Annotated in this window: 100 protein-coding genes, 1 tRNA gene and 1 pseudogene (1 of these 102 only partly in view); 44 read left to right on the top strand and 58 right to left on the bottom strand. The window is 65.8% G+C overall.

Features of this window, described 5'->3' with window-relative positions:
• Positions 1-411 precede the first annotated feature (411 nt).
• Complete coding sequence (locus tag L8K25_RS12300; RefSeq protein WP_242139286.1) at positions 412-2,358, bottom strand: potassium transporter Kup; 1,947 nt, start codon at positions 2,356-2,358, stop codon at positions 412-414.
• A 113-nt stretch (positions 2,359-2,471) separates the two neighbouring features.
• On the opposite strand from L8K25_RS12300, the gene pdeM reads away from it, so the two are divergent.
• Positions 2,472-3,134 (top strand): ligase-associated DNA damage response endonuclease PdeM, encoded by a 663-nt coding sequence (gene pdeM, locus L8K25_RS12305; RefSeq protein ID WP_242139287.1) that lies wholly within the window; start codon positions 2,472-2,474, stop codon positions 3,132-3,134.
• A gap of 153 nt (positions 3,135-3,287) precedes the next feature.
• Here the strand turns inward: pdeM and msrA are convergent, their stop codons facing one another.
• Both msrA and L8K25_RS12315 read right to left on the bottom strand, forming a co-directional pair.
• Complete coding sequence (gene msrA / locus L8K25_RS12310; RefSeq protein ID WP_242139288.1) at positions 3,288-3,947, bottom strand: peptide-methionine (S)-S-oxide reductase MsrA; 660 nt, start codon at positions 3,945-3,947, stop codon at positions 3,288-3,290.
• 87 nt (positions 3,948-4,034) lie between these two features.
• A complete protein-coding gene (locus L8K25_RS12315) occupies positions 4,035-4,664 on the bottom strand; it encodes a DedA family protein (RefSeq protein ID WP_242139289.1) in 630 nt (209 codons plus the stop codon).
• Between the two features lie 167 nt (positions 4,665-4,831).
• Here L8K25_RS12315 and rpiA point away from each other — a divergent pair, with 167 nt between their 5' ends.
• The 6 genes from rpiA (at position 4,832) to L8K25_RS12345 (ending at position 11,717) form a co-directional block, all read left to right on the top strand.
• Entirely contained in the window at positions 4,832-5,491 is a 660-nt protein-coding gene (gene rpiA / locus L8K25_RS12320; protein WP_242139290.1) for a ribose-5-phosphate isomerase RpiA, read from the top strand.
• A gap of 70 nt (positions 5,492-5,561) precedes the next feature.
• Positions 5,562-7,646 (top strand): transketolase, encoded by a 2,085-nt coding sequence (gene tkt / locus L8K25_RS12325; protein ID WP_242139291.1) that lies wholly within the window; start codon positions 5,562-5,564, stop codon positions 7,644-7,646.
• On the top strand, positions 7,646-8,755 hold the full coding sequence (gene tal, locus L8K25_RS12330) for a transaldolase (protein WP_242139292.1): 1,110 nt from the start codon (positions 7,646-7,648) through the stop codon (positions 8,753-8,755). The genes tkt and tal overlap by 1 nt, the downstream gene beginning before the upstream one ends.
• Positions 8,756-8,840: 85 nt before the next feature.
• Complete coding sequence (gene gnd / locus L8K25_RS12335) at positions 8,841-9,824, top strand: phosphogluconate dehydrogenase (NAD(+)-dependent, decarboxylating) (protein WP_242139293.1); 984 nt, start codon at positions 8,841-8,843, stop codon at positions 9,822-9,824.
• The gene (locus tag L8K25_RS12340) at positions 9,821-10,642 is read left to right on the top strand and encodes an HAD family hydrolase (protein WP_242139294.1); all 822 of its coding nucleotides are present in this window, start codon (positions 9,821-9,823) and stop codon (positions 10,640-10,642) included. Before gnd ends, L8K25_RS12340 begins: the two co-directional genes overlap by 4 nt.
• A 52-nt stretch (positions 10,643-10,694) precedes the next feature.
• Complete coding sequence (locus L8K25_RS12345; RefSeq protein ID WP_242139295.1) at positions 10,695-11,717, top strand: acetamidase/formamidase family protein; 1,023 nt, start codon at positions 10,695-10,697, stop codon at positions 11,715-11,717.
• A gap of 7 nt (positions 11,718-11,724) precedes the next feature.
• Here the strand turns inward: L8K25_RS12345 and L8K25_RS12350 are convergent, their stop codons facing one another.
• Complete coding sequence (locus L8K25_RS12350) at positions 11,725-12,291, bottom strand: cytochrome b (protein WP_242139296.1); 567 nt, start codon at positions 12,289-12,291, stop codon at positions 11,725-11,727.
• Between the two features lie 104 nt (positions 12,292-12,395).
• Between L8K25_RS12350 and L8K25_RS12355 the strand changes: the two genes are divergently transcribed.
• Positions 12,396-13,829 carry a glycosyltransferase gene (locus tag L8K25_RS12355; protein WP_242139297.1) on the top strand — a complete coding sequence of 478 codons (1,434 nt, stop codon included), beginning with the start codon at positions 12,396-12,398 and terminating at the stop codon, positions 13,827-13,829.
• A gap of 153 nt (positions 13,830-13,982) precedes the next feature.
• Complete coding sequence (locus tag L8K25_RS12360) at positions 13,983-14,702, top strand: SIMPL domain-containing protein (protein ID WP_242139298.1); 720 nt, start codon at positions 13,983-13,985, stop codon at positions 14,700-14,702.
• 65 nt (positions 14,703-14,767) lie between these two features.
• On the opposite strand, the gene L8K25_RS12365 is transcribed toward L8K25_RS12360, so the two are convergent.
• The 3 genes from L8K25_RS12365 to L8K25_RS12375 all read right to left on the bottom strand — a co-directional run bounded on the left by L8K25_RS12365 (position 14,768) and on the right by L8K25_RS12375 (position 15,765).
• Entirely contained in the window at positions 14,768-15,022 is a 255-nt protein-coding gene (locus tag L8K25_RS12365; RefSeq protein ID WP_242139299.1) for a GlsB/YeaQ/YmgE family stress response membrane protein, read from the bottom strand.
• 104 nt (positions 15,023-15,126) lie between these two features.
• Positions 15,127-15,426 (bottom strand): DUF1153 domain-containing protein, encoded by a 300-nt coding sequence (locus tag L8K25_RS12370; RefSeq protein WP_242139300.1) that lies wholly within the window; start codon positions 15,424-15,426, stop codon positions 15,127-15,129.
• A 105-nt stretch (positions 15,427-15,531) separates the two neighbouring features.
• Positions 15,532-15,765, bottom strand: coding sequence for a hypothetical protein (locus L8K25_RS12375; RefSeq protein WP_242139301.1), 234 nt, complete (start codon positions 15,763-15,765; stop codon positions 15,532-15,534).
• A gap of 123 nt (positions 15,766-15,888) precedes the next feature.
• On the opposite strand from L8K25_RS12375, the gene mnmA reads away from it, so the two are divergent.
• Positions 15,889-17,001: a tRNA 2-thiouridine(34) synthase MnmA gene (mnmA, locus tag L8K25_RS12380; protein WP_242139302.1), complete on the top strand. Its 1,113-nt coding sequence runs from the start codon at positions 15,889-15,891 to the stop codon at positions 16,999-17,001.
• Positions 17,002-17,003: 2 nt separating this feature from the next.
• On the opposite strand, the gene wecC is transcribed toward mnmA, so the two are convergent.
• The 5 genes from wecC to dut are packed head-to-tail and all read right to left on the bottom strand — an operon-like array spanning position 17,004 to position 21,059.
• Positions 17,004-18,302, bottom strand: a complete 1,299-nt coding sequence (gene wecC, locus L8K25_RS12385) for a UDP-N-acetyl-D-mannosamine dehydrogenase (protein WP_242139303.1) — start codon at positions 18,300-18,302, stop codon at positions 17,004-17,006.
• Positions 18,286-19,437 carry a UDP-N-acetylglucosamine 2-epimerase (non-hydrolyzing) gene (gene wecB / locus L8K25_RS12390; RefSeq protein WP_242139304.1) on the bottom strand — a complete coding sequence of 384 codons (1,152 nt, stop codon included), beginning with the start codon at positions 19,435-19,437 and terminating at the stop codon, positions 18,286-18,288. The genes wecC and wecB overlap by 17 nt, the downstream gene beginning before the upstream one ends.
• A gap of 34 nt (positions 19,438-19,471) precedes the next feature.
• Positions 19,472-20,224, bottom strand: coding sequence for a molybdopterin-synthase adenylyltransferase MoeB (gene moeB / locus L8K25_RS12395; RefSeq protein ID WP_242139305.1), 753 nt, complete (start codon positions 20,222-20,224; stop codon positions 19,472-19,474).
• Entirely contained in the window at positions 20,221-20,613 is a 393-nt protein-coding gene (locus L8K25_RS12400) for a hypothetical protein (protein WP_242139306.1), read from the bottom strand. Before L8K25_RS12400 ends, moeB begins: the two co-directional genes overlap by 4 nt.
• On the bottom strand, positions 20,610-21,059 hold the full coding sequence (dut, locus tag L8K25_RS12405; protein WP_242139307.1) for a dUTP diphosphatase: 450 nt from the start codon (positions 21,057-21,059) through the stop codon (positions 20,610-20,612). The genes L8K25_RS12400 and dut overlap by 4 nt, the downstream gene beginning before the upstream one ends.
• Positions 21,060-21,201: 142 nt before the next feature.
• On the opposite strand from dut, the gene L8K25_RS12410 reads away from it, so the two are divergent.
• Positions 21,202-21,426 carry a DUF3072 domain-containing protein gene (locus L8K25_RS12410; protein ID WP_242139308.1) on the top strand — a complete coding sequence of 75 codons (225 nt, stop codon included), beginning with the start codon at positions 21,202-21,204 and terminating at the stop codon, positions 21,424-21,426.
• A gap of 97 nt (positions 21,427-21,523) precedes the next feature.
• Here the strand turns inward: L8K25_RS12410 and coaBC are convergent.
• The 4 genes and pseudogenes from coaBC to L8K25_RS12430 all read right to left on the bottom strand — a co-directional run bounded on the left by coaBC (position 21,524) and on the right by L8K25_RS12430 (position 26,262).
• A pseudogene (gene coaBC, locus L8K25_RS12415) lies at positions 21,524-22,720 on the bottom strand (bifunctional phosphopantothenoylcysteine decarboxylase/phosphopantothenate--cysteine ligase CoaBC).
• On the bottom strand, positions 22,717-23,865 hold the full coding sequence (locus L8K25_RS12420) for a hypothetical protein (RefSeq protein WP_242139309.1): 1,149 nt from the start codon (positions 23,863-23,865) through the stop codon (positions 22,717-22,719). Before L8K25_RS12420 ends, coaBC begins: the two are co-directional and overlap by 4 nt.
• Positions 23,847-25,379, bottom strand: a complete 1,533-nt coding sequence (ubiB, locus tag L8K25_RS12425) for a 2-polyprenylphenol 6-hydroxylase (RefSeq protein ID WP_242139310.1) — start codon at positions 25,377-25,379, stop codon at positions 23,847-23,849. Before ubiB ends, L8K25_RS12420 begins: the two co-directional genes overlap by 19 nt.
• Positions 25,380-25,518: 139 nt before the next feature.
• On the bottom strand, positions 25,519-26,262 hold the full coding sequence (locus tag L8K25_RS12430; RefSeq protein ID WP_242139311.1) for a class I SAM-dependent methyltransferase: 744 nt from the start codon (positions 26,260-26,262) through the stop codon (positions 25,519-25,521).
• A gap of 56 nt (positions 26,263-26,318) precedes the next feature.
• On the opposite strand from L8K25_RS12430, the gene mutM reads away from it, so the two are divergent.
• The 3 genes from mutM to dnaA all read left to right on the top strand — a co-directional run bounded on the left by mutM (position 26,319) and on the right by dnaA (position 29,366).
• Positions 26,319-27,128 carry a bifunctional DNA-formamidopyrimidine glycosylase/DNA-(apurinic or apyrimidinic site) lyase gene (gene mutM / locus L8K25_RS12435; protein ID WP_242139312.1) on the top strand — a complete coding sequence of 270 codons (810 nt, stop codon included), beginning with the start codon at positions 26,319-26,321 and terminating at the stop codon, positions 27,126-27,128.
• A 107-nt stretch (positions 27,129-27,235) separates the two neighbouring features.
• On the top strand, positions 27,236-27,499 hold the full coding sequence (rpsT, locus tag L8K25_RS12440) for a 30S ribosomal protein S20 (RefSeq protein WP_010160493.1): 264 nt from the start codon (positions 27,236-27,238) through the stop codon (positions 27,497-27,499).
• Between the two features lie 466 nt (positions 27,500-27,965).
• Positions 27,966-29,366 carry a chromosomal replication initiator protein DnaA gene (gene dnaA, locus L8K25_RS12445; RefSeq protein WP_242139609.1) on the top strand — a complete coding sequence of 467 codons (1,401 nt, stop codon included), beginning with the start codon at positions 27,966-27,968 and terminating at the stop codon, positions 29,364-29,366.
• Positions 29,367-29,537: 171 nt separating this feature from the next.
• Here dnaA and trpS read toward each other — a convergent pair whose 3' ends face one another.
• From trpS to secB, 3 genes are all read right to left on the bottom strand, one after another.
• The gene (trpS, locus tag L8K25_RS12450; protein ID WP_242139313.1) at positions 29,538-30,539 is read right to left on the bottom strand and encodes a tryptophan--tRNA ligase; all 1,002 of its coding nucleotides are present in this window, start codon (positions 30,537-30,539) and stop codon (positions 29,538-29,540) included.
• 3 nt (positions 30,540-30,542) lie between these two features.
• Complete coding sequence (gene murJ / locus L8K25_RS12455; protein ID WP_242139314.1) at positions 30,543-32,135, bottom strand: murein biosynthesis integral membrane protein MurJ; 1,593 nt, start codon at positions 32,133-32,135, stop codon at positions 30,543-30,545.
• An 81-nt stretch (positions 32,136-32,216) separates the two neighbouring features.
• Positions 32,217-32,735, bottom strand: coding sequence for a protein-export chaperone SecB (gene secB / locus L8K25_RS12460; protein WP_242139315.1), 519 nt, complete (start codon positions 32,733-32,735; stop codon positions 32,217-32,219).
• Between the two features lie 180 nt (positions 32,736-32,915).
• On the opposite strand from secB, the gene L8K25_RS12465 reads away from it, so the two are divergent.
• From L8K25_RS12465 to rfbB, 7 genes are all read left to right on the top strand, one after another.
• Positions 32,916-33,560 carry a Tim44/TimA family putative adaptor protein gene (locus tag L8K25_RS12465; RefSeq protein ID WP_242139316.1) on the top strand — a complete coding sequence of 215 codons (645 nt, stop codon included), beginning with the start codon at positions 32,916-32,918 and terminating at the stop codon, positions 33,558-33,560.
• A complete protein-coding gene (locus L8K25_RS12470; protein ID WP_242139317.1) occupies positions 33,557-34,822 on the top strand; it encodes a murein transglycosylase A in 1,266 nt (421 codons plus the stop codon). Before L8K25_RS12465 ends, L8K25_RS12470 begins: the two co-directional genes overlap by 4 nt.
• Positions 34,797-35,411: a Smr/MutS family protein gene (locus L8K25_RS12475; protein ID WP_242139318.1), complete on the top strand. Its 615-nt coding sequence runs from the start codon at positions 34,797-34,799 to the stop codon at positions 35,409-35,411. The genes L8K25_RS12470 and L8K25_RS12475 overlap by 26 nt, the downstream gene beginning before the upstream one ends.
• Before the next feature lie 448 nt (positions 35,412-35,859).
• Complete coding sequence (gene rfbA, locus L8K25_RS12480) at positions 35,860-36,756, top strand: glucose-1-phosphate thymidylyltransferase RfbA (protein WP_242139319.1); 897 nt, start codon at positions 35,860-35,862, stop codon at positions 36,754-36,756.
• The gene (rfbC, locus tag L8K25_RS12485; RefSeq protein ID WP_242139320.1) at positions 36,750-37,295 is read left to right on the top strand and encodes a dTDP-4-dehydrorhamnose 3,5-epimerase; all 546 of its coding nucleotides are present in this window, start codon (positions 36,750-36,752) and stop codon (positions 37,293-37,295) included. Before rfbA ends, rfbC begins: the two co-directional genes overlap by 7 nt.
• On the top strand, positions 37,292-38,149 hold the full coding sequence (gene rfbD, locus L8K25_RS12490) for a dTDP-4-dehydrorhamnose reductase (protein WP_242139321.1): 858 nt from the start codon (positions 37,292-37,294) through the stop codon (positions 38,147-38,149). Before rfbC ends, rfbD begins: the two co-directional genes overlap by 4 nt.
• Positions 38,142-39,215, top strand: a complete 1,074-nt coding sequence (gene rfbB, locus L8K25_RS12495) for a dTDP-glucose 4,6-dehydratase (protein ID WP_242139322.1) — start codon at positions 38,142-38,144, stop codon at positions 39,213-39,215. The genes rfbD and rfbB overlap by 8 nt, the downstream gene beginning before the upstream one ends.
• 114 nt (positions 39,216-39,329) lie before the next feature.
• Here rfbB and prsR read toward each other — a convergent pair whose 3' ends face one another.
• From prsR to L8K25_RS12520, 5 genes are all read right to left on the bottom strand, one after another.
• Positions 39,330-40,697 (bottom strand): PEP-CTERM-box response regulator transcription factor, encoded by a 1,368-nt coding sequence (gene prsR / locus L8K25_RS12500; protein WP_242139323.1) that lies wholly within the window; start codon positions 40,695-40,697, stop codon positions 39,330-39,332.
• A gap of 12 nt (positions 40,698-40,709) precedes the next feature.
• Entirely contained in the window at positions 40,710-42,740 is a 2,031-nt protein-coding gene (gene prsK / locus L8K25_RS12505; RefSeq protein WP_242139324.1) for an XrtA/PEP-CTERM system histidine kinase PrsK, read from the bottom strand.
• 204 nt (positions 42,741-42,944) lie between these two features.
• The gene (locus L8K25_RS12510) at positions 42,945-43,763 is read right to left on the bottom strand and encodes a PEPxxWA-CTERM sorting domain-containing protein (RefSeq protein ID WP_242139325.1); all 819 of its coding nucleotides are present in this window, start codon (positions 43,761-43,763) and stop codon (positions 42,945-42,947) included.
• Positions 43,764-44,361: 598 nt separating this feature from the next.
• Entirely contained in the window at positions 44,362-45,171 is an 810-nt protein-coding gene (locus L8K25_RS12515; protein ID WP_242139326.1) for a PEPxxWA-CTERM sorting domain-containing protein, read from the bottom strand.
• A 213-nt stretch (positions 45,172-45,384) separates the two neighbouring features.
• A complete protein-coding gene (locus tag L8K25_RS12520) occupies positions 45,385-45,846 on the bottom strand; it encodes a PilZ domain-containing protein (protein WP_242139327.1) in 462 nt (153 codons plus the stop codon).
• A 318-nt stretch (positions 45,847-46,164) separates the two neighbouring features.
• Between L8K25_RS12520 and L8K25_RS12525 the strand changes: the two genes are divergently transcribed.
• Positions 46,165-48,348, top strand: coding sequence for a type I secretion system permease/ATPase (locus tag L8K25_RS12525; RefSeq protein WP_242139328.1), 2,184 nt, complete (start codon positions 46,165-46,167; stop codon positions 48,346-48,348).
• Entirely contained in the window at positions 48,345-49,739 is a 1,395-nt protein-coding gene (locus L8K25_RS12530) for an HlyD family type I secretion periplasmic adaptor subunit (protein ID WP_242139329.1), read from the top strand. Before L8K25_RS12525 ends, L8K25_RS12530 begins: the two co-directional genes overlap by 4 nt.
• A 149-nt stretch (positions 49,740-49,888) precedes the next feature.
• On the opposite strand, the gene L8K25_RS12535 is transcribed toward L8K25_RS12530, so the two are convergent.
• Complete coding sequence (locus L8K25_RS12535; protein ID WP_242139330.1) at positions 49,889-51,796, bottom strand: hypothetical protein; 1,908 nt, start codon at positions 51,794-51,796, stop codon at positions 49,889-49,891.
• Here L8K25_RS12535 and L8K25_RS12540 point away from each other — a divergent pair.
• A complete protein-coding gene (locus L8K25_RS12540; RefSeq protein WP_242139331.1) occupies positions 51,757-53,097 on the top strand; it encodes an oligosaccharide flippase family protein in 1,341 nt (446 codons plus the stop codon). The two genes, L8K25_RS12535 and L8K25_RS12540, sit on opposite strands and share 40 nt — an antisense overlap.
• Before the next feature lie 31 nt (positions 53,098-53,128).
• Here the strand turns inward: L8K25_RS12540 and L8K25_RS12545 are convergent, their stop codons facing one another.
• The gene (locus tag L8K25_RS12545; RefSeq protein WP_242139332.1) at positions 53,129-54,619 is read right to left on the bottom strand and encodes an O-antigen ligase family protein; all 1,491 of its coding nucleotides are present in this window, start codon (positions 54,617-54,619) and stop codon (positions 53,129-53,131) included.
• Between the two features lie 428 nt (positions 54,620-55,047).
• On the opposite strand from L8K25_RS12545, the gene L8K25_RS12550 reads away from it, so the two are divergent.
• Positions 55,048-58,536 (top strand): calcium-binding protein, encoded by a 3,489-nt coding sequence (locus tag L8K25_RS12550; RefSeq protein ID WP_242139333.1) that lies wholly within the window; start codon positions 55,048-55,050, stop codon positions 58,534-58,536.
• Between the two features lie 47 nt (positions 58,537-58,583).
• Here L8K25_RS12550 and L8K25_RS12555 read toward each other — a convergent pair whose 3' ends face one another.
• A complete protein-coding gene (locus L8K25_RS12555; protein WP_242139334.1) occupies positions 58,584-59,345 on the bottom strand; it encodes a WecB/TagA/CpsF family glycosyltransferase in 762 nt (253 codons plus the stop codon).
• Positions 59,346-59,488: 143 nt separating this feature from the next.
• Between L8K25_RS12555 and L8K25_RS12560 the strand changes: the two genes are divergently transcribed.
• The 3 genes from L8K25_RS12560 to L8K25_RS12570 are packed head-to-tail and all read left to right on the top strand — an operon-like array spanning position 59,489 to position 62,099.
• Positions 59,489-60,529: a glycosyltransferase family 2 protein gene (locus L8K25_RS12560; RefSeq protein WP_242139335.1), complete on the top strand. Its 1,041-nt coding sequence runs from the start codon at positions 59,489-59,491 to the stop codon at positions 60,527-60,529.
• Positions 60,526-61,053 (top strand): serine acetyltransferase, encoded by a 528-nt coding sequence (locus tag L8K25_RS12565; RefSeq protein ID WP_242139336.1) that lies wholly within the window; start codon positions 60,526-60,528, stop codon positions 61,051-61,053. The genes L8K25_RS12560 and L8K25_RS12565 overlap by 4 nt, the downstream gene beginning before the upstream one ends.
• A complete protein-coding gene (locus tag L8K25_RS12570; protein WP_242139337.1) occupies positions 61,050-62,099 on the top strand; it encodes a glycosyltransferase family 2 protein in 1,050 nt (349 codons plus the stop codon). Before L8K25_RS12565 ends, L8K25_RS12570 begins: the two co-directional genes overlap by 4 nt.
• A 78-nt stretch (positions 62,100-62,177) precedes the next feature.
• Here L8K25_RS12570 and L8K25_RS12575 read toward each other — a convergent pair whose 3' ends face one another.
• Genes L8K25_RS12575 through L8K25_RS12600 form a run of 6 tightly spaced genes read right to left on the bottom strand, consistent with a single transcriptional unit; the run spans position 62,178 to position 68,756 of the window.
• Positions 62,178-63,359, bottom strand: coding sequence for a glycosyltransferase family 2 protein (locus L8K25_RS12575; protein ID WP_242139338.1), 1,182 nt, complete (start codon positions 63,357-63,359; stop codon positions 62,178-62,180).
• Positions 63,359-64,552, bottom strand: a complete 1,194-nt coding sequence (locus L8K25_RS12580) for a glycosyltransferase (protein ID WP_242139339.1) — start codon at positions 64,550-64,552, stop codon at positions 63,359-63,361. Before L8K25_RS12580 ends, L8K25_RS12575 begins: the two co-directional genes overlap by 1 nt.
• Before the next feature lie 40 nt (positions 64,553-64,592).
• Entirely contained in the window at positions 64,593-65,390 is a 798-nt protein-coding gene (locus L8K25_RS12585) for a CpsD/CapB family tyrosine-protein kinase (protein WP_242139340.1), read from the bottom strand.
• A gap of 35 nt (positions 65,391-65,425) precedes the next feature.
• Positions 65,426-66,862 carry a Wzz/FepE/Etk N-terminal domain-containing protein gene (locus L8K25_RS12590; protein ID WP_242139341.1) on the bottom strand — a complete coding sequence of 479 codons (1,437 nt, stop codon included), beginning with the start codon at positions 66,860-66,862 and terminating at the stop codon, positions 65,426-65,428.
• Entirely contained in the window at positions 66,859-68,148 is a 1,290-nt protein-coding gene (locus tag L8K25_RS12595; RefSeq protein ID WP_242139342.1) for a hypothetical protein, read from the bottom strand. The genes L8K25_RS12590 and L8K25_RS12595 overlap by 4 nt, the downstream gene beginning before the upstream one ends.
• Positions 68,145-68,756 (bottom strand): polysaccharide biosynthesis/export family protein, encoded by a 612-nt coding sequence (locus L8K25_RS12600; protein ID WP_242139343.1) that lies wholly within the window; start codon positions 68,754-68,756, stop codon positions 68,145-68,147. The genes L8K25_RS12595 and L8K25_RS12600 overlap by 4 nt, the downstream gene beginning before the upstream one ends.
• 204 nt (positions 68,757-68,960) lie before the next feature.
• On the opposite strand from L8K25_RS12600, the gene L8K25_RS12605 reads away from it, so the two are divergent.
• Entirely contained in the window at positions 68,961-70,442 is a 1,482-nt protein-coding gene (locus L8K25_RS12605) for a tetratricopeptide repeat protein (protein WP_242139344.1), read from the top strand.
• A gap of 28 nt (positions 70,443-70,470) precedes the next feature.
• Here L8K25_RS12605 and L8K25_RS12610 read toward each other — a convergent pair whose 3' ends face one another.
• The 5 genes from L8K25_RS12610 to L8K25_RS12630 all read right to left on the bottom strand — a co-directional run bounded on the left by L8K25_RS12610 (position 70,471) and on the right by L8K25_RS12630 (position 74,809).
• Entirely contained in the window at positions 70,471-71,328 is an 858-nt protein-coding gene (locus L8K25_RS12610) for a peptidyl-prolyl cis-trans isomerase (protein ID WP_242139345.1), read from the bottom strand.
• Between the two features lie 49 nt (positions 71,329-71,377).
• On the bottom strand, positions 71,378-72,091 hold the full coding sequence (gene epsI, locus L8K25_RS12615; RefSeq protein ID WP_242139346.1) for an exosortase-associated protein EpsI, V-type: 714 nt from the start codon (positions 72,089-72,091) through the stop codon (positions 71,378-71,380).
• Positions 72,088-72,954 (bottom strand): exosortase V, encoded by an 867-nt coding sequence (gene xrtV, locus L8K25_RS12620; protein WP_242139610.1) that lies wholly within the window; start codon positions 72,952-72,954, stop codon positions 72,088-72,090. Before xrtV ends, epsI begins: the two co-directional genes overlap by 4 nt.
• Before the next feature lie 125 nt (positions 72,955-73,079).
• Positions 73,080-73,319, bottom strand: a complete 240-nt coding sequence (locus L8K25_RS12625) for an XrtV sorting system accessory protein (RefSeq protein ID WP_242139347.1) — start codon at positions 73,317-73,319, stop codon at positions 73,080-73,082.
• A gap of 158 nt (positions 73,320-73,477) precedes the next feature.
• On the bottom strand, positions 73,478-74,809 hold the full coding sequence (locus L8K25_RS12630) for a sugar transferase (protein ID WP_242139348.1): 1,332 nt from the start codon (positions 74,807-74,809) through the stop codon (positions 73,478-73,480).
• A 434-nt stretch (positions 74,810-75,243) separates the two neighbouring features.
• Here L8K25_RS12630 and L8K25_RS12635 point away from each other — a divergent pair, with 434 nt between their 5' ends.
• Entirely contained in the window at positions 75,244-76,539 is a 1,296-nt protein-coding gene (locus tag L8K25_RS12635; protein WP_242139349.1) for a molybdopterin molybdotransferase MoeA, read from the top strand.
• Between the two features lie 39 nt (positions 76,540-76,578).
• On the opposite strand, the gene L8K25_RS12640 is transcribed toward L8K25_RS12635, so the two are convergent.
• Together L8K25_RS12640 and fdhD are read right to left on the bottom strand one after the other, a co-directional pair.
• The gene (locus tag L8K25_RS12640) at positions 76,579-77,115 is read right to left on the bottom strand and encodes a molybdenum cofactor guanylyltransferase (protein ID WP_242139350.1); all 537 of its coding nucleotides are present in this window, start codon (positions 77,113-77,115) and stop codon (positions 76,579-76,581) included.
• Positions 77,112-77,921, bottom strand: a complete 810-nt coding sequence (gene fdhD, locus L8K25_RS12645) for a formate dehydrogenase accessory sulfurtransferase FdhD (RefSeq protein ID WP_242139351.1) — start codon at positions 77,919-77,921, stop codon at positions 77,112-77,114. The genes L8K25_RS12640 and fdhD overlap by 4 nt, the downstream gene beginning before the upstream one ends.
• Before the next feature lie 139 nt (positions 77,922-78,060).
• On the opposite strand from fdhD, the gene L8K25_RS12650 reads away from it, so the two are divergent.
• From L8K25_RS12650 to L8K25_RS12665, 4 genes are all read left to right on the top strand, one after another.
• Positions 78,061-80,409, top strand: a complete 2,349-nt coding sequence (locus L8K25_RS12650) for an FdhF/YdeP family oxidoreductase (RefSeq protein ID WP_242139352.1) — start codon at positions 78,061-78,063, stop codon at positions 80,407-80,409.
• A gap of 9 nt (positions 80,410-80,418) precedes the next feature.
• Positions 80,419-80,916 (top strand): DUF3833 family protein, encoded by a 498-nt coding sequence (locus tag L8K25_RS12655; RefSeq protein ID WP_242139353.1) that lies wholly within the window; start codon positions 80,419-80,421, stop codon positions 80,914-80,916.
• A 469-nt stretch (positions 80,917-81,385) separates the two neighbouring features.
• The gene (locus tag L8K25_RS12660) at positions 81,386-82,306 is read left to right on the top strand and encodes a hypothetical protein (protein WP_242139354.1); all 921 of its coding nucleotides are present in this window, start codon (positions 81,386-81,388) and stop codon (positions 82,304-82,306) included.
• A 59-nt stretch (positions 82,307-82,365) separates the two neighbouring features.
• Entirely contained in the window at positions 82,366-82,902 is a 537-nt protein-coding gene (locus L8K25_RS12665; RefSeq protein WP_242139355.1) for a TIGR02281 family clan AA aspartic protease, read from the top strand.
• Positions 82,903-82,913: 11 nt separating this feature from the next.
• Here L8K25_RS12665 and L8K25_RS12670 read toward each other — a convergent pair whose 3' ends face one another.
• Complete coding sequence (locus L8K25_RS12670; protein WP_242139356.1) at positions 82,914-83,633, bottom strand: PEPxxWA-CTERM sorting domain-containing protein; 720 nt, start codon at positions 83,631-83,633, stop codon at positions 82,914-82,916.
• Between the two features lie 212 nt (positions 83,634-83,845).
• Here L8K25_RS12670 and L8K25_RS12675 point away from each other — a divergent pair, with 212 nt between their 5' ends.
• Positions 83,846-84,475, top strand: coding sequence for a hypothetical protein (locus tag L8K25_RS12675; protein WP_242139357.1), 630 nt, complete (start codon positions 83,846-83,848; stop codon positions 84,473-84,475).
• 6 nt (positions 84,476-84,481) lie between these two features.
• On the opposite strand, the gene dinB is transcribed toward L8K25_RS12675, so the two are convergent.
• The 4 genes from dinB to L8K25_RS12695 all read right to left on the bottom strand — a co-directional run bounded on the left by dinB (position 84,482) and on the right by L8K25_RS12695 (position 88,737).
• Entirely contained in the window at positions 84,482-85,567 is a 1,086-nt protein-coding gene (gene dinB / locus L8K25_RS12680) for a DNA polymerase IV (protein WP_242139358.1), read from the bottom strand.
• 94 nt (positions 85,568-85,661) lie between these two features.
• Positions 85,662-86,918 carry an adenosylmethionine--8-amino-7-oxononanoate transaminase gene (locus tag L8K25_RS12685; RefSeq protein ID WP_242139359.1) on the bottom strand — a complete coding sequence of 419 codons (1,257 nt, stop codon included), beginning with the start codon at positions 86,916-86,918 and terminating at the stop codon, positions 85,662-85,664.
• A complete protein-coding gene (bioD, locus tag L8K25_RS12690; RefSeq protein ID WP_242139360.1) occupies positions 86,915-87,544 on the bottom strand; it encodes a dethiobiotin synthase in 630 nt (209 codons plus the stop codon). The genes L8K25_RS12685 and bioD overlap by 4 nt, the downstream gene beginning before the upstream one ends.
• Entirely contained in the window at positions 87,541-88,737 is a 1,197-nt protein-coding gene (locus tag L8K25_RS12695; protein WP_242139361.1) for an 8-amino-7-oxononanoate synthase, read from the bottom strand. The genes bioD and L8K25_RS12695 overlap by 4 nt, the downstream gene beginning before the upstream one ends.
• Positions 88,738-88,834: 97 nt before the next feature.
• Here L8K25_RS12695 and L8K25_RS12700 point away from each other — a divergent pair, with 97 nt between their 5' ends.
• The 3 genes from L8K25_RS12700 to L8K25_RS12710 are packed head-to-tail and all read left to right on the top strand — an operon-like array spanning position 88,835 to position 92,975.
• Positions 88,835-90,190, top strand: a complete 1,356-nt coding sequence (locus L8K25_RS12700) for a cytochrome c (RefSeq protein WP_242139362.1) — start codon at positions 88,835-88,837, stop codon at positions 90,188-90,190.
• Positions 90,187-90,678 (top strand): (2Fe-2S)-binding protein, encoded by a 492-nt coding sequence (locus tag L8K25_RS12705; protein WP_242139363.1) that lies wholly within the window; start codon positions 90,187-90,189, stop codon positions 90,676-90,678. The genes L8K25_RS12700 and L8K25_RS12705 overlap by 4 nt, the downstream gene beginning before the upstream one ends.
• A complete protein-coding gene (locus L8K25_RS12710) occupies positions 90,675-92,975 on the top strand; it encodes a molybdopterin cofactor-binding domain-containing protein (RefSeq protein ID WP_242139364.1) in 2,301 nt (766 codons plus the stop codon). Before L8K25_RS12705 ends, L8K25_RS12710 begins: the two co-directional genes overlap by 4 nt.
• Before the next feature lie 88 nt (positions 92,976-93,063).
• Here the strand turns inward: L8K25_RS12710 and L8K25_RS12715 are convergent, their stop codons facing one another.
• Positions 93,064-93,936, bottom strand: coding sequence for a LysR substrate-binding domain-containing protein (locus tag L8K25_RS12715; RefSeq protein ID WP_242139365.1), 873 nt, complete (start codon positions 93,934-93,936; stop codon positions 93,064-93,066).
• Positions 93,937-94,062: 126 nt separating this feature from the next.
• Here L8K25_RS12715 and L8K25_RS12720 point away from each other — a divergent pair, with 126 nt between their 5' ends.
• Positions 94,063-95,220, top strand: coding sequence for an MFS transporter (locus L8K25_RS12720; protein WP_242139366.1), 1,158 nt, complete (start codon positions 94,063-94,065; stop codon positions 95,218-95,220).
• 214 nt (positions 95,221-95,434) lie between these two features.
• On the opposite strand, the gene L8K25_RS12725 is transcribed toward L8K25_RS12720, so the two are convergent.
• A complete protein-coding gene (locus tag L8K25_RS12725; protein ID WP_242139367.1) occupies positions 95,435-95,848 on the bottom strand; it encodes a MerR family DNA-binding transcriptional regulator in 414 nt (137 codons plus the stop codon).
• Positions 95,849-96,239: 391 nt separating this feature from the next.
• On the opposite strand from L8K25_RS12725, the gene L8K25_RS12730 reads away from it, so the two are divergent.
• Together L8K25_RS12730 and L8K25_RS12735 are read left to right on the top strand one after the other, a co-directional pair.
• Entirely contained in the window at positions 96,240-96,650 is a 411-nt protein-coding gene (locus L8K25_RS12730) for a DUF2147 domain-containing protein (RefSeq protein ID WP_242139368.1), read from the top strand.
• A gap of 35 nt (positions 96,651-96,685) precedes the next feature.
• Positions 96,686-97,990, top strand: a complete 1,305-nt coding sequence (locus tag L8K25_RS12735) for an outer membrane protein transport protein (RefSeq protein ID WP_242139369.1) — start codon at positions 96,686-96,688, stop codon at positions 97,988-97,990.
• Positions 97,991-98,475: 485 nt separating this feature from the next.
• Here L8K25_RS12735 and L8K25_RS12740 read toward each other — a convergent pair.
• A tRNA-Glu gene (locus L8K25_RS12740) sits at positions 98,476-98,550 on the bottom strand.
• Positions 98,551-98,709: 159 nt separating this feature from the next.
• Between L8K25_RS12740 and L8K25_RS12745 the strand changes: the two genes are divergently transcribed.
• On the top strand, positions 98,710-98,856 hold the full coding sequence (locus tag L8K25_RS12745; RefSeq protein WP_010162657.1) for a lmo0937 family membrane protein: 147 nt from the start codon (positions 98,710-98,712) through the stop codon (positions 98,854-98,856).
• Positions 98,857-98,881: 25 nt separating this feature from the next.
• On the opposite strand, the gene L8K25_RS12750 is transcribed toward L8K25_RS12745, so the two are convergent.
• The 8 genes from L8K25_RS12750 to L8K25_RS12785 form a co-directional block, all read right to left on the bottom strand.
• Positions 98,882-100,252 (bottom strand): 3-deoxy-7-phosphoheptulonate synthase class II, encoded by a 1,371-nt coding sequence (locus tag L8K25_RS12750; protein WP_242139611.1) that lies wholly within the window; start codon positions 100,250-100,252, stop codon positions 98,882-98,884.
• 817 nt (positions 100,253-101,069) lie between these two features.
• Positions 101,070-102,005: an NAD(P)-dependent oxidoreductase gene (locus L8K25_RS12755; RefSeq protein WP_242139370.1), complete on the bottom strand. Its 936-nt coding sequence runs from the start codon at positions 102,003-102,005 to the stop codon at positions 101,070-101,072.
• 20 nt (positions 102,006-102,025) lie between these two features.
• Complete coding sequence (locus tag L8K25_RS12760) at positions 102,026-102,472, bottom strand: TM2 domain-containing protein (protein ID WP_242139371.1); 447 nt, start codon at positions 102,470-102,472, stop codon at positions 102,026-102,028.
• Positions 102,473-102,571: 99 nt separating this feature from the next.
• Positions 102,572-103,264, bottom strand: a complete 693-nt coding sequence (locus L8K25_RS12765; RefSeq protein ID WP_242139372.1) for a response regulator — start codon at positions 103,262-103,264, stop codon at positions 102,572-102,574.
• A gap of 10 nt (positions 103,265-103,274) precedes the next feature.
• Entirely contained in the window at positions 103,275-103,862 is a 588-nt protein-coding gene (gene kdpC / locus L8K25_RS12770) for a potassium-transporting ATPase subunit KdpC (RefSeq protein ID WP_242139373.1), read from the bottom strand.
• Between the two features lie 11 nt (positions 103,863-103,873).
• Entirely contained in the window at positions 103,874-105,895 is a 2,022-nt protein-coding gene (kdpB, locus tag L8K25_RS12775) for a potassium-transporting ATPase subunit KdpB (RefSeq protein WP_242139374.1), read from the bottom strand.
• An 11-nt stretch (positions 105,896-105,906) separates the two neighbouring features.
• Entirely contained in the window at positions 105,907-107,610 is a 1,704-nt protein-coding gene (gene kdpA / locus L8K25_RS12780; protein ID WP_242139375.1) for a potassium-transporting ATPase subunit KdpA, read from the bottom strand.
• Between the two features lie 13 nt (positions 107,611-107,623).
• Positions 107,624-107,725, bottom strand: a complete 102-nt coding sequence (locus L8K25_RS12785) for a potassium-transporting ATPase subunit F (protein ID WP_242139376.1) — start codon at positions 107,723-107,725, stop codon at positions 107,624-107,626.
• Between the two features lie 696 nt (positions 107,726-108,421).
• On the opposite strand from L8K25_RS12785, the gene L8K25_RS12790 reads away from it, so the two are divergent.
• Entirely contained in the window at positions 108,422-111,049 is a 2,628-nt protein-coding gene (locus L8K25_RS12790; RefSeq protein WP_242139377.1) for a sensor histidine kinase KdpD, read from the top strand.
• Here the strand turns inward: L8K25_RS12790 and L8K25_RS12795 are convergent.
• Positions 111,036-112,631 (bottom strand): lipopolysaccharide biosynthesis protein, encoded by a 1,596-nt coding sequence (locus L8K25_RS12795; RefSeq protein ID WP_242139378.1) that lies wholly within the window; start codon positions 112,629-112,631, stop codon positions 111,036-111,038. The genes L8K25_RS12790 and L8K25_RS12795 overlap by 14 nt on opposite strands.
• A 264-nt stretch (positions 112,632-112,895) precedes the next feature.
• Here L8K25_RS12795 and L8K25_RS12800 point away from each other — a divergent pair, with 264 nt between their 5' ends.
• Positions 112,896-113,963 (top strand): glycosyltransferase family 1 protein, encoded by a 1,068-nt coding sequence (locus L8K25_RS12800; protein ID WP_242139379.1) that lies wholly within the window; start codon positions 112,896-112,898, stop codon positions 113,961-113,963.
• A 155-nt stretch (positions 113,964-114,118) separates the two neighbouring features.
• On the opposite strand, the gene L8K25_RS12805 is transcribed toward L8K25_RS12800, so the two are convergent.
• Positions 114,119-114,633 carry the 3' portion of a glycosyltransferase gene (locus L8K25_RS12805; protein WP_242139380.1) on the bottom strand. Its footprint extends 595 nt past the window's final position, so 515 of the gene's 1,110 nt are visible here — the last part of the coding sequence; its start codon lies off the right edge, out of view — the gene reads right to left on this strand; the stop codon is at positions 114,119-114,121.

The following is a 114,633-nucleotide window of genomic DNA, read 5'->3' on the forward strand; positions in this document are numbered from 1 at the left end:
TACCTGTCCCAGATCTCTGCCCGCTGAGCGGCCGAGTAATATATCCGACGACGCTGCTTCATCGCACCACTCCTTCTCATCATGAGAATGATGCGTTGCGACCACCCGTTGAACCCACCGGCGTTTCCAGACATCGCGACAGCCACCCCCACCGCTGCGCGCACCCTGGTCACTAGCCTGTCCTACAAGCGGAAGATTTGCCATAGCTCGTCCCCGCTCTTTGAAACCGTCGGCACGCACCTGCACGCAGGGCGCAACGCTGCGCCTCCGCCGCGCGCGCGACACGCTCGGCACCGATCCGCAAATGAAAACGCTGGGGCGACCTTCCGCCAGCCGGGGCGCGGAACGCGGAACGCATTCCGCCTAACTTTCCCCTAACCTTCCGCGTGCCCAACCGTTGCGTGGATCGCCTCAGACCGTAACTTGTTCGCCCAGTTCCAGCACCTTGCCAGGCGGGATCTTGAGGAAGTCGGTCGGGTCGCTCGCGTTGCGCTGCAGGAACATGAAGATCCGGTCCTGCCACAAGGGCATCCCCTGGTCGGCGGCGGGCTTGATCGTGTTGCGGCCAATGAAATAGCTCGTCTTGGCGGGGTTGAGCACCTTCTTGTGCGACGTCGCCTCGAGCCCGAGGTCGCGTGGCACGTCAGGCGATTCCATGAAGCCGTAATGCAGCACGACGATCGTGAAATTGGGGTCGACCTGCCGGATCTCGGCGCGTTCCTCGGGCGCGACCGAGGGGCGGTCGGCGGTGCGAATGCTGACGATCAGGTTCTTCTCGTGGAGCACCTTGTTGTGCTTGAGGTTGTGCAGCAACGCACCCGGCGCGCTGTCGGGGTTGGCGGTCAGGAACACCGCGGTTCCCTCGACCCGCTCGGGCGGGCGCTTGGCCAGCGCAGCGGCGAGGTCGGCGAGCGGGACGCTCTGCCGCGCCTCGAACGCGCGGACGATCCCGCGGCCGCGGTTCCAGGTATAGATGACCAGCCCGATCGCGCCCGCGACCACCAGCGGCACCCAGCCGCCCTCGATCACGCGCAGGATGTTCGCACCGAAGAAGATCAGGTCGAGCGTCAGGAACGGCAGGATCACCGCGAGCGCGAGCGGGCGGCCCCAGTTCCAGCGATGCCGCACCACGATATAAGCGAGCAGCGTGGTGACGACCATCGTCCCCGTCACCGCGATCCCGTACGCCGCCGCCATCGCGGACGAGGTGCGGAACTGGACGACCAGCACCAGCACGCCGAACAGCAGCAGCCAGTTGATCGAGGGAAGGTAGATCTGCCCCGCCTGCGTCGCCGAGGTCTGGCGGATGCGGAGGCGGGGGAGCAGCCCGAGCTGGATCGCCTGCTGCGTCAGCGAATAGGCGCCGGTGATGACCGCCTGGCTCGCGATCACCGTCGCCGCCATTGCGAGCACGATCAGATACGGGCGGAGGCCGACGGGCGCCATCAGGAAGAACCAGTCCTGGTTGTGGAACGGCTGCCCCGCCGCTTTCGCCGCCTCGAGTGCATTGAGCGCAAAGGCTCCCTGGCCGAGGTAGTTGCAGATCAGGCACGGGAAGACGAGCGCGAACCAGCCGATCCGGATCGGCAGGCGACCGAAATGCCCCATGTCCGCCGTCAGCGCTTCCGCGCCGGTCACCGTCAGGAAGACAGCGCCCAGCACGAACAGCCCGGTCACGCCGTGGTGCAGCAGGAACAGCGCGCCATAATGCGGCGAGATGACGCGCAGGATCGAGGGCTCGTCCGCGATATGCCACAGGCCGAGCGCGCCCAGCACCAGGAACCAGACGAGGCAGACCGGGCCGAACAGGCGCGAGACGCTCGCCGTGCCGCGACTCTGGATCGCGAACAGCGCGATCAGGATGACGATCGTCATCAGCAGGATCAGTTGTTCGTCGAAGACGTTTTCCATGCCCGGAATGGTCTTCAACCCTTCCACCGCGGACAGCACCGACAGGGCGGGGGTAATGATCGCGTCGCCATAGAAGAGCGACGCGCCCGCCGCGCCCAGCACCAGCGCGATCAGCGATCGGCGGCCCAGCGCCCGCCGCGCGAGCGCGGTCAGCGCGAGCACGCCGCCTTCGCCCTGATTGTCCATCCGCATCAGGAAGACGACATATTTGATCGTCACGACGAGGATCAGCGACCAGATCGCGAGGCTCAACACGCCGAGGATCTCGCCCGGGTCGAGCCCGTCCTTGGCGGTCAGCTCGAGCGCCTCGCGAAACGCGTAGAGCGGGCTCGTGCCGATATCGCCGAAGACGACGCCGATCGCGCCGATCGTCAGCGCAAACAACGCGGGATGCGGCGTCGCGCCATGCGACGGGGAAGCGGTGGACGTGGCGGTGGCAGCAGACATAAGGGGTTGGGCGACCTGCCGGGAAGGACGGCGCGCTTTACGCTTGTGGACACGGAGCGCAAGCGCTTTCGTGAACGTTGCATGAAGCCACCCTTTGATGCATGGGCGGCGACATGGTTCCCTTTTCGTTCGCCGGACATGATTTGCTAGCGCTCCGTAGCGGCGCCGTGTTCTGGGCGAAACGCGCGGCGCTGCTCGTCGCCGACCTGCATTTCGAAAAGGCGAGCTGGTTCGCTCAGCGGGGCCAGATGCTGCCGCCGTATGACTCGCTTGTCACGTTGGGCGGGCTGTCGGAGGACGTCGCGGCGACCGGCGCGCGGGAAGTCTGGTGCCTTGGTGACAGCTTTCACGATGACGGCGGGTGCGATCGGCTCCCGGCGATCGCGCAGGAGCGGTTGCGGGCGCTGACCGGCGCGACGCGCTGGACCTGGATCACGGGCAACCACGACAGCGGGCTGGTCGATCGCTGCGGCGGCGCGGTGGTCGACGAGGCGGTGGTCGATGCCCTGGTGCTGCGGCACGAGGCCGACCCGACCGAGACGCGGCCCGAACTTTCCGGGCATTTCCACCCCAAGCTGCGGCTGCGGGTGCGCGGCCAGAATGTCTCGCGGCGGTGTTTCGTCGCGACGCCGACCAAGCTGATCCTGCCGGCGTTCGGCGCGCTTACCGGCGGGCTGGACGCGCAGCATCCCGAGATCGTCCGCGCGGTGGGGAAGGGCGCGGAGGCGCTGATCCCGGTCGAGGACCGGTTGCTGCGGTTTCGGCTGGCGGCTTAGGGTTTTAGAACTTTTAGATACCTTCCCCGGCGGAGGCCGGGGCCCAGTCAAGGTGTCCGAGGTAACGAAGCGCAACCGCCTGCATTCTTCGGTCTCGCTACTGGGCCCCGGCCTTCGCCGGTGAAGTAGAATAAAATAGTAGTATGGCCCCGCTCAGCTCGCGAGCTGCGGGAACCCGGCGCGGAACGCGGCGACCTTGGGCTTGTCGAACGTCACGATGTACGGGTGGTTCGGGTTCCGGTCGTAGAAATTCTGGTGATACGCCTCGGCCGGGAAGAACCCGCCGCTTTCGATCTTGGTGACAATCGGCTTGGGGAACACCCGCGCCTTGCCGAGCTGCGCAATATACGCCGCCGCGACGCCGCGCTGCGCAGGCGTCTGTGGGAAGATCGCCGAGCGATAGCTGATCCCGCTGTCCGGACCCTGCCGGTTGAGCTCGGTCGGATTGTGCGCGATCGAGAAATAGACCCGCAGCAGCGTCGCATAGCTGACCTTGGCCGGGTCATAGACGACGCGGATCGCTTCGGCATGGCGAGTCGTCTCGGTCGAGACCTGGTCGTAGGTGGCGGTGTCGCGCGTGCCGCCGGCATAGCCCGCAGTGACCTGGCGCACGCCTTTCACATGTTCGAACACCGCTTCCATGCCCCAGAAGCAGCCACCCGCGAAGACGGCGGTCTGCGGCCCCGAAACGCCGGTCACGTCGGCCGCGGCGGCTGGGATCGGAACGGCGCGTTCGGCTTGCGCCGCGCCGCCGGCGAAAACGAACGCGGCGGCGCCGGCCAGGGCGGCGGTGATGAGAACGGGCTTGAGCATCGCGAAAACCTTTTCTGGAGCAGCATGCTATTCGTCGGCCGCACCGGCGAAGTTACGCGTCTGCCATGAAAAGGATGTCGGGATGCGTCAGCGCCGCTTCAAGCCGCGTACACGGTGCCAGATGTAGAAACCGACCGCCGCGATCAGCACGATCCCGATCACGAGATCGGCGCTGTGGAATGCCGCCTTGATCCGCGGGTCGCTGTTCCACTTGTCGCCGAGCGTCATGCCGACCCAGGCGAGCCCGAAGCACCACGGCCACGAACCGAGGAACGTGTAGAGGTGGAACGGGATCAGCGGCATCCGCGCGACTCCGGCGGGAAAGGCGATGAACGAGCGGACCACCGGCAGCAGCCGGCCGATCAGCACCGCCAGCCCGCCGAACCGCGCGAAGAACCGATCCGCCGTATCGAGCTCGCCCGGCCCGACCAGCACGTACCGGCCCCAGCGCTCGGCGAGCGGGCGTCCACCGCGTTTCCCGATCTCATACGCGACGATCGACCCGAGATTGCACCCGATCGCGCCGGCGGTCGCGGCGAGGTACAGGTTGAACCGCCCGACCGAGACGAGATAGCCGGCGAACGGCATGATGATCTCGGACGGCAGCGGGATGCACGCCGACTCGATCGCCATCAGCAGCGCGATGCCGACATAGCCGCCGCTGGAAATGACCCAGATGGTGAAGGTGGCGAGCGTGGCCAGGATTTTCTCGAACATGGACCGGGGCTTTGCCCTGCCGACGCGCAGGGAGCCAGTGGAATTTGCGGAGGACGCGGCCGCCCTGAAGCCATCTTGCCCCTCGCCCCGCTGTCGAGGGGTAGCGGAATGCCGTGTCCGCGCCTTTCCCGGGTTCCCGTGCCCCGCCGTGGTGCTAAGGCACGCTCATGAACGAGTCCGACAAGCGCGCGGCCGCCCTCGCCGCGATCGAGGAAGTCCGCGCCGGGATGATCGTCGGGCTCGGCACCGGGTCGACTGCGGCGTTCGCGATCACTGCCCTTGGCGAACGGCGGCTCGATATCCGCGCGGTCCCGACCAGCCTGGCCAGCGCCGCGGCCGCGCGCGCTGCGGGGATCGCGCTGATCGATCTCCCGGCGCGAATCGACCTGACGATCGACGGCGCGGACGAGATCGATTCGCGGCTCCGCGCGATCAAGGGCGCGGGCGGTGCGATGCTGCGCGAGAAGGTCGTTGCCGCCGCCAGCGCCCGGATGATCGTGATCGCAGACGCATCGAAACGCGTCGCCGCGATCGGAGCCGCGCCGATCCCAATCGAGGTGCTGCCGTTCGCCACGGCGTTCGTCGCCGACCGACTCGCCGCGGTTGGCGCCGTGGTGACGCAGCGGGCCGGGTTCGCCACGGATCAGGGCAATGTCGTGCTCGACTGCGCTTTTCCGCCCGACGCGGACCATGCCCGCCTTGCCGCCGAAATCAGCACGATTCCCGGCGCTTTGGGGCACGGCCTGTTTTTAACCGAGGTGTCCGCTACCTATATTGCGGACCACGGCGTCGTGACGCGACTGGAACGCGACGCAACTGCAGATTAAAGCCCGCTCACCACCGCAACCCGACCGACGCGCGAGCGTTCAGGGCGAAACGATAAGGCGAACCCCCTTCATGGCCGATACCCAGACCCAGCCCGCCGCAGCCGCCGGCGTCCACGAAGACGGCAGCCCGGATCGGCTCGCGATCGACACGATCCGCACGCTTTCGATGGATGCGGTACAGGCCGCCAATTCCGGGCACCCAGGCACGCCGATGGCGCTCGCTCCGGTCGGCCAGACGCTGTGGACCAAGTTCCTGCGCTACGACCCGACCACGCCCGACTGGCCCAACCGCGACCGCTTCGTCCTGTCGGTCGGCCATGCGTCGATGCTGCTCTATTCGCTGATCCACCTTGCCGGGATCGAGGAGATCGATGCCGAGGGCAACAAGACCGGCAAGCCCGCGCTCAGCCTCCACGACCTCGAGCAGTTCCGTCAGCTCGATTCGAAGACCCCGGGCCATCCCGAATATCGTCACACGACGGGCGTCGAGACTACCACCGGTCCGCTCGGCCAGGGTTGCGGCAATTCGGTCGGCATGGCGATCGCCGAGCGCTGGCTGGCGGCGAAGTTCAACCAGCCGAATTTCACGCTGTTCGACCATGACGTCTACGCGCTGTGCGGCGATGGCGACATGATGGAGGGCGTTTCGGCCGAGGCGGCTTCGGTCGCCGGGCATCTCAAGCTGTCCAACCTGTGCTGGATCTACGACAGCAACCACATCTCGATCGAGGGCAACACCGCGCTCGCGTTCGACGAAGACGTCGGCGCGCGCTTCGTCGCTTACGGCTGGAACGTGATCCACGTCGACGATGCGAACGACACGGCGGCGCTGAGCGCGGCGCTCGAGACGTTCAAGGCGACCACCGACAAGCCGACCTTCATCGTCGTCCATTCGGTGATCGGCTATGGCAGCCCCAAGGCGGGCAGCGAAAAGGCCCATGGTGAGCCGCTCGGCGTTGAGAACGTGCGCCTGACCAAGCAGGCCTACGGCTGGCCCGAAGACAAGCAGTTCTACGTCCCCGAAGGCGTCGCCGAGCGCTTCAAGGCGTCGATGCTGGACCGCGCCGGCCCGCTGCGGCAGGAATGGGAAGCCAAGGTCGTCGAATATCGCGCGGCGCATCCCGAGCTCGCCAACATGCTCGATTCTATGCTGTCGGACAGCTTGCCGGACGGCTGGGACGCCGACATTCCCGTCTTCGAAGCCGATGCCAAGGGCGTCGCCTCGCGCGATTCGTCGGGCAAGGTGCTCAACGCGATCGCGCCCAAGTTGCCGTGGCTGCTCGGCGGTTCCGCCGATCTTGCGCCGTCGACCAAGACCGACATCAAGGGTGCGCCCTCGTTTGAGGCGGACAATTACGGCGGGACCAACTTCCACTTCGGCGTGCGCGAGCATGGCATGGGCGCGATCGTCAACGGCATGACGCTGTCGCACCTGCGTGGCTATGGCTCTACCTTCCTGGTGTTCTGCGATTACATGCGCGCACCGATCCGCCTGTCGGCGATCATGGAAGTCGGCTCGGTCTGGGTGTTCACGCATGACTCGATCGGCGTCGGCGAAGACGGCCCGACGCACCAGCCGATCGAGCATCTCGCGACGCTCCGCGCGATCCCGGGGCTCGATACGATCCGTCCGGGCGACGCGAACGAAGTCGCCGCCGCGTGGCGCGCGATCGTCGAGGATGCGAGCCACCCGACGGCGCTGGTGCTCTCGCGCCAAGCGCTGCCGACGCTCGACCGGACCAAATATGCGAGCGCCGATGGCCTGAAGCAGGGCGCCTATGTCCTCGACGGCGACGAGAACCCCGAGGTCATTCTGATCGCGACGGGCTCGGAAGTCTCGCTCGCGGTCGCCGCGCACGAGAAGCTCAAGGAAAGCGGTGTCGCCTCGCGCGTCGTGTCGATGCCGAGCTGGCATCGCTACGAGCTGCAGGATGCGGCGTACAAGGAATCGGTCCTGCCCAGGAGCGTCAAGGCGCGTATCGCGATCGAGATGGCGGGCGAGATCGGCTGGGATCGCTACGTCGGGCTCGACGGCAAGACCGTGACCATGTCGACCTTCGGTGCGTCCGCGCCGATCGCCAAGCTTGAGGACAAATATGGCTTCACGGTCGACAATATCGTGAAGATCGCCAACGAACTGCGGGAGACCAAGTGATGGGCAAGCTCAACGAACTGGCAGCACTCGGCCAGGCGGTCTGGCTCGACTTCGTCGAGAAGAAGTTTCTCGCCGAGGGCAGCCTCCAGAAGATGGTCGACGAGGACGCGCTGACCGGCGTGACCTCCAACCCGTCGATCTTCGAAAAGGCGATGGGGCATGGCGACGCCTATGACGCCGAGCTCGCCGCATACGACAAGACCAACCCGGAAGCGCCGACGATCGACCGGTACGAGCATCTCGCGATTCTCGACATTCAGGCGGCGGCGGACACGCTCCGTCCGGTCTATGACCGGCTCGAGGCGAAGGACGGCTATGTCAGCCTCGAGGTCTCGCCCTATCTGGCGAACGACACCGATGCGACGATCGCCGAGGCACAGAAGCTGTGGAAGGCGGTCAACCGGCCCAACGTGATGATCAAGATCCCGGGCACGCCGGCTGGCGTCCCCGCGATCGCGGCGACGATCGACGCCGGGATCAACGTCAACGTCACGCTGTTGTTCTCGCAGAGCGCGTATCAGGCGGTGGCGGAAGCCTATGTCGAGGGTCTCGAAAAGCGCGCCGCACGCGGCGAGCCGATCGACCGGATCGCCAGCGTCGCGAGCTTCTTCGTCAGCCGGATCGATTCGAAGATCGACGACAAGATCGACGCCGGAGTCGGTGGCGATGCCGCCAAGCCGCTCAAGGGCAAGGTCGCGATCGCCAACGCCAAGCTGGCCTATGCGTGGTATGAGGAGTTCATCAAGTCGTCGCGCTGGCAGGCGCTCGCCGCCAAGGGTGCGCAGGTCCAGCGGCTGTTGTGGGCATCGACCGGGACGAAGAACCCGGACTATCCCGACACGCTGTATCTCGACTCGCTGATCGGCAAGGACACGGTCAACACGATCCCGCCGAAGACGCTCGACGCCTACCGCCTGCGCGGCACCGCGACCGAGACGCTCACGCAGGATATCGCGGGTGCCCGCCATGTCCTGTCGGAAGCCGAGCGGCTCGGGCTCGATCTCGACGGCGTCACCGACGAACTGGTCGACGAGGGCGTCGCTTCCTTCTCCAAGGCGTTCGACGATCTGCTCGGCGCGATCGCTGCCAAGCATCCGGTTGCAGCCTAAAGCGACCTTGCACGTTTAGCCGTCCGTCCCGGAACTCTCCGGGGCGGACGTTTTTTTCTCGGATCCCCTCAGGAGTGCGCGCGACATGAAAATCGGTATCATCGGCCTTGGCCGAATGGGCGGCAACATCGCGCGCCGGATCATGCGCGCGGGGCACGAGACGGTCGTGTTCGACCGCGACACCGCGGCAGTCGAAAAGCTCGTCGGCGACGGGGCGGTCGGTGCCACGTCACTGGAAGACATGGCCGGCAAGCTCGACAGTCCCGCGATCTACTGGGTAATGCTCCCGGCGGGCGACCCGACCGAGCAGACCGTCGCGACGATCGGCGGCTTCGCCAAGGCGGGCGATATCGTGATCGACGGCGGCAACAGCTTCTACAAGGACGATATCCGCCGTGCGAAGATGCTCGCGGAAAAGGGCATCCGCTATGTCGACGTCGGCACGTCGGGCGGTGTGTGGGGCCTGGAACGCGGCTTCTGCATGATGATCGGCGGCGAGAAGGAGGCGGTCGACCATATCGACCCGATCCTCGCGGCGCTGGCACCGGGCATGGGCACGATCGCGCGCACCCCCGACCGCAACGTCGACAAGGAAGACCCGCGCGCCGAGCAGGGCTATATCCATGCGGGCGCCCCGGGCGCGGGCCACTTCGTCAAGATGGTCCACAACGGCATCGAATACGGGTTGATGGCGGCCTATGCCGAGGGCTTCGACGTGCTCAAGGGCAAGGCGTCCGACAAGCTCCCCGAGGACGAGCGCTTCGATCTCAACTTGACCGACATCGCCGAAGTGTGGCGGCGCGGATCGGTGATTTCGTCATGGCTGCTCGATCTTTCGGCATCGGCACTGGCGAAGGACCAGTCGCTCGAGCAGTTCTCCGGCAAGGTTGCGGATTCGGGCGAGGGGCATTGGACGGTCGAGGCGGCGATGGAAGAGGCGGTCCCCGTCTACGTCCTGTCGGCAGCACTGTTCGCGCGCTACCGCAGCCGCGTCGATCATACGTTCGGCGACAAGTTGCTGTCGGCGATGCGCTTCGGCTTCGGCGGGCATGTCGAGATGCCGCAGTGAGCGATCGGCAGCACGAGACCGGGACGATCAGGCTGGTCGTCTCCGACGTCGACGGGACGCTGGTCGACGGCAAGAAGCAGGTCACGCCTGGCGTCCAGGCGGCGGTCGCGAAGCTGCGCGCCGCCGGCATCGGGTTCAGCATCATCAGCGCGCGGCCGCGTTCGGGGATGATGCCGATTGCCGAGACGCTCGGGATCGACGCGCCGATGGGCGCCTTCAACGGCGGTACGCTGTTCAAACGCGACGGCACGGTGCTCAACGCGGACCGGATCGACCGGGCGGTGGTCGACGGCACGCTGGCCGCGGCTAAGGGCGCCGCGGTCGACACCTGGGTGTTCGCCGACGACCAATGGTATGCGACCACGGACGTCGGCGGCCATGTCGACAGCGAACGCCGCGCGTCCAATCAGCAGCCGGTCGTCACGACGGACTTCACCGACCTGCTCGACCGGGCGGACAAGATCACCTTCGTCAGCGACGATCCCGACCTGCTGATCGACCTGCGCGGGCGGATGGACCGGTTCGCGGATGCCGCGACGATCGTCCAGTCGCAGACTTACTATCTCGACGTCACCCCGCTGTCGGGGAACAAGGGCGATGGCTTGACGGCATTGTCGGAGGCGATGGGCGTTCCACTCGACCAGATCGCGGTGTTCGGCGATCAGGCGAACGACCTGCCAATGTTCGCCCGCGCCGCGATTTCCTACGCCATGGGGCAGGGGCCGGAACCGGTCCGCGCCAAGGCGACCCATGTCGTCGCGAGCAACAATGACGATGGGGTGGCCGAGGCGATCGCGGCGATCCTGGCTGGACGCTGACCGCGGCATCCGCCATCCTCGGTCGCATCGAAAAGCGAATGGGGACAAGCGGATGCGGTATCTGGCGGCGGTTATGGGGCTGATTGTGGCGGCGCCGCTTGCGGCGAGAACGGTCGATTTGCCCGCGACCCCGACGACCGTCGCCTGGGGGCATTACGATGCGACCTCCAAGCCCGTCCTGACGATCGATTCAGGCGATACGGTGATCGTCCACACACTGCTCACCAACAGCCCGACCGGGCTCGAGAAGGCGGGCGTAGCGCCCGCCGACGTCGAACCAGCGCTACGCGCCGTATTCGCCGGCGTCCCGGCGTCCGAGCGCGGCCCGGGTGGCCATATCCTGACCGGACCGATTGCGATCGCGGGGGCGGAGCCCGGCGACACGCTCGAGGTCCGGATCCTCAAGGTCGATCTCGCGGTCCCTTATGCCTATAACGGCTTCCGTTATGGGGCCGGGTTCCTGACCGACGACTTCCCCTACGCCCGCACCAAGATCGTCCCGCTCGACGCCAAGGCGATGGTCGCGCGGTTCGGGCCCGGCATCACGGTGCCGCTCCATCCCTTCTTCGGCAGCATGGGGGTCGCGCCGCCGCCGTCGTTCGGGCGTTATGACAGCGCGCCGCCGACGATCAACGGCGGCAACATGGACGACAAGGCGCTGGTGGCGGGGACGACGTTGTTCCTCCCGGTCCATGCCGCGGGCGCGCTGTTCCAGGTCGGCGACGGCCATGCCGCGCAGGGCAATGGCGAGGTCGATATCACCGCGCTCGAGACCTCGCTCACCGGGCGGCTACAGTTCATCCTGCACAAGCGCCAGCTGACGTCCTATCCACGCGCCGAGACGCCGACCCACTATATCGCGATGGGGTTCGACGACGATCTCAGCAACGCGACGCGCAAGGCGCTGCGCAACATGATCGACTTCCTCGTCGCGGAGAAGGGCATGACCCGCGACGACGCCTATATGCTGCTGAGCGTCGCGGGCGATGTCGAGGTGACCGAGCTGGTCGACCGCAACAAGGGCGTCCACGTCGCGCTGTCCAAGGCGGTGTTCGAGCAGCGCCGCGGCAAATAGTCCGACGCTACCGCCGCCCGGGCCACATCCGCTGCAATTCCTGCGTGCGGTCGAGCCACTGATGCTTCAACGCCCCGACGAGGTGGATGAAGAACAGGGCATAGACGAGATAGGAAATAAGCTCGTGGGCCGCGCCGAACGTGTCGTGGACGCTCTTCTTGGTCACCGGGTCGAGGTTCATGATGACGCCGAGCCGCGGCCACTGGAACAGGCCGAACCAGTACATCGGCGTTGCGGCCGCATGTTCATAGGCCGAATCCATGATCCAGCCGGTCAACGGCATCGCGAACAGGATCGCGTAGAGCAGGAAATGCGTGGCATGCGCCGCGTTCACTTCCCACCGTGCATAGCCGCGCGGGAAGGGCGGGGGGCGGTGCCCGAAGCGCCATAGCAACCGCAGGAGCGCGAGCCCGAGGATCGTGACCCCGACCGACTTGTGCAGGTCGATCGCCGGGCGGACCTGCGCATCGGGAAGAAAGTTCGGCCAACTCCACGCCAGGGCAATGTTGAGCAGCACGAGCAACGCGATAGCCCAGTGCAGGACGATCGCCGTTCGGGTGTAGCGCTGGATCAACTCTCTGCTCCGCAATCGTTAATTGGATGCAAGCCTAGTCGCGTCGCGCGCGACAGGCTAGCGCCGTCAGCCATGGTTCATCCACCATTGGTATCGCCCGCGCAATGACCACGCTTTCGCAGACGCTCGTCGTCGAGTCGCCGCGCCTTACGCCCCGCGCCATCCCGCTGGTCAGCCGGTTGATCGGTGCGGTCGGCCCGATTCTGTTCATCGTCCTGACCATCCAGGCCTTCTCGCGCCAAGGGCTGGCGATATGGTCGGTCGGGATCGCCTATATTCTCTACGACACGCTGCTGTTGCTGTTCACCGCGTGGAACATTCGCGGGCTACGGCATGCGCCGCCGCGCGCGGCGGGTACGGTGACGCGCTTCGGCGTGATCGTCGCTGCGCACAACGAAGCGGGGGTGATTGCCGCCGCGATCGATCGGCTCGCGGGGCAAGCGCAACCCCCGGACGTGATCCTGATCGCCGATGACGGATCGAGCGACACGACCGCGGACGTGCTGGCCGAGCGCTACGCGCTTGCCATGCCGGCGATCGGATCGATGACCGGTCAGGTCGTCGGCGCGTCGACGGTGGAATGGCTCCGCCTGCCGCATGGGGGGAAGGCGCGCGCGCTGAACGCCGCCATGCTGCGGATCGATACGGAGGTGGTGCTGACGGTCGATGCCGATACGTTGCTCGAACCGGGCGCGATCGTCGCGATGCGCGCTGCGTTTGCAGCGGAACCCGAACTCGTCGCGGCCACCGGGGTCCTGGCGCCGATATGCGGGCCGGACCTTCAGGGGCGATTGTTCCAGTGGTTCCAGAGCTACGAATATGTTCGCAATTTCCTGTCCCGACATGCCTGGGAGCAACTCGGCAGCCTGTTGCTGATCTCTGGGGCGTTTGCCGCGTTCCGACGGGATGCGGTCGTCGAGGTCGGTGGTTTCGATCCGGATTGCATGGTGGAGGATTACGAATTGATCCACCGGCTGCACCGGCACGCGGTCGATCATGGGCGCGACTGGCGTGTGCGGGTCGTGGGCGGCGCGCTGGCACGGACCGATGCGCCGGCCAGCCCGCTTGCGTTCCTGCGCCAGCGCCGGCGCTGGTTCGGGGGCTTTCTGCAGACGCAATATTGGAACCGGGACATGGTGGGCGCACGGCGTTTCGGGTGGCTCGGCACCGCGATGCTGCCGGTCAAGGCGCTCGATACGCTACAGCCAATCTATGGCCTCGCAGCCTTCGCGATTCTCGTCGGACTGGTGGCCAGCGGGCGTTTCACCGTTGCCCTTCCGATCCTGATCGTGATGGTCGCGAAGATCACCGTCGATCTCAGCTTCCACCTCTGGTCGCTTGGCATCTACAAGCGCTGGACCGGACAGCGGGAAGGGCTGTCGCTTGTCCCCGCCCTGATCGCTGCGCTGGCCGAACCGTTCAGTTTCCAGCTGTTGCGCCACGCCGGTGCGGTATGGGGCTGGCATGCCTTTCTCACCGGGCGGGAAAGCTGGGGCCGCCAACGCCGCACCGCGATCGCAACCAGCGCGCCGCGCTAAGTTTCCCGGGCGGTTGCAGGAGGCGGTCGCTCCATTGCCGCGTGCTGCCAAACGGATTGGCCATCGGAACGATTGTTCATCGCGGGTTTCATCCAAAGCTGCCACCAGGGATCCATGCCGGGCCTATCCTGCCGGGCACACTGGGAGAAGACGATGCGTTCGACGATCATGCTGCTGGCGCCCGCGGTTCTGGCGGCGGCCACCCCCGCTCTCGCGCAGACGGCGCCGACGATGGTGCCCGATGGCACGTTGCTCGATGTTTCCGCCGAGGGGCGGACCTCGCGCGTGCCGGACGTTGCCACCATTCGTGCCGGGGTCGTGACGCAGGGCCAGACCGCGGCGGCGGCATTGTCGGAAAATGCCACGCGCATGACCCGCGTGCTGGCCGCGCTCCGACAGGCCGGGGTGGCGACGCACGACGTACGTACCGCCAGCGTCTCGCTCAGCCCGCAGTATCGCTACACCGACGGCCAGCCACCTGCCGTCAGCGGGTATCAGGCAAGCAACAGCGTTTCGATCCGGCTCCGCGACGTCGCCAAATCGGGCAGCATCCTCGACGCGCTGGTGGCGCAAGGCGCGAACCAGATCGATGGTCCGACGCTGTCGCTCGACAAGCCCGAAGCCGCGCTTGACGAGGCACGGACCGACGCGGTGCGGATCGCGCGGTCGCGCGCGGAGCTTTACGCCAAGGCAGCAGGTCTGAGCGTGGCGCGGATCGTGACGATCAGCGAAAATGGCGCGAATGACGGGACGGCGCCGCAACCGCCGATGTACGCCATGGCACGGGTCATGAAGAGTAGCGAATCGACCCCGATTGCGGCGGGCGAAACGCAAGTGAGCGTCACCGTCTCGGTCCGCTTCCTGCTCAAATAATCACGGACATGAAAAAGGCCGCTGGGTTTCCCCAGCGGCCCGATCGTCCGGTTGGACAAAGGATCTTAACGGACGGTGCCGCGACGAACCAGGTTGACGATCGCGAGCAGGATGACCGCGCCGATCAGCGAATAGATGAAGGTGTTGATCGTGATCGCTTCATTGATTCCTGCGCCAAACAGGAACGATGCGATCACCGAACCGATGATGCCGACGACGACGTTGAGAACGATCCCCTGCTGGCCATCGGTACGCATGATCATGCTGGCAAGCCAACCGCACACGCCACCGACGACGAGCCAAACAATAAGTCCAACCATTTTACCCTCCGTTGCCCGGTTATGTCCGGGATGACGGAGACAAGACTCTCGACTGGCGATTTTTGTTCCGGCTCCGGATCGAGCAAAGCCGACAGAAACCGCGATCAGTATTTTTGCTGACGCTCGTACAAGGACTTATAGTGCTGGATCCGCGTAACGCGCAGGCCGGGCATGCCCGAACGATCGATCGCCCGTTGCCAACTGGCGAATTCCTCGACCGTCAGTCCATAGCGTTCGCACACCTCGTCGACCGACAGCAGCCCGCCATTGACCGCGGCGACGACCTCGGCCTTGCGCCGCACGACCCATCGCGTCGTTTCGGGTGGCGGAAGCGATTCGAGAGTCAGCGGCTCTCCAAGCGGGCCGATCACTCTTGCGGGGCGGATCTTCTGGTTCTCGATCATTCTTGAAGGACCTTGTCTCGGGGCGGGGCCCCTTTGCATCTCAATCGTTACGGTCATAACCACCGGACTTGAACGCTCGCTAAAGCGTCGGGGTAAACGACGGGTTCATGCCTTTCTCCGGTCAGCACGCATTTCGATCAATTCCCAGACGAGCAGGTTGAACGCCCCGTGGGCGGGGGTGAACGGATCGTTTCGATCTGGTCGCGGCAGACGCGCCTGGACCATTGCCGTGGGGCTTGCCGCCTGACGCGCCGCCACACCGACCATCAGCACGGCCAGGTCGGGTGGCAGTGCCACCGCCGGTCCATCGGCTTCAAATCGGGAAAAACTCAGGTCCACGCACACACTTCCACTAGCGATTCGTGGATGTTTAAAGGAAAGGTCCTAAAGGCGACGTAAAGCACGTCGTCTTTTTCGCGGGATTTTGCATGTGAGGGCGGGAACGCCTATCTCCCGCCCATCATGATAGACGCAGATTTTCAACTGGGGCCCGACGTGGCGGGCAAGCGGATCGTCGTCGCGATGTCCGGCGGCGTCGACAGTTCCGTGGTGGCAGCGCTTGCGGCGCGCAGCGGGGCGGAGGTGATCGGCATTACCTTGCAGCTGTACGACCATGGCGAAGCGGTCGGCCGGGCCGGCTCATGCTGCGCGGGACGCGACATTCGTGACGCCCGGGCGGTGTGCGACCGGCTGGGGATCGCGCATTATGTGTTCGACCATGAATCCCGTTTTCGCGACCAGGTGATCGATCGGTTTGCCGATGATTACCTTGCAGGGCGGACGCCGATCCCTTGCATCCAATGCAACATGGGCCCGAAATTCACCGACCTGCTCACGGCGGCGCGGGACCTCGGGGCGGATTGCCTCGCGACCGGTCATTACGTTCGGCGGATCGAGGGGGCGGAGGGTGCCGAACTGCACCGTGCCTTCGATCCGGCGCGCGACCAGAGTTACTTCCTGTTCGCAACGACGCAGGCGCAGCTCGACTATCTCCGCTTTCCTCTGGGTGGCCTGCCCAAGCCGCGGGTCCGTGAGATCGCCGCCGAACTGGGGCTCGGAGTCGCGGGCAAGCCGGACAGCCAGGACATCTGCTTTGTCCCGGACGGCAATTATGCCGGTCTCGTCAAGAAGCTGCGGCCCGAGGCCGATACCGCAGGCGAAATCGTCGATGCGCAGGGGCGTGTGCTGGGGCTACACCCGGGCCTGATCCATTTCACCGTGGGGCAGCGGCGCGGTCTCGAGATCGGGGGTACGCCCGAGCCGCTCTATGTCCTGCGGCTCGAAGCGGAATCCCGCCGCGTCGTCGTTGGCCCGCGCGCGGCATTGGCGGTCCGGTCGGCGCGGCTCAGCGGAATCAACTGGCTTGGTGGCGGCTATGACGGCCCGATGACGGCCAAGGTCCGTTCGATGGCGAAGCCCGTGCCGGCATGGCGCGAGGGGGACCGGGTTGTCTTCGAGTCCCCCGAATATGGGGTCGCGCCTGGGCAGGCGACGGTGCTGTACGGTGGGGACCGGGTCATCGGCGGCGGCTGGATCGAGGAAACCGAAAGTGCCGCGCTGACCGCGACCGCCTGACGTCAGCCCGCCAACCGCATCGGCTCGATCCGCGCGGGCACGCGCGGCTGGTCCGGCCAGATCCCGCGCGTATCGTAGACGAGCTTGTCGGCGCGTTCGTCGACCGGGACCGACTTGAAAACGTCATGGTCGACCAGCACGATCATGATCCCGCAGGTCTCGATCGCGGTATCGATGTCGGCAAGCCGTGCGCCCGTCCCGTCGAACGCGGCAGGGAGCCGGTCGGTATAAGGCTCGACCACGCACAGCCGGTCGCCGAAGCGCTGCGCGAGCGCGGTCGCGACCTTGAGCGCGGGGCTTTCGCGGAAATCGTCGATGTTCGCCTTGAACGCGAGCCCGAGGCACGCGACCGTCACCCCCGGATTGGCGGCGACCATCGCCTCGGCACGCTCCACCACATAGTCGATTTTCGCGTCGTTCACTTCGCGCGCGGTGCGGATCAGCGGGGTGTTGGCGGGGTCGGCGTGGACGAGAAACCACGGGTCGACCGCGATGCAATGCCCGCCGACGCCGGGGCCGGGCGACAGGATGTTGACACGCGGATGGCGGTTGGCGAGGCGGATCACCTCCCACACGTCGACCTCCATCGTATCCGCGACGCGGCTGAGTTCGTTCGCGAAGGCGATGTTGACGTCGCGGAAGGCGTTTTCGGTGAGCTTGGTCATTTCCGCCGCGCGGCTGGTGGTGGTGACGCACGCGCCGCGCACGAACCGGCGGTAGAATTGCAATGCTTTCCGCGCACAGCGCGGGGTGATGCCGCCGATCACGCGATCATTGTCGATCAGTTCGACGAGGATGCGGCCGGGGAGCACCCGCTCGGGGCAGTAAGCGATCGCGACGTCGGCGCTTTCGCCGGTCCTGCCGGGGACCCTCAAGTCGGGGCGCAGCTGCACGAGCAGGTCGCGGACCTTTTCGGTCGTGCCGACCGGCGAGGTCGATTCGAGGATCACCACGTCGCCCGCCTTCAGCACGGTCGCGATCGTCGTCGCTGCGCGCAGAACATAGCCGATGTTGGGAGCGTGATCGTCCGCGAACGGCGTCGGGACCGCGATGACGAAGACGTCGGCGGGTTCGATCTGGGTCGCGGCGCGCAGATAGCCGCGCGCGACGACGCCCGAGACGAGTCCGTCGAGATCGACTTCCTCGATATGGACCTTCCCCGAATTGACAGTCTCGACGACATGCTCGGACACGTCGATGCCGAGCACCTTCGCGCCGGTCCGCGCAATCACCGCGGCGGTGGGGAGGCCGATATAGCCGAGGCCGACGACGACGACGTTAAGCTCAGAATCCGAAACCATCGGCGACACCCTTTGCGATCCGTGCGGACGCATGGCCGTCGCCGAACGGATTGTGGGCGCGGGCCATGGCCTGGTACGCCGCCTTGTCGTCGATGAGCGTTGATATTTCGGAAACGATGCGGTCGGTGTCGGTGCCGACGAGGCGCGCCGTGCCCGCCGCCACCCCTTCGGGGCGTTCGGTCGTCTCTCGCATCACCAGCACGGGCTTGGCGAGCGCGGGGGCTTCCTCCTGCACGCCGCCCGAATCGGTCAGCACGATATGCGCGAGATCGAGCGCACGGATGAAATGGGGATAATCGAGCGGATCGATCCGCGCGATGTTCGGCCGGTTCCCGAGCATCGCATCCATGACAGCCACGACATTGGGGTTGGGGTGCACCGGGAAGAGAATTGCCACGTCGTCGCGCGCCGCGATCCGGGCGAGGGCGTGCGCGATATTTTCCATCCCGCCGCCGAAATTCTCGCGCCGATGCGTGGTGACCAGAATGATGCGCTTCCCCGCGAACCGTTCGGCGATGGCGTCAAGCCCGGCGCCGAGGGCCGGGTCGGCGGCGAGCTTGGCACGTGTGGCATGGAGGGCGTCGATCACCGTATTGCCGGTCACGTGGATCGTCGTCGGATCGATCGCCTCGCGGAGGAGCGCTTCGGCTGCGGTTTCCGTCGGCGCATAATGCTGGTCCGCGATCGGCGCCACGATCCGGCGGTTCACCTCCTCGGGCCAGGGATGGTAGATGTCGCCCGACCGCAGCCCGGCCTCGACATGCGACACGGGCACCTTGCGATAATAGGCCGCCAGCGCCCCGACCATCGCGGTCGCGGTATCGCCCTGGACGATCACGCGATCGGGCCGCTCCGCATCCATCACGTCGCCCAGGCTGGTCAGCAGGCGCGCGGTCAGCCGGTCGAGCGACTGGCCGGGCTCCATCAGGTCGAGGTCGATATCCGGGACCAGGCCGGCAATCGCGAGCACCTGATCGAGCAGTCCGCGGTGCTGCGCGGTGACGCAGGTACGGACGATCAGCCCTGGGGTCGCGGCAAGCGCCGCAACGACCGGAAACAGCTTGATCGCTTCGGGACGAGTCCCGAAAATGACGAGGACTTTGCGGAGCGCGGACGGGGCGGGTCGGTCGATCATCCGGCGGGCTTAGCGCGGATCGCTTAAAGCCGCGCTAACCGCAGCACGGACATCCCGGATCCTTGGGCAGCGTAAGGGTGCGGAAGCGGAAGGCGAGGGCATCGACCAGCAGCAGCTTGCCCGCACTGTCCTCGCCAAAGCCGACGATGCTCCGCATCACCTCGAGCGCGGCGAGGCTGCCCATCACCCCGGTCATCGCCCCGATCACGCCCTGTTCCGCGCAACTGTCGCCCGCGGCATCATGCGCGTTGCCGACGAAGCAGCGGTAGCACGGCTTGTCCGGCTCCCACCCGCGAAACACGCCCAGCTGGCCCTCGAACTGGCCGACGGCGGACGACACCAACGGTATCCGCAGCGCATGCGCCGCATCGGCCACGGCGAGGCGCGTCGCGAAGCTGTCCGTGCCGTCGAGGACGACGTCGACCCCCTCCAGTAAGGCTGTGGCATTGCCCGCATCGAGCCGGACCGCGCACGTTTCGACCGTGACATGCGGCGTGATCCGCAACGCAGCGGCGCGGGCGGCCGCAACCTTCGCCGTGCCGACGTCGGCGTCGCCGAACAACGTCTGACGCTGGAGATTGGAAAGATCGACGTGATCGTCGTCAATGAGGACGAGCCGCCCGACTCCCGCTGCCGCCAGATACTGGATCGCCGGGCTGCCGATGCCACCGGCGCCAACCACCGCGACGCTTGACGCCTTGAGCCGCAACTGGCCTGCACCGCCCACTTCGCGGAGGACGATGTGGCGGGCGTAGCGATCGAGTTCGGCGTCGCCGAGCATGCTCATCCGCGCCAGTCGAACACGATGGTCGTGCGGTACCAGCTATCGGTCATTCCCGGATGCAGCGCGATATTCCCGCGCGCGAACCCGGTGACCAAGCCAGCGGCATATTGCTCGATCGTGGGGCAGGCGATCGCATGGGGGACCACCCGGTGGATCGTCCCGTCGGCCCCAACGAGCGTTGCGACATCGACGCGGAGAACGTAATGCCCGTCGGCGGGGCGCTGCGCCACGCACCGTCCCGCAGCGATTTCCCCAGCGACGAAGGCGGAAACCTGCGGAGTCGCCTGGCGCGGTGCCACATACGGCAATGCCGGCAGCGCCGACCAATCCGACGGCAGCGATGGCGCGGCGGGGGGCGCGTCGGCCATCTGCAAGAAAAATGCGGCGATCATCGTCCCGTCGACCCGAAACCCCCAACCCCTCGCGCGGTATCGTCCAGCATTTCGACGCGTTCCAGCGTCGCGCGTTGAACCGGGGCCGGAACGAGTTGTGCGATGCGGTCGCCCCGCGCGATCACAAAGGGCTCCTGCCCGAGGTTGACGAGAATGATCTTGACCTCACCGCGATAGTCGGAGTCGATCGTACCGGGGGTGTTGAGGCACGTCACGCCATGCTTCAGTGCAAGGCCCGAACGCGGCCGTACCTGTACCTCGAACCCGGGCGGGATGGCGATGGCGAAGCCGGTCGCGATCGCCGCGCGGGTGCCGGGTGCGAGCGTCATGGCTTCGGCGGCGACCACATCCATGCCGGCGGCACCGTCGGTCGCATAAGCGGGTGGGGGCAGACCCTGACCATGCGCGAGGGTCTTGAGCTGAATCTTGATCGGGGAAGTCGTCATCCACTGCCAATAGCGTGCCTTGGCCCCGGCGCGAAGACGGGTCTGTCTTTCGTGCCCTAAAGGCACGCCGACAGTGGTCTGCGCTGGAACCGTAGAGCCGCTTACGGGTTAGGAACATACAAGAAACATCGAGAGACGTATCATGGATGAACCGCTGCACAACCCGAAGCTCGATGAGCATCCCGATTCGAATACCGAGAAGGATCCCGACAATTGGGTGTCGGGCGGCGACCCAATGACGGGCGCGCAGGCATCCTATCTCACCACCTTGTGCGAGGAAGCCAAGGTTGAGGCACCGAGCGCTGACCTGAGCAAGGCAGAAGCCTCCAAGATGATCGACGAACTGAAGCAGAAGCTCGGCCACTGAAGGCAGAGCGGAGTTTGCCCACCCCGGCCCGGCGCCGGAGTGGGCCTTGGTCGGGACTGGTGCGGGCCACGCGGAAGATTCCGGATCGGCGCGCGCTTTAGCCCCGCTTATGCTCCATCACGGTCTTCGCGATTCGCTCGGCCAGGCGTCCCGCTACGACGTCCTTAGCCATCCGTTCCCAGCTTTCCACGCCGGTCGCCGTCACGATATGAACGGTATTGGCATCGCCTCCCATGACATCTCCGCACACGTCGTTCGCGACGATCCAGTCGACGGCCTTGCGCAGGCGTTTGGCGGTGGCATGCTCGACCACGCGCTCGGTTTCCGCCGCGAAGCCGATCAGCAGTGGCGGACGCAGCGCGCTTCGCGCGAGCGTTGCCAGGATATCCGGGTTTTCGACCAGACGAAGTACCGGCGTCTCCAAGCCCTTCTTGATCTTCTGCGCCGCGCCCTCGACGCGCCAGTCGGCAACCGCCGCTACCATTACGGCTGCGTCGACCGGCAACGCCGCCTCGACCGCCGCTGCCATCTCCAGCGCGGTTTCCACATCGACGCGCAGGACGCAAGGCGGCGTTTCAAGCATTACCGGCCCCGCCACGAGCGTCACCCGGGCACCGAGTCGCGCCAGCGCCGCTGCAATCGCGAAGCCCTGCTTTCCCGACGAGCGGTTGGCGAGGTAGCGCACGGGATCGATCGGCTCATGCGTCGGGCCGGCGGTCACCAGGATATGCGTGCCGCTCAGCATCGCGTCGTCGGCCATTCAGCGTCCGAGCATCTGCTGGATCGCCGTCAGGATCGCAGGCGGTTCGGGGAGCCGGCCCGGGCCAAATTCGCCGCACGCCATCGCGCCCTCGTCAGGGTCCAGCACGGTGACGCCGTCGGCGCGCAGCGCCGCGACGTTGCGGACGGTGGCGGGGTGTTGCCACATCCGCACGTTCATCGCGGGGGCCGCAAGCACGCGCTTGTCGGTCGCGAGCAGCAGCGTCGTCGCAAGGTCGTCCGCGATGCCAGCCGCCATCTTCGCCATCAGGTCGGCCGTGGCAGGCGCGACGACGACCAGATCGGCTTCGCGGCTGAGCTGGATATGCCCCATCTCGACCTCGTCCTTCAGGTCCCACAGGCTGGTATGGACCTGGTTTTCGGAAAGCGCCGCCAAAGTCATCGGCGTGACGAAATGCGCGCCCCCTGCGGTCAGCACGCATTTGACCGAAATTCCAGCCTTGCGGCATAGGCGGATCAGTTCGCTCGCCTTGTACGCCGCGATCCCACCGCCGATGATCAGAAGGATTTTCATCGCACGAGCCGCGTGACGGTGATCTTGCGGCGATCCCGTGCGCGCGCGATCAGGTCGCGGATCCCGTCGGGCGCGAATGCGAGGCCGACGAGGAGGGCCGGGGCAATCATCAATCCCCAATAGAAGGTGTCGCTCCGCCCGAACAGCCCGAGCAGCGCCGCATACCCGCAGAAAATCGTCAGGGCGCGGAGCGCGAGCGGTTCCGGCCAGCTCGCCCAGCCGAACAAGGCGAGACCCACCAGCGGCGCGGCGAGCAGCAGCGGCGCGATCGCAAGCGCCGTCGACAGGGTCATCGTCCGGACGAAATAACCGAAGCCGAGCAAGCCCGCCCAGCCCGGGGAAGCCGGATCGGTCGGGCGCACGACGGCGGCAACGGCATGAGCGTGGAACGCGACGACCACCGCGAGAATCATGAGCGTGATGCCCCATCCCAGTGCCTCGCGCCGATTGCCCTCGGCGAAGGCGAGCACCGCCATGATGCCGACGTACAGCGCCGCTGTTTCGCGAAGCAACATTGCGACCAGCCCGATCGCGACCGCCGTGAGCCATCGGTCGTCGCGGCGCAGCGCCAGCGACAAGGCGATCAGCAAACCGGCCCAGATTTCGTGAAAACCGATCAGCCCGCGCTGCACAAACGCAACCATCCCGCCGGCGAGGAGGAGCATCGCGAACACCAGGGGCGGCGTGCGCCGGAAGGCCGGGCGCAACCGCACGAACCACGCCGCTGCTACGCCGGCCGCGAGCAGATAGAGGATACCCAGCATGCCCGTCGGCGGAACGTGCGCCTGGATCATCGTCAACGCTGGCAGGCGGAACGTTACAAACGGACGGAGCGGATAGTCGCCCCGGCGCAGGGCGTTGGCGGCAACGCTGTAATAGTCACCGCCGCCCCGGACACCGGAGACGATCGAATCGTACAAGAGGAGATCGGTCTGCGCCTCCATGCGCGCCGGATCATCCGGATTGCCGGCGGGCGGGGGCGGGCTGGCCAGCGCCAGCAGCGTGGCCGCCAGCAGCAGCGCGACCAACCCCAGACCCCAGCGTGCCTGCAGCCGAGTGAGAGCGGCAAAGCGGGACGGCAGGACGAGCCATAGCGGCGCGCGCGGCGCGGCGGGGGGTGGCGTGGCTACCCCCACAGCATCCATCCGACGCCGAGGCTCGCGGTTGCGCTGACCAGCGCGACGACCGCATAGCGCCAGCCCCCGAAGGGGACGATCTCGATATGTCGCAGCGGCGGCTCGGGCGGTGCGCCGGGCGGGTTGGGGAAGCGCCGCTCGATGTTGCGGATAAGGTCGGGCAAACGCGCAAAGGTGCGCAGGTCGGTGATGATCCGGTCCGCGACGGCCGCTTCCGGGCCGAGTTCGGTACGGATCCACTCGCGCACGAACGGGGCTGCCGCATCCCACAGGTTAATCTCGGGATCGAGGCTGGTGGCCACGCCCTCCACCATCACCATCGTCTTCTGCAGCAGCAGCAGATGCGGCTGCGTCTGCATGTCGAAGTCGCGCGTGATGTTGAACAGCCCGTCGAGCATCATCCCGATCGACATGTCCTTGACCGCCATCCCGCGCATCGGCTCGCCGACCGCGCGCAGTGCCGTCGCGAACTCGGCGACGTTGTGATGCGCGGGCACATAGCCCGCCTCGAAATGGATCTCGGCGACGCGTTTGTAATTGCCGGTGATCAGCCCGTAGAGGATCTCCGCCAGCCACACCCGCGCGCGCCGGTCGATCCGGCCCATGATCCCGAAGTCGATCGCCGCGATCTTGTTTCCGGGCAGCGCGAACAGGTTGCCCTGGTGCATGTCGGCATGGAAGAATCCTTCCGCGATCGCCTGGCGCAGGAAGGCGTGAACCAGCGTGTTCGCCAGTTGCGGCAGGTCATAGCCCGCCGCGATCAGCGCGGTGCGGTTCGACAGCTTGATCCCGTCAATCCATTCGAGCGTCAGCACCTTGCCGGTGGTGCGCTGCCAGTCGATCTTGGGAACGGTGAAGTCGGGCTCGGCAAGCATCGAATCGGCGAGTTCGGAGGCGGATGCGGCCTCGCGCCGCAGATCCAGTTCGCGCGCGGTCCAGCGCTTGAACGTCTCGATCGTCAGGCGTGGGCGCAGGCGGGAAAGTTCGCCGCCCATCGCCTCGACCTGCGCCGCGGCCCATTCGTAGGTGTCGATCGCGCGGGTGAAGTCTTCCTCCACGCCGGGGCGCAGCACCTTGATCGCGACGGTGCGGCCATCGGCCGTCACCGCGCGGTGGACCTGCGCGATCGACGCGGCGCCCACGGGGACGGGCTCGATCGACTGGAACAGCTCGGCCGGATCCCGCTGGAACGCGCGGGTGAGCGCGGCGTGGATCGTCTCGTACGGGACGGGCGGCAGCGCATCCTGCAACCGCATGAGGTCGAGCGCGGCGGCGTCGCCGACCATGTCGGGGCGAGTCGCGAGCGTTTGCCCGAGCTTGATCGCCGCGGGACCGATCGCCTGGAGCGCATCGGCATAGCGCGGCACCTTTGGCACGCGCGCGCCGAACCGTGCGATCCGGGCGAGGCGGCGCACGGGGGCGGGGGTGTTGGGATCGCGTTCGATCCCCTGCAGCGCACCGTGCCGCGCAAGGATGCGGCCCCATTTGAGCAGGCGCCAGAGATGGACAGCCGGCGCGGTCATGCGATGCTCCCCTCCCCTTCAGGGGAGGGGCTGGGGGTGGGGAAGGACTGGGTAGTGGACGAGGCGTAGGCGCGATGACCCAGGACGGCCCCACCCCAACCCCTCCCCTGAAGGGGAGGGGCATTAAGCGTCGGCCGCATCAAATCTTCCAGCCGTGGTGAATCGCGACCAGCCCGCCGAGCATCGGCTCCACCCCCGTCTGGATGAACCCTGCGTCGCGGATCATCCCCTCGAAGGTCGGCATGTCGGGGAAGCGCCGGATCGATTCGATCAGATAGCGATAACTGTCCGCATCCTGCGCGAGCAGCTTGCCGAGCTGCGGCACGACCTTGTGCGAATAGGCATCGTACGCGTCGGCGAAGCCCGGCCAGACGGTCGTCGAGAATTCGAGGCAGAAGAACCGCCCGCCCCGCCGCAAGACGCGGTGCGCTTCGCGCAAAGCCTTGGGGATGTCGGTGACGTTCCGGATCCCGAACGCGATTGTGTACGCATCGAAGAAGCGGTCGGGGAAAGCCAGCGTCTCGGCATTCGCTTCGGTCCACACGAGGCCGTCGATACCACGCTTTGCCGCGCGCTCCATCCCGACTTCGAGCATTTGCGGGTTGATGTCGGCGACCGTCACGCTCGCACCCGATTCGGCGATGCGGAAGGCGATGTCGCCGGTGCCGCCCGCCATATCGAGGATCTGCTCACCCTCGCGCGGTTTCAGACGGCGGACGAAGCGGTCCTTCCAGACGCGGTGCATCCCGCCCGACATCGCGTCGTTCATGATGTCGTAGCGCGCGGCGACGCTCGAGAAGACGCCGCCGACACGGGCGGTCTTTTCGGAGGCGGGGATGTCTTCGTAGCCGAAGGAGACGGTATCGGGTGCGGGGGCGTTCATGGCGACCGCTCTAGCCAGTGCTTGTGGCGCGGGCAAACGCAACCTAGCTGATTGCGATGCCAGAATTGCCCGAAGTCGAAACCACCGTGCGGGGCCTGCGCCCCGTGCTCGAAGGGCAGCGCATCACCGCGGTGCAGATCCGCCGCCCCGACCTGCGGCGGCCGTTCCCCGAGGATCTCGGGCAGCGCCTGACCGGCGCGACCGTGACCGCGCTCGGGCGCCGCGCGAAATACGGGCTGATCGATACGGATCGCGGCGACACGATGATCTTCCACCTCGGCATGTCGGGGCGCTGGCGAGTAGATCCGGCGGAGCTGTTGCTGCACGATCATCTGATCCTCGAGACCGCGCGGCACCGGCTTGCGCTCAACGATGCGCGGCGGTTCGGCTCGGTCGATCTGGTTGCGACCGAATCGCTCGCGGCGTTTCCGGCGTTCCTGGCGCTCGGACCCGAACCGCTCGGGCCCGATCTGACCGCCGGGTATCTCCACCGGATGCTCAAGGACCGGATCGCGTCGATCAAGCTCATGCTGCTCGACCAGCGGATCGTCGCGGGGCTGGGTAACATCTACGTGTGCGAGGCGTTGTTCGCCGCGGGCATCTCGCCGAAGCGCGCCGCCGGCAAGGTGTCCCGCGCGCGGCTCGAGCGACTCGTCCCAGCGATTCGCACGGTGCTGCTCGCCGCGATCGAGGCGGGCGGATCGACCTTGCGCGATTATGCCAAGCCGGACGGCGAGCTCGGATATTTTTCCAAACAGTTCGCGGTCTATGGCCGCGAAGGGAAGCCGTGCGCCTGTGGCGGGCTGGTCGAGCGCTATGCGGAAGGGGGGCGGTCGACCTTCTGGTGCCCCACGTGCCAGCGCTAATCGTGGCGAGTGTTCTTGACCACCCGGATGCTTCTCGCTAAGGGACGCGGCTTCCGGGGCCGGGAGACATCTCCCGCCCTTTCTTATTTCTAAAGTCAGAGGGCTTCATGGCGAACACGCCACAGGCGAAAAAGCGTATCCGTCGCAACGCTGCACGGGCACTGGTGAACGGCAACCGCGTCGGCCGAATCCGCACCTTCGTCAAGAAGGCCGAAGCGGCGCTCGAGTCCGGCGACAAGGCGGCAGCCGCCGCTGCGATGCTGCAGGTTCAGCCGGAGCTCATGCGGGGCGTCGCCAAGGGCGTGCTTCACAAGAACACCGCATCGCGGAAGTTTGCACGGTTGACGAAGCGCCTCACCGCGCTCGCATAACCGTTTCTCCCGAGTAACAAATTCGCCCGTCGGACGTCGTCCGGCGGGCTTTTTGTCGTGTTTTGTGCGTCGCAAAACACCCACTTCCAGTCCGACTAGAACATCACAAGAACTTCAACAGTCCTGTTTTGGGAAAGCTCGGTTTTACTGCGATTCGCATAACCTTCACGGAAGTGTAACGACTTTAAATTGAGTAATTACTGATACTTATGCGATTTTTGACGCGAATCCTTGGCTGAATCCGAGTCAATGCTGATTATTTCAAAAATCTGACAGGGGCAGGCCTTGATAGACTCGGCCCGTTCTTCATAACTGGCCCTCCACCGCGCAGACGATCGTCTCGCGACTCAATTCGAATGGCACGTTCAGGCGGACTCGATTCCGGCTGTGGGGGTTTTTGTCCGTTGTAAATTAAGGCTCCGCCGGTGTGACCGGGGGGCGAAGGAAGGGTTTTGTCGTGGCATCTTTGGGGCAGGGGGTAGCGATCGCGAACAACCATAGTTCCAGCGAGACGCAGGACGACATGGTTGCGCAGGCCTGGGCCACGGTCCGTACGAATCTCCGCGAAATGTCGGGCGTACGGCTGTTCGATCAGTGGCTTAAGCCGATCGTTTTGATTCCCGGAAGCGACCTGGATGCGGTGCGTCTGGGTTTGCCGTCGGCATTCATGACAAATTGGGTACGGAATCATTACGCCGACCGGCTGTTGCAGGAATTTCGCGTGCTGATCCCGGCAGTGCGCAGCGTTTCGATCGAAACGGTTGCGCGTTCGGCACAGGTCGTGACGGTCGAGACACTGGCCGCGCCGACCGCGATCGTCAGGGAAGCTGTTCCGACGATCGAGCAGCCGTCGCTCGACCCGCGCTTCACCTTCGACCGCTTCGTGGTCGATCCGTCGAACATGGTCGCGTATAACGCGGCCGTCGCGCTGGCGCAGCCGGGCGTGCCGCGGTTCAGCCCGCTGTTCCTTCACAGCGGCACCGGGCAGGGCAAGACCCACCTGATGCACGCGATCGGCGCGGCCTATCTGGCGGCGGTGCCGAACGCACGCGTGTTGCTGATGTCGGCCGAGCGGTTCATGTACGAATTCGTCCAGGCGCTCCGCACCCGCGAGACGCATGCCTTCAAGACCCGGCTGCGCGCGGCCGACCTGCTGCTGATCGACGATCTCCAGTTCATCGCCGGCAAGGACGCGACGCAGGAGGAATTCTTCCACACGATGAACGAGGTGATGGGCGCGGGGAAGCGTCTGGTCATCTCGGCCGATCGCTGCCCGCAAGGCCTCGACGGCGTCGAACAGCGCATCACCTCGCGTCTCTCGTGTGGCCTCGTCGCGGACATCAAGGCACCCGATCTGGCGCTGCGCCGCCGCGTGCTCGACCGCAAGCTGGCCGACATGCCGGGCGCGCGCGTCCCGGTCGCAGTGCTCGACCTGCTCGCGTCGCGGATCAGCGCGAACATTCGCGACCTCGAAGGCGCGCTCAACCGCGTCGTCGCCTATGCGCAGCTCAGCAATGTCGAGATCGACCTCGACTTCGCGGTCGCGACGCTTGGCGACGTGCTGCGCGGTGCCGAGCGCCGGGTCACGATCGACGAGATCCAGAAGGCGGTCTCGGCGCATTTCGAGATCAAGGCGATCGATCTGGTGTCGGCCCGCCGCGCGGTCGTCGTCGCGCGGCCCCGGCAGATCGCGATGTATCTCGCCAAGCGCCTCACCACGCGGTCATTGCCAGAGATCGGGCGAAAGTTCGGTGGGCGGGATCACTCGACCGTGATCCACGCGGTACGCCGGATCGAGGACCTGCGCGACAAGGATCACGAGATTGACAGCTCGGTGCGCACGCTGATGCGGCAGCTCGAGGGGTAAAGGGACGCGGAAGCATGCGCCTCACGTGTGCTTCCCCCCTTTACACTTCCCCGGCGAAGGCCGGGGCCCAATAGTGATGGCGGCGGTAACGGCGCGCAGTCGCCAGCAGTCTTCCGTTCCTCGACTGGGCCCCGGCCTTCGCCGGGGAGGTGCCCGCGAGGGTGGGCAGTATCAGACCTGCAGGCCGACCGCGCGCTGCGCCGCCGCCAATGTCGGGGCCGCGAGCGTCGCCGCCCGCGCCGCCCCATCCGCCAGCACCGCGCCCACCGCCGCACGATCATCGAGCAACGCCGTCAGCCGCTCGCGAATCGGCGCAAGCGTCGCCACCGCCAGATCGGCCAGCGCCGGCTTGAACGCCCCGAACCCCTGGCCCGCATATTGCGCAAGCACCGCATCGGGCGTCGATCCCTCGAGCGCCGCATAGATCGTCACCAGATTGCGCGCCTCCGCGCGGTCGGCGAGCCCGGCGACTTCGCTCGGCAATGCATCCGCATCGCTCTTGGCCTTGCGGAATTTCGCGAGGATCAGCTCGTCGCTGTCGACCAGGTTGATCCGCGACGCATCCGACGGATCGGACTTGGACATCTTCCCGCTCGCATCGCGCAAGCTCATGATTCGTGGGGCGGCCTTGGAGATGAGCGGCTCGGGCAGGACGAAGGTCTCGCCATAATCGCCGTTGAACTTGACCGCGATGTCGCGCGCGAGCTCGAGATGCTGTTTCTGGTCCTCGCCGACGGGCACGTGAGTCGCCTGATACAGCAGCACGTCGGCGGCCTGGAGCACGGGATAGGTGAACAGCCCGACGCTTTGCGTCTCGCCCTTCTTGCCCGCCTTGTCCTTCCACTGCGTCATCCGGCTGAGCCAGCCCATCCGCGCGGTCCCGCCCAAAATCCAGTGGAGCGCGCTGTGCGCGGGGACGCGCGCCTGGTTGAACAGGATCGCGCGCGCCGGGTCGATCCCGCAGGCGAGCAGCGTCGCCGCCATCTCGGTCGTGTTCGAATCGAGCTCGGCGGGGACGACCGGCTGCGACAGCGCATGAAGGTCGGCGAGAAAGAACAGGCAGTCGTCGCCCGCGGGCATCGCATCCTGCATCGCGACCCATTGGCGGATCGCGCCGAGATAGTTGCCGAGGTGGAGGTTGCCGGTGGGCTGGATGCCGGAGACGACGCGCATGGTTTATTCCTGGACGGTTTTGGGGGTGTCGGCGCGGCGGCGGAGCAGCGCGCGGATGTCGCCGATGCGATAGGCGCCGGTAAGGAAGCAGGCCACGACATAGACCGCGCTGCCCGCGCCGACGAGTACGCCGAGCGCCGCATAGCGGACGATCATCGCACCGCCGAGATAGGGGTCTAGCCACCGTTCGAACGCATAGACGGTCGCGCCCATCAGCAATGCCGCGAGCAGCAGCCGCGGAACCTTGCGGCGAAGCGCGGCGTCCGCGACGAAATGCCCCCGCTGCGCGAGCGTGTGGTACAGCATCGCGACGTTGACGGTCGACGCCAGCGCGGTCGCGAGCGGCGGGCCGACATGGCCGATCAGCGGAATGAGGATCAGATTGCCGACGATGTTGACCGCGATCGAGATCATCGCGAAGCGCACCGGGGTCCTGGTGTCGCCGCGGGCATAATAGCCGGGGGTCAGCACCTTCACGAGCACATAGGAGGGCAGGCCGATCGAGAAGGCGCTGAGCGCCCAGCCGCAGCGGCGCGCGTCGATCGCGCCGAACTTGCCATATTCGAACAGCCCGCGGACGATCGGTTCCGCCGCGATCAGGAATGCCATCGTCGCGGGGAGGGTGAGAAACAGCGCGAGCTCGATCCCGCGGTTCTGCGTGTCCATCGCCGCCTGCTCCTGTCCCGACGACAGCAGCCGGGAAATCGTCGGCAGGAGGATCGTACCGAGGCCGATCCCGATCAGCCCGAGCGGCAACTGGTTCAGGCGGTCGGCATAATAGATATAGGTGATCGACCCGGAGGCGAGCAGGCTGCCCGCGAGCGAGGTCGAGATCAGCAGGTTGATCTGCGATGCGCCCGCGCCTGCGGCGGCGGGAACGATCAGGCGCAGCATCCCGCGGACGTCGGCGTCCAGCCGCGGCATCCGCAGTCGCATGTCGACCCCGGCGCGATGGCACGCCAGCATCAGCCACAGCAGTTGCAGCACCCCGCCGACCGTCACCGAAATCGCCTGAACGCGCGCGGTCTCATAGACGTCATGGCCGTGGAAGAACCATAGCCCGCTGATCATCGCGAGGTTGAGCAGGATAGGCGCGGCGGCATTGACCCAGAATTTGTCGAGCGAATTGAGGATGCCCCCCAGCAGCGACGCAAGCGAGATCAGCGCTAGATAGGGCAGCGTGATGCGCGACAGCATGACCGCGAAGGCGAATTGCTCGTGCGTCGGATGCTGCCGCGCGAACCCGCCGGACAGCAGCCAGGTGATCGGCCAGGCGGCGATCAGCAAACCGGCGGTGAACAGGATGAGCACCGGCAACAGCACCGCGAGCGCGCGTTCGGCAAAGGCATAGCCTGCGGGCAAGCCACCGGGTCCGGCCGCCTTCTTGTTGAAGAGCGGGATGAACGCCGCCGAAAACGCGCCTTCCGCGAACAGCGCGCGGAACATGTTGGGCAGGCGGAAGGCGACGCCGTTGAAGGCGTCGGAGGCGAATCCGGCCCCGACATAGCGCGCCGCGAGCGAATCGCGCACCAGGGCGAGAATGCGGCTGGCGAGGGTCAGGCCACCGATCGAACCCAGCGCACGGACAAGCTTCATGTCAAATCGGACCGCTTCTCACATTCATCGCCAATCGCAGCCCGAAAGCCCCCGGCGAATCGCCGGGGGCATCGCGGGTGCTCAGGCCGAGCCCAACGGGTTGGCCGTCGCGGCGCCCGCTTCCTGCTGGGCCAGGAAGATGCCGCTGAAGTCGATCGGCTCGAGCAGCAGGGGCGGGAAGCCGCCATCGCGAATCGCGTCGGCGAGAACCCGGCGCGCGAACGGGAACATCAGCCGCGGCGCTTCGGCCAGCAGGAACGGCTGGAGATGCTCGGCGGGGAAATTGCGCAGCCCGAACAGGCCGGCGTAGGAAAGGTCGACGAGGAACGCGACCTGGCCGTCGGCCTCCGCCTTCACTTCAATCCGCAGCACGATCTCGTACACGTCGTCGCCGACCTGCGCCGATGCGATGTTGAACTGAACGTCGATCGCGGGAGCCGTCTGATTCTGGAAGATCGCCGGGGCGTTCGGATTTTCGAAGGAGAAATCCTTGATATATTGGGAAATCATTCCCGCGGCCGGAGCCGTGTCAGCGCCGTTGGCGAAGGAGTCGCCGGTTACGCCGGTCGAAGTGATGAAGCCGTCATCCTGCTCGCTCATGCAACGCGTCCTTAATGTCCGTACTATAGGTATCGCCACGGGTGGCGCAGTCGAAGCCGCGCGCGTAGCAGGGGGGCGAGCGGAGTTCAACGGGCGCCGAACTCCACGGTCGTGCGCATCATTTGAAACCTTCGTGCGTTGCGCCTATGTATCCCTGTCTGCCAATCCGCCGGAGGCCGCGTGTTCCTATTAGTTATCCTCGCGATGATCGCCGGTTTCATGGCGCTCCAATTGTACCGTGTTCTCGGTAAGCGCACCGGACATGAGCAGCCTTTGCCCAAACCGGCGGAGGAGCGCACGCCGCTGACGCTCGTGCCGCGACCGATCGAGGCGATCGCCGATGCGCGCGAACCCGCGAGCCGAATGGTCGAGGCCAAGGCGGAAGCCGGCGTCCGAGCGATCATCGCAGCGGATTCGTCGTTTGATGCCACGCGCTTCCTGCAAGGGGCGCAAGCCGCCTATCGCATGATCCTTGAGGCGTTCTGGCAGGGGGACGAGGAGCAGCTTGGCTGGCTCGCCGAACCCGGCGTGCGCGATGCCTTCGTCGCCGCCATCGCGGAGCGCAACGCCGCCGGTCATAGCCTGGAGAACCGGCTTGTTTCGATCGAGCGCGCGGTAATCGCCGACGCGACACTCGAGGGCAAGGTTGCGCGAATTACCGTGCGGTTCGATGCGGATATCGCCGCGGTCACGCGCGATGCCGAATCGGTCGTTATTGCGGGATCGATGACCGACGCGGTCGAGACGCACGACGTCTGGACTTTCACCCGGACGCTCAAGAGCAGCGATCCGAACTGGAAGCTCGCCGACACCGACGAGGTGTGAGGATCTTGTCGGGGGGGAGTGGTTCGCGCGCGCTGGTGATCGGCGCGGCCGTGTTGGTGTCTGCTTGCGGCGGGCAAGTCGCGCATCCGGGCGCCGTCTCGCGCCCCGCCCCGGTGGCAACGCCAGTGGCGGCCACGCCGATTCCGGCCGTTCCTAACGTCGCTCTGGCGGGCGCGGCCAATGCCGCGAGCACCGGCTTCGTCGCTGGTCCGCCGATCGACCAGCTCGGTCTTGCGGAAGATGACGCCGGGCGTGCGCTTGCGGCCTTTCGCCTCTCCTGCGCTTCCGTCCAGCGGCGCACCGACACCTCCGGACTGACGCGCGGTACGGATTGGCAGCCGGCGTGCGCCGCGGCGCCGACCGTCGCCGCAGGCGGCGCGGTGGCGTTTTTTACGCATTTTTTCGAAGCGGTGCAGATTGGCGACGGCAAGGCCTTCGCGACGGGCTATTACGAGCCGGAGATCGCGGCCTCGCGCGACCGTCGTCCCGGGTATGACGTTCCCATCTACGGTCGGCCGAGCGATCTGATCGACGTCGATCTTGGTCAGTTCAGCGACACGTTGAAGGGCCGGAAGGTTCGCGGCCGCGTTTCCGGCTCCGGCCTGGTGCCATATGATGATCGCACCGCAATCGAACAGGGCGCGCTGGACGGCCGCGCCCCGATCCTCGGCTATGCGGCGGACCCGGTCGCCTTGTTTTTCCTTCAGGTCCAGGGGTCGGGTCGGCTGCGTCTGCCGGACGGATCGATATTACGGATCGGCTATACGTCGCAGAACGGCCGCGACTATACGGGGATCGGGGCGCTGATGAAGCGGCGCGGGCTGCTCGCGCCGGGGCAGACCTCGATGCAGGGAATCGTCGCCTGGCTGCACGCGCATCCCGAGGAAGCGACCGCGATCATGCGCGAAAATAAAAGCTACGTATTCTTCCGCGAACAGGCGAGCGCACCACAGGGCGCGCTTGGTGTCGCAGTGACGGGGGGTGTCAGCGCCGCCGCCGATCCCAAGTTCGTGCCGCTCGGCGCGCCGGTCCTGTTGTCGATGGATCGCACGGACGCGAGCCGGCTGTGGGTCGCTCAGGATACCGGTGGTGCGATCAAGGGACCGAACCGGATCGACACGTTCTGGGGTGCCGGCCCCAATGCCGAGGCTACAGCGGGTGGCATGGCGGCGCGCGGTACGGCCTTCCTGCTGCTGCCGAGCGGTACGCTCGCGCGCCTGACCGGGGAGAGGGCCAATGGGGCACCGATCCCTCAGCCCTGACGAAGCCGCCTTGTGGGTCCGGGTGATGGCGGGCGTCAGGCCGATCGCGCGTCGCCCGGCCGAACCTCAGCCCGTGCCTGGCACGTCGTCGAAGCCGGAGAAGCAGACCGCACCGTCGACCAGGATGGTCAAGGCCGTTGCCCCAACCGCGATCGTCCCGAAGGCTCCCGCGCCGAGTGTTTTGGGCAAGGCCGCCAGGGGGACTGTTCGGGCTGCCCCGGCCGCGCCATCCAACACGCTCGACGGTTCGTGGGACCGCCGCCTGTCGCGCGGTCTGGTCTCGCCCGACCGCACGGTCGATCTCCACGGCCATACCCTGGCCAGCGCCTATGACCTGCTGGACGCGGCGCTGGCCATGGCGATCCGCTCGGGCGACCGGATGATCTTGCTCGTGACCGGAAAGCCCCCGCGCCCGGCAAGCGAGCGCCCTCATGCCCGGGGAGCGATCCGCGCAGCGACGGGGGATTGGCTTGCCGGATCGCGCCACGCCTCATCGATCGCTGCGGTGCGGGCGGCGCATCCGCGTCACGGTGGGGCTGGAGCGCTCTATATCGTTCTGAAGCGGGCGCGCACAACCGAACGGCTGTAACGCAGCTGGCTAACGAGCAGCGCTCGGCGTCTTTGCCATACCATACAAATGCGGTATGGAAGCGGCGTAATCAGGTCGAAGCTGTTCGGGAGGGCAACAACGGCATGATCCGCGTAACGTTTTCGAATAACGTGGTAGGTTTTTTCAGGCGGGAAACTTTTAGTGCTTAGCGAAGACATTGCGGTGGTCGGAACCGTATTGTCAAATACGTCAAAAGCCGGGGTATTGTACTAGGAAATATACGGTTTCATTTGGCGATGGCAGACCTTTTTCCTGCTCTCGCCGCAACACCGGGATCGAGTCAGCCATACGGCTCTGCGCGTGCGGCAACCATTCCGACACGAATGGTCGATAGCGCCTAGGAACCGACGCGGTTCTTGGATAGGCGACAGAGTGCACGCCAGTGGCGTGGGGGATGCGTTCCGGGGCAACAGGTGAGAGATACAGCATGACGGTGGAACGGTGCGGGATCATTTTGGCAGGCGGTTCGGGAACGCGGTTGCATCCGCTGACGCAGGCTGTGTCGAAGCAGTTGATGCCGATCTACGACAAGCCGATGATCTATTATCCGCTGTCGACGCTGATGCTTGCGGGGATCAGGCGGGTATTGATCATCACCACCCCGCACGAACAGTCGGCGTTCCAGCGGTTGCTGGGCGATGGTAGCCGGCTGGGCATCTCGATCACCTATGCGGTTCAGCCGGAACCGAACGGGCTCGCCCAGGCCTATCTGATCGGTGCCGACTTCGTTGGCGGGAAACCGTCCGCGCTGGTGCTTGGCGACAACATCTTCTTCGGGCACGGACTGCCCGCCCTGGTCGATGCGGCCCACGCGCGGTCGACCGGCGCCACGGTTTTTGCATATTATGTGCGCGATGCCTCCGCCTATGGCGTGGTCGCGTTCGATCCCAAGACCCGTGCGGCGATCGATCTCGAGGAGAAGCCCAAGAATCCCAAATCGAACTATGCGGTGACCGGGCTGTACTTCTACGACGAGCGCGCCGTTGACTTCGCGCACCAGTTGAAGCCGTCGCCGCGCGGCGAGCTGGAGATCACCGATCTCAATCGGATGTATCTCGATGCTGGCGACCTCAACGTCGAGATCATGGGTCGGGGGTATGCCTGGCTCGACACGGGCACACACAATTCGCTGATCGATGCCAGCAATTACGTTCGCATCATCGAGGAGCGGCAGGGGCTCAAGATCTGCTGCCCCGAGGAAATTGCCTGGCGCAAGGGGTTCATCGATACCGCGCAGCTAGAACGGCTCGGCGGAGAATTGCGCAAGAGCGGCTATGGCGACTATCTGTTGGGTCTGATCGAAGAGGGGCAGGCACCATGGTAACGATCGTCGAGACCGCCCTGTCCGACGTCCTGATTCTCGAGCCGAAGGTCTATGGCGACGATCGCGGGTTCTTCCTCGAAAGCTGGAACGACGCGACCTTCAAGGCGCAGGGGCTCGACTGGAATTTCGTCCAGGACAATCATAGTCGTTCCGCAAAGGGTGTGCTGCGGGGGCTGCATTACCAGCAGCCCAATCCGCAGGGCAAACTCGTACGCGTCGTTTCGGGGTCGGTGTTCGACGTCGCGGTCGACATTCGGAAAGGGTCGCCGACCTTTGGAAAGTGGGTGGGAGTCCATCTGAGTGCCGCCAACAAGCGCATGGTCTGGATCGGACCGGGACTGGCACACGGGTTTCTCAGCCTCGAGGACGACACCGACTTCCTCTACAAGTGCACCCAGGCCTATTCGCCAGCGGATGAGCATGCGGTGTTGTGGAACGATCCCGAGATCGGGATCGAATGGCCGCTCGACGGGATCGAACCGATGCTGTCGGCGAAAGATCGCGTTGCGCAGACCTTAGCGCAGGTCGCGGCAGCATGAAGGCGCTGATCGTCGGCGCGGGCGGACAGCTGGGCCATGCGCTCCTGGCGACGGCGCCTGAGGGCGTGGAGATCGTCACCTGCGATCAGGATACCGTCGATATCACCGACGCGCAGCGCGTGGCGGCGTTCGTCGCCGAGAGCGATCCGGACGTCATCTTCAATGCGGCGGCCTATACCGCGGTCGACAAGGCTGAAAGCGATGCGGAGCGCGCGCAAGCGGTGAACGCGGACGCCGTTGGCTTTCTCGCCGCCGCGGCTCGGGCTGCGCAGGCGAAGCTGGTGCATGTTTCGACCGACTTCGTGTTCGACGGCGCTGCCCGGCATCCCTACGCACCGGACGCTGCCCCCGCGCCGCTCGGGGTCTATGGCCGTACCAAGCTGGCGGGTGAACGCGCCGCCGGGCCGGACGCACTTGTGGTTCGGACGGCATGGCTCTACGGGCCGGTCGGCGGGAATTTCGTCAGGACCATGCTGCGTCTGATGCAGGCACATCCGCAGGTCCGAGTGGTTGCCGACCAGATCGGTTGCCCGACCTACGCGCCGGCGCTTGCCGCCGCGCTGTGGGCGATGGCCGGGCAGGACGCGACCGGCGTGTATCACTTCAGCGACGGCGGTGAGGCCAGCTGGTTCGACTTTGCGGTGGCGATCCAGGAGGAAGCGATGGCGCGGGGGCTGTTCGACACCGCCGTGCCGATCATCCCGATCACGACCGCCGAGTATCCGACACCCGCGCAACGGCCCGCCTATTCGGTACTCGACTGCAGGGCCACGTATGCGCTGCTCGGCCATCCGGCCACGCCGTGGCGCGAAAACCTCCACATCATGATCGAAGAGATTCACACGCATGGCTAATCTGCTCGTCACCGGCGGCGCCGGCTTCATCGGCGCGAACTTCGTGCATTATTGGCGCGCCAATCATGCCGACGACGCCATCGTCGTGCTCGACGCGCTGACCTATGCCGGGAATCGCGAAAATCTCGATGGGGTCGCTGCCGTCGATTTCGTCCACGGCAATATCCTCGATACCGACCTGGTGACGACGCTGCTGCGCGACCACAAGATCGATACGGTCGTCCATTTCGCCGCCGAAAGCCATGTCGATCGCTCGATCCTCGACCCTGACGCCTTCGTCACGACCAATGTGCTTGGCACGCACAGCCTGCTCCGGGCGGCGCGGACGGTCTGGCTGGATACCGGCAGCGGAACGCCGCACCGGTTCCACAACGTCTCGACGGACGAAGTCTATGGCTCGCTTGGCCCGCACGACCCGGCCTTCAGCGAAACCACGCCCTATGCGCCCAATTCGCCATATTCGGCGTCCAAGGCCGGGGCGGATCATTTGGTCCGCGCGTATCATCACACCTTCGGGCTGGACGTGACGACGACCAATTGCTCGAACAATTATGGTCCGTTCCAATTCCCCGAAAAGCTGATCCCATTGTTCCTGATCAACGCGCTGAACGGGCGTCATCTCCCGATCTACGGCGACGGGATGAACGTGCGCGATTGGCTTCACACCTCGGATCATTGCCGGGGAATCGAGGCAGCGCTGCAGCGCGGCACCGCCGGCGAGGTCTACAATATCGGCGGCGGGGAAGAAGTCCCGAATCTGACCGTGATCGACGAGATCTGCCGGAGCGTCGATGCCGCTTTCGCGGCGGACCCGTCGCTGGCCGAACGTTACCCCGACGCCCCTGCCGCGCGCGGTGAGGCGACCGAAACGCTCAAGACCTTCGTGGAAGACCGCAAGGGGCATGACCGGCGCTATGCGATCGACGAGCGCAAGGCACGGGCGGAGATCGGCTATACACCGGCGCGCGACTTCGCGGGTGGCCTGGCCGACACGCTTGCCTGGTATCTGTCGAACGAAGCCTGGTGGCAGCCCATGCTCGAGCGCGCGAAGCTCGGTACCCGATAGGGTCGCGTCAACTCCTGCGGAAGCAGCCGTTCAGGCGTGCGCCCGGCGCGCTCGTAATCCTGGACTGCTGCTTGCGCAGGAGCATCGCATGCCCTCGACGCGCGCGACGCGTTGTCAGCTTTTCGCCATGCCATAGGTGTTGAGCAGATCGTACAGCATCGGCCGCGAGATATTGAGATCGCGCGCCGCCGCCGAGAGATTGCCGTCGTTCAGCGCGATTGCCGACGCAATGGCCGAACGGTCCGCACGCTCCCGTGCAACGCGCAATTCGGTGCGCTCCATTGCCAAACCGGTCTGTTCGAAATCGAGATCCTGCGCGGTGATCATCGAGCCTTCGGCCATGATCGTCGCGCGACGGATCCGATTCTCCAGCTCCCGAACGTTTCCGGTCCAGGGCCAATTGTTGATGGCGGTGAGGGCGTCCGGTGCAAATCCCTTGATCTTCGCCTGTTTCCCGGTGTTCATCTTGCGCAGGAAATAGCGGGCCAGCAGCACCGCGTCGCCCGGCCGCTCCGCGAGGGACGGGATACGGATCACCATTTCGGCCAGCCGGAAGTACAGATCCTCGCGGAAACGTCCGTCTTGCATCAGCGTCTTGAGGTCCTGATGCGTGGCCGTCACGACCCGCGCGTCGATCGGGATCGGCTTGCGACCGCCGACCCGCTCGATCACGCGCTCCTGCAGAAAGCGTAGCAGCTTGACCTGCATCGCGAAGGGCACGTCGCCGATTTCGTCGAGGAACAGCGTACCGCCGTTCGCCAGCTCGATCTTGCCGATCGTCGCCTTCACGGCGCCGGTGAACGCCCCTTTTTCGTGTCCGAACAGCTCGGATTCGAGCAACGACTCCGGGATCGCCGCACAATTGATCGCGACGAAATTGCCGCGCGCGCGCGCGCTCTTGGTATGGATCGCCTTGGCGAGCAGTTCCTTGCCCGTGCCCGATGCGCCGAGCAGCATGACCGAGGCATCGACATCGGCGACCTTTTCGATCGTGCGCAGGACGGTCAACATCTGCGGTGCGCCGGTGATGATTCCGTCCGCACTCGCAAGCTGATCGGCCTGTTCCGCGAGGCGGCGATTCTCCGCCTCGATTTCCGCCAGGTGGAACGCTCGCGCGACGATCAGGCTCAGGTCGGTGATATTGATCGGCTTCGAATAGAAATCATACGCACCCAGCGCGATCGCCTTCTGGGCACTTTCGCGCGCTTCGTGCCCGGACGCGACGATGACCTTGACCGCGGGATTGTGCGCGATCAGTTCGCGCAGCGTTGCGAACCCTTCGGACGTGCCGTCCTGATCAGGCGGCAGCCCAAGATCCAGCGTGATCACGGCCGGGTTTTCGGTCCGCTGGGCGGTCAGTGCGGCGGCGCGATCACCGGCAACAACGACGTCGTAGTCGGTGAAGGCCCATTCGAGCTGCGCCTGGAGATCGAGATCGTCTTCGACGATCAGAAGTTTCGGTTTTCCGTTTGTATCGACCATGTCCGCCATACCCTAATCACGCGCGTCGCTGAGCGGAAGTTCGATCGTGAAGATGCTGCCATGGCCCTCGGTACTGGCCACACGCAGGGATCCCCCCATTCCGGAAACCAGGGCCTTGGCCTCTGCCGCGCCGATCCCGAACCCGCCCCCTTTTGTAGAAACGAAAGGCTTAAACAAGCCCTTCCGGATGAAGTCCGCGGACATGCCGACGCCCGTGTCGGCGACTGTGATATGGCAATGCGACCCGGCTGCGGTCGCGGACAGGATCACGGGCTGATCCGCTGGACTGGCCTCGATCGCATTCTGGACGAGATGCTCGATCGCGAGCTTGAGCTTTTCGAGATCCCCACGGGCCTGAGCGCCCGAGCGCGCGCCGGCCGACAGCGAGCGCCGGTCCACCCGGCTCGACACGATCGCGTCGATCAGACGATCCACGTCGATGCTGGCCGGCACCGCCGATTGCAACACGCGGTCGGGCGATAGGCGGGATAGCAGGACGTTCATCTTCTGGACCGCACTGGTCAGGCTGCGGCTCATCTCGGCCTGGAATTTGGGGTTCGACCCATGCTGCTGTGCGTTGCTGGCAAGCAGCGACAATTGGCTGACGACATTCTTGATGTCGTGGATGATGTAGGCGAAACGGCGGTTGAACTCCTCGAACCGGCGCGCTTCCTCGAGCTCGAGCTGATTGTGGGCATCCGAGATATGCACGGCCGCCTGTTGCCCGATCACCTTCAGCAGGTCGAAATCCTCCCAGTCGAGCGCGCGCTGGAGCCGGGGCTTGGCGAGAATGACGACGCCGATCATCGCGGACAGCCAGATCAACGGTACCGCGACCCAGGCATCCCCGATCATGGCGAGGTCCGACTGGTCTTCCCGGGTTGGACCGCCGCGCCCGCCTTCCGGGTCGAGCGTTACGATCAAGCCCTGTTGCAGCAGATGCAATTCGGCCTCGGGGAAGTGGATCGGGCCGCTCGGGGGCGGTGTACGATGGCCCCAGCACCATCCAGCCGCCACATCGAAGCTCTGTCGGTCGCTCGTCAGCAGCAGCAACCCGGCGGGCGATTCGGTGATATCGGCAACGGCCTTCACGACGCGCTCTTCCAGCGACAAGGCAGAGCCGCTCGAATCCGAGATCGTCGCGCTGAAGCGGAGCCACTCCGCGCGATAGTCGTAGCGGTGGCTGAACAGGTTCTTGACGATCACGACCTTGAGCCAGGCGCGCGCACGGGTCGAGAAGAGCAGGAAGGCGCCGACGACGGAAAGACCCATTACCGAACCGACCGCCAGCATTGGGCCGGCCGAACCCGCGAAGAACGATTCGGAACGGGCAACCACCGACATGCTCACGAAGTACAGGCCGATCGCGACCAGCGAGAGCGACTGGAACGTCGCCTTGCGGGAAAGCGCGATCTTCCAATGCTCCTGCCGCCGGGCCGCAACGAGAAAGAGGGGCACCAGAAGCAAGGCGAGAATCGGGCGTCCCGTGGCGAGCGGATTTGCTACGGAATAGCCGAGCAGACTGACCGTATAGAGGTTGAGATCATACGCCCACAGCATGCCCAACCCGAACAGGATCAGCCGGAATCCGGTGCCACTGCTGCTGGTCAAGCCGTTGTAGAGATTGTGGAGATAGATGATCCCGCCGATCGCGAAGAGCAGCCGGCATCCGATCGTCACCAGCAGCCACGGCACCGTGCCCGACGAGTCCGGCGTTTGCATCGCCCCGATCAGGGCAGCGCAGGCCCCCGCGCCGGCGAGGATCGCCAGCAGCACGGCGCTGTGCGTGCGACGGCCAGCGGGATCGGCCAAGGGCTGGGTGGCGGTCGACAGATAGGCCAGCCACGTCACGTTGCGCAGAAAATACGCGGTAATCACGAGCAGGGGGCTTTGCGTCAGTCCCGACAGGGCCAAAGCCGACATCCCGACGAAGGCGAGCACCAGCAGCGGCGCCCGGCCGGGTCCGGTGCCAAGGGATATGCGCCAGGCCGCCAGCAAGGCGTAGGCGGCGCCAGCGGCGACGAGGATCCAGAACAACAACACGGCCGGTGTCTACACCGTAGTCATGACTGAAGCGTATAGAATTGTTGCAGCCTTGGGGCAATTTGGTCGACGCGATTGCCCGTGAAGGTCAACGGGGAAAACGAACAAAAAAAACGTGCCCCGGAGCGATCGGGGCACGGAAGGTCTCGTGCGCGCGGGCGATGGTGGCGCCCGAATTGGCCGAATACGCCGTTCTGCGGATGATCAGCGACTCCGAAGCCGGAGCGGTACGGGGCGCCGCAAGGCAACGCCGAGCATCGCGAAACCGGCGACCATCATGATCCAGCTTGCGGGTTCGGGGACCAGGCCGATGATCTTCGGGGCCGGGTCAGCAGAAAATTGTCCGCCGCCGGTAGCGCTGAAGGTGGCAAGCGAGTTGTTCGCCCCCAAGCCCAGTTTGGTTGTCAATGCCGTGAAGCTTGCGGACAGATCGCCACTGCTCACGTCCGAAAAATCGAGGAAATCGGAGGTGAAACTCACGGTATTGTCGGCCTCCGTCGAGCCCCCGAGAGTCGTCTGGCTACCGTTTTTGCCCCCGGACATGAATCCGTCGAACGTCACCGTCAGAAGGTTCGATCCCGCCAGATAGGTGTGCGTCGCGAAGTTGGGGCCGGTGACCGTAATGTCGTTGGCACTGATGAACGTCATGCTGCCTGACACGATCGGTTGAACGATAACGCTCCCGATGGTCGTGGCCGGTGCGCCCTTGTCAACTTTTGCATCGAGCGTGAAGTTCGCAACGACGCCGTTCACGAAAGGGCTGAGGTCGCTCTGAAGGAAGCTGAATTTGACCTGCGTGCTCCCCACCGTCGTAGAACTTGGACTATTGGAGGTGAAGAGCCGGGCATCTTCCGTACGCGTGGCGGCGGTACCTGAGTTGATCAACCTGACATCTTTCTGCGAATTCAGCGAACTGAAAGTCGCGAACGTCGTCACTTGTGCGCTCGCGACCGAGACAGGCGCAAGCGATGCGGTCACGGCGATCAAAGCAATATTAAGTCGCAATAATATCCCCTGAGACATTTCAACAATCCTTACACGCTCATGGCTGAAAACGCGTAACTCGGATGGTGTAACGGCTATACACTGTCGATCCAACAATACGTCCTGCAATAATCGTGCAAAACACGTCATTGCAACTGAATCAAAGCTGTAAGGTGCGCCGTCTTTTTCTATCTGTAAGCACAGCTGACACTTGGTGCAGGTGGTTCCGGTCGAAGGATGTCTTCACCTGGCCCGTGTGGCCGTCCCGTGGCGCGGGTTTCGAGAAACAGGCGTTGTGTCGGACCCGTCGCGGTCTCGATCTTGGCTTGGCTATGCCGAGCGGCCGCCCAGCAGCGTAGGACCAAGGAGTCGAAACCGGTCCGAGGTCCGGTCAGCGACCCCATCCGCACCTGGAGGCGAAGACCGCGTGGCGGGGCGGATATAAGGCCAGCACGGCAGCTATCGGTCCAGCAAGGCATCACGCCGTCGGGGGAGGCGCGGTCGTCTGTACGCCAACCTCAGTCCGGGACGTCCCAAAACCGGCGTGCCATGACATCGTCATGGCACGCCGGCCAGGTACCTCACGCTCGTTCAGGCGTTGCCCGACCGGGGATCTGAACGATCACGTCCGTGGCGATCAGGCTGCCGCGACGGTCGTGCTGCGACGCTGCCGCAAGGCTACGCCGAGCATCATGAAGCCAGTGACCATCAGGGCCCAGCTTGCTGGCTCGGGAACGGTGCTGACGATCAGCGGCGCCGGGTCGGAGGAAAACTGTCCGCCGATGGTAGCGCGGAAGCTGTCCAGGCTGCCGTTGGCTGCCTTGGTGAGCGCAGGCGTCAGCGCGGTGAAGGACGTGGAGAAATCCTTGTTGATCACGCTGGAGAAATCAAGAAAGTCAGACGTGTACGTGATGTTGTAGTTGTGCGCTGCGGTCGAGGCGCCAAAAGTGGCGGTGCTGCCGAACTCATCGCCCGAGATCTTGGCGTTGAAGTTCAGCGTGAGCAGGTTCGATCCGGCAGCCAGCGTCTGTGTGATTGAGTCCGCGCCGACGAAGGTGATGGCGGTCGTGCTCAGGAAGGTCATCGTGCCCGAGAAGACCGGCTGCGTGAAGGTCCCGTCGACCTCGGTCAGCGGCTTCGTGATGTTCGCATTGAGAGTGAAGTCAGCAACCACATTGTTGATATACGTGCTGATGCCGGGCTGAATGAAGCTGAACTGGACTTTGGATACGCCGGCGCTCGTCGCGGTGTCGGTGCTGGTCGAGTAGACGGTCGCTCCGATGCCGCTCGGTCCTGCGTTGACGAGGCTGATGTTCTTGCTCGAGTTCAGCGAGGTGAACGTTGCAAAGGTGCTCACGACGGCGTGCGCCGACGTCGTCGAGAGAAGTAAGGCGGACGCGCCGAGCGCGCTCTTGAGAATTGCGGACGAAAACAGATTGCGAATCATGGATAAACCCCTTGCGCGAGAACAGCTGCAAACGCTTCACTCGAGCCCGGGGTCGATAACGGACACCAAAGACATCGCGTCTGCTAAAGCAAGACCGATGCCACATCCATTAAATCAGCATTTTCAGAATACTAGGATTGAGCACTATTGGTATGTGTAAGCGGAGGCGACGACATCGGTCTATTAGGTTAATTCTGCGCGTTATAGCCGATGTCAAGCGATGAAGGCCCGCAAGCTGAAGATGATCGTGCTCCACAACAGGATGTTCACGCTGCACAAAACGGCGATGCGGCCGAGCGGGGGAACGCGCGTCGTATCTGCGCTCCCGGAAGACTTCTCGTCTTCAGAGCCGAAACGCCCATTGACCACCGCCCCGGCATCGAGCGCAGTCGCCAAATCGTTGGCGTCGAGCGGCCGAGCGAACTCGCAACCGTAACTCAGGCCAAGCCGTCGCACGACCTGCGCCTCCCGTGGACCGATCCCGGCCAGTCGAAGGCTCACGCGAGCGCCATGGGGTAGATCGGCCAATGTCGACATGCCAAACCCGACGGCGGACAGGTTTTCGATGAAAATATCGATCGGCTGCTGAGACGCGTCCCGCAGCGTGGCTGGCCGGGCGGCTGGAATGCGTCGGGCGGCGCGTCCGGAACGCGAAAGCGTGGCAGCCAACATCATCGTCTAACTCACTCTCCTAGGAGTAATTTATCCCGGTGCATCGTTTACCGTGCGCCGTTGACAGACCGTGGCATATGGTAACGTAAACGAAAAGGGGGCGCCGTCCTTCTGTGGAAACTTTTTTTCCACAGTCATGGAACTTTCGCAAAATTGTGCGTGCCGGCCGACAGCCGGTGTGGCTTCGCAGCGTCGTCGCCGAAGGCCTTGGTGCTGTGACGAGACGCGGTGTCGGGGCGCGCCACGGCCCGGCATCGTTACCATAATCTTTACCAATGTCAGGCACATCGGCTGCATCCCAAGGCAGCCAGGTCCGCATTCATGAAACTGCACGAGAGCGTCGAACAACGATTGTCCGAAGCCTTTGGCCCGGAACAGGCAAGGCCAACAGATCCCGAATCCGGCCTCCGCGCGCTAGCCCTGTTGTTCGCGATCCAGAACGTTTCGGTCGATCCCGCGCAAATGCGGCACGAACTGGGGCATGCCGAAGCGCTGACCGCGCGCGACATCATCCGGCTTGCACGTCGCCAGGAAGGCGCCAAGGCGAAGGCGGTCACGGTCGAACCCGGTCGCCTGTCCCGCCAGCCGCTCCCCGCGCTCGCCAACGGGCCGGCAGGCTGGTTCGTGATCGGTCGGCTGGTCGAGGACGGAGTGCTGATCCAGCGGCCCGGCAACCAGGTTGAAAAGGTCGACCGCGCCGCCCTCGATGCATTGTGGGACGGGGAGCTCATCCTCCTCACCACGCGCGAGGCGCGCGGCGCGGGGAAGGGGCGTTTCGATCTCAGCTGGTTCGTGCCCCAGATCGTGCGGTATCGCCGGTTGATCGGCGAAGTGCTGCTGATCACCTTTGCGCTCAACCTGCTTGGCCTGGCAGCGCCGCTGCTGTTCCAGAACGTGATCGACAAGGTGCTGGCGCACAATGCCCAGACCACGCTCAACGTGCTCGCGGTCGGCTTCGTCGCCGTTTCCGTGTGGGAAACCATGTTCGGCTGGATCCGCAGCCGGGTCTATTCCGAAACCAGCCAGAAAATCGACGTCGAGCTCGGCGCCCGCCTGTTCCGCCACCTGCTCGCGCTGCCGCTCAGCTATTTCGAGAAGCGCCGCGTGGGCGACACCGTGACGCGGGTCCGTCAGCTGGAGACGATCCGCGAATTCCTGACGACCGCGTCGCTCAGCGTGCTGGTCGATCCGCTGTTCATCGGTGTGTTCATGGTCGCGATGCTGATCTATTCGCCCGCGCTGTTCGGAATCGTCGCGGTCAGCCTGGTCGGCTATATCGTGGTGTCGGTCGCCGTTACGGGGACGCTCCGCCAGCGCATCGAAGAGAAGTTCGAGCGCGGCGCCGCCAGCAACGCGCTGCTGGTGGAAAGCGTCAGCGGCATCCAGACGGTCAAGGCCGCCGCGGTCGAACCGCAGTGGCAGGATCGCTGGGAACGCCAGCTCGCCGCCACCAGCGCCGCGTCGCTCCGGGTCACCAACCTCGGCAGCACCGGCAGCCAGGCGGTCGAGCTGATTTCCAAGCTGACCTTCGCCGCGATCCTGTTCTTCGGGGCCAAGGCGGTGATGGGCGGCGTCCTCACGCTCGGCGGGCTCGTCGCCTTCAACATGTTCGCGCAGCGTGTGTCCGGCCCGGTCATCAGGCTCGCGCAATTGTGGCAGGATTTCCAGCAGGTGCGCATCTCGGTCGAACGGCTGGGCGACATCCTCAACCATCCGGTCGAGCCGCAGGCGTCGTCGCGGGTCACGCTCCCGGCGATGAAGGGGGCAATCAGCTTCGATGCGGTGCGGTTCCGCTATGCGGTCGACAGTCCGCCGGCGCTCGACAGTGTCTCGCTCGACATCGCGCCGGGTGAATCGATCGGGATCGTCGGATCCTCGGGGTCGGGCAAGTCGACCCTGACCAAATTGCTCCAGCGGCTGTATCTCGCCGAAAGCGGCCGCGTGCTGATCGACGGGATGGACATCGCGCAGGTCGATCCGACGTGGCTGCGTCGCCAGATCGGCGTGGTCCTGCAGGAAAACATCCTGTTCAACCGCTCGATCCGCGAGAATATCGCTTTGGTCAATCCGGCGATGCCGCTCGACCGGGTGATGCGCGCGGCAAATCTGGCCGGCGCGCACGGCTTCATCCTGCAACAACCGCAGGGCTATGACACGCCGATCGTCGAACGCGGCGTCAACCTGTCAGGCGGGCAGCGCCAGCGGATCGCTATCGCGCGGGCGCTCGTCACCGACCCGCGGATTCTAATCCTGGACGAGGCGACCTCCGCGCTGGACGCCGAGAGCGAGGAGATCATCCGCAACAATCTCAGCGCGATCACCAAGGGGCGCACGGTCGTCGTGATCGCGCATCGCCTGTCCGCGGTGCGCGACTGCAACCGCATCGTCGCGCTCGAGAAGGGCAAGATCGTCGAAATCGGAACGCATGAAGAGCTTATCAGACTGGGTGGCCGTTATGCCGAGCTGCACCGTCGCCAATCGGGCCTGAAGGATATCGCCGCATGAACGCGCTGACGACCAACTGGCGGATGATCACCGCCACGATCGCCGAGGAAAAGGCCCGCAACGTCGGACGCTTGCGGATCGAGGACGCAGCGTTCCTGCCGGCCGCGCTCGAAGTGATCGAGCGGCCGGTATCGCCCACCGCCCGGGTCACCGCCAAGGTGCTGCTGGCCGGGGTTGCTGCGCTGGGCCTGTGGCTGGCGCTGGGCCGGACCGACATTATCGCGTCGGCACAGGGTCGCATCGTGCCGACCGGCGCGGTTCAGCTGGTCCAGCCTGCCGAGGCGGGGGTGGTGCGGCGCATCCTGGTCCATGACGGCGACCATGTCCGCAAGGGGCAGGTGCTGGTGCTGCTCGATCCGACGGTATCGACGGCCGAAGCGGCGCAGGCGCGCAAGTCGCTGGACACCGTATCGTTCGAAGTCGCCCGCACTCGGGCGGTGATCGACGCGCTTGATGGCAAGGGCTTCCGCTTCGCCGCGCCTGCGGGAACGGACGCGGCGACAGCCACGCTCCAGGTTTCGCTGGCGCGCGCCAAGCTCGCCGAGGTCAATGCCTCGATCCAGGCGCAGGCCGCGGGGAACGCCGTTGCCAGCGCGGAGATCGGCGCGGCCCGGGCGGAAGCTGCAAAGTTGACCGAGACGCTTCCGCTGCTCGACGAACAGATCTCCGCCAACGAGCAATTGCTGGCCAAGGGGTTCGTCTCGAAACTGAAGGTGCTGGAGATGCGCCGCCAGCGGATCTCGCAGGTTCGCGACCGCGACTCGGCGCTGCAATCGATCCGCCGCGCAACAGCGCAGGCGGGCGGTGCGGCGAGCAATTCGGCCAAGGCGCGGGCCGATGCGCGATCGGCCCTGCTGGACGAACTGGTCAAGGCGACCGCCGAAATGCGGTTGCGCCAGGATGAGTTGGTGAAGACGACGCAACGGGCAACGCTGCAGGCGCTGCGTGCGCCGGTTTCCGGTACGATCGGGCAGCTTTCGGTGCATACCGAAGGGGGCGTGGTCGAGGCGGCCAAGCCCATCATGACGGTCGTGCCGGGTGACGGAAAGCTCGTCGCCGAAGTGAAACTGCTCAATCGCGATGCCGGCTTCGTCAATGTCGGGCAGAAGGTGGGCGTCAAGCTCGATGCGTTCCCATTCGCGCGCTACGGTCTGATTCCAGGGCATGTGCTGGGGATCAGCCCCGACGCGGTCGATGACGACAAGCTCGGTCCGGTCTATGTCCTGCGCGTCGCGCTCGACCGCACGCGCATGTCGCGGGGGGATCGCGACGTTCCGCTCACGCCGGGCATGATGGTGACCGCAGACATCGTGACCGGTGACCGCAGTTTCTTCAGTTATCTGACCAGCCCGATCGACGAGGCGCGCGGGACGGCGCTGCACGAGCGCTAAGGGCGAACCGAGGAGGGGACGGGCAGGGCTGGGGGGAACAGGGACCCCTTCTTGCCCGCCCGCTCCTTGCGCCGACGTCCCGGAGCGTACGGGGAAAGCGCCATTGGGGCTGCCGGCCCCGACCGGCCTGACGCTGCGCCGTTGCAGGTTTAAGCGCGGACCGTGTTGGCCGCGAGCAACGCCCTGTATTTGGGGGCGGTGGCACTCGGCTGGTCATAGCTGCTCACGACACCCCAGCTTCCGTAACGCGACCCCTGACCCCCGATGCTGTTGAAGGCACAGAAGAGATCGCAGCCAAGATGCACCTCTAGGCGTAATGTATCCAAATACAGGTCATACATCCCCGGTTGGCTCTGCGCGGCACCCAAGGCGGGGTTATAGGGTAAGTCGGCTTGCCCCTTGGGTTGCAGATGCTGCCCCCCCTCGTAGACGACGTACCGCAACCCGAGCTTCTTGGCATGTTGCGCAGCCGTCAGCGCCGCTCCCGGCTCCGCCTGCTTGCGGATGACGATCCGCATGTCGTTGATGACTTCCTCTGCCGTCAGCGCGGCGCCGCGGGCTTCCCAGCGCGCATATTGCTCGTCGCCCGCACCGAAATAACCGGACTGTGCGACGGCATCGCACCCGCCATGGGCCATGCACGAGTCGATGGTCCGCAAGGCGACATCGAGCCATGCGGTCTGCGTCGCGCACACCCGAACGTAGCGGGCCCGGTCCGTTGCAGGCCATGCACGCTGCCATAGCTGGAACACGTGACCGAACAGCGCGCCGATCCGGGCCGGATGGTTCGTGCCCTTGGTCTTGGCATCGTCGTCCCACGCCTTTTCGCCCGTTGCCTCGACCATATCCCCGAGGCGCCGCGAATGGAGCATCCAGCCCGTCTGGTAGAATTGAAAGTTCCAGATCTCGTTGGAAACCTCCACATAGATCTTCCGCTTGGGGTCGAGCTTGGTGTGGATGAGCTTCGCCAATTGCGCGACATAGTCGTCGGTCGCGCGATGAGGGATGCAGATCCAGGGATCGATCCCGAGGGTATTGGCAAGCTGGATCATGATCTCGTAGGCGACGCCGCCGGCAAAATGGCGCGCAAAGCCGTTCGGGGCATGGCCTTGCGTATCGTCCGGATCCCCGCTCGTCCCGGTCATCGTATAGAAGGTTGGTCGGCGCCGGTTGCTCCATTCCTCTTCGATCGATCCGTTCGTGATGCCCCAATCCATGAAGCGCAGGACATGGAATGGGCGGCAGAATTCGAGGAACTCGGGCAGGAAAGGGTCGGCGGCAAGGTCGATATGTTCATCTGCCAAAGCGACCACGCGGATGTTGCGTACCGGGTCCGCCGGATTGGAGCGGTTGATGAAAAAGCCTTCGACCAACTTTCCGTCATGCGACATGTGGAGCACCACTCGGCCACGGCTCTGGCTTATGACACGGGTGCTTGCCACGCCGGCGAACGTTCCGTCACCATCATACAGCAGGACGTATTTGCCGCTCTTGAGGGTATTGGGCAGCAGCGTGAAGACGGCCTGGTCCGGCAGGGACCCGCCTTGCTTGACCGGCACCGCGCGTGGGTAGCCGTCCGCATCGAAGCTAAACAGATCTTGTTTCTGGGTGTCCCAAGGGCCGCTGCCGTCCGCATTGTGCGTCATCCACATGCGAGCGCCCCACATCAGATTGCGGAACGGAAAGCCGGCGCCGTAGTCGGAGACGCCGGCCAGGTTCATCCCGATGGGCAGTTTTGGAACCTGTCCTGCAGGAACGTCTGGCCCCGGCCACGCGGCATCCCCCAAGCCGGCGCGCGCGCAAGCCCCGAACACCAGTGCACTCGCGCTGACGCCGGACCAGCGGAGAAGATTTCGTCTATCGATCAGCATGGGCGACCTATATACGCGGCCAACCTTGCTGGCCATCCTTGTGTCCCTGTTTACGACCGTAATACCAACGTATCGTCGCAGGCGGCCGAGAATTGGCGCTATTCTGTCTGATCCCCAATGTCCCTTTCCCAGCGGTAGAATGTCTGATGGTTGTTGCTCGCTTGACGAACTGGGCTTCCAACGCACAAAGTTTGCGCCAGCGGGCAACGCTGGCGAGCGTCTGGGCGGTTGGGGGCTTCGGGCTGCAGCGGGTCCTGCAGCTTGCGTCCAATCTCGTTTTGACACGATTGCTGTTCCCGGAAGCATTTGGGCTCATGACGCTGGCAAACGTGATCCTGATCGGGATCGCGATGTTCAGCGATATCGGTATCAAGCCGGCGATCGTGCAGAGTGAAGAAGGCGGAAGTGAGAGCTATCTCAACACCGCCTGGACGGTGCAGGTCATTCGCGGCTTCATTCTGTGGGGCGTATGCTGCCTGATCGCCTGGCCCGCCGCGCTCCTATACCGTCAGCCGATCCTGTTTCCGCTGCTGTGCGTCCTAGGAGCGACCGCCGCGATCAACGGATTTGGATCGACCACCCTGGCGCTGCGCGAAAAGCGGTTGCATCTCGGCGCGTTGACGACGGTCCAGGTCGTCGGTCAGTTCATGACGTTGACGATCACTGCCCTGTTCGCGTGGTTGCTGGGTTCCGTATGGGCCTTGGCCTACGGTGCGGTGGTGGGTGCACTGGCCTATACCGCACTCGGGTTCGTCGCCCTGCCGGGGCACCGTCATCGTCTTTATCTCGACCCCGTGGCTGCAAAGAAGCTGTTGAGTTTCGGCCGCTGGATCTTCGTGTCGACGATGGTGACGTTCCTGGGCGGCCAAGGCATCCGCGCGATCCAGGGCGGACTCATTCCCATCGAGACGCTGGGTATCCTGGGCATTGCGCAGACCTTTGCGACGATGCCAGCCGAACTGGCCGCGCAGGTGCAGAATCTCGTCGGGTTTCCGGCGCTGTCGGAAGCGCGCGTCCACGGGAAAGAGCGGTTTCTCGGGACGTTCGACAAGATCCGGACGCGAATCCTGATCAGCTCGTTGCCGCTATTTTTCGTTCTGGCGCTTGCGGCCGGGCCGATCATTTGGTCGCTCTACGACGGGCGCTATCACGCGGCGGCAGGGTTCATGGCGTTGCTTTGCGTTACCGGTCCGATTGGTATCGTGGCCGCCGGTTATCAGAGCGCGTTCATGGCATTGGGCAAGGTGCGATTGTACGCCAATCTCATGGCGGTCTTCATGGTGACGCGCGTGGTCGGTACGGTTGCCGGATTCTACATCGGTGGCACGATCGGAATGCTGATCGGCGGCGGTGCCGGCACCTTCCTCGGGTACACCTATGTCGCCTATATGGCGGCGAAGGAGGGGCTGTTTTCGGCGAAGGTCGACGCCGTGTGCCTCTTGCTGATCGTCGTCATGTCCGTGGCGGTAAAGTTCTTCTATTTCTGACCGCTGTTCGCAAGGCTGATCCCGGCTGCCGCTAGACGGCTTCCGGTGCGCCACGGGGTTCGGGTCGACGGGGTTTTACGGCGGTCGTTGGTCGCGCCATGGGAGCACGCAACGCCAGTGCCGCTCCGGCGATCGCGAGCACTATGATCATGGGACGCGTGGGAATCGACGTGAACACCAGCATCACGCTGGCGGCCATCAGCGCTCCGAAGGCGAACGCGCCGAAGGCGATCGTCGACGGATCGCGGACCCATTTCCGGCGACGGAGGAAAAGGGTGGCCGGCGGATAGAACATGACAAAGCAAAATGCCAAAAGGCCGACGAACCCCGTTGCCAGTGCAAAATACAGATAGCTGTTGACGAAATCGATGATGCCCTCGCCCTGTTTCAGGTCGATCAATCGATTGCTCACGTTGCTCATGGTGTCGCCCGCAATGGGGTGCTTCCAGAACTCCTGGACCCCCCTTGCAAACAGTTGCTGTCGATAATCGACAGTTACCTGAGTGTCGGTCAACTGCCCCGCTTTATAGCTGTTGCGGACGAGATAGGCGGTGGCGAACGGCACTAGGACGGCTACTGCTTTCAGCAACCCAGCGGTGCCATATCGGTAGAAGGCATAGCAGAGAATCACGGTCGCCATCCCCAGGACGCCCCCCCGTGATTGCGGTGCCAACACCCCCAGCATCATCAGGGCGGGGATCGCGTATCGCGCAGGCCCGCGTCGGAAGTCCTGGCCGCATGCCAGAGCGGCCGCAAACGCGATGACGAGGGCAAAGCCGGCCGCGGTGGATTCGTCGAGCGGACCATAAGCGCGCATCGCGCCCCCGCGGAACTTCGCCACCAACCCTGGCAGGCTGATATCGAATTTGTTGTAAAGGCTTACGAATAGCGGCCAGTGCGCGCGTGCTTCATAGGTCAGCACGACCGCTAGCATGCTTCCCATGCCGGTAAGGGTTGAAAGCAGCGTCCTTCGGTCGGCGGGCGATCGCAGGCAATTGCCGATGACGAACACCGGAATGCCGTACGTGAGAAGGACTGCGGCCGTCTGCCGCAGCCAGTTCGTCGAGCTTGTTCCTCGCAGGGCGATAAAGATCATGAGGACGAGGAAAATAATGACCGACACATTGCGGTGGGTCGACTCCGATCGAGGATCCCGACGGGTAGTTGCCAACGCCATCAGGCCACCAAGACCCAACGTTGCGTGCGTCGGCCAGTCGAACAAGTAAATCCCGCCGGTGGTCAAGGAAAAGGAAAGCGTGGGGATCCCCAGGCAGCCAACGATCATTACGGTCAGTAATTGGCCCCGCGTGCGGGCCAGCAGCAATGGCAGCAACAACAGGGCAATGTGAATCAGCAAAAACAACGGTAAAAAGAAGAGGCACAGGTAGAAGGACGAGAGCACTATAAGCGGAAAGTGGCCAACCTCCTTTTTGGACTGCGTGCTCAAGCATAGGAAATAGGCCGCCCAGCCCATTAGGAGCATGATCTCTAGGTAGGCGAAATTCTTGGCGAGTGCTAGCATGAGGTGCTCGGAGTCAGGGTGGCCATGGACGATCGGAGGCGGCTAAGCCTCGCTCCTACGGACGTTTGCCGGCTGAGGAAAGTCTGCCGACGCACGGCGGCGGGTGCAGCCGAGCATGCCGATACCCGGAAGGGCAGACCGGCAACTCGTTTTCGCTACGTTAACCTTACTGGATATCGATTCTGACACCCCGCCCTTGTTAGAAAAGCCGCCAGAGCGCTGACTTTGGGGAAGAAAAGATGACCGACTCAACTGCTATTGGCATGAACCTGGCGGGCATAAGCTATTATGGCAGTCAGTTTCCCTTTTTGGACCGCTACAAGACGTCGGGATCGTGGACCGCTCGCGACAAAAACTACACACCTTTGGGCAGCCCGCCCCTGGATGCAAACGGGTACCCGACCGCCATGCCGTCGTCGGCGACGAACATGTACGCAATGATCGAACTCGATCCAGCGTCCTTGTCGATGCCGGATGTGTATGTCCTGCGGTATACCGGAGAAGCAACCTTCGATATCTCGTCGAGCCAGGTCATCAGCAAAAAGCCGGGCGAGATCGTCTTCAAGTATAGCGGCGGAAATCAGGCGCAGTTCAGCATCAATTCGATCAATGCCGCAAATCCGCCGTCCAATATACATATCGTTCGGCAGGACCAACTTGCCATGTTCGATGCCGGCGAGATCTTCAATCCGGCCTTCCTCGACAAGATCAGTCCGTTCGCCGATTTGCGGTTCATGGATTGGGGCGCGACGAACGGGTCGGGCCAGACCACTTGGGATAGCCGCGCGACGCTCAATTCGGCGTCCTGGTCGACGGTGCCGATCGAGGTCATGGTCGCGTTGGCCAACAAGACCCATACGGACATGTGGTACAACGTTCCGGCGCAGGCTGACGACGCTTATGTCACCAAAGCCATGCAGTATATTCACGACAACCTGGACCCTGCGTTGAAGGTGAAGGTCGAATATTCAAACGAGGTCTGGAACTTCGGATTTGGGCAGTCGCATTACGCCCTTGAAATGGGCGACAAGTTGTTCGGCAAGGATGTCAACGGCGACGGGAAGATCGACTCGTCCAATCCGGCCGAGCATGTCGGCGACGGCTACATGCAATATTACGGCTATCGGTCCGCCCAGATCGCCACGATCGCGAAATCGATCTTTTCGGACGCGCCGAGCCGGGAGCAGGGCGTGCTCGCTACCCAGACCGCTTATACGGGGCTCGAAAATTCGATTCTCAAAGGCGTCGCGCGGGTCGGGAATGTATCCAAGCTGTTCGACGACTACGCGATCACGACCTATTTCGATATGAACAGCGCCACCGAAGACCAATTGCTGTCGTGGGCGCGATCGGGAAGTTCGGGTCTTGATGCTGCGTTCGCCGCGCTCAAGGGTAACCTGGCTTATTACAAGACGGTCGAGCAGTATCAGGGCGCCGTTGCGTCGAAGCTCGGATTGAATCTCGTCGCCTACGAAGGCGGGATCTCCATGACGTCGTACCAATATTCGGCTGCTGCGCAGCCGGAGATCCAGGCGTTCATGGAAAAGATCAACACGGACCCGCGCATGGCGGACCTGTATAAGATCATGGCGGCCGACTTCACCGCCGCCGGCGGCACATTGCTGAACGCGTTCAACAACGTCGGGGCTTCTTCCAAATGGGGCGAATGGGGCGCGCTGGACAGCACCTACGATACCGGTAGCGTCAAATACGATGCGCTGGTCGCGTTGGCGAAGGCCGGCAACGTCGCCGCCGCGCCGGTCGCGACGGTATTTTCCGCAGACAGGATGGATGCGGCGACCACGCTGAACCAATATACGCTGGATGCCACGACACGGAACCTGGCCTTCGCCGGTACGGGCGCGTTCGTCGGTACGGGCAATGCGCTCGACAACGTCATCGTCGGCGGGAACGGCAATAACACGCTCAGCGGCGGCGCGGGGCAGGACCGGTTGATCGGTGGCAGCGACGCCGATTATCTCGATGGCGGCACTGGCGCCGACACCATGATCGGTGGCGCCGGCAACGACGTCTACATCGTCGACGATGCGGGTGACGTCGTTACCGAGCTCGCGAATGGCGGGACCGACGAGGTCCGCACGACGCTCGCCAGCTATACGCTGGGGGACAATGTCGAGAACCTGACCTACACCGGCACCGCGGCCTTCACGGGGACGGGCAACGCGCTCGACAACGTCATCACCGGCGGTGCGAACGGCAACACGATGTCGGGCGGGGCGGGCAATGACACGCTGGTCGGTGGTGCCGGCAATGACGTGCTCGACGGTGGCGCCGGCGCGGACACGATGCGCGGCGGGGCCGGCAACGACATCTACATCGTCGACAATGTCGGCGACGTGGTCACCGAGCTCGCCGGCGGCGGGACCGACGAAGTGCGCACGACGCTTGCCAGCTATACGCTGGGGGACAATGTCGAGAACCTGACCTACACCGGCACCGCGGCCTTCACGGGGACGGGCAACGCGCTCGACAACGTCATCACCGGCGGTGCGAGCGGCAACACGCTGTCTGGCGGCGCGGGCAATGACATGCTGATCGGTGGTGCCGGCGATGACGTGCTCGACGGCGGCACTGGCGCGGACACGATGCGCGGCGGGGCCGGCAACGACACCTACATCGTCGACAATGTCGGCGACGTGGTCACCGAGCTCGCCGGCGGCGGGACCGACGAAGTGCGCACGACGCTTGCCAGCTATACGCTGGGAGATAACGTCGAGAATCTGACCTACGCCGGCACCGCGGCCTTCACGGGGACGGGCAATGCGCTCGACAACGTCATCACCGGGGGCGCAGGCAACGATATCCTGTCGGGTGGCGCGGGCAATGACACGCTGATCGGTGGCGCCGGGAACGACACGCTCCTCGGCGGCGACGGCAATGACTATCTGAACGGCGGGACCGGTGCCGACAAGATGACCGGCGGCGCGGGCGACGATACCTATGTCGTCGACAATTACGCGGATCAGGTGATCGAACTCGCCAACGGCGGCACCGACACGGTCGAAACCACGCTGTCGACGTACATGTTGTCGGCCAACATCGAGAACCTGCGCTATCTCGGCACCTCCAATTTCATCGGCATGGGCACGGCCAGCGCCAATGTCATCACGGGCGGTTCCGGGAACGATTACCTGTGGGGCGGCGCGGGTGACGACACGCTGTACGGCAATGCCGGCGACGACGTCCTTGACGGGGGCACTGGCGCCGACACGATGTACGGCGGCGACGGGAACGACACCTACATGGTGGACAACGTCAACGACAAGGTGATCGAACTGCCGGGCGGGGGCACCAATGACGTGGTCCACGCGTCGGTCAGCTATACCTTGTCGGACAATGTCGAGACGCTGTGGCTGGACGGCATCGCGCCGATCAACGGCACCGGGAACAGCGGCAACAACACGCTGTGGGGGAACTACGCCGACAACATCCTGCGCGGCGGCGGCGGCAACGACGTGATCCATGGCGGCGCCGGCAATGATACACTCTACGGCGGGACCGGCGACGATCAGCTGTTCGGCGATGCCGGCAACGACGTCCTGTATGGCGGTGGCGGTCACGACTATCTCGACGGCGGAACCGGGGCGGATACCTACCGCTTCCTGCCGGGCGATCTCGGCGCGACGGCGGCAACATCCGCGACGGTCGTGCTCGGGGCGGGGCAGGGTGACAAGATCGACCTTAGTGCGATCGACGCCAATGGCGCGACCGCGACCCGCGATGCGTTCAGCTTCGTCGGATCGGCAGACTTCACCAAGCGGGCGGGCGAGCTGCGCGTGCAGGCGAGCGGAAACGACTGGCTGGTGTCCGCGGATACCAACGGCGACGGGATCGCGGACATCGTGCTGACCGTGAAGTCGACGAGCGGCGTCCTCGCCAGCGACTTCGTGTTCTGATCGGCCGGCCCTGCCGGAAGCGGACCGCTTCTCGGCAGGGCTCCGTTTCAGGGTCTGGGCTGGCGTCGCTGCGCGGCGCGCCAGCGCAGTGCAATACGGAAAATCTTCGGACCTTCCACCAGATACCGCCGTCCCAACCGGCGGGGGTTTCCGGCAAGCCGCCAGAACCATTCCATCCCGGCCCGCTGGACGATCCGCGGCGCGCGGACCTGCGCACCGACGATGAAGTCGACCGCCGCACCGATGCAGAAGGCCGTTCCCGTGACAGTTCCCGCCGCTGCCATCTCGGCCGCCAGGATTTCCTGCTGCGGTGCACCGACCGCAAGCAGCGTGAAACGCGCCTGCGCCGCTGCCGCGGCGGCAACCGCGGCCTGGCGCGCGACGGGGTCGCGACGCAGCCCCATCGGTGGCGCGTGATGGATCAGCGTGATCCCCGGATAGCGCGACCGCAATTGACCCGCCAGCGTATCGCTGCCGCCGACGAGGCACAGGCGGTCCCCGTCCTGCAACACAGATCCGAACAGCGCGACGATCAGGTCGCTGCCCGGCACTACGCTCAAGCTAATACCGTAAAGCTTGGCGAGTCGAGCGAGAATGCGACTGTCGTTGAGGCACAGCATCGCACCTTGATAGAGCGGGCGAAGCTCGGGATGAGCCTCGATCTGGACCATATGGTCGACGTTCGGCGTGACGATGTAGCCGAACGGATCGCTCGCGCGCCGTGTCTCGAGAAACGCGACAACCTGCGCAGCGGTCGGCGTGTCGAAATCGAGCCCCAGGAAGCTCGTCCGGGGGAAGGGGCTGGCCACGGAGTCGGGCTGTCGTCGCGTTGGCGTCACGGCAATCTTTCCCCCGTCATGATCGTCCGTCCCGGTGACAGGTCGAGCGGGGGGGCGTCAAGCGGTTGACAAGCGGGTGTCCACTGAGGCTAGCCGAACGCATGGATCGAATCGTGTCGCCTTTGCCGGACTCGCGCGACGCCACGATCGGCGTGGTGATGATCGGCCGCAACGAGGGCGAGCGCCTGCGACGTTGCATCGCCTCGACCAGCGCCGTCGCCGCGCGCGTCTATGTCGATTCGGGATCGACCGACGACAGCGTCGCGTGGGCCCGGGCACAGGGCGTGACGGTGGTGGAACTCGCGGTCCCGCCCAAGTTCACCGCGGCGCGCGCACGCAATGCCGGGTTCGAGCGATTGCTGCAGGACTTTCCGGGCCTTGCCTATGTCCAGATGGTCGATGGCGACTGCGAGCTTGCCCCGGGTTGGCTCGACGCCGCGCGCGACGCGCTGCAGGCGGACCCGACCCTGGCGCTCGTCTTCGGCCGACGTCGGGAGCGGTTTCCCGAACGTTCGCTCTACAATGCGTTTTGCGATGAGGAATGGAATGTCCCCATCGGCGAGGCGATGTCGGGTGGGGGCGACGTGATGGTCCGGGTCGATGCGCTGTCCGCAATCGGTGGCTACGATACAGCGATGATCGCGGGCGAGGATCCGGACATGTCGATCCGACTGCGCAAGGCCGGTTGGCGTCTGTACCGGATCGACCATGCGATGACCGTGCACGACGCCGCGATCCTGCGGTTCGCGCAATGGTGGCGCCGGGCAGAGCGCGGTGGCCATGCTTTCGGGGAACTCGCCGATCGCCATCCCGGGTTGGACGACCCTTACTGGCGCAGACAATGCCGCAGCATCCTCGTTTGGGGCGGAATATACCCCGCGGTGGTGGTGGCGATGCTGCTGCTGGCAATCGTGCTCGGGCCGATCTGGCTGCTGGCTGCGTTTGCGCTGGCGCTGATCTGGCCGGCCCAGGTCTTGCGCATCGGCAGCCGGCTGCGCCGTACCCTGCCGCTGCGGCAGGCCATGCTGACCGGGCTGTTCCTGATGATCGGCAAGGTCTCCGAGATGATCGGTCTTGCGCGCTTTCACGTCGGGCGCCTGACCGGGCGACGGTCGGACCTGATCGAATATCATCGGGGCCCGGCACACGAATGAGCAGTCTTGCATCGTTACGGGCGCAGATCCGCGAGGACTGGGTTGCCCATGGTCGTGACTGGACGCGCCCGGGGTTCCGCGCGGTCGCGGTGCACCGCTTCGGCGTGTGGCGCATGGGGATCGGCCCCAAGGCGCTGCGCGGTCCGTTCAGCCTGATGTACCGGATGCTGTTCCGGCACTGTCGCAATGGCTATGGTATCGAACTGCCCTATTCGGTCGCGCTCGGGCGACGGGTCGTGATCGAGCATCAGGGCGGGATCGTGATCCACGGTAACAGCGTGATCGGAGACGATTGCGTCATCCGGCAGAATTGCACCCTCGGGATTCGTCGGATGGATGCGCCCGACGATGCGCCCATCCTCGGCACCCGTGTCGACGTCGGTGCGGGGGCGGTGATTCTTGGTCGCGTGCGCATCGGCAACGGCGCGGCGATCGGCGCGAATGCGGTGGTTCTGGGCGATGTCCCGGCTGGCGCCGTTGCAATCGGCATCCCGGCCAAGAGCATCATGAAGGAAGCTCGATGACCGAAGCTGCCGTTTCGACGAAGATTGCGGTGATCATCGTCAATTATCGGACACCGGCGCTCGCCTTGTCGGCAGCGCGCGCGCTGATCCCGGAACGGGCCGGCAATCCCACGCTCCGGGTCGTCATCGTCGATGGTGGATCGGGCGACAATTCGGCGGACGTCCTGCAGGCCGGTGTCGTCGATCCGGCCCTGGCCGGGTGGGTCGACGTGCTGGCGCTCCCGATCAACGGCGGCTTTGGCTGGGCCAACAACCAGGCGATCCAGCGACTGCTGCAATCCGACGATGCGCCGGACTATTTCCACGTCCTCAACCCCGATACCGAAGTGGAGCCCGGCGCGGTGAGCGCGTTGCGCGACGTGCTCGACCGCCATCCGCGGTGCGGCGCAGTCGGCAGCCTGTTGCTCAACGAGGACGGCAGCCTTTCGGGATCCGCGTTCGGTGCGATGTCGCCGTTGCGCGAACTGGTCCGCGGCGCGCGGCTTGACGCGATGCGTCGCGTGCTGGGGATCAAGCCGATGCTGGTGACCGAACCCGGCGAGGCGGATTGGGTCACCGGGGCCAGCACCATGTTCCGCGGGGCGGCGCTGAAGCAGGCAGGGTTGTTCGATACCGGCTTCTTCCTCTATTTCGAGGAGGTCGAGCTGATGTGGCGGCTGGCCAAGGCGGGATGGAGCATCCGGCACGAACCCGTCAGCCGCGTCCGGCATATCGGCGGCGCATCGACCGGAATCAATTACGATCGCAAGGTCGCGCGCACGCTGCCGCCGCTGCCCCGCTATTGGTATGAGGCGCGGCGCCGGATGTATGCGCGGACCCGGGGGCGGACCGGCGCGATCCTGGCAGGCAGCTACTGGGTCGTCGGGCACGCACTGTTTCTGGCGCGCCGGACGGTCGGGCTGGGGGGCAAGCATGTCCCGGTAGCCAACGAAGCACGCGACCTTTTGCGGCACGGAATCTTGCCCAGCGCTGCCGACCTCCGCCCGCACGTTGCGCGCTGGGACGACGCGATCGACCAGCCGCCCGCGTGGATGGCCGTGGACTGACGGCTACCGGGGAAGGAGCGGGGCAAACTGCTGAAGAAGACGTGGGTTCACCGGGGAAGCGCACCGGCGGGATCGAGATCAGGGGTCGATCCGCTCGGTGCGCGTCCAGGCTACGCGCTGTCGTCCCGTCAGCAGCCGGGCGTACATGGCGAGCTTCCAAATCAGATAGCGCGGTAGCCGGACCGCCGCATCGCGGTGCAGATGCATCCGCCCTTCGCCCGCCCATGCGAGCAGCACGACCGTTCCCAGCATCCCGAGCAGCACGACCACAAGGATCAACGGCAGTGCCGAAACGCCGAGCAGGGCGGCGACCGCCAGCAGCAGGGTCATGACGACATTCGCGGCGAGCAGCATCGACAGCGGCGGCACGCACAAATGCACCCCCATCCAGAATCGCGACCAGTTCCCGCGGACGATCCCCGACCCGAGCAAGCCAAGCCCGTGCCGTCGCGCCATCGCAAGAAACCCGCCTTCCCAGCGCGCGCGCTGGGTGCTCGATCCGTCGTCGCTGCTGCAATCCGATCGCACGGTCGCACCGTCCTGATACTGCGCCGGATGCCCGAGCTCGATCAGTCCGATCCCGATTGCGAGATCCTCGACGACGTTGCCGGTCGCCAGGTCGAGCGCGGCATAGTCCTTCCACGGAAACGCCATCCCCGACCCCGTCAGGATCGCCGCACCGCCCAGTCGCGCGATACCGCGCTGCCGGATCCGGTTCTTGACGAAAAACGCGAAGTTGGAAATCTGGACGACCGGCGGCGCGGTCGGGGCGGGGCGGAACAGATAAGCGGCTTGCGCAGCGCGCCCGGTCGCGAGCACGGCATCGGTCAGCCGGGCGAGCCCGTCCGGATCGATCTCGCAATCGGCATCCAGCACGACGATCACGTCCGGCGGGGTGGCGCCAACGTGGTCGCGGCCATGCGCCAACGCATACCCCTTGCCGCGCCGCACAGGATCATGCCGCTCGACCACCTCCAGCCCGAGCGTGCGTGCCGTGTCGGCGGTGGCGTCGGTGCAATTGTCCGCAACCAGCACCACGCGGGTCGACGCCCCCTGCAACCGCACGAGCCCCGCGCCGGAGGTCGCCAGCGTCCGTTCCTCATTATGGGCCGGTACCAGCACGACGACTCGCTTGGTACGCTTCGGCGGCGGAACGGTGCGGTCGGGCAACAGGCCAAGGCCGGTCTCGAGCAGGAAGGCCGCGTCGATCGCCGCGATCGGGGCAAGGGCCAGGCCAGCGACAAGGTCGAACGGTCCCATTACGCGGCTCCTGCGAACTGAGCCGCCAATTGCGCGCCGTTGCGCGCCGAATCATGCTGCTCCAGGACACGACCCCGGCCGATCGCCCCCATTGCATGCAACGTGCCGGGCGTCGCGTCGAGCGCCTGCTCCATCGCCGTGACCAATGCGTCGATCGATCCGGCCGGGATCAACCAGCCGCAAGTCGAGTCGACCAGTTCGGGAGTCCCGGCAATCGCGCTGGCGATCACCGGCGTGCGCAACGCGAGCGCTTCCATGATCACGACAGGCAGACCCTCCGCGAAACTCGGCAGGACCATCGCGCGGGACGTCAGCAGGATCTCGCGGACGCGGCCGGCATCGACGAAGCCGGTGATCGTCACCGTCTCGGACAAGCCGCGGCGCTGGATCAGCGCTTCGATTTCGTCCCGCATCTCGCCATCGCCGACCAGCACCAGCCGGAACGTCCGGCCTTGCGCCTTTAACCGCGCGGCCGCTTCGAGCAACAGCGGCAGACCCTTTTGCGCGCTCAGCCGTGCGACCGCGCACAAAATAGGCGGGCTGCGATCCGCCTGTGGCGGTTCTTCCGTGAAAAGCTGGTCCACGCCGCAGCGCACGACCGAAATCTTGTGCCAGTCAGCCGGGCTGCTCCAGCGCATCAACTGGCTGCGGCCATAGGAACTGATCGCCATTACCTGTTGAGCGTCGGCGATCTTGCCGGACAGGTCGAGCCCGCGGGGAGAGTCGAATTCATCGGGGCCGTGGACGGTGAAGCTGTAGGGCAGGCCGGTCAGATGATGGACCAGTCGCGCGACGGCCGCGGGATTGGTCCCGAAATGGGCGTGCACATGTTGTGCGCCGTCCAGCCGGCGTGCCAGCCAGCATGCTTCGGCCAGATAGGCGAAGTGTTTCCACCCGCGTTTCGGATCGTCGGCAATTGCCCGTCCGACCAACCGCACCGCGCGCAGGAACCGTGACGGATTGGCCGCGGCGACCCGCACCGTATCCAGCGCGAGGGGGGCGAACCCGTTGGCCAGCACGACCCGCGTCAGGTCGAGCTCGGCGCGATCCTTCGCATCCGGCAGGGCACCGGGCGCGGCGCGGATCGAAAAGCGCAGCACGAAACTGCCCGCTTCCTCGACCGCGGCGATTTCGCGCCGGATAAAGCTGTGGCTGACCGCCGGATATTTGTTGACCAGATAGGCTATGCGCACGGCGTTCCCCCGTTACCGAGTCCGTGATCAGCCGGTGCGATCAGGAATAATAGGCGTCGTAATAGCGCTGCGTGCCGTATCCGAAACCATAATCGTCACCACCGATGCCGCCCTTGTAGCGGTTCAGGACGGTTCCCATGCACGGCGCCGGACGCAGGATTTCAAGGGTATCCTTGACCTGGCGCGCGGTAGTCTTGCCCTCTTCGACGATCATCAGATACGCATCGATCTCGCGCAGGACGATTGCCGCATCGTCGTTGGCGAAGGCGGGCGGAAGGTCGCAGATGCAGATCACGTCGTCGGGCAGCTTGCGCATGGCCTGGACCAGCGTGCGCAGACGCTCGCCTGCCAGCAATTCGGCTGAACTGTGATCGGTCGGGAAGGACGGGAATACCGTCAGTCCGGTGCCGGTAATCTCGCGGGACGCAGCGTCGAGCGAATCGACTTCGCCGGCAAGGAAGGTGTTGATGCCAACGCCTTCGGGAATTTCGAAGATCTCCGCGATCGAGCCACGGCGCAGATCGAGATCGAACAACAGGGTATGCGTGCCGGGAATGCGCGACAGCGATGCCGCGAGGTTCGCTGCCATGAACGACTTGCCGACGCGCGGCGTGGCCGATGTAATGCCGATCACCTTCCACTGGTTCGCCTGCATGATCTTGACGATCTGTGAGCGCAACAGGTTGAACGGGCGCGAGCGACGATCGCGGCTGTTGAAGCCGAACACGCCACGGCGTGGCGAATCGAACCGATCGAGCGGTTCGGCGATGCTGTCGGGCGACAGCACCAGGTCCGGCGCTGGCGCGTCGTTGATCGAGGTGTTCCAGGAACTTGGCATTGGGATACCTTAGGTCGAAAGAGGTAAGGCGCTGGTTAAGCTGCGGCCTTGGGGGAACCCGAGCGGCGACGAGCCTTCTTCTTCGAAATCACCGGAATCACGGCAAGCGGTGGCACGCCGGTCAGGCGGGTCAGCGTGGCCACGCTGCGGATCGGCCGCGCGATCAGTTCGATCAGCAACGCGAGCGCAACCCCGACGGCAAGGCCGCCGAAGATCCCGCCGAGGATCAGCATCGGGCGGTTCGGCTGGGTCGGCGTGTCGGGCGTGACCGGCGGATCGATCAGCGTCAGCCGCTCACCGCGCTGCTCGTCCGAAATCTTGACCACCGAGCGCGCGTTGAGCAGGCTGGTCTGGACCCGGCCGAGATTGGCACGAAGCACGTCGGCGCGGGACTGCAACTGCGCGACCTGCTGCGCGATCACCGGGCCGCGGGCCTGCGCCGCCGCCATGGTGGCGGCGCGACCGCGCTCCGCCGACTTGGCGTTGCGCAACTGGCCGATGGCGGCGTTGTTGGCAGCGATCTGGCGCTGGACGACCGACGAGACGCTGTTGGTCTGGAAGGCGGCCGCGGTCGTCTTGGCCGCGGCGAGGCGGCTCTCGGCGAGCTTCACGTCGGGATGATCGTCGGAATATTGCGCACGTGCAGCGGCAAGCTGTGCCTCGGCGGCAATGACGTTGGGATCCCGGCCGACCGCAGGCTTGCCGGTCTGCGCCTGCAGATCGGCATTCTGGCGCTCGAGCGTGGCGATCTGGCCGTCATAGTCGCCACCGCCAGTCATCACCGTCATGCCCATGTTCGACGCGGCGAGCGCCGCACCGTTCTGGCCCGTGATGCGGTTGATCTGCGTCTCGATCGCGTTGACCTGCGCCTGCAGATTGGCTTCCTGGTCCTCCAGGAAGCGCGCGTTGGTCTGCGCCTGTGCCTGGGTTTCCGAGGCGTCGAGCTTGAGCAGCCGGTCGACGAAGGTCTGTGCCACCAGCTGCGCCTGCGGGGCGCTCGGATAGTCGAAGGTCAGCGCGAATGCGATCGACCCGGCATTGCCGCCGCCGCGCGCGATATCGGCATCGACCGCGGCGATGTTGGTCGCGTTGCGCATCCTGTCGACCAGCTTCGACAACGGCTCGCGCCGTGCCGATGCGTCGTACAGATTGTTCGCCTGGATCAGCCCGACCAGATCGGGGCGACTGAGGATCTGCTGGCGGATCTTCGCCATGCGACGGTCGATGACCGTGTCGCCGGGGCCCGACGCGGTCGTGTCGGTCGGCAGGTTCTGCGACTCGACCAGCAGCGTTGCGCTGGACCGGTAGGACCGTGGCAACAGGAACGCAGCCGCGATTCCGGCGATGCTCAGGATCACGAACGGAATGATGATCAGCCAGCGCCGCTCCCACAGGATGACGGGGAGGGTTCCGATGAAGTTCGAAGAGGCATCCGATTCCTGGTTCTGGACCAGGTCGAGTTCGTCATTCATCGAATATCCCCGAGGCGATACGCCACGCCGATTTGTCCGCCGAAGTCACTCGGGCGGTTGAGATTGGCGCCGAAGATCTGGCGATAGTTGGCCGAGGCGATCAACCGCAGCCGCTGCCGGATCTGGCGGTCATAGCCGACCGTCGTACGCAGATATTCGTTGCCGATGCCGAAGCCGACCGGGTTGACCGTTCCGTTCAGCCCGCCGGGGGTGCTGTTCCGGCTATAGTCCGCCGAGGCATTGATATTGCTGTGTTCGGTCAGGCGATAGGAGTAGCTGCCCCCCGCCGAGGTCGAGACCTGCGTACCGGCGATCCCGGTCGGCAGGACCGCGCGATTGGCGCTCAGGCAATAGACGACGCGGATGCCGCGACGGCAAAGCGACAGGTTGCCCGACAGCGACGTCTGGTTCCCACCGACCTGACGGTTGACGAACGAGATGCCGAGCGCGCCGTTGACCGTCCAATATTCGTTGATGCGCCCGGTCGTGGTCGCCTGGATCGAATAGACGTTGGTGTTGGCGCCCGGGGTCACATAATCGTACCGTGAAACCGATCCCTGCAGGCCGGCCTGGATATTGGCGGTGACCTGCCGGCTATAGCCGATCGTGCCGCCATAGCCGGTGTAATCGCCGGTCGGATTCAAGGGGCTGTTGGTCGCCCCCGTTTGCGAATAGCGCGAATTAACGATGAAGGCGCTGGCCGTCACGACGTCACGGGCGGACAAGGTCGCCGAAACGTCACCGCCGCCGTTGATGGTCCGACGACGCGCGCCGATGCCGAACAGGGCGATATCGGTTCCCGTCGTGATCGGCGTGGAACTGATCGGGCTCACCCCGACGGTACCGGTACCGGTGCCGGTGCCCGTTGCCGCTCCGGACCCGATCGGATTGACCGTCACGAACCGGTTCGCCAGGTCGTTGGTCGATCCCACCAGCGAGCTGTCGATCCCGGCGTTCAAGTGCGCCTGGACGTGTTCGGCCGGAATGAAGCTGTAGTCGACGCCGCCCGAATAGTTGTCGGATCGGGTATACCGGCTGAAATACTGCTGGACGTTCGCATCGGCGTTGATCGTCAGCGTGCTGTTCTGGCGGAGAATGCGCAACTGTGGCCGGATGTCGACCTGCACGAACCCGGCGCCCGTATTGGACCCCGTGGTCGCGAACGGATTGTTGGAATAGCCGAGCGTGCTCGACACATCCGCGCTCAGTCGTTTTTCGCTCGTCTGCGCAAAGGCGGGAACCGCCATCGTGACCGCGCACAGCGCGACATAACGGGCCGCCTTCACGGTACGATCACCGTGTCGCCGCTTTCCAGCTGCGGCAGGCCAGCAAGATCACGCCCGCTTGGGTTGCCCTTGAGAATGTCGGTCAGGCGAACCTTGATGACATTCAGGCCGGTTCCCGATTTGCGCAGGATCGCGACATTGCCGACGTCGGCGAAATCTGCCGGGCCACCCGCCATGACGAGGGCCTCGAGCACGTTGACGTACCGACCGGCGGTGAACGCCCCGGCCGTCTTGACCTTCCCCGCAACGCTGAACTGCAGGCCGACCGGCGCCTTGACCGAGACCGTAACTTGCGGAACGGCGTCCCGATATTGCGAGCGAAGGCCCTTCGACACGAGCGCTTCGATATCGCTCGGCAGCTTGTTCAGCGCATCGACCTGACCAACCAGCGGGAAGGAGAAGGTGCCGTCCGGAAGGACCTTGACCTCGCGCTGGAGGCGCTCCTCGCCCCACACGTAGATTTCCAGCTCATCGCCGGGGTTGATGCGATACGCGCGCAACTGTGCCGGGGCGTTCGACGCGGATTGCGCCACGACCGGTGTCGCAAGCGCCAGAAGACCCATCGCCGCACAGCACCGCGCAGCCCGTACCGACAATACCATAGTCATTTCCCTGTTACTCGGTTTTGCGGTTCCTAGCGCATCTGCCGTATCGGATGCTAGGTTAAAGCATCCTTCACGGCGCCCTATATATGAGGGTCGGCGACGCTATAGGCGTTCCAGCGATCCCAGATGAAGACATTGACAAGGCATGTCGCCGCCCGGCACGGTCCGTCCGTCTCATCCTATCGCGTCATCGGATTGCGTGACCCAATGAAATCTTCGTTCGTCCGGTTGGCAGCGGCATTGGCCGCGTCGGTTCTCGTGGTGGGCGGGGCAGGGGGCTGCGCATCGAAAGACGAGCGCGCCGCCGCCGCCGCCGCCAAGGCGGATGCGTTCCTGCAGCAGGGTGATCTTCAGCGCGCGCGGCAGAATATCCAGACCGCCATCGGCTTCCGCGACGACGTCAGCGACTATTGGCTCACGCTTGCGCGCGTTGCGATGGCGATGAAGGACCCGACGAAGGCGTTCGAAGCCTATGAAAACGTCTACCAGCTCGATCGTGGCAATCTCGAAGCGCTGCGCCAATTGTGCCAGCTCGGGCTGAATGTCCGCCAACCGGACAAGGTCGACCGCTATGCGGACCAGTTGCTGGTGATCAATCCGAACGATTCGCTGCCGCTGACGATGAAGGGTGGCGCCGCGCTGCAACGCGGGGATTCGAAGAACGCCCTGGTGTTCGCAGAGCGGGTGCTTGCGGCCAATGCCACGGACATCGGTGCGTTGATCCTGAAAGGCCAGGCCCTGGCCTATCGCGGCGACAATGCCGCTGCCGCCAAGTTGATCGAGGAATCGCTGGTGCCTGGAAGCGATCCGACCTCGCGCCTCGTTTTCCTGCGCGACCTGTATCAGCGAAGCGCCAACAGCGATGGATATCAGCGGACGCTCGCTCGCCTTGCGGAGCGTAATCCGACGGATTCGCGCATGCAGCTCGATTTCGCCGACTGGCTGTACCAGACCGGGCAACCGGACCGCGCGTTCACGATCGTCCGCGCGGTGTTCCGGCAACACCCCAAGGACATCGCGATTGCATCGACGATTCTCGAAATGTGGCTGGACGAAGGGCGGGACGCGCTGACCGCGCAGCAGATCCTGCTTGGCGGCTCGGATGCCGCGCTGGAGACGAAGGCGACATTCGCGCAATTTGCCAACGAAACGGGCCAGCCCGATCTGGCGCTGCAGGTCTTGGGAACGGATCTGCCCGGAACGGCGCCGGATCCCGGCAATTCGAATGCCAAGGCGACCTACGCCTTTGCGGTCGGGCTGAAGGGGCGCGCGCAGGATGCGCTGTCGCGGACGCAACAGATCCTCGACACGGACCCTTCGCAGCCCCGCGCGCTGCTGACCCGCGCCCGGCTCCGCGCCGCAACCCGCAATTTCGAGGGCGCGCTTTCCGACGGGCGCCAGCTGGTCAGCGACGACGTCGCCAATATCACCGCGCGACTGGCGCTGACCGACATTCTGCTGGCGCAGAATCAGCCGGCGCTGGCGGAAAGCAATATGCGCGAGGCGTTACGCGTCTCACCGGATTCGAGCCGCGCCGCAGCGCGACTGGCCACGATGCTGATTGCAAGTGGACGCCGGGACGAGGCTGGAACGGTGTTGCGCGACATGGTTCGCGCATCGCAGATCAGCCCGCGCGCGAAGGCGGTCCTCGCAAGCTTTCATCTTTCAAACGATCCGTTGACGCGCTGACCCGTGGGTCAGCGCGTCCCCCCGAGGATCAGGGCGCGGTTGCCGGAGCGACCGGCGTAGGCGTCTTGGGTGGCGAGAAGCCCGGCTGATACGTGATCTTGGCGCTCGCGCGCGCCGCCTCGAGCTGCTTCTGCATTGCATTGCCGAGTGCCTGGCGACGCAGCAACTCGAGCGCTGCCGGGCGTGCCTGGGCTTCGGGCGTCGGCGCGGGCGTGGTCGAGGTGATCACGCTGGCGATGATGCGACCCTTGTCGGGCGCGACGAACGGCTCGCCCGCGGGGAGCGCGGCGATCTTTGCGGCGATCGGAGGGGGCAGCATCGCGGTGTCGAGCGTGCTCGTCCCGCGCGTGAACTGGATCCCGGCTGCGGACAGCGTGGCCGCGACCGCCTCGAGCGAATGGGCCGGCTCGAGCTGACGGAGCACGGTCTGATCGCTCGGCTGCGCGAAGGAGATCTGGTCGAGCGCGTAGCGCTTGCGTCCGCTGAACAGCGTCGGGTTGTCCGCGATGAACTTGTCAACCGCAGCAGCATCGGGGAGCGAAACGCTCTTGGCGGCCTTGGTCGTCAACAGATTGATGATCAGCGCGTCTTCGCCACGGCGCAGCTGGTCCAGATAGCTGGGCGACTTGTCGAGCCCGTCCGCCTTGGCCTTTTGCACCAGCAGCTTGCGGTCGACGATCTGCTGCACGACCTGCGCCATGATCGCCTTCTTGTCGGCTGTCGGCGGAATGTTGGCCCCTTGCAGCTCGGCGTTGACCTCCTGCTGCGTGACTTCCTCGCCGTTGACGACCGCGACGACCTGACCGCCGACCTTCTTCTCGCAGCCCGCAACGAGCAGGAGCAACGCACTCGCGCCCGTCATCAGCATGGTTTTCTTGCTCGTCATTTTCTTACCCCTTTGGTGAATCATCGCGTCGGTAGTGGAAGGTCCGGCGTCAGGCCGGACCGATAAGGACGGACTTCATTTGCGGCCCTACCGCGCCGAACAGTGCCTTGGCGAACGCATCGAGGCTGGGCCGCGCGTCGGCTTGGCCAAGCGTGGAGATGCGGACCAAAACCCCGTCCGGGATCAGGCCGCGCAGGTTTTCCTCGACGACCGCAAGCTTCTGTTCGGACCATTTGCGCGGGAACAGGTGTCCCAGGCGGGTCCAGTAGATCATTTGTTCGGTGCGCAACTCGGTTTCCGCGACGATGTAGCGCGATGGCACGTCGACCTTCGGCGCCAGCTGGACGCTGCGATCCTCGACGGTGGACAGGTGGAACCCGCTCGCCGGATAGCAGACTTCGGGGCGATGAACCTGGATCGTCCCGTCCTGTGACCCCGAATAGGCGATCAGCAGCATCATCGAGCTGCCGTCGCTGTGACTGTAGACCCGCGTCAGGAGTTGGCTGTAGATCCGGTCGCGCAGCTGGTCCGCCGGGGGCAGCACCAGGCCGCTGCTCGCTTGGAAGCGCCAGCCACCGAACGCATGCGGCACCAGCGCGTCCAGCTTGCTCGTTCCCAGCGTGCGGATCACCGTGCGCGGCGTGAAGGCATAGGCTGCGCCCGCCGCGGCGAGAAGCGTCGCGCCGACCAACAGCTGGCGACGCGACGCGCCCGGGCCACTCAGGGGGCTCGACGCGCGGGGGGTAACGATGGCGTCAGTCATAGAGTCTGTCCTGTCGGGGCCCAGCGTTGACGCAGTGGCGTGAAGACCCAGTCGATCACGAAAATGCCGAGGAGCGCGGTCACGAACATCGTCATGCCCGCGAGTTCGTGGAAGAATCCCTGACCGGCCGCTTCGCCGAAGTGATAGGTGATCAGCAGCAGCATCAGAACGCGGACAAGGTTGGCGAGCACGGCGATCGGGATGATGCACGCCACCAGCAACAGCATGTACCGCCAGTTCGAGCTATGCCGCAAATAGGTGTAGAACAGACCCAGCGCGGTCAGGCTGATCAGGGAGTTCAGGCCAGCGCAGGCTGCGGCGACCAGCATTTCGTACTGGCCGATCTGGATCGTGACGCCCGATCCCGCGACCGGGTACCCCAGCACGTGCAGGATATCGACCGACCACTGCGAAATCGCGATCTTGAGCGGTTGCGTGATCGCCGCGAACAGCGTGTCGGGCGGCGGAAACACGAACAGCAGATAGACGAGCGGGAACCATACCGCGCGTACCGCCGCGCCGCCGCACAGCGCGTAGAACACGACGACAAGGCTCAGGTACATCACGATCGACTCGATTTCGATGATCGACGTGATACGCGCGAGGGCGAACAGGATGACCAGCGGGATCATCAGCCCGAAGCTCAGCACTGCCGACCCCGGGCGCGCGACCGCCGCGATTCGGTGCCGCTCGCGCGCAATCAACCACAGCCCGGTCGCGAGGACCAATGGTCCGTGCGCGCCCTGTTCCGTCCCCCAGCTCTCGCGGGCGACGTCCAGCATCGTTGGGATCAGAAACGCCAGCGTCGCGACGATCAGGAACACCAGCGCCGGCGTCCACTGACGCGGACGGGTCACGGCCATTCCAGGGGGAGACATCGTGGTCAACATTGCACGGTACCTTGACGCGAACGGGATAAAAGAAACCGAATTCAGTCGGTTAGGTCATGGCGTTGGGAATCATCGGCGGGGTCGGGGCGACCGTGCCGTCATGTGTGCTGCAACGGCTTGAGGACGAACCAGATATACGCGACGATCGCGACGATCGCGACGATCGCCACCGCGTGCTGATCGTGATTCCCGAGATAGTTGGCGACTGCGCATCCAATCGCGGGGGGCGCGTACTGGATCATGCGGTCGCTTGGGGTCTCGGCAGTTGAGCGCTGCAAAAACAGGATGATCAATCCTGCGAAGATTGCGAGCGTGAGCCAATCATAAAGCGTTTCCAAGTTTTTCCCTCCCGATCTTCGCGCTTGCCCGCGCGAAGAGGACGTATGCCGAATTCGCCTAGCTACGCTGCTTGCGGTAAATAGCCTCATAACCGCGATGAATACATCGGCAATTTTTTGAGCCGGTGATTGCGCAAACGAGCCGGCGATGCGCCCCGTCAATAGGCCTTGTCATGGACGATGACCCGGAACGTCGCCAGCAGGATCGCGATGTCGCGCCCCAGCGACCAGTCGTTGAGATATTCGAGATCGGCCTGCAGTCGCTTGACGAGATCATCGCGCTCCCGCGTTTCGCCGCGCAACCCGCGGACCTGGGCGAGCCCGGTGATGCCCGGCTTTAGCGCGTGGCGATGCCAATAGCGCTGGTCGACTTCCCAGAAGCGTTCCTTGCCGGCAAGCGATCCGAGCGCGTGCGGACGGGGACCCACCAGGCTCATTTCGCCCAGCAGGACATTGAACAGCTGAGGCAGCTCGTCGATACTGACCGCGCGGATCAGCGCCCCCACCCGGGTGACGCGCCGATCGTTGCGGGTGGTCGAGCGGTTGCCCTCCGCGTCGCAATGTTCGACGTGCATCGAGCGAAACTTGAAGACGGAGAACAGCCGGTTCGAGCGACCCAGCCGCTGCTGGCGGAACAGCACCGGTCCCTTGCTGTCCAGCTTGATCGCCATCGCAACCGTCAGCAACAGCGGCGACAGGGCGATGATCGCGGGCACGGTGACGGCCAGATCCATCGCGCGCTTGATCGCGCGACTCCGCACGTCGAGCGGTCCCGAGGCGACCTGCATGACGCTCTGGCCTTCGTAGCGCATAATCCGGTTGGCGCCCGCCTCGTCGAACTCGGGAGCCAGGACGAAACCCTGGACATCGGTCCCCTTGAGCAACAGCGACCACGCCGCGCGATCCTCGACGGCACAGCACACCAGCACGAAATCCGCGCCGCTTACGGCCGTGCCCAGCCGATCGAGCATGTTGGGGTCACGCAGATTGGGGCGCAGCCCGTAAGCCGCCGCATCGATCACCCAGGCGTCGCCAAGCGGTGGCAATTCGCAATTGTCGAGGATGATCAACTCCGTACGGAGGACCGAGCCGAGCGTCCGCTTGACGAGAGCGTTGAAGCCATAGCGTCCCACCGCCACCAACGCGATCGCCGCAGCCGCGCCGGTGCCGAACACCAGCCGCGAAAACTCGAGCGATGCGCGCGAGAAGAAGGCGACGAACAGCACCGCGGCCATCGCAAAGGTGAGCGCCCCGATCGCCTTGGCCAGCCCGCGCTTCCAATTGACCAGCACCTGATAGCCAAAGGCGTTGCCGTTGATCGCGACGAGCAGATAGATCGGCGTGATCAGCAAAGCCAGCCGCAGGCCGTTGGCACCGAACGTCATTTCGGGACGCAGCAGCCCGGCGGCGAGGAACGCCAGCAGGATCGCGACCGCGTCGAACAGCGCCAGCAGCGCATACAGCTGGAACCGGCGCCCCTGCTTCGACATTGGCTTCGCCCCGGCATGCAGGCGTTGAAATTCTGTTTCGCCGTCTGCTTTTTGCAGCATGTCTAAGGCAGACTCCGGTGCAAGCATGGCGTGGTCGGTACGAGAGTCTGCGCGAACTGCTTGTTTTCGCGCAGATTCTTCAGCGCCACGCACAGCTTTTGAGGCATGCGGGCTCTTCGAATAATCGGTCAATCTGGTAACTTCAACAGCGATCTTGCGGCCCTACGGGTTGTTCATTCCAGCAAATTCCTGGGGACTAACGATCGTTTACGCGCACGCTTTGCAGGGGCGAAATGTCCCGCGACAAGGCGTAGTGTAGCCGAACGAAGGCCATATTGCATGTGCGAATTCCCCAATCTGGCATCATAAGGTCGTACGATTGGAGTGAAGTCGCGTATTAGGCTCTAATCATGACAAAAACCCGTTAATGGGGGGTGAACCGTCCGAAGCCGGCGCAGCGGGTGTTGTGCGCCATGCTCGCCGGAGCGATGAACCGGGGCTATAGCGCGGCGATGCCGCCCCGCGATCCTCCCGCCGTCATGTCCGCACCAGCGCTGCTGCCTACGCTGGCGGAGGCGATCCGCCGCATCGCCCATGAGGCCATTCCGCTCGGTGCCGAACATGTTCCGCTGGCGGCGGCGGGCGGGCGCATGCTCGTGGCGCCGGTTCGCGCGCGGACGGACTTTCCGCGCCGCGACGCCGCGGCGATGGACGGATTCGCGCTCGCGCGTGCCGATGCGGAGAATGGCCTGCGCTGGCGGATCGTCGCCGGCCCGATCGCGGCCGACCGTCGGCTGGCATCGGGCGAGGCCGTGCGAATCGCCACCGGAGCCACGCTGCCCGAGGGAGCGGAACGAATCGTGCCGATCGAGCGGGCGACGGTGGCCGGCACATGGGTGTCTTGTGCGGAACCAGACGGACGGCCGCACATCCGGTTGCGGGGATCGGATTTCCGGGTTGGCGATATCACGCTTGCCGCCGGCCGCCGGATCGATCCGCGCGCGTTGGTGGCCGCCGCTGCCGCAGATGTCGAAACGGTGGCGGTCCGTCGCGTGGCACGGGTCGGCGTGATGGTCCGGGGCGACTTGCTGGTCGCGCCTGGACTGGCAGCGGAGCGCGATGGCGCGATCCCCGACAGCCTCGGCGGGGCGCTGGCGCTGTTGACGGCCGGATGTGGCGCCCAAGCCGGCGGTGCGGTGCGCATCGGGGAGGATCCCGCGGCGCTCGTCACGGCGGTGGACGCTATGCGGGGTGGCGTCGACGTGATCGTGCTCGCCGGCGGCGCAGCGCATGGTGCCCGCGATGCCGCGCAGCAGGCACTGCGCCCGCTCGGCCTCGACCTGATCTTCGACGGGCTGGCGATCCGGCCCGGCCGGCCGAGCTGGTATGGACGGATCGGATCGGCACACGTTCTGGGATTACCCGGCAATCCGACGGCCGCAATGACGCTTGCGCGCCTGCTGTTGGCGCCGCTGATCGGGCATCTCGGCGGGGACCCTGCTGCCGCGATGCTTGCCTGGGAGATGCTCCCATTGATCGCGCCGGTCCCGGCGAACGGCGCCCGGGAATCGTTCCTGTGCGCGGCGGCCGAGGCCGGGGGCGTACGTCTGCTCGACCGTCGCGACGGATCCGGCGAGATGATGCTGGCGGCAGCGGACCGTCTGGTCGTGCGCCCGGCGCATGGCGATGCCCTGTCTGCCGGGACGATGGTGCCGACGCTGCGGTTCTGAGCATCCCGGATCGAAGCTCCGGGCGATCCGCGCGGATCGTCAGGGTTTGCCGTCGCCCAGCGCGGCGAGATCCGCGGGGAAGTTCACGTTCGCGATGGGGGCGGGCAGCGTCAGCACCTGCGCATCGATGGTGCGCGCCCACCCCCGCATCGAGCGATCGTCGTCGTGCGCCAGCCGCGCCGCCAATGCCGCCGCGGCGCTGGCTGGCCATAAGCCGATGACCGGGCAACCCCGGACGAAGACGGGGGCCCCGAGCGCGAGCAGGCGCGGGAACAGATCTTCGGGCAGGTCAGGCGTATCGCCCGGGATCGACAGCACCATGTCGTGACCCTGCGTCCCGGCATAGTGCAGCGCCGCCGCGAGCCCGCCGAGCGGACCAAGGCCGGCAGCCGGGCGATCGGCGAGCGACGCGATCCCCGCAAGGGTACGTCCGCATACGGCCACGGCATCGGTGCGCGGGCGAAGCCAGTCGATCGCATGATCGAGCAGGGTGCGTTCGCCGAGCCGTGCCGCCAACTTGTCGCTGCCGAAACGGCGCGACTCGCCGCCTGCCAGAACGACGCCGAGGATCGTCATGCGATCAACCCGGGTGCCGACGCCGGGCAAAGCTGCAAGGTCAGGCTGTCCTGCCGCACCAGCGTCGCCAGCGTCAGCCCGGCTCCGGCCGCGCGTTGGAGCGCGAGCGACGTCGGCGCCGAAATCGTCGCGAGCAACGGGCAGTCGGCGCGCGCCGCCTTGTCGACGAGCTCGAACGAGCATCGCGAACTGAGCAGTGCAAAGCCGCCGTCCCAGCCGAGCCCCTGCCGCGCCATCGCGCCGATCAGCTTGTCGAAGGCGTTGTGGCGGCCGACATCTTCGCGCACCAGCAGGATCGTCCCGTCATGCGCCGCCAGTGCAGCGGCATGCACCGCACCGGTTGCCCGGTTCAGCGGCTGATGGTCGCGCAGGGTGGCCGCCGCCGTGAACAGCGCGGCCGCATCCGCGCGCGAGTGCGTGGTAACATGCGGCAGCGGGGCGAGCGCGCGGTCGAGGCTGTCGCGGCCACAGAGACCGCAGGCCGAATCGGTGGTGCGGGGGCGCATCCGCTCGAGGACCGCGACCGGATCGGGTCGCCGTCGATCGGCCCGGACGATCACGCCCACATCAACCGGCGCTACGTCGATACTTGCCAGGTCGCCCGCCGTGCCGATCTCGCTTTCGGCCAGCAGCAGGCCTGTCACGAAGTCTTCCAGGTCGTGCGGAGTCGCCATCATCACGGCAAACCCGACACCGTCGAGTTCGATCGCGACCGCGACTTCCTGCGCGATCCCCCGCGCGGCGGGTGCGCGGTGGCCATCGATGGAGATCGTCTCCAACCGGGGAGGAGGTTCAATATCGGGCATTGCCTCGCCTAACGCACGGCGCGGACCGGTGGAAGCAGCGTTAAATTGCGGATGCCATCCGCAAGCGGGAACCTAGCCGTTCCCCGCACGCTTCGACACTGGGCCCCGGACCATGGGGCGAGAGGGAATAGGATTGATCATGTCGGACAAGGACCTGTCGCAAGCGCCGTCGGATCTTTCGAACTTGCCGAAGGACTTGCCACATTCGCCGGGTCCGGCGGGAGGATGGGGGTCGCTCAAGGGCATTGCGCAGATTTTCGGCGAAACCTGGGCCAGCCCGGCCGCGCTTTCGAGCCTGGGCAAGCTGAACAAGCCAAAGGGCGTGATGTGCGCGTCCTGCGCCTGGCCCAAGCCGGTCAATTATTCGGCCTTCGAATTCTGCGAGAATGGCGCGAAGGCGACGCTGTGGGAATCGACCAGCGCGCGCTGTACGCCGGCGTTCTGGGACAAAGACGGTCACAGCGTCACCGAGTTGCGCAGCTGGCGCGACCATGATCTCGAAAAGACCGGGCGGCTGACGCATCCGATGCGCTACGACGCGGCGACCGACCGCTATGTCGAAACCACCTGGGACGAAGCCTTCGCCGGCATCGCCCGGGTGCTCAAGCCGCTCGATCCCGACAGCGCGGTCTTTTACGCGTCGGGCCATGCCGGGCTCGAGGCATCGTATCTCTACGCGTTGCTCGCCCGGGTTTATGGCACGAACAACCTGCCCCAAAGCTCGAACATGTGCCACGAGACGACCTCGGTCGGACTGACCAAGGTGATCGGGTCGCCCGTCGGCACGATCGTGTGGGACGATCTGGCGGAGGCGGACGCCTTCTTCTTCTTCGGGCAGAACCCGGGGACGAACAGCCCGCGCTTTCTTCATCCGCTGAAGGACGCGAAGGATCGTGGCGCGAAGATCGTCACCTTCAACCCGATCGTGGAACAGGGCCTCGTGTCCTTCGTCGACCCGCAAAGCCCGGCGGCGATGCTGACCGGGAAGGAGACCAAGATCTCCGACCAGTATCACCAGTTGAAGGCAGGCGGCGACATCGCGGCGATGCTCGGCATGTGCAAGGTCGTGGTCGAGGCCGACGACGCCGCCAAGGCCGCCGGCAAGGCGCAGGTGATCGATCATGCGTTCATCGCGCAGCACACCACCGGGTTCGATTCCTTCCTGGAGAAGTGCCGTGCCGTCACCTGGGCGGAGATCGAGCAGGAAAGCGGGCTGACGGAAGCCGCGCTGCGCGATGCGGGCAACGTCTACATTGCGGCCAAGAACGTCATTGGCGTGTACGGGATGGGCCTGACCCAGCACACGCACGGGGCGCTGAACATCGCGATGCTCGTCAACCTTTTGCTCTTGCGCGGTAATATAGGGCGTCCCGGAGCAGGGTGCTGCCCGGTGCGCGGGCACAGCAACGTCCAGGGGCAGCGGACCGTCGGCATCGCCGAGAAGATCCACCTCATCCCCGTCGACAGGCTGAAGGCACTGTATCACTTCGACCCGCCGACCGAGGACGGCATGAACATCGTCGAGGCGACCGAGGCGCTATTCGCGGGCAAGGTGCGCGCGTTCATCTCGCTCGGCGGGAATCTCGTGCGGGCGGTGCCCGACCAGAAGCGCATGGAGCAGGCCTGGGCCGGGCAGGACCTGACCGTGATGGTCTCGACCAAGCTCAACCGCAGCCATCTCTTCCCGGGCAAGCTCGCCTATATCCTGCCGTGCCTCGGCCGGTTCGAGGAAGACGAGCAGGCGGGCGGCGCGCAGACGATCACCAGCGAAGACAGCTTCTCGATGATCAGCGCATCGATCGGGCACCGCACGCCGGTGTCCGACAAGGTCATGAGCGAACTCGCGATCGTCACCGCGATCGCCAAGGCCACGCTGCCACCGAGCGAGCATCTCCATTGGGATGCCTGGACCGCCGATTACGGACTCGTCCGGGACCTGATCGAGAAGACCTATCCCGACGATTTCCGCGACTATAATGCGCGGATGTACCAGGCCGGTGGCTTCTACCGCGGCAACGGCGCGCACCAGCGGATCTGGAAGACCGAATCGGGGAAGGCCGTGTTCACCACGCCCGGAGAACTCAATTCGATCGGCTTCCAGGATGCGCCCGGCCGTTTCCGGCTGATCACGCTCCGGTCGAACGATCAGTTCAACACGACGATCTACGGCTATTCGGACCGCTTCCGCGGGATCGAGGGGACTCGCGACGTCTTGCTGATGAACCCCGACGATATCGCCGAGGCCGGCCTGTCGGATGGCCAGAAGATCCGGTTGATCACCGATGTCGACGACGGGCAGGACCGCCAGCTCGGCAACCTCACGCTGACCGCGTACAAGATTCCGCGCGGGACGCTGGCGGGTTATTATCCCGAGTGCAACGTGCTGGTCCCGGTCAGCCATCATGACGAACTTTCCAAGACACCGGCCAGCAAGTCCGTCCCCGTGCGGATCGTCGCGGACACGCCCGCCCCGGCGACCGCGGCATAAGGGCTGAGGATGCGCTACGGATACGGGATCATCGCGCTCCTGAGCGGTTCCGCTCTCGTTCCGGCGTTGGCGGACGCCGCGACGCCGGAATTTTCCCCCACCGCCTTTTTCGCGGGGCGGACCGAGGGGGAGGGCGTGTTCCACCGGATCGCGTCCCGGCACAAGGCGACGCATGTGCAGGGGACGGGTACGCTCACCGCGCCCGACACGATCGTTCTTGCGCAGCATGTCGTGGTCGAAGGCAAGCCACCGCGGGATCGCCAATGGACATTGCACGCCGTCGGGGGCGGGAAGTTCGATGGCCGGTTGACCGATGCGATCGGTCCGGTGCGCGGCGATGTGGCGGGCAACCGTTTCCATGTCCGGTTCCGGCTGAAGGGCGGCTTCGACGTGCAGCAGTGGATGTACCTCCAGCCCGGCGGCAAAGTGGTTCAGAACCACCTCGTCGTGCGCAAGTTCGGGATACGGGTTGCCGCACTCGACGAGACGATCCGCAAGCTCTCGTAGACCCGGAGGCGTCAGGCAGGCCGGTCGGGCTCCGGGACGTCGTAAATCGACGACGACGTGAAGCGTTCGGGTCCGAATCGTCTCATACATTCGGATGACGGACAGTTTTACGGTGGTGGTTGCGAGTATTTGTTAAGACGAGCCGCGCTACACCGGGGATCACGCCGCTGTTTTGGCTAGGAAATACATGTCGACTTTCTAACCTTTTGGAAAATATTCGATAAAACGCTAAGCCCTGTTCCGAAATCGGGCTGATGGGGCGGTCGCACTATGGACCAATTCTCGTTGCAGGCGCTTTGCAGGGGTTGCGATCGTGCGGCAACGCCGCGGCGACCGGAGGGTCCCGATCGACCATTCCTGAACTCGGACATGCCAGGCGCGCTGGGCGCGCGATCGTGTTTTGACACCGGCGTGATCCTCTTTATGAACCTGATATTAAGCAGTTGTAGTTGTGTGAGTAGGAAGTAGCATGCGCGTACGGTTCCATTCGGTGCGTCGGCATCCGTCGCGGGTGCTGTTGCCGCTCTGGATCATCCTGGTGGTGGCATTCTTCACCTGGCAGGCCGGTACCTATCGTGGCGTGGTGGCGCTGCTCGCCGAGTGGCAGTTCAACGAATTCGGCGTCTATCATCCGCTGCTGACGTTTCTGCTGTTCGTTCTGATCCTCGCCCCGCTGCCCTTCCTGTTCACGCGACGGCGCCGCAAGTCCGCGGCGGCCTCCAGTGCGGCAGTCCCCGCGACGGATGTGCTGCCGGTGCGCAACAACCTCAGCCGTGCGATCCTCGAGGCGACACGGTTTCTGAATGTCCTGCTGTTCATTGCCGGCGGCTGTTTCGTGGCGGCGCTGATCGCCGTGATCATGGTGCTGATGCTGCCGAGCGTGCAACGCCCGCTGCAACGGATCACCGCGAGCACGACCGTTCCCGCCGTTCCGGCAGAGGGCTTCACCGAATTGCGCGGCAACGTCCTGTACACGCGGACGTCCGCGTTCGATGAGGATCTGTGGCTGGCGCGGCGCAACGTGCGGTTCGCGCCGATGGTCGATGTCGGTGCCGACCCGTCCGATATCCGGTACTTCATCGAACTGTCGGCAACCGACGGAACCGCGCAGAACGCGACCGAAAGCGCGCGACAGGGGATATTGGTGCGCAATGCCCTGCCGGGCGAACTGTTCCGGCTGTACCGTTATGCCGGCTTCCGCGTTGCGCCGGACCATTATGTCCTGTTCCGGTCGCTGAAGACGATGCGCTGGCCCTATTGGGTGTGGGCGTCGGAATTCGGGGTGGCAGGCCTGCTGATCGGCATCGGGGCGCTGGTCCAGTGGTTCCGGCGGCGTCGTCTGATCGTGCGGGAACGCGACCTGCTGGAGACGGGTGCCGCGGACGCTTAAGGCCGCGCTAACCAGACCCGCGCACCCGCTGTTTATGCCCGGTGGGGCATTGCAGCGGCATGTTCGCGGTCAAAGCTCTCTTGGCGACTCCCGGCCTGGTCGGATTACTGGCCTTCGCCGGGCTTTCGCTCAGCGCGCATGCGCCATCGGGTGAGTCGGTCACGGCGTCGGCACAGACCGCCCGGATCGTCGCCATGCGGACGGTGCCGGAAGATTCGGACGCGCCGCCGACGATGCGGCGGCGCTTCACGCGCGCCACCGACGGGCTGTTTTACGTCACCGCGCGCGTGAACGGCGTCAAGGTGCGGTTCCTGGTCGATACCGGCGCGACCATGGTCGTCCTGACGCCAGGGGATGCCATGCGCGTCGGCGCCACCGACACGGTGGCATCACGGCATGCGGTGATGGAGACGGCGGCCGGGCCGTCCGCCATCGATCGCGTCACGCTGGATCAGGTTGCCCTTGCCGGGCATACGGTTGCCGGTGTCGACGCGGCGGTCGTGCGGCGGGGATTGCGCGTGTCGTTGCTGGGACAGGACCTGCTCTCGCGCCTTGGCCCGGTCACGATTTCCGGAAACGCGCTCGAACTCAACTGACCCGGTAGCGCTCAGGCTTCGCCGACGCTCTCGCCAAAGCCGCGGACGCCCCGTCGGCGCAACCGCAATGCGCAACCGACCATCAGGAAGCCACCGAGCAGCATCGCCCAGGTGGAAGGCTCCGGCACGGCGGACACCGGCGTCGGCGTTCCGGGCGTGGTCGTGCCCGGTGTCGTCGTTCCAGGGGTGGTCGTCCCCGGCGTCGTCGTTCCGGGCGTTCCGGTTCCCGGATTTGCCCCACTGAAGCCAGACGCTCCCGCGACGGGCTGGGAAATGGCGGGCGTGAACGGTTGGGCGGTGCCCGACGCGGGCGTTCCCAGACCGGCGTCGACGAGCGCATCGCGCCCGGGCGGGGAGACGGTGTTGGCGGCGACTTCGACAGGGCCGGTCCCGACCGGCGCCGTCGGCGGAACCCCGCGTGTAAAGGCTACCGCCGGCGTATCGGCGCGACGCGCGGGACCGTAGGCGGCCGGGGTCGTAGCGGAGCGCCGGTCCAGCGGACCGCGCGGTGCGGCGATGCCGGACAGATAGCTGCTGCGTTGTCCCGGACCCGTCGTGCCGAGCGTTGCGGTGAAGGCCTTGGCCCCGGGCAGTCCGCCGTCGGTGATGAACACCGCGCGCGTGTTCTGCGGGAACAGGGCGGCAAGCAACAACGTGGCGGAAAGCGCCCCCACGATCAGCGAGCGAGCCTTGTTTTCGCCGCGGTTAAATTCGGATACCTGCACAGCCATTCTTACCCTATAGGCAATCTGCAAGACGATTGCGACAGTTTTGATGGCATCGAATCCTGCTGCGGGACGGCTTCGCCCGTCTGGAGAATGCTTTTAAGTCTTTACGTTGGAGGCAATAAACGGCGTGTTTCAGCCGAAGGGAGTATCAAGAATGCGGCGATCGATCTGTGACTGAGCGGGTTCAACGACGGGGGAGCCGGATGCAGCGGGCGATGTTGGCAATGGCCGCGGTGCTGGCGATCGGTGGATGCGCGCGAACGCCGCAGCCGCCTTTCGACGATTCGCAAAAACTCGTTCGCGCGACGCTGAAAATCCTGACCGATGATGGCAACACGATCTGTGTCGACAATCGTACCAACGGCAAGCCGCTGGCGATCTTCGCGACCATGTCGGTGGCACCACCGCCGTCGCGCCGTCCGCTCGCCTGGCACGTCGTAACGCCGCTGCGATCGAACGCGGCACTGACCGCGCGGCAGATCTACCAGGATACGATCGTCGACAAGCCAGCGCACATCCCCGACCCGGTCAACGCAACGCCGGCGCTCGGCTTTCTCGACCAGCAGCGGCTGAACAGCGCGGCGATGGTCCTGTCGCGGACGGGGCAGAGCAAGACGGTCGATCTGGGTGGTGGGTTCGGCGTGCCGAGGGTCGATGCCCGTTGGTGGCCGCTCGTGCGCCTTTCGCAAAAATGCTATCTCAAATACGTCATCTCGGATCCGGTGTGGTCGGACACGATGGGCTATGTGACGATCAACATCGAGCATTGGGGAACGACCTACGCGTTCCAGCGCCGCAACAACGACTGGGTTGCGGTCGCCCAATGGAGCAACTGGCTGTTCTGAGCGCGCTCAGGGACCGTCGGCGTCGAACAGCGGCAGCGCGACGGTCCCTTCCGCCAATGGGTCGAACGTCGAGACCGTGACACCGACCAGCCGGATCCCCTTGATCGGGGGCAGCACGGTCCGGATCAACTCGCGACTCGCGGCGCGCAGCTTTGCCTCGGTGTCGATCGCCGTCGGATAGGTTCGGCTGCGGGTGATCTGCTGGAAGTCGGCGTATTTGACCTTGACCGTCGCCGTCCGGCCGTACGCCTGCGCCTTCGCGCACCAGCCCCAGACGTCGTCCGCCATCTGCTGCACGCCCGCCTCGATCTCGACCGGATCGAACAGGTCGCGATTGAACGTCGTCTCCGAGCCCGACGACTTGCGGATGCGGTCGGGGTCGACCGGGCGATGGTCCTCGCCGCGCGCGATCGCGTGATACCAATCGGCGGCATTGCCGAAATGCGCGCGCAGGAATTTCAGCGATTTGGCGCGCAGGTCCGCGCCGGTGGTGATGCCCAGGCTGTGCATCTTCTTGGCGGTCACCGGGCCGACGCCGTGGAAGCGCGCGACCGGCAGCGTCTCGACCCACGACGCTCCCATGTCGGGCGTCACCGCGAACTGGCCGTTCGGCTTGCGCTGGTCGGACGCCAGTTTCGCGAGGAACTTGTTGTACGAAATGCCGGCCGAGGCGGTCAGCCCGGTTTCCGCAAGGATGCGCGCGCGGATCGCCTTGGCGGTCGCCCAGGCGGTCGGCAGCCCCTGCAGGTTGGCGGTCACGTCGAGATACGCCTCGTCGAGCGACAGCGGCTGGACGAGCGGGGTATAGTCCTGGAAGATCGCCTGGATCTGCCGCGACACCTGTTTGTACACGTCGAATCGCGGCGGGACGAAGATCAGGTCGGGGCAGCGCCGCGCTGCGGTCACCGAGGGCAGGGCGGAGCGAACGCCGAACACACGCGCCTCGTAACTCGCCGCCGCCACCACCCCGCGCGCGGCGGACGACCCCACCGCTATCGGCTTTCCGCGCAACGACGGATCGTCGCGTTGTTCGACCGACGCGAAGAACGCGTCCATGTCGACGTGGATGATTTTCCGGGGCGGCGGCTCCATTGGCGCCTGATAGGGGAAAACGAACGGAAGGGGAACGGGTTAGCGGGCGATCCTGCGCTACTGGCCGCAGTGCCGCCGTCCGACCATTACCCGGTCACCCCAGGGCGTCCGCTGCTTCGCCGATCGCGGCGTAGACGCGGTCGAGATCGTCCGCTTCGATTGCATAGGGCGGCATGACGTACACCGTATTGCCGAGTGGCCGCAGCAGCAGGTTCGCGTCCCGGAACCGCTTGAGCAGCGCAGGCCCAAGGGTCGACAGATATCCGCCGCCTGCCGGATCGACCAGGTCGAGCGCGGCGATCGTCCCCAGCGTCCGCGCCGCGCGAACGTTGCGATGCCCGGCCAGTCCCCCGAGCCGCGCCGTCTGGCGCGCGGCCAGCTCGGCGATCCGTGCTGCGACCGGCTCGTCGCGCCAGATCGCGAGATTGGCGTTGGCGGCGGCGCAGGCGATCGGGTTGGCGGTGTAGCTCGACGAATGGAAGAACATCTTCGACCGGTCGGTCGAGAAATGCGCAGCGTAGATCGCCTCGGTCGCGAGCGTTACCGCGAGCGGCACCGCGCCCCCGGTCAACCCCTTCGACAGGCACAGGATATCGGGCACCACCGCGGCCTGTTCGCAGGCGAGCAACGTGCCGGTGCGGCCCCAGCCGGTCATCACTTCATCCGCGATGAACAGCACGTCGTACCGTGCGCAGATCGCGCGCATCTCGGCCAGCACCCATGCCGGGTAGAACAGCATCCCCCCTGCGCCGAGCACGAGCGGCTCGACGATGAACGCGGCGGGGGCCTCGCGGCACGCCGCCTCGAGCGCGTCGAGCGTCGCTTGCTCGTGCCCGGCGGCGGGGAAGGGGATGGTTCCCACGTCGAACAGCAATGCGCCGTACGCCTGGTTGAACACGCCGCGCGCACCGACCGACATCGCGCCGATCGTATCGCCGTGATAGCTGTGCTCCAGCACCAGGATCCGGTCGCGCGGGGCGCCGCGGTTGGCCCAATAGCCGAGCGCCATCTTCAGCGCGACCTCGACGCTGGTCGACCCGGAATCCGAGAAGAACACGCGCGTCAGCACGGGCGGCAGCAACGCGATGAGCGCGCGCGCAAGCGTCTCGGCGGGTTCGTGGGTCCAGCCGGCGAAGATGATCTGGTCGAGCCGCTGCGCCTGCTCGGCGATCGCCGCCATGATGCGCGGGTGGCAATGGCCGTGCGTCGTCACCCACCAGGACGAGATCGCATCGACGATCCGCCGCCCGTCCGCCGTATGCAGGATCGCGCCCGACGCATGGCTGACCCGCGGGATCGGCTCGCCGAGCCCGTGCTGGGTGAAGGGATGCCAGATCGGCCCGTGGCTCATCGGAACGCCGCCGTGTCGAAATGCTCGGCGAAAGCGGCGGCCAGCGTCGTCGCGTCGAGCGTGCCCAGCTGCGGCAAGCGGCCGAGGCGCGTGACCCCGCCGATCCGTGCGATCGTCGCCTCGCTGTCGGGCTCGGCATCGCCGATGAAGGCGACGCCGTGGAGCGGCACGCCGCGGTGACGCAGCGCCTCGATCGACAACAGGCTGTGGTTGATCGTCCCCAGCCCGGTCCGCGCGACCAGCACGACCGGCTTGGCCCAGCGTGCGAACAGGTCGGCGAACAGCAGGTCCGGGGTGATCGGCACCAGCACACCGCCCGCGCCCTCCACGACCAGCGGCCCGCTGACCGTCGGCAGCGCGAGCCGGTCGAGGTCGATCGTCACCCCGTCGATCGCCGCCGCGCGGTGCGGCGAGCAGGGTGTCGCGAGCCGGTATGCCTCGGGCAGGATCCGTTCGGGCGGCAGGCCGGACAGGGCGGCGACGCTGTCGGCATCGCTGCGCGGGTCGAGCCCGGCCTGCACCGGTTTCCAGTACTGCGCGTGCAGCGCGCCGGCGAGCGCGGCGGCGAAGACGGTCTTGCCGACGTCGGTGTCGGTGCCGGTGACGATGAAAGTCGGGGCGGTCATGGCAGGATCTCGTGCAAGGCATGGGCGAGGCGGTCGATGTCCGCCTCGGTGACGTTGAGGGTCAGCGAGATGCGCAGCCGCGCGGTCCCGGCGGGGACGGTCGGCGGCCGGATGCCGCGGATGTCGAACCCCGCCGCCTGCAACGCGGACGCCGCGCGCATCGTCGCGGCGTCGTCACCGATCAGCAGCGGCAGGATCTGCGATCCGGTCGGCGTCACCCCGCACGGGGCGAGCGCGCGTTCGGCATAGGCCACCAGCGCGGCGAGCCGGACGCGGCGCTCGGGTTCGTCCGCGAGGATGCGCAGGCTTTCGCGCACCGCGCTCGCCATCAGCGGCGACGGCGCGGTCGAGAAGATGAAGCCGCGCGCGCGGTTGACCAGGAAGTCGCGCGCGACGGCCGGTCCGCATAGCAAAGCGCCCTCACACCCCAGCGCCTTGCCGCAGGTCCGTAGCGTGATGACGTTCTCGCGTCCTTCCAGACCCGCAGCCAGTCCGCGACCGTCCGGCCCGAATACCCCGGAGGCATGCGCTTCGTCGATCAGCAGGATCGCATCGTGGCGCGCCGCGACCTCTGCCAAAGCGGCGAGCGGGGCGCGGTCGCCGTCCATGCTGTAGAGGGTCTCCACCGCGATCCACACGCAGCCGGTCCCGCCGCGTGCGCGCCAGCCGGTGATGGCGGCGTCGATGGCATCCGGGTCGTTGTGGGCGGCGCCGATCGTCTCGGCTCGGCCGAGCCGCATGCCCTCATGCGCGCTCGCATGGATCAGTGCGTCGTGGACGACCAGGTCGCCCCGCTGCGGCAGCGTCGCGAACAACGCCGCATTGGCGGCAAAACCGCTCGCGAAGAACAAGGCGGTCTCGCTGCCGAAGAACGCCGCAGCCTCCGCCTCGAGCGCTTCATGCTCTGGATCGTTGCCGCGCAGCAGTCGCGACCCGCCCGATCCGATCGACACCCCGCGATCAAGCGCCGCGCCAACCGCATCGCGCAGCCGCTGGGAGGTTGCGAGCGCAAGATAGTCGTTCGATGCGAAGTCGACTCCCCTGCGCGGCTGCAGCCGCCGCAGGCGGGCCCGTTCGGCAATCGCGCCGAGATCACGGCGGTGGACATCCCAAAGCACGGTGTCGCCCTCACCGCGCCGTTGCGGCTTCGCGTCTTCGTCAAATATTACCGAATTCCAAGTACCTATCATCAATCGTCAAAGTCCTGATGCGGCCCGTTCGCGGAGGCTCGTCCGGTCCTTAGGCGCGGCGCGCGTCATGTTCCACTGGACGTTCGACGAGGGGAGGTAGATGGGAGGCAAATACTCTGTCACCGGCCAAGGGGTTATCGATGAAGTCGCGGGTGTCATGCTGAAACGGATCCTGTTGATCGTGATCGGCGTCGTGGTGCTCGGGACGGTCGGCTTCGGCGTGTTCGCGTGGCGTCCGTCGATCGCGAAGATCCCGCAACCCGCGGCGACGAGCTTCGCGCCCGCCCTGGTCGCCAAGGGCGAAGTCCTTGCCAGCGCGGGCTATTGCGCCGCCTGCCATACGGTACGCGGCGGTCAGCCCTTTGCCGGCGGCTATGCGATGGCGACGCAGTTCGGGACGATCTATTCGACCAACATCACCCCCGACCGCAAGACCGGGATCGGCGGCTGGTCCGAGGCCGCGTTCGAACGCGCGATGCGGCACGGCGTCCGGCGGGACGGCGCGCATCTGTTCCCGGCGTTCCCTTACGATCACTTCAGCAAGTTGAGCGACGGCGACGTCGCGGCGCTCTACGCCTACTTCATGACGCGCCCGCCGGTCGAGGCGAAGGAAATCTCGTCCACCATCCCGTTCCCGCTCAACATCCGCGCGTTGCAGGCGGGGTGGAAGCTGCTGTTCTTCCATCCCGACCGGTTCGTTGCCGATCCCAAGCAAAGCGCCGAATGGAATCGCGGCGCGTATCTCGCGGAAGGGCTGAGCCATTGCGGCGCGTGCCACACGCCGCGCGGGTCGCTGGGCGCGGAGAAGCACGACCAGGCCTATGCCGGCGCGCCGATCGACGGCTGGATCGCGCCATCGCTGACCAGGACCAACCAGGCTCCGGTGCCGTGGTCGAAGGACGAACTCGTCGCCTATCTCGCGACCGGGGTGAGCCAGTATCACGGCACCGCCGCCGGTCCGATGGGCGCGGTGGCGCGCGGGCTGTCCAAGCTGCCGCCCGCCGACGTCGCCGCGATCGCGACCTATTTCGCGAGCCGGAACGGCTCGGCGGCGCAGGGCACGCAGGGCACGCAGGGCGATACGGCGATCCGCCAGGCGATGACGCGCGAAGGCATCGGGCTTGGGCTGCAATATGATCCCGCGGCGCGGCTTTATGCCGGGGCGTGCGCATCGTGCCATTACAACGGCAAGGCGCTCAACCCGTTGCGGCCCGATCTCGCGCTCAACAGCGCGGTCAGCATGGACGATCCGACCAATCTAGTCCGCGTGATCCTCCACGGCGTCAGCGCCGAGGACGGCGCGCCGGGCGTGGTGATGCCGGGGTTCAGCGGGTTCAGCGACGCCGATATCGCGCGCCTCGCCAACTGGCTGCGCGTGACCCGGACCGGCAAGCCCGGCTGGGCCGATCTCCAGAACAAGGTCGCCGCGATCCGCGCGCAGGACAGGGGCCAATGACAAGCTTCACGATCAACGGACGCCGCGTCACCACCGCGGTCGAGGACGATACCCCGCTGCTGTGGGTGATCCGCGACGACATCGGCCTCACCGGCACCAAGTTCGGTTGCGGGATCGGCATGTGCGGGGCGTGTACGGTCCATGTCGGCGGGCGCGCGACGCGGTCGTGCATCACGCCGGTCGCCGCGGTCGAGGGCGCGGAGGTGACGACGATCGAGGGGCTCGACCCGGCGTCCAATCATCCGCTGCAACAGGCGTGGCGCGAGTTGCAGGTGCCGCAATGCGGCTACTGCCAGTCGGGGCAGATCATGCAGGCCGCCGCGATGCTCAAGGATTTTCCCGCGCCCAGCGATGCCGAGATCGACGCGGTGATGACCGGCAATTTATGCCGGTGCATGACCTATGTCCGCATCCGCGCCGCGATCAAGCAGGCGGTCGGCAAGTCGGCGGTCAGCGAGACCAACGCGGCTGTGGAGCCAAAGGCATGAGCCGGCTGCGCACCGCCGCCGACCAGGCGCTCAGCCGTCGCGGCTTTCTCGTCGCCAGTGCGGCGGGCGGGGTCGCCTTCGGCTTCTCGCGCGTACTCGCCGCGATCGACCCGGCGGTTCCGGGGAGCGTCCCCGTGGCAACGACCGGGCCGTCGTTCGAGCCGAGCATGTGGTTCGGAATCGATTCCGCCGGGATCGTCACCGTCAACATCATCCGCGCGGAGATGGGCCAGCATGTCGGCACGGCGCTCGCGCGGATCCTCGCCGACGAACTCGAGGCGGAGTGGGACAAGGTCCGCATCGTCCATGTCGATACCGACCCCAAATGGGGGCTAATGGTCACCGGCGGCAGCTGGTCGGTGTGGCAGACCTATCCGGTGTTCAGCCAGGCGGGTGCGGCGGGGCGGATCGCGCTGATCGAAGCGGGCGCGAAGCTGATGGGCGTCAGCCCGGCCGGCTGCACCGCGCGCGCGGGCGCTGTCCATGCGGGCGGGCACGCAATGTCCTATGGCGATATCGCCAGGAGCGGGACGGTCGCGCGGCAGTTCACGCCCGACGACCTCAAGGCGCTCCCGACCAAGCCGGTCAAGGACCGCCGCCTGATCGGCAAGCCGGTCCATGCACTCGACATGGATGCGAAGATCAACGGCACCGGGATCTACGGCATCGACGCGAAGGTTCCCGGGATGGTCTATGCCCGGCCCAAGATGCCGCCGACGCGCAACGGCTCGAAGGTCGTCTCGGTCGACGACAGCGCGGCCAAGGGCGTGAAAGGCTATCTGCGCTATCTCGTGCTCGACGATCCGTCGGATACGGTGCCCGGCTGGGTGATGGTGATCGCGACGAGCTATTGGGCGGCGGTCAAGGCGACCGACCTGCTCGCGGTGACCTGGACCCCTGGCCCCGGCGCGGACATGACCGAGCAGGCGCTGCTCGATCACGGCGCCGCGCTCGTCGCCAAGGCGGAGGGCGGGATCAAGCTCGATATCGCCGACGATGATTCGACGCCCGCCTTCGGCAACACCGCGGGCCAGACGATCGAGCAACGCTACACGACCGCGACCGTGCTGCACTTCCAGCTCGAGCCGCTCAACGCGCTCGCGTTCGAGAAGGATGGCGTGTTCGAGATCCACGCCGGCAACCAGTGGCAGAGCCTGATCCTGCCGACGCTCGCCAAGGCGCTCGGCGTGCCCGAGACCAAGGTGGTGATGCGCAGTTATTTGCTCGGCGGCGGGTTCGGGCGACGGTTGAACGGCGATTATACCGTGCCCGCGGCGCTCGCGGCCAAGGCGCTCAAGCGTCCGGTCAAGATGATCATGACCCGCTCCGACGACGTCCGGTTCGATTCGGTCCGCTCGCCTTCGGTCCAACGGCTGCGGATGGCGTTCGGCAACGACGGGCAGATCCAGGCGATGGAGCATCACGCGTGTGCGGGCTGGCCGACGCAGGTGCTCGCCGGTCCGGCGTTGCTCGCCAAGACCAAGAAGGGCGGACAATACGACCCGTTCGCGATTTCGGGCGCGGACCACTGGTATGACGTCGGGCATCAGACGGTGCGCGCGGTCGCGAACGATCTCGCCAACACCACCTTCCGCCCGGGCTGGTTGCGCTCGGTCGGGCCGGGCTGGACCAACTGGGCGCTCGAGAGCTTCATCGACGAGGCGGCGCATCACACCAAGACCGATCCGGTCGCGTTCCGGCTCAAGCTGCTCACCGGCAAGGGCCGCAACGCGGGCACCGCGCCGAACGCGGTCGGCGGCGCCTTGCGGCAGGCCGAGGTCGTGCGGCGCGCGGCGGCGCAGGCGGGTTGGGGAACGACGCTTCCCGCCGACACTGCGCTCGGAATCGCGACGAGCTTCGGGCAGGAACGCGACATGCCGACCTGGTCGGCGTGCGTCGCGCAGGTCCATGTCGATCGCGCGACCGGCTTCGTCCGCGTGCAGAAGCTGACGCTGGTCGTCGACGCGGGGACGATCGTAGACCCCGACGGCGCACTCGCGCAGGTGCAGGGCGCGGCGTTGTGGGGGCTGAGCATGGCGCTGCACGAGGGCACCGGCTTCGAAGCCGGGCAGGTCAAGGACACCAACCTCGACACCTATCTGCCGCTGCGCATCGCCGACGTGCCGGAGATGGACATCAGCTTCGTCGAAAGCACCGAAGTCCCCGTCGGGCTAGGCGAGCCGGCGACCACGGTGGTGGGGCCGGCGATCGGCAACGCGATCTTCGCGGCGACGGGCGTGCGGCTGCGTCATATCCCGATCACGCCCGCGGCGGTGAAGGCGGGGCTCAAGGGGTAGAGCGCGCGCTCCTGCGAAGGCAGGAGCCGGGCGGATGGAGCAGGACGCCCGTAAGCCGGGACTCCTGCCGTCGCAGGAGAACAGAGAGTCAGTTCTGCCCCGCAAGCCGCTCCACCAGATAATCGACGAACACCCGCACCCGCCGCGGCGTGCTCGCACCGCCGACGAAGATCGCGTGGATGTCTTCGGTATCCCCCGGATTATACGCTTCGAGCAGCGCAACCAGTCGCCCCGACGCGATATCGCCCGCAACGTGGAAACTCCCGACCCGCGTGATTCCGACCGCTTGTTGCGCCAGTTGCACCAGCGTCTCGCCATTGTTCGCTTCGATCGTCCCGCCGACGTCCAGCGCAAACGCCGCACCGTCGCGGACGAACGGCCAGCCGGGATCGACCCGGCGGAAGTTGAAGTTGAGGCAATTGTGCGCGTACAGATCCTCGGGCACGCGCGGCGTCCCGGCGCGCGCCAGATAGGCGTGCGCGGCGACGATCGTGCGCCCGTTCGATCCGATCCGCCGCGCGGTCAGCGGGCTGTCGGCGAGCGGGCCGAAGCGGATCGCGACGTCGGCCTGGCCGCCGAGCACGTCGGTCAGCTCGTCGCTGAGGCTGAGGTCGACGAGGATTTCGGGATAGCGCGCGACGAAATCGGCGAGCAACGGCACGATCGTGATCCGCCCATACGCGAGCGACGCGCTTACCCGCAGCCGTCCGCGCGGTGCCGCCTGATAGGCGATCGCCGCTTCGGACTCGCGCAGGTCCGCGAGAATGCGCCGCGCCGCCAGTAAGTAGGCTTCGCCCTCAGGCGTCACGGTCAGCGTGCGTGTCGTCCGCACGAGCAACCGCACGCCGAGCCGTGCTTCGATCCGCGAGATGATCCGGCTGAGCGCGGACGGCGTCTGACCCAGCGCTCGCGCACCGGCCGACAGGCTACCTGCGCGCACTACCGCGTCAAAGGCTTCCATCTAGCCCGCGCGGTCGATCCTGCGCACCATCTGTGATTCTCCGGCAAAGCTGCTGGTCCCTTGCGCCCACTACCGCAAGGCGTCGCATTCCACCATTTGCTACGGATCACAGATCGGAAGAAGTGCATGAAGTTCAACCCCGCCATTCTCGCCCTTGCCGTCGGTGCGTTCGGCATCGGCGTCACCGAATTCGCGCCCATGGGGATGCTCCCGGTGATCGCGACCGATCTCGGCGTATCGATCCCGACCGCGGGGTTGCTGATCAGCGCCTATGCGGTCGGCGTGCTGATCGGCGCGCCGCTGATGACGCTGACGACCGCGCGGATCCCGCGCCGGACGCTGCTGATCGGGTTGATGGCGATCTTCACGGTCGGCAATCTGCTTGCGGCCCTGTCCGGCAGCTATGCGACGCTGCTGATCGCGCGGGTGGTCACCTCGTTCAACCACGGGGCGTTCTTCGGCGTCGGCTCGGTCGTCGCCGCGCGGCTGGTGCCGCCCGAGCGGCGCGCGGGTGCGGTGGCGACGATGTTCATGGGGCTGACGATCGCCAACGTCGGCGGCGTCCCGCTGGCGGCCTGGGCGGCGGAGGCGTTCGGATGGCGCACGATCTTCTGGGCGATCACGGGTCTCGGCGTGCTGGCGATGGCGGCATTGCGCTTTGCCGTCCCGGTTATTCCGGCGGACACCGACAGCGACATGCGCGCCGAACTGCGCGTGCTCGCGCGCGGGGACGTGCTGGTCGCCCTGCTGCTGACGGTGATCGGGTCGAGCGCGATGTTCACGGTATTCACCTATATCGTCCCGATCCTGCAGACCCAGACGCACGCCTCCACCGCGTTCGTGACCGCGATGCTGGTGCTGTACGGCGTCGGGCTGACGGTCGGCAACTGGCTCGGCGGGCGCTATGCGGATCGTTCGGTCGACGCGACGCTGATCGTGACCCTGGGTGGGCTGGTCGCGCTGCTGGTGGCGTTCGCGTTTGCCATGGCCTGGTCCGTGCCCGCGGCGGTGCTAATCTTCCTGTGGGGCGTGGCGAGCTTCGCACTGGTCCCGCCGCTCCAGCTGCGCGTGATGACCGCCGCGGGGGACGCGCCCAACCTTGCGTCGGCGATGAACATCGGCGCGTTCAATCTCGGCAACGCGATCGGTGCCGCGCTGGGCGGCGTGGTGATCGGCGCGGGGCTGGGCTATCCCGCGGTGTCGCTCGCGGGTGCGGTGATGGCGGGCGGGGGGCTCGTGCTGGTGCTGGCGCTGCGCATGCGCAGCGCCGCCGCGGCGCGCTAGGGACGACCCTCGTGCGACGCCTGGTGCCCGGCGTCCGAGGGCGGCAGGCTTGCCCGCAAGGCGGCACATGAGGCTGGTCCAGACACCGCACTACTCCCCGCCACGACGCCGCGGTTCTGCGGTCATTCGTCTTCGGCAATCACTGTTCAGGCGTCGTGACGGGGGTGGAGCCGGCGCGACGCTGCGAGTAAGCGGGTCGTTCCGCGCCGCACCGTTACCCCGCTGCGCGCGATCGTTCGGGCGTCGACGCCGCGATGCGTTCCAGCGCCTGTGCTTCGATCTTCTCGAGTTCGTCCAGCGTTTCGGCAATGGCGTCGCGTTGCGCGTCGAGCCGGTCGATGCGTTGCCGGACGCGGTCCGCCAGCGCGCGCATCTGTTCGACATGCTGCGGGTCGGCATCGTACAGATCGAGAAACTCGGTGATGTCGCTCAGCGTGAAGCCCAGCCGCTTGCCGCGAAGAATCAGCTGCATCCGGGCGATCTCCCGCCGGGTGTAGACTCGAATGGCGCCGACCCGCCCGGGCGTGATCAACCCACGATCCTCATAGAACCGCAGCGTTCGCGGCGTGATGGCAAGCATCCGCGCGACCTCGTTGATGCCGGTAAGTTCCGGTTGCCGATCGTCCAATCCGCCCCTCCCGCGACGCCTCTTATCGCGTTGTGACTCGGCCCGGTATGGATCGTCGCCCGCGTTTGCGCCTTTCATCGGAGTGTTGCGGATTTGCGACCGCGGGGGAAGCGGCATCTTGCGCCGACCGGCGAGGCGTGGACCGCGCTCGTGCAGGCGTTGCCAAAAGGCCACGCAACGCAGTGAAAAAGGGGGGCATTGTCGCTACGCTGAACGACAAACCTTGACGTGGCGGCTCATCCTTATAGGCGAGATGACACATGCCGTATACGGCATCTGTCTCGCGCATAAGACGCGAGGCGTGCAGTGGCGACCGTACAGATGCGGCGCCGGACGAAAAGTCTGCAGCCGTCCTCCTGACAGGGGGCGGCGAGGATGGAGAGGAAAGACGATGTCCCTGCTGATCATCAGCGCGCTGCTCGCCGGAGCGCCGCTTGCCACCGATACCGTCATCGGTCGGTGGAAGACCGAAACCCACAACGCCATCGTCGAAATCACCCGCTGCGGTCCGTCGATCTGCGGCAAGATCCTGACGTCCGATGCCCTGCGCGCGAATCCGGGGATGAAGGACGCCAAGAACGCGGATGCCAAGCTACGGTCCCGCCCGATCGAGGGCATGATGATGCTGAGCGGCTTCAAGCCGGACGCAGACGGCGTCTGGAGCAACGGCCAGGTCTATAATGCCGAAGACGGCAGGACCTATAGCGGCAAGATCACCCCCCTCGGCGCCAACCAATTGAAACTGCGCGGCTGCGTGTTCTTCCCGCTCTGCAAGACGCAGACCTGGACGCGCGTCCGCTAACCGCATTTCCCCCCAGACCAATACAGGAATTCTTCATGTTCAATCGTATCAAGGCCCCGCTGCTGGGCGCGACCGCGCTCGTCTCGGCATTTGGCTTCGCCGGTATCGCGCATGCCGATGCCTTTTATCTCGAGGCGCAGTCGGCGCGCGGCGCGGGGCGTGCCTTCTCGGGCGAGGCGGCCGATACCGGACCGTCGTCCTTGTGGTGGAACCCGGCCGCGATCGCCGGCATCACCGACCCGGAAGCAGCGGTCAGCGCGACCGCGATCCTGCCCAAGGGCGATGTCGTCGACAACGGCACGCTGATCCGTCGGCCGGGACAGGCGTTTGCGCCGGTTGGCGGCAATGCGGTATCGCGCGATCCGATCAACAACGGCGTGCTGCCGAGCGGCGCGATCGCCTATCCGGTCAACGACCGGATCGCGGTCGGCCTGGCGATCACGTCGCCGTTCAGCTTCACCACTGATTATGATGCGAACAGCTGGGCGCGCTACAGCGCGGACAAGACCCGCCTGCGTACGATCGACATCCAGCCGTCGATCGGCGTCGTGCTGACCGACTGGCTTCGCGTCGGCGGCGCCCTCAACGTCGAATATACCGACGCCTACCTGAGCAACGCGCTGCCCAACGTCCTGGCGTCGCTGCCCGACGGCAGCCAGACGCTCAGAGGCCATGGGTGGGACTTCGGCTGGACGGCGGGCGTGCAACTGCACAACAAGATCGCCACCGTCGGCATCAGCTACAAGTCGAGCATCGAGCATACGCTGACCGGCAACCTCGACATCGCGGGCCTGGTCGGTCCGCTTGCCGCATCGAATGTCTCGCTGTCTGGGGTCCAGGCCAAGTTCCGCACCCCGGGCCAAGTGATCGTCGCCGGTCGTTTGCGCGCGACCAACGCGCTGACGCTCAATGCTCAGGTCGTCGCCTACAACTGGAGCAAGTTCGACGCGATCCGCCTCGGCGCACCGCTGAACGTCGCGATCCCCGAGACTTACCGTGACAGCTGGAGCCTCGCCGGGGGCGTCGATTATGCGGTCGGGCCGAAGGTGACGCTGCGTGCCGGTGGGCAGCGCACGATCACGCCGACTCAGGACGGCCTGCGCGATGCGCGCGTGCCGGATTCCAACCGTTGGACCTATGCGGCCGGCGGCAGCTACCAGCTGAACAGGCACATCGCGCTCGACGCCGCTGCAAGCTACGTCGACTTCGACAATACGACGATCGATCGGGTCACCGCGGCTTATGCCGGTACGGCAGCGCAGACCCCGGTGGTGACAAACGGCCTGCTGCGCAACGCGCATGCGGTGGTCCTGTCGATGGGCGCCCGCGTTACGTTCTGACCGGGTTTCCGGGGGCGGCTGCCGTCGCCCCCGGTTCTTTGCCGCGTAAATGTCGCGATGCGCGTGGACCGTACCAGGCCGCTGCTCCTGCTATCGGCAAGACGATCATATGAAGCGACGAGTCCGTCCGCTTGCGCGCGAGTCGCGCCATCCCGCGGCCAGTGGCGCGACGCCGCCTTGCGGGACCCGCGTCGGCTTCAGGCGGACGTTACCTGCGCCGCCGCGACGACCCTGAGCAGCGTCTATGTGATCGAGCAGACGATACGCGGCCTAGCATATCGCGATTGCGAGCACGCGGCCGCTGCTTTTCCTTGAACCGATATTTCGCGGGCATCACCCGAGTGTCGCGCGTGACCGCGGAGACAATTTCAGCTTTGGTACGGGTCGCGCGCGTTTGCTACGACATGCCACCGCAGCGAAGGCTAATGGCCGTAGGTTATACGGTTACAGCGGACGCTTCTAGATATCAGGTAGCCTGACGACGCTGGTGACCCCTACGAGAATCGAACTCGTGCTTACGCCGTGAGAGGGCGTCGTCCTAACCGCTAGACGAAGGGGCCGTTAGCGAAGCGGCGTCCTTACGCATGCCGCGCAAGGACGTCAACTGCCGATCGCAATCCTTCTGCTCCGGAACTCGAACCGCATTGCCACGTTTGTGTCGGGGGCGGGCGAACTGTCGTCCGTTCCGGCGAGGGGCCGGTTTTTAGAAGGGACGTTACATGCTCTGGACGATCGTAGTCATCTTGCTGGTGCTCTGGGCACTCGGTTTTGCCGTTCATATCGGCGGCGGCCTGATCCATCTTCTGCTCGTCATCGCAGCGATCGTCGTGGTCGTGCGCCTGCTTCAGGGCCGCTCCGCGGTATAGCCCGGCCGGGGGGGCGTGCTGTGGCTCAAGCCGCCGCGCGCCGCCTTTCCGCCATTTCCACGTTGAGCATTTCCGCCAGCAGGAACGCCAGTTCCAGACTCTGACCAGCGTTGAGCCGCGGGTCGCAATGCGTGTGATAGCGATCCGCCAGCGACTGCTCGGTCACGTCGACCGCACCACCGGTGCACTCCGTGACATTCTGCCCGGTCATCTCGGCATGAATTCCCCCCGCGATCGACCCCTCCGCGCGATGCACCGCGAAGAACCCGCGCACTTCCGCCAGGATGCGGTCAAACGGCCGGGTCTTGTACCCCGTCGCCGCCTTGACGGTATTGCCGTGCATCGGATCGCAGCTCCATACCACCGGATGCCCCTCGCGCATGACGGCGCGGACCAGCTTGGGCAGCCCCGCCTCGATCTTGTCGTGACCGTAGCGGGTGATCAGTGTCATCCGACCCGGGATACGCGACGGGTTGAGCGTGTCGAGCAGCCGCAGCAGCGCGTCGGGCTCGAGGCTTGGGCCGCACTTCATGCCGATCGGATTGCCGATCCCGCGCAGATATTCGACATGCGCGCTGCCTTCGAAACGCGTGCGGTCGCCGATCCACAGGAAATGCGCGCTGGTGTCATACCAGTCGCCGGTCAGCGAATCCTGCCGCGTCAGCGCCTGTTCGTAGCGCAGCAGCAGCGCCTCGTGGCTGGTGTAGAAGCTCGTCTGCGCGAGCTGCGGCACCGTTTCGGGGCTGATACCGCACGCCTCCATGAAGTCGAGCGCCTCGCCGATGCGGTCGGCGACGTCGGCGAACTTCTTCGCCCACGGGCTGCGGCCCATGTAATCGTGCGTCCAGCGATGGACCTGGTGGAGGTTCGCATAGCCGCCGCCCGCGAACGCGCGGAGCAGGTTGAGCGTCGCGGCGGACTGGCTGTACGCGCGGATCATCCGCTGCGGATCGTTTGCGCGGCCCTCGGGGGTGAAGGCGATGTCGTTGACGATGTCGCCGCGGTAAGCGGGCAGGGTGACGTCGCCGATCGTCTCGGTATCGGCCGAGCGCGGCTTGGCGAACTGCCCCGCCATCCGGCCGAGCTTCACCGTCGGCAGCTTGGAGGCGAAGGTCAGCACCACCGCCATCTGCAGGATCACGCGGAATGTATCGCGGATGTTGTTCGCGCTGTGCTCGGCGAAGCTCTCGGCGCAATCGCCGCCTTGCAGCAGGAACGCCTTGCCCTCGGCAACGCGCGCGAGATCCGTGGTGAGGTTGCGCGCCTCCCCTGCGAAGACGAGCGGGGGGAAGGAGCTGAGTTGCGCGGTCGCGGCGTCGAGCGCGGCGGGATCCTCATAGGTTGGCATTTGCCGCGCTTCGGCGCGGGTCCAGCTATCGGGGGCCCAGCTGCTCATGTCATTCTCCGTGCGAATCTGTACATACCAGTCGGCGTGTGCCGCGATGGCGTTGGCGGCGATCTGGTTGACCGCCGGGCCGCTGGCGCGCTTGCCATCCTCTTCCCAGCCCTGGACGGTCGAGCCCGGCGCACCATACCACGCCCCGAAGGCGGCGCGGGTAAGGCCCCGTTCTTCGCGGAAGCGTTTGATCTTGAGGCCGGCCATCGTTGTCATGTGGAGGGCATTACCCAAGCGGGGTAAAGTGCGCAACGCTGTTTTTCCCTTGTGGGGTAATTCGAGCGCAATTTCTTTCGCGGGGACGGGCTGGACCGAGTTTGCGGTCGCCGGCAATGACATTCGGGTAAACATGCGTTTTGCGTGGGTCGGGTCCGCCGGCACGCGTACGACCCCGGCCGTACCGTTCTGATACATGCTGTCCGCTGCCGAATGTCGCTTTGCGGGAACCTGCGACGGAATGCGTCGTTTCGATGCCCGACTGGTTAACATGCTCTTCAGGAAGCACAAAAAATGGTGCGTAAAACTTTAGGCTCGGGTTCTTTTCGGCGTACTTTCCAAGCTCCGAGACGCCTGAACGACGATCCGCGGGCGGGCCTTACCCCGATCGAACTCATGATGTTGGACAAGTCGCTCAAGGGCGCAAACTAAAGCAGGATCGCTGGGAGGCCACGGCTGCTGCGCCTGGCCTTCACGGTTGTTCGTCTTTCGACGGAGACGTCGCTAGTGCCGGGTAGTACCCGGCCGTGCGAGCTCGACAATTACCCTTGCTCGCCAGCCCACCTCGACCGTTATCCCGCGCGGATTCGTGTGCCGTGCTTCAATAGCCCGCGTCGAGATCGACGACATTCTCCATCGTCTCCCCCGCCTGGAATCTGGAGAGGTTGCGCAGGAACAGCTCGGCAGCACGAACGAACATCCTGGTCTGGCTGCGTCCGGCGAGGTGCATCGAATGGATCACGTTCGGGGTGGTCCACAAGGGATGCTCCGGCGGGAGCGGTTCCGGGTCGACCGTATCGAGGAACGCGCCCGCGATCGTCTTGCCGCCGAGCGCCGCGATCAGCGCGGCCTGATCGACCATGTCGCCGCGCGCGATGTTGACGAGCCATGCGCTCGCTTTCATCGCCAAGAGTTCGGGTGCGCCGATTGCCGCCTTTGTGTCTCCGGTCGAGGGCGCGGCGAGGATCACCCAATCATAGTCGCCGAGTCGCGGTTTCCACTCATCCGGCGTCAGCGTTCCGTCGCGGCCCGAGCGGGTGACGCCGGTCACCGCAACCCCGAATGCCGCGAGCCGTTCGCCGATCAGGCGCCCGATCGCGCCATAGCCAACCACCAGCGCGCGGGTTTCGAACAGTTCCTGCCGTCCCGGGGCCGAATCGGGCCATGCGCGCCGGTCGGCGATCCGCACCACCTCGTCGTACCGCTTGGCGGCGACCAGGACGCCCATCACCGCATATTCGGCGACGGCGATGGCGTTGATCCCGGCGCCGTTGGTGACGATCGTCCCCGCATCGCGCAGCGCCACGAGATCGAGCGATTCGATTCCGGCGATCGCGGTGAACAGCCAGCGCAGCCGTTTCGCGGCGGCAACCGCTTCCTGCGTCAGCCCGTGCGGGTACAGGTCGACCCAGCCGATGTCCGCGTCGACCATCGCCGCGGTCGCCTCCGCCCGCGTCGCGACCCAGCTGATGTCGAGCCCGGCGGGAAGCCGCGGTTCGAGTAACTGGCGGGCAAGCGCAGGCAGGACGACTTTCATCAACGACCTTTCGGGCGGGGTTAGAACCAGGCGGTATCGCCCTCGACATATTTGCGCTCGAACGCTTCGTCGGGGGTTGCGAGATAGATGATGCATTCGATCAGCGCGATCACGCCGATGATCGCGGTCGGCACGCCAAACAGGATCGATCCGAACACCGCGACGCACAGCATCACGATCCCGGCCTTGATCTTGCCGAGGTAGAATTTGTGGAGCCCGAGCGTGCCGAGGAAGAAAGCAAGCAGCGCGGCGACGAAGCGGTTCTTGTCGGCGGCCATGGCGGTGCCGCCGGTGACGTAGATGCTGGTCGCGCGGCCGTCCTGCGCCTCGAAATCGACGCGCTGCCCGCTCTGCGGCGGCGCGCGGTGGCGCCAGTCGGCGGGGGTGAAGGCGTAGCGGCGCCCGTCCTCGGCGCTGATCATGCCCTCGCCGCTGTTGGTATCGAACCCCAAGACCTTGCCCTGCATCGTCACGTCCCCCCGGTTGTGTCGGGGGCAGCTTAGCGCGGGCGGGCGCGAAGGGAAGGGGGTGTTCTCCGTTCGTTTCGAACGGGACGGAGCAGGTGTCTACCGCTCCCCCGTCGCGAGCCGATACCCGACCCCGGGCTCGTTGATCAGCAACCGCGGCACCGCCGCATCTTGCTCGAGCTTCTGCCGCAACCCGCGGATCACGATGCGCAGGTAATCGACATGGCTTTCATGCGCCGGCCCCCAGACGGTGCGCAGCAAGTGCGCGTGGCCGATCACCCGGTCGGGCCGCTTCGCAAGTTCGGCGAGCACGTCATATTCCTTGGGCGGCAGATGGATGACCTCGCCCCCGCGCCGCACGCGGCGATGCTCGAGATCGATCTCGACGTCTCCCGCGGTCACGTTGACTCGCTCGGCCTGCGTCGCGAGCCGGTGGCGGAAGGCGGTGCGCAGCCGCGCGAGCAGTTCCTCGGTATCGAACGGCTTGATCAGATAATCGTCCGCGCCGAGATCGAGCGCGGCGACCTTCTCGCTGGTCTCATCGCGCGCCGAGACGACCAGCACCGTCGCCTGCGAGCGCGCCTTGATCAGCTGGATCATCTCGAGCCCGTCGCGGTCGGGCAGGCCGAGGTCGAGCAGCACCGCGTCGGGCTTGGCGATGTCGACCAGCGACAGGCCCTCGCGTGCGGAGCTGGCCTCGGACACGGCGTGCCCGGCGCGTTCCAAGGCGACGCGCAGCAACCGGCGGATGTGCGCGTCGTCTTCGACGATCAGGACTTTGTGGGCGGGCATGGCGTGCGTGTTACGGCCGCTTGCTCATCCGGTCGAGCGCAAGGTTGAGCGCGAGCACGTTGACGCGCGGTTCGCCGAGGAACCCGAGCAGCGGAGTCTCCGCGGTCTGCTCGACCAACTGGCGAACCCGTGCCTGGTCGATCCCGCGCACCCTGGCGACGCGCGCCGTTTGATAAAAAGCCGCCTCGGGGCTGATATGGGGGTCGAGCCCCGAGGCAGAGGCCGTCACCAGATCGGCGGGAACAGTAGAACCTGGTGCCGTAACTTTTACCGCGGCCATGTCGGTCTTGACCCGGTCGACCAGCGCCTTGCTGGTGGGTCCAAGGTTCGAGCCCGACGAAGCGGTCGCGTCATACCCCTTGCCGGCCGCAGACGGGCGGCCGTGGAAATAGCTGGGCCCGGCAAAGCCCTGGCCGATCAGCGCGGAGCCGATCACGGTCCCCTTCGCATCGCGGAGGAGGCTGCCGTTGGCCGCCCCCGGCGCGATCACCTGGCCGAGGCCGGTGAGCGCGAGCGGATAAACGAGGCCGAGCAGGAGCGCGAACAGGAGCGTCAGGACGATCGCTGGACGCAGCGCGGATTTGAAATCGGTAAGCATGTTTCAGATCCTCAGGCGAGGTGAAGGCCGGCGACGACGAGGTCGATCAGCTTGATCCCGATGAACGGCGCGATCAGGCCGCCGAGGCCGTAGACCGCGAGGTTGCGTGCGAGCAGCGGCCCGGCACCCATCGGTGTGTATTTGACGCCCTTGAGCGCGAGCGGGACGAGCAGCGGGATGATGAGGGCGTTGAAAATGATCGCCGACAGGATCGCGCTGTTCGGGCTCGACAGCCCCATCACGTTGAGCACGCCAAGCCCCGGATAGAGCACGACGAACATCGCCGGGATGATCGCGAAATATTTGGCGACGTCATTGGCGACCGAGAAGGTCGTCAGCGCCCCGCGCGTCATCAGCAGCTGTTTGCCGAGCCCCACGATCTCGATCAGCTTGGTCGGATCGCTGTCGAGGTCGACCATGTTGCCCGCCTCGCGCGCGGCCTGCGTGCCGGTGTTCATCGCGACGCCGACATCGGCCTGCGCGAGCGCGGGGGCGTCGTTGGTGCCGTCACCGCACATCGCGACGAGCTTGCCGCTCTGCTGTTCCTTGCGGATCAGCGCGAGCTTGTCCTCGGGGGTGGCTTCGGCGAGGAAATCGTCGACGCCTGCTTCGGCGGCGATCGCGGCGGCGGTGAGGGGGTTGTCGCCGGTGATCATCACCGTGCGGATCCCCATCCGGCGCAGCTCGACGAAGCGTTCGCGCACCCCCGCCTTGACGACGTCCTTGAGAGCGACCGCGCCGAGCAACCGCCCGTCGCGGAGCACCGCGAGCGGGGTCATCCCGCCGCGCGCGATCTCGTCGGTGATGCGCTTGAGTTCGACCGCGCCGGCCGCGTCCGAAGGCAGCGTCTTGAGGATCGAATCGACCGCGCCCTTGAGCACCGTGACCGCGCCGAGCTTGACGCCCGACGCGCGGGTCTGCGCGGTGAACGGGATGATCTCGGCATCGGCCGGGAGGACGGCATTCTGCTGGAACTGCTCGCGCGCCAGCACGACGATCGAGCGGCCCTCGGGCGTCTCGTCGGCGAGGCTCGCGGTCATCGCGGCTTCGGCAAGCGTCGCGACGTCGATCCCGGCGAGCGCGCGGAATTCGCTTGCCTGGCGGTCGCCAATCGTGATCGTCCCGGTCTTGTCGAGCAGCAGGACGTCGATATCGCCCGCCGCCTCGACCGCGCGGCCGGACTTGGCGAGGACGTTGAAGCGGACCAGCCGGTCCATTCCCGCAATGCCGATTGCCGACAGCAGCGCCGCGATCGTCGTCGGGATCAGCGTGATCAGCAGCGCGGCGAGCACCGCGACCGAAATCCCGCCGCCGGCGTAGTTGGCGAAGCCCGGAATGGTGGCGACCGCGATCAGGAAGATGATCGTTAGACCAACGAGCAGGATCGTCAGCGCGATCTCGTTCGGGGTTTTCTGGCGTTCGGCGCCTTCGACCAGCGCGATCATCCGGTCGAGGAAGCCCTGGCCGGGTTCCGCGGTGATCTGCACCGTGATCTGGTCCGAGATAACGCGCGTGCCCGCGGTGACGGCGGAGCGATCGCCGCCCGCCTCGCGGATGACCGGCGCGCTCTCGCCGGTGATCGCGGCTTCGTTGACCGAGGCGACGCCGACGATGACCTCGCCGTCCGCGGGGATCAGGTCGCCGGTCTCGACCAGGACCTTGTCACCCTTGGCGAGTTGTGTGGCGGGGACCAGTTCCCATGCGCCCGCGACGTCGATCAGCTTCTTCGCCTTCAGTTCGGACTTGGTCGCGCGGAGGCTCGCCGCCTGCGCCCGGCCGCGCCCTTCGGCGAGCGCCTCGGCGAAGGTGCCGAACAGCACCGTCAGCCACAGCCAGACGATCAGCTGGATCTGGAACGAGGCGGCGAGCGGCTCGCCCCCCATCGCCAGCAGGACGGTGAGGAGCAATGCGACCACGGCGGTGGTGAAGAGCACGGGGTTCTTCACCAGCTGGCGCGGGTCGAGCTTCTTGAACGAGTCGCCGATCGCCGGGACGACCAGCTTCGCCGAGAACATGGAGGATGCGGTTGCCATTGTCAGGACCTTCAGAAGAGCTGGCCGTTGATCATCGCGAGATGATCAGCGATCGGGCCGAGGGCGAGGCTGGGCAGGAAGGTGAGGCCGCCGAGGATCAGGATGATCCCGACGAGCAACCCGATCCACAGCCCGCCCGTGGTCGGGAACGAACCCGCACCGGCGGGAATGTGCTTCTTGGCGGCGAGGCTGCCCGCGATCGCGAGCACCGGCACGATGATGAAGAACCGCCCGAGCCACATCGCGATGGAGAGCATCCCGTTGTACCAGGGCGTCCCCGCGGAGAGGCCTGCGAAGGCCGACCCGTTGTTCGCGGTCGCCGACGTGAAGGCGTAGAGGATCTCCGCGAAGCCGTGCGGCCCCTTGTTGAGCGGCTCAGCGAGCCCGTCGGGCATCACCGCGCTGAGCGAGGTCAGCCCGAGGATGCAGAGCGGCAGGATCGCGATCGCGAGGACGGCGAGCTTGACCTCGCGGCTCTCGATCTTCTTGCCGACATATTCGGGGGTGCGCCCGACCATCAGCCCGGCGACAAACACCGCGAGGATCGCGAACAGCAGGAAGCCGTAGACGCCCGCGCCGACGCCGCCGATGACGATCTCGCCGAGCTGCATGTTGAACAGCGGGATCATCCCGCCGAGCGGCGTGAAGCTGTCGTGCATCGCGTTGACCGCACCGCATGAAGCGGCGGTGGTGACGACCGCGAACAGCGCGGACGCGGCGGTGCCGAAGCGGACTTCCTTGCCCTCCATATTGCCACCGGCGACGCCGATGTGCTGGAGGATCGGATTGCCCTGCGCTTCCTGCCAATAGCAGACGGTGACGCCCGCCACGAACAGCACGGTCATCGCACCGAGGATCGCCCAGCCCTGGCGCGTATCGCCGACCGCCTTGCCGAAGGTCCAGGTCAGCCCGACGCCGATCGCGAAGATCGACAGCATCTGGACGAGGTTGGTCAGCGCGGTCGGGTTTTCGAACGGATGCGCGCTATTGGCGTTGAAGAAGCCGCCACCGTTGGTGCCGAGCATCTTGATCGCTTCCTGGCTCGCGACCGGGCCGAGCGCGATCGTCTGCTTGACGCCTTCCAGCGTCGTCGCGTCGACCGACATGGCGAGCGTCTGCGGTACGCCGCTGACGATCAGGAACAGCGCATAGACGATGCAGGTGGGGAGCAGCAGGTACAATGTGACGCGCGTCAGATCCGCCCAGAAATTGCCGATCGTCTTCATCTCGCGCCGCGCGAACCCGCGGAACAGCGCGAAGGCGATCGCGATGCCGGTGGCGGCACTGAGGAAGTTGTGGATGGTGAGCCCGAGCATCTGGCTCAGGTTCGACATCACCGCCTCGCCCGAATACCACTGCCAGTTGGTGTTGCTGACGAACGAGATCGCCGTGTTCATCGCGCCGTCCGGCGCGACGCCGGCGAACCCGCGCTGGTCGAGCGGCAGGAACGCCTGGAACCGCAGGACCGCATAGGTCAGCAGCACGGTGACGAGCTGGAACAGCAGCATGTGGACAGCGTACCGACGCCAGCCCTGCTCGACGGTCGGGTCGATCCCGGCGAGCTTATAGAAGCCGGTTTCGACGGGCCCAAGCACGACGTGGAGCGGCGTGCGCCGCCCTTCGTAGAGCGCGAACAGCCACATCCCCATCGGCTTGGCGATCGCCGCCAGGATGGCGACAAAGAGCGCGATCAGCGCCCATCCCTGAATGGTCATCGATGCAGGTCCTTCAGAACCGCTCGGGCCGGACGAGCACGGCGACGAGATACAGGAGGAGGGCGACCGCGGTCAGCCCGGCGAGCGCGAGGTGCAGCGTCATCTCAGGCTTCATCACACAGGCGGACGAAGGCGAGGGTCAGCAGAAACAGCCCGCCAAGAATGGCGAGCCAGAGAAGATCGGGCATGTTGGGGCCTTTCCCGGCGACTCCGCCCCGAATGGCGGCTTCCGGGATGCGAGATAGGCGCGCGGGGCATTAAGGTGCGCCGGGTAAGGCGGGGGCGGGGCATTAAGAACGCATAAGGTTTGCGCGTGCGCGGTGGCGTTGTCGGGGCGGGGTGCCTAGGCTTCGTTGGTGATTAGCCGCTGCCCCCCTTCCGTCCTTCCCGCGCAGGCGAGGCCTTTGCAAAAGGCGCGCCGTTACCCCCTTCCGTCACCCCGGCGAAGGCCGGGGCCGCCATGTCGGCTGGCGAGACCGGCGATACGGCATGCCGTTGCCCCGCCGCACCAAGGTAACCACACGGCCCCGGCCTTCGCGAGACATCTGCGAAAGTCGCCCGATCCCGCATCCGTCACCCCGGCGAAGGCCGGGGACGTGTGGTTATCCGGGCGCGGCGAGACGGCTGGGTGCGGCATCACCGGTTTTGCCCCCTTACATGGCGGCCCCGGCCTGCGCCGGTGTGACGGGCAGGGGGATCAGTGCGATTTTCGCAGAGGTCTCGCCTACGCCGGGGTAACGGGCGACCTTCGCAGAGGTCTTGCGCAGGTGGCCGGAAGGCGGGGGCGACGTGCTGTCCCAAGGATCCGCAAGTGCCGGTAACCGACGACCGCCCGTCCCCCGACGCCCTCCTCCGCGCCGCGAAGCGCGAGGCGCGGGGCAAGCTCAAGATCTTCCTCGGCGCTGCCCCCGGTGTCGGCAAGACCTTCGAAATGCTCCGGGAGGGCGCGGAGCGGCTCAAGTCCGGTACCGACGTCGTCATCGCGATCGTCGAAACGCACGGGCGCGCCGAAACCGAGGCGCTGGTCGCGCCGCTCGAAATCCTGCCGCGTCGCCAGATCGCCTATCAGGGCCACAGCCTCGACGAGATGGACATCGACGGCCTGCTGGCTCGCGCCCCGCAGCTCGCGCTGGTCGACGAATTCGCGCACACCAACGTCGCCGGCAGTCGCCATCCGAAACGCTGGCAGGACGTGATGGAACTGCTCGACGCGGGGATCGACGTCTACACCACGCTCAACGTCCAGCACGTCGAAAGCCTCAACGACGTCGTCGCGAGCTTCACCCGCGTCCGCGTCCGCGAGACCGTCCCAGACAGCGTGTTCGACGATGCCGAGGTCGAGGTGGTCGACCTGCCGCCCGACGAGCTGATCGAGCGGCTGAAGGCGGGGAAGGTCTACATCCCCGCCGAGGCGACTCGCGCACTCGACCGCTTCTTTTCCAAGGCGAACCTGTCCGCGCTGCGCGAAATGGCGCTGCGCCGTGCGGCGCAAAGCGTCGACCAGGCGATGCTCGAGCATCTCGACACGCATGCGGTCGGCGGCACCTATGCCGGGGGTGAGCGCGTGCTCGTCGCGGTCAGCGAGTTGCCCGGCTCGGAAACGCTCGTCCGCGCGGCCAAGCGGCTTGCCGATGCACTCAAGGCCCCGTGGCAGGCGGTGTCGATCGAGACCCCGCGCACCGAAAGCTTCGGCGATGCGCAACGCCGCCAGATCGCCGACACGCTGAGTCTCGCCGCCAGCCTCGGCGCGACAATCGCGACGATCCCGGCCGAGAATGTCGCGGCAGGGCTCCATGCGCAGATCACCGAAATGCGCGCGACTCAGCTCGTCATCGGCAAGTCGGTGCGAAGCTGGTGGTTCACGGTGCGCCACGGATCGGTGGTCGAGGCGATGCTCGCGGGCACCGAGGGCCTTGCGATCCACGTCATCCCCGCCGGATCCACGCCGCCGCGCCAGCGCGCGCCGGCAATCCGCGCCGACTGGGGGCTCGCTATCAAATCCGCGGCAATCGTCGCGCTGGTGGCGCTGACCGCCGCGTTTGGCAAGCTGGTCGAGCCGGTGATCGGCGTCGGCGGGATCGACCTGATCTTCCTGTTGCCGGTCATCATCGCATCGGGCCGGTTCGGGTTGTGGCCGGGGGTGACGACCGGGCTGCTCGCCGGGCTGACCTACAACTTCCTGTTCCTGCCGCCGCTCTACACCTTCACGATCGCGGACCCACAAAGCCTGCTGACGATGTTCGTGCTGATCGGCATCGCGACCTTTACCGCCAACCTGACCGGCCGCCTCAAGATCCGCGCGACGCTGGGGGTACGCGGCGCGCAGGAAAATGCCGCGGTCGCCGCGTTCGGACAGGCGCTCGCGCGCGTGTCGGATTGGGAAGCGACCAGCCGTACCGTCAGCAGCGAGATGGCGCGGCTGCTCGGCCTGTCGGTGATCGTGCTCGACGACCGCGACGGACAGCTCGAATGTATCGCCTGGTCGACCGAGGAGGTGCCGAGCTTCGGCCCGGTCGATCGCGCCGCCGCCGACTGGTGCTGGAGCAAGGGCGAGGCGACCGGCGCGGGGACGGGGACGCTGGTATCGTCCGACTGGCAGTTCCAGCCGCTCAAGACCTCGCTCGGCGTGCTCGCGGTGGTTGGCCTGTCGGCACATGATGGCGGCGATCCGGTCGGCGCCGGGCGCGCGGTGTTGCTGGCGACGCTGCTCGGGCAGGCGGCACTCGCGCACGAGCGGCTGAAGCTCGAGGACCAGGTCCGCGAAGTCTCGGTTCTGCGCGAACGCGACCGGCTGCGCGCGGCGCTGCTGTCGTCGATCGGGCATGACCTGCGCACGCCGCTGACCTCGGTCGCGGCGGCGATCGACGCGATCGCGCGGGATCATCCCGATGCACCGTCCGTGCCGGTCGCGCGCAGCGAGGTCGCGCGGTTGCGGCGCTTCCTCGACAATCTGGTCGACATGGTGCGGATCGACTCGGGCGCGCTCAAGCTCGCGCCCGAGGCGACCGACTTGACCGATGCGGTGGCGAGCGCGGTGCACGACCTGAAAACGTTGCTCCACGGCAGCCGGATCGACCTGCGTGTCCCGCCCGACCTGCCGCTGGTGCAGGCGGACCCGACGCTGCTCCACCACATCCTGATCAACCTGCTCGCCAATGCCGCGGTCCACGGCGGTGCGGGCGCGATCGAGATCGGCGGCCGGCGGGTGCGGGACGAAGTGACGCTGTCGGTGCGCGATCACGGGCCGGGGTTGCACCCCGGGTCGGAGGCGCAGGTGTTCGAGACGTTCGCGCAGGGGCGCGGCGGTGACCGGCACGGCGGGAGCGGGCTCGGTCTTGCGATCGCCAAGGGGTTTGCCGAGGCTATGGGCGTGGGGATCGCCGCGCATAACGATCCCGACGGAGGGGCGGTCTTCACGTTGCGGTTCATGCTCCGCTAGCGCGCCGCGTGATCGTCGGGCATGACGCTGCCACCCACCGGGTCAGCGTCGCCTCTATACCCGGGGGCTCTCCATCGAGGCGCCACAGCAGCAGCAGCAGGGCGGCATAACTCGCGACGGCGATCACGGCGCAGGCGATCAGGCCGACCGCCAAGGAGAAGCCGGTCAGCCCGTGCAGATAAGGACGCAGCGCCAGCAGCACGAGCGTCAACCCGCCCGCGGCGCACGCCGTGCGCCAGGAACCCGACACTTGCCGGTGGACGGGAATGTGCGTGAGGCGCCTGACAAGCATGGTCGACGTGAACGCCATCGCCGTCCCGATCACCAGATGGGCGGCGACCACGCCGTAGGTGCCGTAGAAATACGCGCCCGTGAGGAACAGGGGCGCAGAAACCGCCAATTCGATCAGGTTTCGTCGGAGAAAGATCTCGGTGCGGCCGAGCACCATGGCGAGCGAGCCCAGCGGCGCGGTGAGCAAGGGCGGGATTACGGCAAGCGCCAGCCATTGCAGGATCGGCCAGCTTGGCTGCCATTTCGCCCCCAGCGCCAGCCGGACCGCGGGCTCGGCCAGCAAGCTCAGGCCTAGCATGACCGGCAGGCCAATGGTCAGGATCGAGTTGGTCGTCCGGGCATACGCCGCCACGAGCCGCTGATGATCGTGCTGGAGCGCTGCAAAGGCGGACAGGAGCGGCCGTCCGATGGGGCGCACGATCGACTGTTCGGGCAACCCGGCGATATCGAGCGCGAGCGAATAGGCCCCCAGGTCTGCCTTGGATACGAACCGGCCGAGCAGCAATCGTCCGATCTGCCAGTTCAAGGCATTGACCAGTTGCGCGGCAGTCGACCACCCGACGAAATGCGCAAACGCGCGCCACTGGGCGAGCGATAGCCGAGGCCGGTACGGTGCGAAGGCATAGGACAGCAGCAGCATCGCCATCGGCCCCGCGACCGTGCCGAACGCGATCGCCCAATAGCTGCGTGTAGCCACGGCGAGCGATACCGAACATCCCAGCGTGGCCACCTTGCCGCTGAGTTCGATCAACAGGTCGCGGCGAAAATCGATCGCCTTGGCAAAGTGGGTCATCGCCGGGCTGGTCAGGCCGCGCGCCGCAGGGGCGACGCCGAGGAAGCATATCAGCGGCGCGAGTCGCACATCGTGATAGAGGATCGCGAATGGCTCCGCGCAGATCGCTATCACCACGGCCAGCACGATACCGCGCAGCAAGCCGATCGTGAAAGCAGCGTCGAGCAGATCGCGCGTGATCGTGTGCGACCGGACGAGGACCTGCCCAACCGGGATCTCGAGGATGGCCTCGATGATCTGAACGAGCGTAAGCGCCACCGCGACCATCCCGAAATCGCCCGGAAGCAAAACGTTGGCGAGCAACAACAAGGTAACGAAATCGATCGCGCGGGTTCCGAGGCGCGCGGCGACCAACCAGGCGGCCCCGGAGACGGTGCGGGCAGTGATCCCCTTGACTGCCGCTTCGCTGAAGGGGTCGACGCGATCGAACGCGGCGCCGCCCTGCGAAGCGGTTTCGGCAGGCGCGCGGGGCGCACCGATCGGTTCGGTTGTCGTCACAATGCCTCGTTGCAGCAGTCGATGCGATACATCCCCTTCGCTCGTCGCAAGGACATGTGATTGTATCAAGCATAAGACAAGAAAAACGCTACGGTGTCGACCGCGTAAGTATCCAATAGTGATCTTCGGACGGGGCAGGGTAATCAAATGATGTATGGTCACGATCACAGTGCGTTGCCATCGGCGCGTTCATGGGGAAAGTCCGGCCTGTTCGTAAACGGCCGTTTCCTCTCTGCGAAAAGGACTGGTGTGCAGCGATCTGCCATGGGACTGGTTCTTCAGGTGCATCGCCATGCCGAAGAGATCGCGGCGCTGTTCGGGAAAGCAGCGGTCCTGTCCTTGCCGCGGAACGCAGACGATCGTTCGCTGCCGCCTGCCATGGCGCGGGATCGTCGCGGTGTGCTGTCGGGTCAGCTGTGGGAGCAGACGGAGTTGCCGGCGCGTACTTCGGGAAAGCTGTTGCTCAACTTTTGCAATCTCGCGCCGATCCTGTCGTCGACGTCGCTCACGATGATCCACGATACCCAGGTCTTCACCAGCCCCCAGTCATATACCCCGGCATTCGCGCAATTTTATCGTTTCGTGCAACCGATCCTCGGCGCGCGGGCGTTGCGAGTCCTTACGGTGTCGCAGCACTCTGCCGATCAACTCGTCCAGTGGAACGTCGCGCGCGCCGAGCGTATTCGGGTGATCCCCAACGGGATCGACCACGCGCCGACGGCGCCCAGCGATCCTTCGATCCTGGCGCGGCTCGGCCTGAACGGCACGCGCTATGTCCTCGCGCTATCCAGCGCGCAGGCGCACAAGAATCTCGGGACGCTCCTCGCCGCGTTCGGCGCCGAGGATCTTGCGGATCTCGTGCTCGTGCTGTTCGGTGCGGCAGGGCCGGAGGATTTGCGCGAGGCCAGGTATGTGTTGCCCCCCAACGTCCGCTTTGCCGGGCGACTTTCCGACGGAGCCCTGCGAGCGCTGACCGAGGCAGCGCTGTGTTACGCGATGCCGTCCCGCACCGAAGGCTTTGGCCTGCCCCCGTTGGAGGCGATGCTGCTGGGCTGCCCTGCCGTCGTCAGCACGGGGGGCGCTTTGCCGGAGGTATGCGGTGACGCGGCACTTTACGCCGATCCGGATCGACCAGCGGACTGGATCGCCGCGATCCGCGCGGTGGCAGACGATGCCGCCGTACGGACGCGCTACGCGGCGATCGGGCGTGAACGCGCCGGGCTCTTTACCTGGGATCGTGCCGGGGAGGCGTTGATGGGCGTGTTGCGCGAGGTGGCCGGCGATCGTTCGGGAAAGACGATCGCCGGCCCGTTAGAACGCGATGCGCCGTGACCGATCGCGGCGCGCGCTCCGCGACGCTGCCTGGGGAGGATCGTTCGGATCCGCCTCTGTTCGAAGTGGTGGCTGAAGCCTGCAATTTCACCGCTCATCGGCGTTTCCCGGGAGCCGAAGTCCGAGGCGATAGCAAGGGCGGCGGTTGCGCGCGTTCACGGGGCGGCGTGGTGGTCGCGGTCGGCCCAGGCCGCCGCCACGACCGCGGCGAACTCGCGGCGGAAACGGTCGGGGCTGAAGCACGTGGCGCGCCTTACCGCTGTTGCGGGATCGAACTGCGGCAGCCAGCGCTCGAAGCGGTCGAGGCCGTCCAGCAGCGATTCGACGGATTTCTCGTCGAAGAACAGGCCGGTTTCGTTGGCGACGACCGTTTCCAGCGTGCCGCCACGCCGGAACGCGAGGATCGGTCGTCCCGACGCCATGACTTCAACGGGAATGAGGCCGAAATCCTCTTCCGCCGTAAAAACCAGACCTCGGGTGCTGGCATAAGCGGCGCGGAGGCTGGCGAAGTCCATATGCCGCGTAAAACGGATCGTCGGTCCGGCGCGCGCCATCAACGATTCCAGTAATGCCCCATCGCCGACCACGTGCAGTCTGCGCCCCGATTGATTGAACGCATCGATCGCAAGGTCGGGCCGCTTGTACGGAACGAGTTGACCAACCCACAGAT

This window comes from Sphingomonas sp. TREG-RG-20F-R18-01 (genome assembly GCF_022662475.1).
GTDB lineage: Bacteria > Pseudomonadota > Alphaproteobacteria > Sphingomonadales > Sphingomonadaceae > Sphingomonas.

Bases quoted from the DNA above. Each gene is read 5' to 3' on its own strand.
- gnd (WP_242139293.1), top strand. From the start codon at position 8,841: ATGAAAATCGGTATCATCGGCCTTGGCCGAATGGGCGGCAACATCGCG.
- L8K25_RS12685 (WP_242139359.1), bottom strand. From the start codon at position 86,918: ATGAGCCACGGGCCGATCTGGCATCCCTTCACCCAGCACGGGCTCGGC.
- L8K25_RS12410 (WP_242139308.1), top strand. From the start codon at position 21,202: ATGGATGAACCGCTGCACAACCCGAAGCTCGATGAGCATCCCGATTCG.
- murJ (WP_242139314.1), bottom strand. From the start codon at position 32,135: ATGAAGCTTGTCCGTGCGCTGGGTTCGATCGGTGGCCTGACCCTCGCC.
- ubiB (WP_242139310.1), bottom strand. From the start codon at position 25,379: ATGACCGCGCCGGCTGTCCATCTCTGGCGCCTGCTCAAATGGGGCCGC.
- L8K25_RS12800 (WP_242139379.1), top strand. From the start codon at position 112,896: ATGGGACTGGTTCTTCAGGTGCATCGCCATGCCGAAGAGATCGCGGCG.
- L8K25_RS12570 (WP_242139337.1), top strand. From the start codon at position 61,050: ATGACCGAAGCTGCCGTTTCGACGAAGATTGCGGTGATCATCGTCAAT.
- L8K25_RS12515 (WP_242139326.1), bottom strand. From the start codon at position 45,171: ATGATTCGCAATCTGTTTTCGTCCGCAATTCTCAAGAGCGCGCTCGGC.
- epsI (WP_242139346.1), bottom strand. From the start codon at position 72,091: ATGACTGACGCCATCGTTACCCCCCGCGCGTCGAGCCCCCTGAGTGGC.
- L8K25_RS12760 (WP_242139371.1), bottom strand. From the start codon at position 102,472: ATGCAGGGCAAGGTCTTGGGGTTCGATACCAACAGCGGCGAGGGCATG.
- dinB (WP_242139358.1), bottom strand. From the start codon at position 85,567: ATGGAGCCGCCGCCCCGGAAAATCATCCACGTCGACATGGACGCGTTC.
- mnmA (WP_242139302.1), top strand. From the start codon at position 15,889: ATGATAGACGCAGATTTTCAACTGGGGCCCGACGTGGCGGGCAAGCGG.
- secB (WP_242139315.1), bottom strand. From the start codon at position 32,735: ATGAGCGAGCAGGATGACGGCTTCATCACTTCGACCGGCGTAACCGGC.
- tal (WP_242139292.1), top strand. From the start codon at position 7,646: ATGGGCAAGCTCAACGAACTGGCAGCACTCGGCCAGGCGGTCTGGCTC.
- L8K25_RS12720 (WP_242139366.1), top strand. From the start codon at position 94,063: ATGAAGTTCAACCCCGCCATTCTCGCCCTTGCCGTCGGTGCGTTCGGC.
- L8K25_RS12575 (WP_242139338.1), bottom strand. From the start codon at position 63,359: ATGGGACCGTTCGACCTTGTCGCTGGCCTGGCCCTTGCCCCGATCGCG.
- rpiA (WP_242139290.1), top strand. From the start codon at position 4,832: ATGAACGAGTCCGACAAGCGCGCGGCCGCCCTCGCCGCGATCGAGGAA.
- mutM (WP_242139312.1), top strand. From the start codon at position 26,319: ATGCCAGAATTGCCCGAAGTCGAAACCACCGTGCGGGGCCTGCGCCCC.
- L8K25_RS12650 (WP_242139352.1), top strand. From the start codon at position 78,061: ATGTCGGACAAGGACCTGTCGCAAGCGCCGTCGGATCTTTCGAACTTG.
- L8K25_RS12510 (WP_242139325.1), bottom strand. From the start codon at position 43,763: ATGTCTCAGGGGATATTATTGCGACTTAATATTGCTTTGATCGCCGTG.
- L8K25_RS12360 (WP_242139298.1), top strand. From the start codon at position 13,983: ATGCGTTCGACGATCATGCTGCTGGCGCCCGCGGTTCTGGCGGCGGCC.
- rfbA (WP_242139319.1), top strand. From the start codon at position 35,860: ATGACGGTGGAACGGTGCGGGATCATTTTGGCAGGCGGTTCGGGAACG.
- L8K25_RS12655 (WP_242139353.1), top strand. From the start codon at position 80,419: ATGCGCTACGGATACGGGATCATCGCGCTCCTGAGCGGTTCCGCTCTC.
- L8K25_RS12520 (WP_242139327.1), bottom strand. From the start codon at position 45,846: ATGATGTTGGCTGCCACGCTTTCGCGTTCCGGACGCGCCGCCCGACGC.
- L8K25_RS12665 (WP_242139355.1), top strand. From the start codon at position 82,366: ATGTTCGCGGTCAAAGCTCTCTTGGCGACTCCCGGCCTGGTCGGATTA.
- fdhD (WP_242139351.1), bottom strand. From the start codon at position 77,921: ATGCCCGATATTGAACCTCCTCCCCGGTTGGAGACGATCTCCATCGAT.
- L8K25_RS12300 (WP_242139286.1), bottom strand. From the start codon at position 2,358: ATGTCTGCTGCCACCGCCACGTCCACCGCTTCCCCGTCGCATGGCGCG.
- L8K25_RS12640 (WP_242139350.1), bottom strand. From the start codon at position 77,115: ATGACGATCCTCGGCGTCGTTCTGGCAGGCGGCGAGTCGCGCCGTTTC.
- L8K25_RS12755 (WP_242139370.1), bottom strand. From the start codon at position 102,005: ATGAAAGTCGTCCTGCCTGCGCTTGCCCGCCAGTTACTCGAACCGCGG.
- L8K25_RS12670 (WP_242139356.1), bottom strand. From the start codon at position 83,633: ATGGCTGTGCAGGTATCCGAATTTAACCGCGGCGAAAACAAGGCTCGC.
- L8K25_RS12590 (WP_242139341.1), bottom strand. From the start codon at position 66,862: ATGAATGACGAACTCGACCTGGTCCAGAACCAGGAATCGGATGCCTCT.
- rpsT (WP_010160493.1), top strand. From the start codon at position 27,236: ATGGCGAACACGCCACAGGCGAAAAAGCGTATCCGTCGCAACGCTGCA.
- L8K25_RS12705 (WP_242139363.1), top strand. From the start codon at position 90,187: ATGACAAGCTTCACGATCAACGGACGCCGCGTCACCACCGCGGTCGAG.
- L8K25_RS12585 (WP_242139340.1), bottom strand. From the start codon at position 65,390: ATGCCAAGTTCCTGGAACACCTCGATCAACGACGCGCCAGCGCCGGAC.
- L8K25_RS12355 (WP_242139297.1), top strand. From the start codon at position 12,396: ATGACCACGCTTTCGCAGACGCTCGTCGTCGAGTCGCCGCGCCTTACG.
- L8K25_RS12315 (WP_242139289.1), bottom strand. From the start codon at position 4,664: ATGTTCGAGAAAATCCTGGCCACGCTCGCCACCTTCACCATCTGGGTC.
- L8K25_RS12745 (WP_010162657.1), top strand. From the start codon at position 98,710: ATGCTCTGGACGATCGTAGTCATCTTGCTGGTGCTCTGGGCACTCGGT.
- trpS (WP_242139313.1), bottom strand. From the start codon at position 30,539: ATGCGCGTCGTCTCCGGCATCCAGCCCACCGGCAACCTCCACCTCGGC.
- L8K25_RS12420 (WP_242139309.1), bottom strand. From the start codon at position 23,865: ATGGATGCTGTGGGGGTAGCCACGCCACCCCCCGCCGCGCCGCGCGCG.
- L8K25_RS12545 (WP_242139332.1), bottom strand. From the start codon at position 54,619: ATGCTAGCACTCGCCAAGAATTTCGCCTACCTAGAGATCATGCTCCTA.
- L8K25_RS12565 (WP_242139336.1), top strand. From the start codon at position 60,526: ATGAGCAGTCTTGCATCGTTACGGGCGCAGATCCGCGAGGACTGGGTT.
- rfbD (WP_242139321.1), top strand. From the start codon at position 37,292: ATGAAGGCGCTGATCGTCGGCGCGGGCGGACAGCTGGGCCATGCGCTC.
- L8K25_RS12400 (WP_242139306.1), bottom strand. From the start codon at position 20,613: ATGATCGCCGCATTTTTCTTGCAGATGGCCGACGCGCCCCCCGCCGCG.
- L8K25_RS12710 (WP_242139364.1), top strand. From the start codon at position 90,675: ATGAGCCGGCTGCGCACCGCCGCCGACCAGGCGCTCAGCCGTCGCGGC.
- prsR (WP_242139323.1), bottom strand. From the start codon at position 40,697: ATGGTCGATACAAACGGAAAACCGAAACTTCTGATCGTCGAAGACGAT.
- L8K25_RS12475 (WP_242139318.1), top strand. From the start codon at position 34,797: ATGGGGCACCGATCCCTCAGCCCTGACGAAGCCGCCTTGTGGGTCCGG.
- dut (WP_242139307.1), bottom strand. From the start codon at position 21,059: ATGACGACTTCCCCGATCAAGATTCAGCTCAAGACCCTCGCGCATGGT.
- wecC (WP_242139303.1), bottom strand. From the start codon at position 18,302: ATGGTTTCGGATTCTGAGCTTAACGTCGTCGTCGTCGGCCTCGGCTAT.
- L8K25_RS12700 (WP_242139362.1), top strand. From the start codon at position 88,835: ATGGGAGGCAAATACTCTGTCACCGGCCAAGGGGTTATCGATGAAGTC.
- L8K25_RS12630 (WP_242139348.1), bottom strand. From the start codon at position 74,809: ATGTCGAAGCAGGGGCGCCGGTTCCAGCTGTATGCGCTGCTGGCGCTG.
- L8K25_RS12525 (WP_242139328.1), top strand. From the start codon at position 46,165: ATGAAACTGCACGAGAGCGTCGAACAACGATTGTCCGAAGCCTTTGGC.
- L8K25_RS12530 (WP_242139329.1), top strand. From the start codon at position 48,345: ATGAACGCGCTGACGACCAACTGGCGGATGATCACCGCCACGATCGCC.
- xrtV (WP_242139610.1), bottom strand. From the start codon at position 72,954: ATGGCCGTGACCCGTCCGCGTCAGTGGACGCCGGCGCTGGTGTTCCTG.
- L8K25_RS12370 (WP_242139300.1), bottom strand. From the start codon at position 15,426: ATGATCGAGAACCAGAAGATCCGCCCCGCAAGAGTGATCGGCCCGCTT.
- L8K25_RS12540 (WP_242139331.1), top strand. From the start codon at position 51,757: ATGGTTGTTGCTCGCTTGACGAACTGGGCTTCCAACGCACAAAGTTTG.
- L8K25_RS12765 (WP_242139372.1), bottom strand. From the start codon at position 103,264: ATGCCCGCCCACAAAGTCCTGATCGTCGAAGACGACGCGCACATCCGC.
- L8K25_RS12345 (WP_242139295.1), top strand. From the start codon at position 10,695: ATGCGGTATCTGGCGGCGGTTATGGGGCTGATTGTGGCGGCGCCGCTT.
- tkt (WP_242139291.1), top strand. From the start codon at position 5,562: ATGGCCGATACCCAGACCCAGCCCGCCGCAGCCGCCGGCGTCCACGAA.
- msrA (WP_242139288.1), bottom strand. From the start codon at position 3,947: ATGCTCAAGCCCGTTCTCATCACCGCCGCCCTGGCCGGCGCCGCCGCG.
- L8K25_RS12600 (WP_242139343.1), bottom strand. From the start codon at position 68,756: ATGACTATGGTATTGTCGGTACGGGCTGCGCGGTGCTGTGCGGCGATG.
- L8K25_RS12735 (WP_242139369.1), top strand. From the start codon at position 96,686: ATGTTCAATCGTATCAAGGCCCCGCTGCTGGGCGCGACCGCGCTCGTC.
- L8K25_RS12730 (WP_242139368.1), top strand. From the start codon at position 96,240: ATGTCCCTGCTGATCATCAGCGCGCTGCTCGCCGGAGCGCCGCTTGCC.
- L8K25_RS12750 (WP_242139611.1), bottom strand. From the start codon at position 100,252: ATGAGCAGCTGGGCCCCCGATAGCTGGACCCGCGCCGAAGCGCGGCAA.
- rfbC (WP_242139320.1), top strand. From the start codon at position 36,750: ATGGTAACGATCGTCGAGACCGCCCTGTCCGACGTCCTGATTCTCGAG.
- L8K25_RS12785 (WP_242139376.1), bottom strand. From the start codon at position 107,725: ATGAAGCCTGAGATGACGCTGCACCTCGCGCTCGCCGGGCTGACCGCG.
- wecB (WP_242139304.1), bottom strand. From the start codon at position 19,437: ATGATCGACCGACCCGCCCCGTCCGCGCTCCGCAAAGTCCTCGTCATT.
- L8K25_RS12605 (WP_242139344.1), top strand. From the start codon at position 68,961: ATGAAATCTTCGTTCGTCCGGTTGGCAGCGGCATTGGCCGCGTCGGTT.
- L8K25_RS12550 (WP_242139333.1), top strand. From the start codon at position 55,048: ATGTACGCAATGATCGAACTCGATCCAGCGTCCTTGTCGATGCCGGAT.
- moeB (WP_242139305.1), bottom strand. From the start codon at position 20,224: ATGAGCATGCTCGGCGACGCCGAACTCGATCGCTACGCCCGCCACATC.
- kdpA (WP_242139375.1), bottom strand. From the start codon at position 107,610: ATGACCATTCAGGGATGGGCGCTGATCGCGCTCTTTGTCGCCATCCTG.
- L8K25_RS12365 (WP_242139299.1), bottom strand. From the start codon at position 15,022: ATGGTTGGACTTATTGTTTGGCTCGTCGTCGGTGGCGTGTGCGGTTGG.
- pdeM (WP_242139287.1), top strand. From the start codon at position 2,472: ATGGTTCCCTTTTCGTTCGCCGGACATGATTTGCTAGCGCTCCGTAGC.
- bioD (WP_242139360.1), bottom strand. From the start codon at position 87,544: ATGACCGCCCCGACTTTCATCGTCACCGGCACCGACACCGACGTCGGC.
- kdpC (WP_242139373.1), bottom strand. From the start codon at position 103,862: ATGCTTACCGATTTCAAATCCGCGCTGCGTCCAGCGATCGTCCTGACG.
- L8K25_RS12715 (WP_242139365.1), bottom strand. From the start codon at position 93,936: ATGGAAGCCTTTGACGCGGTAGTGCGCGCAGGTAGCCTGTCGGCCGGT.
- rfbB (WP_242139322.1), top strand. From the start codon at position 38,142: ATGGCTAATCTGCTCGTCACCGGCGGCGCCGGCTTCATCGGCGCGAAC.
- kdpB (WP_242139374.1), bottom strand. From the start codon at position 105,895: ATGGCAACCGCATCCTCCATGTTCTCGGCGAAGCTGGTCGTCCCGGCG.
- L8K25_RS12675 (WP_242139357.1), top strand. From the start codon at position 83,846: ATGTTGGCAATGGCCGCGGTGCTGGCGATCGGTGGATGCGCGCGAACG.
- L8K25_RS12430 (WP_242139311.1), bottom strand. From the start codon at position 26,262: ATGAACGCCCCCGCACCCGATACCGTCTCCTTCGGCTACGAAGACATC.
- L8K25_RS12610 (WP_242139345.1), bottom strand. From the start codon at position 71,328: ATGACGAGCAAGAAAACCATGCTGATGACGGGCGCGAGTGCGTTGCTC.
- L8K25_RS12660 (WP_242139354.1), top strand. From the start codon at position 81,386: ATGCGCGTACGGTTCCATTCGGTGCGTCGGCATCCGTCGCGGGTGCTG.